At 61.4% G+C, this 115,343-nt stretch carries 93 protein-coding genes and 1 pseudogene (1 of these 94 running past the window's edge); 48 read left to right on the forward strand and 46 right to left on the reverse strand.

The features are described 5' to 3' along the window. Positions 1-117: 117 nt before the first annotated feature. A complete protein-coding gene (locus HHL26_RS16185; protein ID WP_066562688.1) occupies positions 118-393 on the reverse strand; it encodes a hypothetical protein in 276 nt (91 codons plus the stop codon). A 25-nt stretch (positions 394-418) separates the two neighbouring features. Next, a pseudogene (locus tag HHL26_RS24275) lies at positions 419-763 on the reverse strand (transposase); the annotation flags it as partial. A 404-nt stretch (positions 764-1,167) separates the two neighbouring features. Here HHL26_RS24275 and HHL26_RS16195 point away from each other — a divergent pair. Next, complete coding sequence (locus tag HHL26_RS16195) at positions 1,168-3,549, forward strand: TonB-dependent receptor (protein ID WP_066562684.1); 2,382 nt, start codon at positions 1,168-1,170, stop codon at positions 3,547-3,549. 105 nt (positions 3,550-3,654) lie between these two features. Next, positions 3,655-4,704 (forward strand): tyrosine-protein phosphatase, encoded by a 1,050-nt coding sequence (locus HHL26_RS16200; protein WP_066562683.1) that lies wholly within the window; start codon positions 3,655-3,657, stop codon positions 4,702-4,704. A 216-nt stretch (positions 4,705-4,920) separates the two neighbouring features. Here the strand turns inward: HHL26_RS16200 and dmpG are convergent, their stop codons facing one another. Both dmpG and HHL26_RS16210 read right to left on the reverse strand, forming a co-directional pair. Continuing rightward, positions 4,921-5,940 (reverse strand): 4-hydroxy-2-oxovalerate aldolase, encoded by a 1,020-nt coding sequence (gene dmpG / locus HHL26_RS16205; RefSeq protein WP_066562682.1) that lies wholly within the window; start codon positions 5,938-5,940, stop codon positions 4,921-4,923. Further along, positions 5,937-6,878 (reverse strand): acetaldehyde dehydrogenase (acetylating), encoded by a 942-nt coding sequence (locus tag HHL26_RS16210; protein WP_066562681.1) that lies wholly within the window; start codon positions 6,876-6,878, stop codon positions 5,937-5,939. The genes dmpG and HHL26_RS16210 overlap by 4 nt, the downstream gene beginning before the upstream one ends. 123 nt (positions 6,879-7,001) lie before the next feature. Between HHL26_RS16210 and HHL26_RS16215 the strand changes: the two genes are divergently transcribed. Further along, positions 7,002-7,760, forward strand: a complete 759-nt coding sequence (locus HHL26_RS16215) for an IclR family transcriptional regulator (RefSeq protein WP_240962467.1) — start codon at positions 7,002-7,004, stop codon at positions 7,758-7,760. A gap of 47 nt (positions 7,761-7,807) precedes the next feature. On the opposite strand, the gene HHL26_RS16220 is transcribed toward HHL26_RS16215, so the two are convergent. Continuing rightward, positions 7,808-8,260, reverse strand: coding sequence for a hypothetical protein (locus HHL26_RS16220; RefSeq protein WP_066562679.1), 453 nt, complete (start codon positions 8,258-8,260; stop codon positions 7,808-7,810). An 80-nt stretch (positions 8,261-8,340) separates the two neighbouring features. On the opposite strand from HHL26_RS16220, the gene HHL26_RS16225 reads away from it, so the two are divergent. Further along, positions 8,341-9,015 (forward strand): spermidine synthase, encoded by a 675-nt coding sequence (locus HHL26_RS16225; protein ID WP_066562677.1) that lies wholly within the window; start codon positions 8,341-8,343, stop codon positions 9,013-9,015. A 7-nt stretch (positions 9,016-9,022) separates the two neighbouring features. Here the strand turns inward: HHL26_RS16225 and HHL26_RS16230 are convergent, their stop codons facing one another. From HHL26_RS16230 to HHL26_RS16300, 15 genes are all read right to left on the reverse strand, one after another. Next, positions 9,023-9,571: an rRNA large subunit pseudouridine synthase E gene (locus HHL26_RS16230; protein WP_066562676.1), complete on the reverse strand. Its 549-nt coding sequence runs from the start codon at positions 9,569-9,571 to the stop codon at positions 9,023-9,025. Positions 9,572-9,577: 6 nt separating this feature from the next. Further along, complete coding sequence (locus tag HHL26_RS16235; protein ID WP_066562675.1) at positions 9,578-10,729, reverse strand: cupin domain-containing protein; 1,152 nt, start codon at positions 10,727-10,729, stop codon at positions 9,578-9,580. 184 nt (positions 10,730-10,913) lie between these two features. Further along, positions 10,914-11,606, reverse strand: coding sequence for an ABC transporter ATP-binding protein (locus HHL26_RS16240; protein WP_066562669.1), 693 nt, complete (start codon positions 11,604-11,606; stop codon positions 10,914-10,916). Next, complete coding sequence (locus HHL26_RS16245) at positions 11,603-12,853, reverse strand: ABC transporter permease (RefSeq protein WP_169576176.1); 1,251 nt, start codon at positions 12,851-12,853, stop codon at positions 11,603-11,605. The genes HHL26_RS16240 and HHL26_RS16245 overlap by 4 nt, the downstream gene beginning before the upstream one ends. Beyond that, entirely contained in the window at positions 12,850-13,848 is a 999-nt protein-coding gene (locus HHL26_RS16250) for an efflux RND transporter periplasmic adaptor subunit (RefSeq protein ID WP_066562663.1), read from the reverse strand. The genes HHL26_RS16245 and HHL26_RS16250 overlap by 4 nt, the downstream gene beginning before the upstream one ends. A 47-nt stretch (positions 13,849-13,895) precedes the next feature. Beyond that, positions 13,896-14,390: an Hsp20/alpha crystallin family protein gene (locus HHL26_RS16255; protein ID WP_066562662.1), complete on the reverse strand. Its 495-nt coding sequence runs from the start codon at positions 14,388-14,390 to the stop codon at positions 13,896-13,898. 28 nt (positions 14,391-14,418) lie between these two features. Continuing rightward, the gene (locus tag HHL26_RS16260; protein WP_145907622.1) at positions 14,419-14,709 is read right to left on the reverse strand and encodes a hypothetical protein; all 291 of its coding nucleotides are present in this window, start codon (positions 14,707-14,709) and stop codon (positions 14,419-14,421) included. Positions 14,710-14,909: 200 nt separating this feature from the next. After that, the gene (locus HHL26_RS16265; protein WP_066562658.1) at positions 14,910-16,637 is read right to left on the reverse strand and encodes an ATP-binding protein; all 1,728 of its coding nucleotides are present in this window, start codon (positions 16,635-16,637) and stop codon (positions 14,910-14,912) included. Continuing rightward, positions 16,634-17,215 (reverse strand): YfiR family protein, encoded by a 582-nt coding sequence (locus HHL26_RS16270; protein ID WP_066562655.1) that lies wholly within the window; start codon positions 17,213-17,215, stop codon positions 16,634-16,636. Before HHL26_RS16270 ends, HHL26_RS16265 begins: the two co-directional genes overlap by 4 nt. Then, entirely contained in the window at positions 17,203-19,008 is a 1,806-nt protein-coding gene (locus HHL26_RS16275; protein ID WP_277349400.1) for a TonB-dependent receptor, read from the reverse strand. The genes HHL26_RS16270 and HHL26_RS16275 overlap by 13 nt, the downstream gene beginning before the upstream one ends. A 333-nt stretch (positions 19,009-19,341) precedes the next feature. Next, a complete protein-coding gene (locus HHL26_RS16280; protein ID WP_169576177.1) occupies positions 19,342-21,354 on the reverse strand; it encodes an ATP-binding protein in 2,013 nt (670 codons plus the stop codon). Beyond that, positions 21,351-22,841 carry an ATPase domain-containing protein gene (locus HHL26_RS16285; protein WP_066563846.1) on the reverse strand — a complete coding sequence of 497 codons (1,491 nt, stop codon included), beginning with the start codon at positions 22,839-22,841 and terminating at the stop codon, positions 21,351-21,353. Before HHL26_RS16285 ends, HHL26_RS16280 begins: the two co-directional genes overlap by 4 nt. A gap of 230 nt (positions 22,842-23,071) precedes the next feature. Then, on the reverse strand, positions 23,072-23,782 hold the full coding sequence (locus HHL26_RS16290) for a Crp/Fnr family transcriptional regulator (protein WP_066562644.1): 711 nt from the start codon (positions 23,780-23,782) through the stop codon (positions 23,072-23,074). A 37-nt stretch (positions 23,783-23,819) separates the two neighbouring features. Further along, a complete protein-coding gene (locus HHL26_RS16295) occupies positions 23,820-24,803 on the reverse strand; it encodes an NAD(P)H-hydrate dehydratase (RefSeq protein ID WP_082749017.1) in 984 nt (327 codons plus the stop codon). Further along, on the reverse strand, positions 24,800-25,573 hold the full coding sequence (locus HHL26_RS16300) for a histidine phosphatase family protein (protein ID WP_237230160.1): 774 nt from the start codon (positions 25,571-25,573) through the stop codon (positions 24,800-24,802). The genes HHL26_RS16295 and HHL26_RS16300 overlap by 4 nt, the downstream gene beginning before the upstream one ends. 127 nt (positions 25,574-25,700) lie before the next feature. Between HHL26_RS16300 and HHL26_RS16305 the strand changes: the two genes are divergently transcribed. Further along, complete coding sequence (locus HHL26_RS16305; RefSeq protein ID WP_169576178.1) at positions 25,701-26,180, forward strand: pyridoxamine 5'-phosphate oxidase family protein; 480 nt, start codon at positions 25,701-25,703, stop codon at positions 26,178-26,180. An 86-nt stretch (positions 26,181-26,266) separates the two neighbouring features. Here the strand turns inward: HHL26_RS16305 and HHL26_RS16310 are convergent, their stop codons facing one another. Genes HHL26_RS16310 through HHL26_RS16320 form a run of 3 tightly spaced genes read right to left on the reverse strand, consistent with a single transcriptional unit; the run spans position 26,267 to position 31,744 of the window. Continuing rightward, on the reverse strand, positions 26,267-27,250 hold the full coding sequence (locus HHL26_RS16310) for an alpha/beta hydrolase (RefSeq protein ID WP_169576179.1): 984 nt from the start codon (positions 27,248-27,250) through the stop codon (positions 26,267-26,269). A 14-nt stretch (positions 27,251-27,264) separates the two neighbouring features. Further along, the gene (locus tag HHL26_RS16315; RefSeq protein WP_346765592.1) at positions 27,265-28,794 is read right to left on the reverse strand and encodes a carboxylesterase family protein; all 1,530 of its coding nucleotides are present in this window, start codon (positions 28,792-28,794) and stop codon (positions 27,265-27,267) included. Positions 28,795-28,849: 55 nt separating this feature from the next. Next, positions 28,850-31,744 (reverse strand): TonB-dependent receptor, encoded by a 2,895-nt coding sequence (locus HHL26_RS16320; protein WP_169576180.1) that lies wholly within the window; start codon positions 31,742-31,744, stop codon positions 28,850-28,852. 253 nt (positions 31,745-31,997) lie between these two features. On the opposite strand from HHL26_RS16320, the gene HHL26_RS16325 reads away from it, so the two are divergent. Continuing rightward, on the forward strand, positions 31,998-33,416 hold the full coding sequence (locus tag HHL26_RS16325) for a M20/M25/M40 family metallo-hydrolase (protein WP_169576181.1): 1,419 nt from the start codon (positions 31,998-32,000) through the stop codon (positions 33,414-33,416). A 6-nt stretch (positions 33,417-33,422) separates the two neighbouring features. Here the strand turns inward: HHL26_RS16325 and HHL26_RS16330 are convergent, their stop codons facing one another. Then, positions 33,423-35,300 carry a gamma-glutamyltransferase gene (locus tag HHL26_RS16330; protein WP_169576236.1) on the reverse strand — a complete coding sequence of 626 codons (1,878 nt, stop codon included), beginning with the start codon at positions 35,298-35,300 and terminating at the stop codon, positions 33,423-33,425. A gap of 74 nt (positions 35,301-35,374) precedes the next feature. After that, the gene (locus HHL26_RS16335; protein WP_240962469.1) at positions 35,375-38,500 is read right to left on the reverse strand and encodes a TonB-dependent receptor; all 3,126 of its coding nucleotides are present in this window, start codon (positions 38,498-38,500) and stop codon (positions 35,375-35,377) included. Positions 38,501-38,956: 456 nt separating this feature from the next. Between HHL26_RS16335 and HHL26_RS16340 the strand changes: the two genes are divergently transcribed. The 5 genes from HHL26_RS16340 to HHL26_RS16360 all read left to right on the forward strand — a co-directional run bounded on the left by HHL26_RS16340 (position 38,957) and on the right by HHL26_RS16360 (position 46,403). After that, positions 38,957-40,834, forward strand: a complete 1,878-nt coding sequence (locus HHL26_RS16340; protein WP_169576182.1) for a gamma-glutamyltransferase — start codon at positions 38,957-38,959, stop codon at positions 40,832-40,834. A 12-nt stretch (positions 40,835-40,846) separates the two neighbouring features. Next, positions 40,847-43,795 carry an amidohydrolase family protein gene (locus tag HHL26_RS16345; RefSeq protein WP_169576183.1) on the forward strand — a complete coding sequence of 983 codons (2,949 nt, stop codon included), beginning with the start codon at positions 40,847-40,849 and terminating at the stop codon, positions 43,793-43,795. An 83-nt stretch (positions 43,796-43,878) separates the two neighbouring features. After that, positions 43,879-44,382 (forward strand): RidA family protein, encoded by a 504-nt coding sequence (locus tag HHL26_RS16350; RefSeq protein WP_169576184.1) that lies wholly within the window; start codon positions 43,879-43,881, stop codon positions 44,380-44,382. 30 nt (positions 44,383-44,412) lie between these two features. After that, a complete protein-coding gene (locus HHL26_RS16355) occupies positions 44,413-45,999 on the forward strand; it encodes a flavin monoamine oxidase family protein (protein ID WP_169576185.1) in 1,587 nt (528 codons plus the stop codon). A gap of 2 nt (positions 46,000-46,001) precedes the next feature. Beyond that, complete coding sequence (locus HHL26_RS16360; RefSeq protein WP_240962470.1) at positions 46,002-46,403, forward strand: cytochrome c; 402 nt, start codon at positions 46,002-46,004, stop codon at positions 46,401-46,403. 269 nt (positions 46,404-46,672) lie between these two features. On the opposite strand, the gene HHL26_RS16365 is transcribed toward HHL26_RS16360, so the two are convergent. The 6 genes from HHL26_RS16365 to HHL26_RS16395 form a co-directional block, all read right to left on the reverse strand. Further along, positions 46,673-47,926: an acetyl-CoA C-acetyltransferase gene (locus HHL26_RS16365; protein WP_169576187.1), complete on the reverse strand. Its 1,254-nt coding sequence runs from the start codon at positions 47,924-47,926 to the stop codon at positions 46,673-46,675. A gap of 12 nt (positions 47,927-47,938) precedes the next feature. Beyond that, positions 47,939-49,699 (reverse strand): enoyl-CoA hydratase-related protein, encoded by a 1,761-nt coding sequence (locus tag HHL26_RS16370; RefSeq protein ID WP_169576188.1) that lies wholly within the window; start codon positions 49,697-49,699, stop codon positions 47,939-47,941. Positions 49,700-49,717: 18 nt separating this feature from the next. After that, positions 49,718-50,497, reverse strand: coding sequence for an SDR family NAD(P)-dependent oxidoreductase (locus HHL26_RS16375; protein ID WP_087573599.1), 780 nt, complete (start codon positions 50,495-50,497; stop codon positions 49,718-49,720). Positions 50,498-50,543: 46 nt separating this feature from the next. Further along, positions 50,544-52,046, reverse strand: a complete 1,503-nt coding sequence (locus tag HHL26_RS16380; protein WP_206377498.1) for an AMP-binding protein — start codon at positions 52,044-52,046, stop codon at positions 50,544-50,546. Between the two features lie 139 nt (positions 52,047-52,185). Beyond that, the gene (locus tag HHL26_RS16385) at positions 52,186-53,190 is read right to left on the reverse strand and encodes an NADP-dependent oxidoreductase (protein ID WP_169576190.1); all 1,005 of its coding nucleotides are present in this window, start codon (positions 53,188-53,190) and stop codon (positions 52,186-52,188) included. Positions 53,191-53,430: 240 nt separating this feature from the next. Then, entirely contained in the window at positions 53,431-53,613 is a 183-nt protein-coding gene (locus HHL26_RS16395; RefSeq protein ID WP_169576191.1) for a hypothetical protein, read from the reverse strand. A gap of 262 nt (positions 53,614-53,875) precedes the next feature. Here HHL26_RS16395 and HHL26_RS16400 point away from each other — a divergent pair, with 262 nt between their 5' ends. The 10 genes from HHL26_RS16400 to HHL26_RS16445 are packed head-to-tail and all read left to right on the forward strand — an operon-like array spanning position 53,876 to position 63,540. Continuing rightward, positions 53,876-54,892, forward strand: a complete 1,017-nt coding sequence (locus tag HHL26_RS16400; RefSeq protein WP_169576192.1) for a phosphotransferase family protein — start codon at positions 53,876-53,878, stop codon at positions 54,890-54,892. Continuing rightward, entirely contained in the window at positions 54,889-55,305 is a 417-nt protein-coding gene (locus tag HHL26_RS16405) for a hypothetical protein (protein WP_169576193.1), read from the forward strand. Before HHL26_RS16400 ends, HHL26_RS16405 begins: the two co-directional genes overlap by 4 nt. Further along, positions 55,302-56,153 (forward strand): TIGR03619 family F420-dependent LLM class oxidoreductase, encoded by an 852-nt coding sequence (locus tag HHL26_RS16410; RefSeq protein ID WP_169576194.1) that lies wholly within the window; start codon positions 55,302-55,304, stop codon positions 56,151-56,153. Before HHL26_RS16405 ends, HHL26_RS16410 begins: the two co-directional genes overlap by 4 nt. A 35-nt stretch (positions 56,154-56,188) precedes the next feature. Continuing rightward, complete coding sequence (locus HHL26_RS16415; protein WP_169576195.1) at positions 56,189-57,343, forward strand: thiolase family protein; 1,155 nt, start codon at positions 56,189-56,191, stop codon at positions 57,341-57,343. 5 nt (positions 57,344-57,348) lie between these two features. Beyond that, on the forward strand, positions 57,349-58,128 hold the full coding sequence (locus tag HHL26_RS16420) for an SDR family NAD(P)-dependent oxidoreductase (RefSeq protein WP_087573591.1): 780 nt from the start codon (positions 57,349-57,351) through the stop codon (positions 58,126-58,128). An 11-nt stretch (positions 58,129-58,139) separates the two neighbouring features. Further along, the gene (locus HHL26_RS16425; RefSeq protein ID WP_169576196.1) at positions 58,140-59,663 is read left to right on the forward strand and encodes a class I adenylate-forming enzyme family protein; all 1,524 of its coding nucleotides are present in this window, start codon (positions 58,140-58,142) and stop codon (positions 59,661-59,663) included. 50 nt (positions 59,664-59,713) lie between these two features. Continuing rightward, on the forward strand, positions 59,714-61,021 hold the full coding sequence (locus tag HHL26_RS16430; RefSeq protein WP_169576197.1) for an acyl-CoA dehydrogenase family protein: 1,308 nt from the start codon (positions 59,714-59,716) through the stop codon (positions 61,019-61,021). Beyond that, positions 61,018-61,779, forward strand: coding sequence for an SDR family oxidoreductase (locus HHL26_RS16435; protein WP_206377500.1), 762 nt, complete (start codon positions 61,018-61,020; stop codon positions 61,777-61,779). The genes HHL26_RS16430 and HHL26_RS16435 overlap by 4 nt, the downstream gene beginning before the upstream one ends. Before the next feature lie 17 nt (positions 61,780-61,796). Beyond that, positions 61,797-62,807, forward strand: a complete 1,011-nt coding sequence (locus HHL26_RS16440; RefSeq protein WP_087573588.1) for a Rieske 2Fe-2S domain-containing protein — start codon at positions 61,797-61,799, stop codon at positions 62,805-62,807. Beyond that, positions 62,800-63,540: a DUF2889 domain-containing protein gene (locus HHL26_RS16445; protein ID WP_087573587.1), complete on the forward strand. Its 741-nt coding sequence runs from the start codon at positions 62,800-62,802 to the stop codon at positions 63,538-63,540. Before HHL26_RS16440 ends, HHL26_RS16445 begins: the two co-directional genes overlap by 8 nt. A gap of 7 nt (positions 63,541-63,547) precedes the next feature. On the opposite strand, the gene HHL26_RS16450 is transcribed toward HHL26_RS16445, so the two are convergent. Both HHL26_RS16450 and HHL26_RS16455 read right to left on the reverse strand, forming a co-directional pair. Next, positions 63,548-64,576 carry an NADP-dependent oxidoreductase gene (locus HHL26_RS16450; protein WP_087573586.1) on the reverse strand — a complete coding sequence of 343 codons (1,029 nt, stop codon included), beginning with the start codon at positions 64,574-64,576 and terminating at the stop codon, positions 63,548-63,550. Between the two features lie 62 nt (positions 64,577-64,638). Next, positions 64,639-67,152 (reverse strand): TonB-dependent receptor, encoded by a 2,514-nt coding sequence (locus HHL26_RS16455; protein ID WP_169576198.1) that lies wholly within the window; start codon positions 67,150-67,152, stop codon positions 64,639-64,641. Between the two features lie 316 nt (positions 67,153-67,468). On the opposite strand from HHL26_RS16455, the gene HHL26_RS16460 reads away from it, so the two are divergent. From HHL26_RS16460 to HHL26_RS16470, 3 genes are read left to right on the forward strand one after another with little or no spacing between them, the layout of a single operon-like run. Then, entirely contained in the window at positions 67,469-68,359 is an 891-nt protein-coding gene (locus tag HHL26_RS16460; protein ID WP_346765593.1) for an enoyl-CoA hydratase, read from the forward strand. Between the two features lie 53 nt (positions 68,360-68,412). Continuing rightward, positions 68,413-69,603 carry an acyl-CoA dehydrogenase family protein gene (locus HHL26_RS16465; RefSeq protein WP_169576200.1) on the forward strand — a complete coding sequence of 397 codons (1,191 nt, stop codon included), beginning with the start codon at positions 68,413-68,415 and terminating at the stop codon, positions 69,601-69,603. Next, a complete protein-coding gene (locus tag HHL26_RS16470; RefSeq protein WP_169576201.1) occupies positions 69,600-70,691 on the forward strand; it encodes an acyl-CoA dehydrogenase family protein in 1,092 nt (363 codons plus the stop codon). The genes HHL26_RS16465 and HHL26_RS16470 overlap by 4 nt, the downstream gene beginning before the upstream one ends. Before the next feature lie 13 nt (positions 70,692-70,704). Here the strand turns inward: HHL26_RS16470 and HHL26_RS16475 are convergent, their stop codons facing one another. Further along, a complete protein-coding gene (locus tag HHL26_RS16475) occupies positions 70,705-71,364 on the reverse strand; it encodes a TetR/AcrR family transcriptional regulator (protein WP_087573581.1) in 660 nt (219 codons plus the stop codon). Between the two features lie 189 nt (positions 71,365-71,553). Between HHL26_RS16475 and HHL26_RS16480 the strand changes: the two genes are divergently transcribed. The 5 genes from HHL26_RS16480 to HHL26_RS16500 all read left to right on the forward strand — a co-directional run bounded on the left by HHL26_RS16480 (position 71,554) and on the right by HHL26_RS16500 (position 77,427). Further along, complete coding sequence (locus HHL26_RS16480; protein WP_169576202.1) at positions 71,554-72,858, forward strand: MFS transporter; 1,305 nt, start codon at positions 71,554-71,556, stop codon at positions 72,856-72,858. Between the two features lie 118 nt (positions 72,859-72,976). Continuing rightward, the gene (gene cofH / locus HHL26_RS16485) at positions 72,977-75,331 is read left to right on the forward strand and encodes a 5-amino-6-(D-ribitylamino)uracil--L-tyrosine 4-hydroxyphenyl transferase CofH (RefSeq protein WP_169576203.1); all 2,355 of its coding nucleotides are present in this window, start codon (positions 72,977-72,979) and stop codon (positions 75,329-75,331) included. After that, positions 75,328-75,996 carry an NADPH-dependent F420 reductase gene (gene npdG, locus HHL26_RS16490; protein WP_169576204.1) on the forward strand — a complete coding sequence of 223 codons (669 nt, stop codon included), beginning with the start codon at positions 75,328-75,330 and terminating at the stop codon, positions 75,994-75,996. The genes cofH and npdG overlap by 4 nt, the downstream gene beginning before the upstream one ends. A gap of 28 nt (positions 75,997-76,024) precedes the next feature. Next, the gene (locus tag HHL26_RS16495) at positions 76,025-76,549 is read left to right on the forward strand and encodes a nuclear transport factor 2 family protein (RefSeq protein ID WP_169576205.1); all 525 of its coding nucleotides are present in this window, start codon (positions 76,025-76,027) and stop codon (positions 76,547-76,549) included. Then, entirely contained in the window at positions 76,549-77,427 is an 879-nt protein-coding gene (locus HHL26_RS16500; RefSeq protein ID WP_087573577.1) for an SDR family NAD(P)-dependent oxidoreductase, read from the forward strand. The genes HHL26_RS16495 and HHL26_RS16500 overlap by 1 nt, the downstream gene beginning before the upstream one ends. Positions 77,428-77,470: 43 nt before the next feature. Here HHL26_RS16500 and HHL26_RS16505 read toward each other — a convergent pair whose 3' ends face one another. The 3 genes from HHL26_RS16505 to HHL26_RS24605 form a co-directional block, all read right to left on the reverse strand. After that, complete coding sequence (locus HHL26_RS16505) at positions 77,471-78,268, reverse strand: glucose 1-dehydrogenase (RefSeq protein ID WP_087573576.1); 798 nt, start codon at positions 78,266-78,268, stop codon at positions 77,471-77,473. Next, positions 78,265-79,458 carry an aromatic ring-hydroxylating dioxygenase subunit alpha gene (locus HHL26_RS16510; protein WP_169576206.1) on the reverse strand — a complete coding sequence of 398 codons (1,194 nt, stop codon included), beginning with the start codon at positions 79,456-79,458 and terminating at the stop codon, positions 78,265-78,267. The genes HHL26_RS16505 and HHL26_RS16510 overlap by 4 nt, the downstream gene beginning before the upstream one ends. Before the next feature lie 116 nt (positions 79,459-79,574). Next, positions 79,575-79,754 (reverse strand): GMC oxidoreductase, encoded by a 180-nt coding sequence (locus tag HHL26_RS24605; RefSeq protein ID WP_346765594.1) that lies wholly within the window; start codon positions 79,752-79,754, stop codon positions 79,575-79,577. Between the two features lie 393 nt (positions 79,755-80,147). Here HHL26_RS24605 and HHL26_RS16515 point away from each other — a divergent pair, with 393 nt between their 5' ends. Further along, complete coding sequence (locus tag HHL26_RS16515; protein ID WP_169576207.1) at positions 80,148-82,622, forward strand: TonB-dependent receptor; 2,475 nt, start codon at positions 80,148-80,150, stop codon at positions 82,620-82,622. A gap of 32 nt (positions 82,623-82,654) precedes the next feature. Beyond that, the gene (locus tag HHL26_RS16520) at positions 82,655-83,812 is read left to right on the forward strand and encodes an aromatic ring-hydroxylating dioxygenase subunit alpha (protein WP_169576208.1); all 1,158 of its coding nucleotides are present in this window, start codon (positions 82,655-82,657) and stop codon (positions 83,810-83,812) included. Positions 83,813-83,838: 26 nt separating this feature from the next. On the opposite strand, the gene HHL26_RS16525 is transcribed toward HHL26_RS16520, so the two are convergent. From HHL26_RS16525 to HHL26_RS16535, 3 genes are read right to left on the reverse strand one after another with little or no spacing between them, the layout of a single operon-like run. Then, positions 83,839-84,804 (reverse strand): nuclear transport factor 2 family protein, encoded by a 966-nt coding sequence (locus tag HHL26_RS16525; RefSeq protein ID WP_169576209.1) that lies wholly within the window; start codon positions 84,802-84,804, stop codon positions 83,839-83,841. A gap of 4 nt (positions 84,805-84,808) precedes the next feature. Continuing rightward, positions 84,809-85,261 carry a nuclear transport factor 2 family protein gene (locus HHL26_RS16530; RefSeq protein WP_169576210.1) on the reverse strand — a complete coding sequence of 151 codons (453 nt, stop codon included), beginning with the start codon at positions 85,259-85,261 and terminating at the stop codon, positions 84,809-84,811. Between the two features lie 14 nt (positions 85,262-85,275). After that, positions 85,276-86,076 (reverse strand): SDR family oxidoreductase, encoded by an 801-nt coding sequence (locus HHL26_RS16535; RefSeq protein ID WP_169576211.1) that lies wholly within the window; start codon positions 86,074-86,076, stop codon positions 85,276-85,278. Between the two features lie 68 nt (positions 86,077-86,144). Here HHL26_RS16535 and HHL26_RS16540 point away from each other — a divergent pair, with 68 nt between their 5' ends. Further along, complete coding sequence (locus tag HHL26_RS16540) at positions 86,145-87,242, forward strand: NADP-dependent oxidoreductase (protein ID WP_277349401.1); 1,098 nt, start codon at positions 86,145-86,147, stop codon at positions 87,240-87,242. Here the strand turns inward: HHL26_RS16540 and HHL26_RS16545 are convergent. Both HHL26_RS16545 and HHL26_RS16550 read right to left on the reverse strand, forming a co-directional pair. Continuing rightward, positions 87,205-88,365 (reverse strand): hypothetical protein, encoded by a 1,161-nt coding sequence (locus HHL26_RS16545; protein WP_087576077.1) that lies wholly within the window; start codon positions 88,363-88,365, stop codon positions 87,205-87,207. The genes HHL26_RS16540 and HHL26_RS16545 overlap by 38 nt on opposite strands. An 88-nt stretch (positions 88,366-88,453) precedes the next feature. After that, positions 88,454-90,943, reverse strand: a complete 2,490-nt coding sequence (locus HHL26_RS16550; RefSeq protein WP_169576213.1) for a TonB-dependent receptor — start codon at positions 90,941-90,943, stop codon at positions 88,454-88,456. A 616-nt stretch (positions 90,944-91,559) separates the two neighbouring features. Between HHL26_RS16550 and HHL26_RS24280 the strand changes: the two genes are divergently transcribed. Further along, positions 91,560-91,817, forward strand: coding sequence for a Fic family protein (locus HHL26_RS24280; protein ID WP_240962471.1), 258 nt, complete (start codon positions 91,560-91,562; stop codon positions 91,815-91,817). Between the two features lie 260 nt (positions 91,818-92,077). Here HHL26_RS24280 and HHL26_RS16560 read toward each other — a convergent pair whose 3' ends face one another. Next, positions 92,078-92,851 (reverse strand): SDR family oxidoreductase, encoded by a 774-nt coding sequence (locus HHL26_RS16560; RefSeq protein ID WP_169576214.1) that lies wholly within the window; start codon positions 92,849-92,851, stop codon positions 92,078-92,080. A 174-nt stretch (positions 92,852-93,025) separates the two neighbouring features. On the opposite strand from HHL26_RS16560, the gene HHL26_RS16565 reads away from it, so the two are divergent. The 3 genes from HHL26_RS16565 (at position 93,026) to HHL26_RS16575 (ending at position 97,257) form a co-directional block, all read left to right on the forward strand. After that, positions 93,026-95,218 carry a TonB-dependent receptor gene (locus tag HHL26_RS16565; protein WP_169576215.1) on the forward strand — a complete coding sequence of 731 codons (2,193 nt, stop codon included), beginning with the start codon at positions 93,026-93,028 and terminating at the stop codon, positions 95,216-95,218. 63 nt (positions 95,219-95,281) lie between these two features. Beyond that, positions 95,282-96,565, forward strand: a complete 1,284-nt coding sequence (locus tag HHL26_RS16570; RefSeq protein ID WP_087574224.1) for an aminotransferase class III-fold pyridoxal phosphate-dependent enzyme — start codon at positions 95,282-95,284, stop codon at positions 96,563-96,565. Then, on the forward strand, positions 96,562-97,257 hold the full coding sequence (locus HHL26_RS16575) for a TetR family transcriptional regulator (protein WP_277349402.1): 696 nt from the start codon (positions 96,562-96,564) through the stop codon (positions 97,255-97,257). Before HHL26_RS16570 ends, HHL26_RS16575 begins: the two co-directional genes overlap by 4 nt. Before the next feature lie 437 nt (positions 97,258-97,694). On the opposite strand, the gene HHL26_RS16580 is transcribed toward HHL26_RS16575, so the two are convergent. Next, positions 97,695-99,128 carry an aldehyde dehydrogenase family protein gene (locus HHL26_RS16580; protein ID WP_169576217.1) on the reverse strand — a complete coding sequence of 478 codons (1,434 nt, stop codon included), beginning with the start codon at positions 99,126-99,128 and terminating at the stop codon, positions 97,695-97,697. A 337-nt stretch (positions 99,129-99,465) separates the two neighbouring features. Between HHL26_RS16580 and HHL26_RS16585 the strand changes: the two genes are divergently transcribed. The 4 genes from HHL26_RS16585 to HHL26_RS16600 all read left to right on the forward strand — a co-directional run bounded on the left by HHL26_RS16585 (position 99,466) and on the right by HHL26_RS16600 (position 103,768). Continuing rightward, positions 99,466-100,410 (forward strand): thiamine pyrophosphate-dependent dehydrogenase E1 component subunit alpha, encoded by a 945-nt coding sequence (locus HHL26_RS16585; protein WP_277349403.1) that lies wholly within the window; start codon positions 99,466-99,468, stop codon positions 100,408-100,410. A 10-nt stretch (positions 100,411-100,420) separates the two neighbouring features. After that, positions 100,421-101,443 carry an alpha-ketoacid dehydrogenase subunit beta gene (locus HHL26_RS16590; RefSeq protein WP_169576219.1) on the forward strand — a complete coding sequence of 341 codons (1,023 nt, stop codon included), beginning with the start codon at positions 100,421-100,423 and terminating at the stop codon, positions 101,441-101,443. Further along, a complete protein-coding gene (locus HHL26_RS16595) occupies positions 101,440-102,528 on the forward strand; it encodes an acetoin dehydrogenase dihydrolipoyllysine-residue acetyltransferase subunit (protein ID WP_169576220.1) in 1,089 nt (362 codons plus the stop codon). The genes HHL26_RS16590 and HHL26_RS16595 overlap by 4 nt, the downstream gene beginning before the upstream one ends. 70 nt (positions 102,529-102,598) lie before the next feature. Next, positions 102,599-103,768, forward strand: coding sequence for an MFS transporter (locus tag HHL26_RS16600; protein ID WP_169576221.1), 1,170 nt, complete (start codon positions 102,599-102,601; stop codon positions 103,766-103,768). On the opposite strand, the gene HHL26_RS16605 is transcribed toward HHL26_RS16600, so the two are convergent. Further along, positions 103,748-105,247 (reverse strand): N,N-dimethylformamidase beta subunit family domain-containing protein, encoded by a 1,500-nt coding sequence (locus HHL26_RS16605; RefSeq protein WP_169576222.1) that lies wholly within the window; start codon positions 105,245-105,247, stop codon positions 103,748-103,750. The two genes, HHL26_RS16600 and HHL26_RS16605, sit on opposite strands and share 21 nt — an antisense overlap. 335 nt (positions 105,248-105,582) lie before the next feature. On the opposite strand from HHL26_RS16605, the gene HHL26_RS16610 reads away from it, so the two are divergent. The 5 genes from HHL26_RS16610 to HHL26_RS16630 all read left to right on the forward strand — a co-directional run bounded on the left by HHL26_RS16610 (position 105,583) and on the right by HHL26_RS16630 (position 112,809). Next, complete coding sequence (locus tag HHL26_RS16610) at positions 105,583-107,943, forward strand: TonB-dependent receptor (RefSeq protein ID WP_169576223.1); 2,361 nt, start codon at positions 105,583-105,585, stop codon at positions 107,941-107,943. Positions 107,944-107,955: 12 nt separating this feature from the next. Beyond that, positions 107,956-108,702 carry a glucose 1-dehydrogenase gene (locus tag HHL26_RS16615; protein WP_169576224.1) on the forward strand — a complete coding sequence of 249 codons (747 nt, stop codon included), beginning with the start codon at positions 107,956-107,958 and terminating at the stop codon, positions 108,700-108,702. 47 nt (positions 108,703-108,749) lie between these two features. Continuing rightward, positions 108,750-109,481, forward strand: coding sequence for a TetR/AcrR family transcriptional regulator (locus tag HHL26_RS16620; protein ID WP_169576225.1), 732 nt, complete (start codon positions 108,750-108,752; stop codon positions 109,479-109,481). Between the two features lie 261 nt (positions 109,482-109,742). Then, the gene (locus HHL26_RS16625; RefSeq protein WP_169576226.1) at positions 109,743-111,095 is read left to right on the forward strand and encodes an aminotransferase class III-fold pyridoxal phosphate-dependent enzyme; all 1,353 of its coding nucleotides are present in this window, start codon (positions 109,743-109,745) and stop codon (positions 111,093-111,095) included. Between the two features lie 70 nt (positions 111,096-111,165). After that, entirely contained in the window at positions 111,166-112,809 is a 1,644-nt protein-coding gene (locus HHL26_RS16630) for an acyl-CoA synthetase (RefSeq protein WP_169576227.1), read from the forward strand. Between the two features lie 148 nt (positions 112,810-112,957). On the opposite strand, the gene HHL26_RS24610 is transcribed toward HHL26_RS16630, so the two are convergent. Further along, entirely contained in the window at positions 112,958-113,551 is a 594-nt protein-coding gene (locus HHL26_RS24610; protein ID WP_169576228.1) for a LuxR family transcriptional regulator, read from the reverse strand. A gap of 417 nt (positions 113,552-113,968) precedes the next feature. Between HHL26_RS24610 and HHL26_RS16640 the strand changes: the two genes are divergently transcribed. The 3 genes from HHL26_RS16640 to HHL26_RS16650 all read left to right on the forward strand — a co-directional run. Next, positions 113,969-114,514 carry a spore coat protein U domain-containing protein gene (locus tag HHL26_RS16640; RefSeq protein ID WP_087574210.1) on the forward strand — a complete coding sequence of 182 codons (546 nt, stop codon included), beginning with the start codon at positions 113,969-113,971 and terminating at the stop codon, positions 114,512-114,514. A gap of 85 nt (positions 114,515-114,599) precedes the next feature. Beyond that, a complete protein-coding gene (locus HHL26_RS16645) occupies positions 114,600-115,172 on the forward strand; it encodes a spore coat protein U domain-containing protein (RefSeq protein WP_087574209.1) in 573 nt (190 codons plus the stop codon). Positions 115,173-115,256: 84 nt separating this feature from the next. Continuing rightward, on the forward strand, positions 115,257-115,343 hold the start of the coding sequence (locus HHL26_RS16650; protein ID WP_066562615.1) for a fimbria/pilus periplasmic chaperone. The gene runs 705 nt beyond the window's last position; 87 of the gene's 792 nt are visible here — the first part of the coding sequence; its start codon is at positions 115,257-115,259; the stop codon falls past the right edge of the window.

Consider the following 115,343-nt stretch of genomic DNA (forward strand, 5'->3'; position numbering starts at 1 on the left):
CCATATGATGCTGGGCCCGGTCCAAAATCGTGAGCCCATTCTTCATCTTATCGGGGGGCAACCAACCTTCCAGTAATCCCGTGCATCTGGCCAACGGCCGGCGCTCCCGCGATTACGTCATGTTCGTGCATGGGTCGAGACCAGAGTGACGTGACACCCAGCTTTCCACCAGGTGGATAGCGCGGTGACCCGTTCACGCGTCCAGCGGTTGCCGTGCCCGGTCATCAGCCCGTTCCGGTTGAGTATCCCATCGATCAGCTCGTCATTGGCGATGAGCACGAGTTGGCGCACGACGACAATGACGTCGGCCGGGGCGCTGTTACGCTGTCCCTTGCAGCGCTTGGGCAGTCGTACCTCGGTATGGACGCCGCCCGCCCAATGGATCAGCAACATGATCTCGGATGCGTCGCCGTCGATGTCAGCGATTACTTCTTGGATGAGAGGCGATTGTGGCCGCCTGTTCCATCATGATGCGGGCGAAGGCGGTGAGGTGCAGTCCGGCGAGCATTTGGGCATAACGCTCATAGTCTTTGACGAGGCGCCGAAAGCGGGTCGCCCATGCGAATGACCGCTCGACAACCCAACGACGTGGCAAGAGGACGAAGCCGTGATTGGCTTCGGGCAGCTTGACGACCTCCAGCATGATACCGTGCGTCGCTGCGGCATCGGCGGCACGGTCCCAGCTATAGCCCTGATTGACATAGGCGATGTCGACATGACCGCTGGTGACAGTTTGGATGAAATGGGCGAGCCTTTCGACTTTGCCAGGCTGGACGCTATCGATCAAGCGGCAGCGCTTCGGAAGCTGACCCGCAGCGCATTCATGACAGTCCCCATGACAGAGGCCGCCAGAAACGAAATCGAAGGGCGCCATTGAGGCATTGGCATGCCCCAGCCCGTTAACGACCTGGAAATGTGGGCCTGAGCACAGTTGATCATAAAGCAGCGTGACGTAAACCAAGCGCACCTCGCGTTCCCGAAAGCAGCCCTCCCCCAATCGGGATGCGCTGCTCAACAGGCGATGGCCCAGCTGGACATACCCAGTCTTAAAAGTTCAGCAGAAGCATCGCAAAAGAGTCACCGATCATTCGTGCAGTTGCAACATCGCTTCCCTAGTGACGCTGCGAGACCGGTCCGAAGAGACAGGTTCGATCCAAGGGGAAAATCATGATCAGCATGCGCAGCCGGGTGGCCTTGACGGCCTCCAGCCTCATATTCGTCGCCTTGAGCACAACGCATGCGGGTGCCGCTGACGCTGTCGCGGCCGACGCGTCACTGGATGACAGCGGCCTTGCGATGGTTGTCGTCACCGCCCAGAAGCGTCCCGAAAGTCTCCAAGCCACCCCGATCTCCATCTCCGTGATGCGGGGAGAGGACTTGATCAACCGCCATGTCACGTCACTTGTCGACCTGGGCGATGGCTCCATTCCCTCCCTGAAGATCGCGCCCTTCTACTCACGCAGTTCCGCGCTGGTCGTGAACATCCGGGGCATCGGCGTGCTGTCGGACGCCAACCAGCCTGCGCGCGATCAGGGCGTCGGCGTCTATATCGACGGCGTCTATCTGGGCCGCGCCCAGGGTCTGGGCACGGCGCTGTTCGACATCGAGAATGTCGAAGTGTTGAAGGGCCCCCAAGGCACCCTGTTCGGACGCAACACCGAAGGCGGCGCCGTCAATATCATCACCAGGAAGCCGAGCGGCGAACTGCACATGAACGCCACGGGCGGCATCGGCAATTTCGGCGCCTATAAGGGCGAGATGCATCTGGATCTGCCGTCGTTCAACGATATCGCGGTCAAGATCGACGGCGTGGTCGCACATCGCGACCCGCTGGTGAAAAACCCGCTCTCCGGCGCCGATGGCTTCAACCAATATGACAAGCGCGGCCTGCATGTCGAAGCGCTCTGGAAGCCCTCGTCCGATTTCAGCGCTGACTATTCCTTCGACATCTCGAAGGATGAATCGACCTCGCTCTACCTCAACCTGGTCGCGCCCGGTACCAACACGCGCGCTGCGATCGCCACCGTCCAGCCTGATCGCGTGCGTACCGCCAATGTCGGCGTGCCGTTGCAGCCGAGCGTTGGCAATGTGCACGGCCATCGCCTGACGCTTGAATGGCAGGCCGTGCCCGAACTGACGCTGAAGTCGATCAGCTCGTATCGCAAGTTGCGCCAGAGCCAATTTGACAATGCGTCCGCCTCGACCTCCATGTCCTCGCCCGCCGCGTCGTTGGCCGCGAACGCTGCTGGCGGCTTCACCAACTTTCAGTTTGCCCGCTACAGCCTTGCGCATTTCTGGCAAAATCAGCGAAGCCAGGAATTGCAGGCGATCGGCGATGTCGGCCGGGTTAGGTTCGTCGCCGGCGCGCTCTACTATCGCGAACATGTGTCGGACAATGCGCAGGCGTACAACACCAACATGTTCACCAACGCCGCTGGATCTGCCTACACGGTCCTTTCGCTCGATCCCGCCGCGCAGCGGATCGACCGCGCCAGCCATGTCACGACGAAGAGCATCGGCGCCTTCGGCCAGGCGACCTGGACGCCCGACATCCTGAACGACGCCGTACACCTTACCGGCGGCCTGCGCTGGACCAGGGACAGCAAGCATGGCGCGCTGGAGATCGTGAACGGCGCGCTGCCTGTGAATCGCAACGGCGTGTCCGGCGAGATCGGGCTGGACGCCAGCTGGTCGCGGGTCGACCCGATGGTCAATCTCGCCATCGATCTCAGCCAGGACATGCATGTCTACGGCAAATGGTCAACCGGCTACAAATCAGGTGGAGCCAATTCTCGCTCGCAGGAATATGACCCTTTCAACCCGGAATCGGTGTCCATCTTCGAAATTGGCGCGAAGACTGAGTTTTTCGACAATCACGGGCGCTTTAACATCGCCGCCTATGCCGGAACCTACAAAAATATCCAGGTCGACTTCAGCCGACCTTATGAAACCGGCGGCGTGCGCCAGACGCGTACCACGCTGTCGACGGTGAACGCGCCGGGCGAGGGCGGCGTGCACGGCATCGAGGCGGAACTGACGGTCAATCCGCTGGAGGGCCTGACGCTGTCGGCTTCCTACGCCTATCAATATGTCCGCATCCCCTCGACGGTGAACCCCTATCCGAATGCGACGGGCGTCATCAGCCCGACCGTGGTGCCGATCTATCAGACCTATACGCCCAAATATGCGGCCAGCGGCGCGATCGATTACGAGCTACCGATGAACGGCTTCACCATCCGCGCGCATCTGGACGGCAATTATGACTCGGGCTTCTATGTCAATGCCAACGACCCGGTCTATGTCGGTTCGGGCAGCGCATCGAATGTCTATCAGCCGATCGGCGAAAAAGCCTTCATCGTGAATGGCCGCCTCGCGATCGCCGACGTGGAGACAGGCAGTATGGACGCGAAGGTCAGCTTCGCGCTGTGGGCACGCAATCTCTTCAACGAACGGCATCTGTTCTACAAAGCGCTCAGCCCGACCTCGGGCCTCAATGGTTTCTTCAACGAGCCACGCACCTTTGGCGGCGAGATCAATCTTCGCTTCTAACGAGGGCGGGGACGATGGGCTGGGTCGCCATCGTCCCCCTCCGCCATTTGGATTTCACAATATTGCGCCAAGGTTGCCGATAAAGGCTCCGAAGAGGAACGTCCCATGAAGCTTCAGACCACCTTGCCCCTGATCGCGCTGCTGTTTGTCAGCACGGCCCATGCCGCGCCTGTCGAGGCTCCGCTGGTGACGCGGACGGCCCCAGACACTCTGACGATCAGCTGGACCGGTCGGGAACCTGTCGACATTTTTCTCTCCGATGATCCCGGCGCAAAGCCGAACGATGCGAAATTGGTGTCCAAGGAGGATCGCGACGGCACGGAAACGGTGAAGGTAGCAGCCGGCGAACGTGCCTATTTCCTGCTGAAGGGCCACAAGTCGGGCGATATGGTGCGCGTCGCGGAGCGCGTGCTGCCCCTGCAACAGGGATCGAACTTCCGCGACATTGGCGGTTATCCGGCCGCCGAAGGCAAGCATGTCCGCTGGGGTCTGATCTATCGTTCCGGCGGTCAGCCGCTTCTGACCGACGCGGATGTGCAGCAGATCCACGCGCTCAAGCTCGCGAACCTGGTCGATTTGCGGTCGAGCGAGGAGCGGGTGATCGCCCCTACCCGTATCGACGCTGTGCCCTATCAGGCCGTCGGCTATTCGATGCTGACGTTGACTGGCGGCGGCGCACCGAAAAATGGGCAGGGTGTCTATCGTAACATGCCGGCCATGATGGCGCCGCAATTGCGTTTGATTTTCCAGGATCTGCTCGCCCGAAAGGGGGCCATCGCCTATAATTGTTCGGCGGGACAGGACCGCACCGGCTTCGTCACGGCAATGATTTTGTCCGCCCTGGGCGTTCCGCGCGATACGATCGTCGCCGACTATCATCTCTCGACCACCTACAGGCGGCCAGAATGGGAAATGCCCAAGATCGACACCGCCGCCCAGGCGAACAATCCGGTTGCCATGTTTTTCGCGAAATATCAGCAGAACCCGGCAGCGGCTAAACCGCAGCCTCTGAAGGACGCCGACGGCACCCCATTTCTCAGCCATGCATTTAACGAGATCGATAGCCGATGGGGTTCGGTGGAAAACTATCTCGAACAAGAGATCGGTTTAACAAAGCTGGACCTGGCATCTCTCCGAGCTGGTTACCTCGAGTAGCGAGCGGATATTTGGCGTGACGGTTGCGTAGCCGCGGCATCCGACCCAATAGCCGTTCGTGGGCGATTTTCGCGTTCCAGATTCCGGCCCTCGTTCATGTTCCGATTAGCGCGGGAAACAACAGAGATTGGCTGGAGCAAGTGCAAACCGCCTTTGCATTAGAATCATGATGGAAGGGCATGTCAACCTCCTAAGCACATCATGCCCTCCACTTCACTATCGCCGCAGGTCCAGCGCGACGTCGACGATCATATCTTCTTGGCCGCCGACCATCTTGCGACGCCCGACTTCGGCCAGGATGGCGCGTGTGTCGAGCCCATAGTCCTGAGCCGCCTTTTCCGCATGGCGCAGGAAGCTGGAATAGACGCCCGCATAGCCCAGCGTCAGGGTTTCGCGATCCACGCGCACGGGCCGGTCCTGCAACGGACGGACCAGCTCTTCGGCGGCGTCCATCAGCGCATAGAGATCGCAGCCATGGTTCCAGCCATAGCGGTCGGCGGCGGCGATGAACACTTCCAGCGGCGCATTGCCGGCGCCCGCCCCCATGCCGGCCAGGCTGGCATCGACGCGGATCGCGCCGTTCTGCACGGCGACGATCGAATTGGCGACGCCCAGCGAAAGATTGTGGTGGGCATGAACGCCGCGCTGCGTCTCGGGCTTCAACACCCGGTCATAGGCCTGCAGCCGCGCCGCATATTCTTCCATATTGAGCGCGCCGCCGCTGTCGGTGACATAGACGCAATGCGCGCCATAATCTTCCATCAGCTTGGCCTGTTGCGCCAGCGCTTCGGGGTCGGTCATATGGCTCATCATCAGGAAGCCTGAGACATCCATGCCCAGGTTGCGCGCCGCCTCGATATGCTGTTTTGAAACGTCCGCCTCGGTGCAATGGGTCGCGATGCGTACCGAACGCACGCCCAGATCATAGGCATGCTTCAGATCGTGGACCGTGCCGATGCCGGGCAGCAGCAGCGTGGTGAGCACGCTATGCTCCAGCACTTCCGCCACAGCGGCGATCCACTCATAATCCGTGTGCGCGCCGAAGCCATAGTTGAAGGACGATCCGCTGAGCCCGTCGCCATGGGCGACCTCAATGGCGTCCACTTTTGCGTCGTCCAGCGCCTTGGCGATCTTCTTCACATGGTCGATGCCATATTGATGCCGCACGGCGTGCATCCCGTCGCGCAGCGTGACGTCCTGGATATAGAGCTTGGTCTGGGTCGGATCGAAGGTCATGCCGCGGCTCCTTCATGCATGCGGACGGCGATCTTTTCGGCGGTGCGCAGCGCAGCCGAGGTCATGATGTCGAGATTGCCGGCATAATCGGGCAAATAATGGGCGGCCCCTTCGACCTCCAGGAAGACGCTGACCTTGAGGCCGGTATATTCCCCATCCATCTCGGGAATGCGCAGCGGACGGTTCGACCCGATATGTTCGAACTGCACCGCCTGCTTCAGCCGGTAACCCGGCACATAGGTCTGCACTTCGGCCACCATGCGGTCGATGCTGGCGCGGATTTCGTCCTGACTGGCCTCTTCGCACAGGCAATAGACGGTGTCGCGCATGATCAGCGGTGGCTCGGCCGGGTTGAGGATGATGATCGCCTTGCCCCGCGTCGCGCCGCCCACGTCCACGATCGCCTGGCTGGTGGTTTCGGTGAACTCGTCGATATTGGCGCGGGTGCCGGGACCGGCGCTTTTCGAGGAGATGGAGGCGACGATCTCGCCATAATGCACCTTCGCCACGCGGTTGACGGCGTGGACGATGGGGATGGTCGCCTGTCCGCCGCAGGTCACCATGTTGACGTTCGACGCGTCGAGATTGGTCTCGCCGTTGACGGGCGGAATGGTGTAGGGGCCGATGGCGGCAGGCGTCAGGTCGATCACCCGCTTGCCATGGGCCTGGAGCAGTTCGTTGTGACGCTTGTGCGCTCCGGCGGACGTCGCGTCGAATATGATGGCGATGTCCTTGAACCCGTCCAGCGCGATCAGGCCGTCAATGCCCTCCGCCGTGATGGGCACGCCCATGCGCGCGGCGCGCTTGAGGCCATCGGATTCCGGATCGATGCCGACGAAGGCGCCCATTTCCAGCGTCTCCGACAGACGCATGATCTTTATCATCAGGTCGGTGCCGATATTGCCCGACCCGATGATCGCAACTTTGGTCTTGGCCATATTCCTCCAGCCTTTTCGTAACGGAATGCCCTTTGCCAACGCGGCGGGCGGCGATCCCTCTGGGCATGGAGAATAAGCGCGCTTTGGACTTGGCGCTACCGGGCGGAGTCGCTATCATCTCACATGATGAGAAAGAAGACGCCGCAGATCAGTTCGCTCAAGCGGACATTGGCGATGCTGGAGAAGGTCGTCGCGGACGGCGGGCAGAACAGCGTGTCCGCGCTGGCGAGGTCTGCGGATATTCCCGTGGCGACGGCGCACCGCCAGGTGACGACGCTGGTCGAGGAGGGCTATCTGACGCCGGTCGGGCGCGGGCGGCACGTCGCGGGGGCCAGGCTTTTGCAGCTTTTGCAGCGGCTCGATGAAAAGCAACTGATCGTCAATGTCGCCGCGCCGGCGCTGCATCGTCTGGCGGTCCGGGTGCGGACCATCGTCCAACTGGGGACGCTGGAAAATGAGATGGTCACCTATCGCCTGAAAATCGGTCAGGGCGCGGCGGGACTGTTCACCCGGGTCGGAATGCAGTTGGAGGCCTATTGTTCCGGAATGGGAAAGGTGCTGCTGGCCAATCTTCCCCGTGAGGAGCGGGATGCCTATCTTGCTAACGGGCCTTTCGTCGCCCTGACGCCGCGCACCATCGTCGCCGCCGATGCATTGGCGAGCGAACTCGATCTGGTCGCGCGGCAGGGTTATGCGATCGACGATGGGGAAATTGCGGAGGATCTGACTTGCGCCGCCGTGCCGATCAGAAGGCCCGACGGTGTGGTGCACGCCGCCATCTCCGTATCGCAATCCGTGAGGGCGAGCAGGATTTCGCAGGCGGACGTGATCGATCTGCTGCGGGCCACGGCACAGGAGATCGAGCAGGTCGCTTTCAGTTAAGGCCTTTTGGGAAAGCTGTCAGCCATCCGGATATGGCGCCAAGCCGGTCAGACGGCCAGGTTCAGATAGAAATTCTTGAGCGCATGGGCGTCGTGGAGGGCGTTGTGCGGCATCCTGCTATTGGCGGCCGCGCTGAATCCCGCCGCGTTGATGAGTTCCAGATGAAGCCCGTCCAGGTCGATCATCTCCCCCGGGCCGGTCACGAGAAGGCTACAGAAATAAGCGATGTCGTCGGGCCAATCCGCTACGATCTGTGGATCGCGATCGCTCGCCAGATAGGCCTCCAGATGCAGCGCCGCATCGTTACGGTTCAACTGATGGTCGACGCCCGGTGGCACGAAGCGGAGATAGGGAATGACGTTTTTCTCCACCCACGGGTGGATCTCCGCCGGCAGGGGGAGAGAGACGTAAAAGTCCTGGTCGCCATATTCGGGGACGAGTGCAAGGCTGATGAGTTCGCCGCCAAAGCCATTATATTCAGTGTCGAGGAAATAACGCATGCTTCCTCCTTTGACGCGGCGCTCCCTTGCCGTAAACCCCCCGCCGGTGACGAACGGACGTCAGGCCGAGAGAAGGTGATATGCAGGCTCGCGAATTTATTGGATCGGCTCAGGTGCCCGGCGGCGCGGAACTCACCCTGTACCGCCGCGGCGGGGACTTCATGATCGTGCTCGACCGCAACGAGCTGATGAGCAGCCGGATGAGCGGATCGGAGGAGGCGCTGGCCAATCTCACCTGCGAACGACTGCGCGGGCGGGCGCGGCCGCATCTGCTGATCGGCGGCTATGGCATGGGTTTCACGCTGCGCGCCGCGCTGGCCGCGCTGGACGATAACGGGCAGATCACCGTCGCTGAACTGGTGCCCGAGATTATCGACTGGGCGCGGGGGCCGATGGCGGAGCTGGCGGCGGGCTGCCTTGATGATCCGCGTGTGCACCTGGTGCAGGCGGATGTGGCCGATGTGATCGGCGCGGGGAGCGGGACTTACGACGCGATCCTTCTGGATGTGGACAACGGGCCCGATGGGCTGGTGCGTCAGGCGAATGATCGCCTTTATTCGACGCAGGGCATATCAGCGGCCATCGCGGCGCTCAAGCCCGGCGGCATAGTGGCGATATGGTCGGCTGCGCCGGATGCCGCCTTTACGCGTCGTCTCGCCCGCGCCGGCCTGATTGTCGATGAGGTCGCCGTGCGCGCCCGCAGCAATGGCAAGGGGCCACGGCACGTCATCTGGTTCGCCAAGAAGCGGGGATGACGGTCGCCTAACCGGCTTCCGCTTCGCGCCATTGCCCCTGGGCAATGCCTTCGAGCGACCAGTCACCGATGCGCCACCGCACCAGCCGCAGCGTCGGATGGCCCACCGCCGCCGTCATCCGCCGGACCTGCCGGTTGCGTCCCTCGCGGATCGTCAGCCGCAGCCAGCAATCCGGCACGCTCTTGCGGAACCGCACCGGGGGATCGCGCGGCCACAGCGCCGGATCGTCTATGCGCTCGACCTGCGCAGGCAAGGTCGGGCCGTCCTTGAGCGTCACGCCCCGCCGCAACGCCTCCAGCGCCGCTGCGTCGGGATCGCCCTCGACCTGCACGAGATAGGTCTTCGGCGTCTTGAAGCGGGGATCGGAAATTCGCGCCTGCAACCGGCCATCGTCGGTCAGCAACAACAGCCCTTCGCTGTCGAGATCAAGCCGCCCGGCGGGGTAGACGCCGGGCCGGTCAATGAAATCGGCCAGGGTCGGACGCGCCGGGCCAGTGCTTTCGTTGGTGAACTGGCACAATACGCCATAGGGTTTGTTGAACAGGATCAGCGTCATCGCGGCTCAATCCTCGCCATCGAACGCCAGGCTGCCCTGGCCAATCAGCGTTTCGATGAGCGCGACGGCCGGGGCGGATTCGGCAAACCGCGAATCCACGACCATGGCCCGTTCCGCGCATAGCTGTTCAGCCAGCAGCGCCGTTTCGCCCGTTCCTTCGAAGCAATGGCCGTCCACGAACAGCAAGATCGTCTCGTCCTGTTGCCGGATGAAGGAAAAACGGCTCGCCGGATTGCGGCTGAGCGGCACGCTGTGGGCCAGCAACGCCTGTACGTCCTGCGTCCCGATCGGCTCTTCCGGCCGCCAGTCCGTTTCGGGATATTTGGGCAGGCTGTTGAAGAGGCCGAACCAGCGCGCAAAGGCGTCGCGGTCGGACAATGCCTCCATCACCATCGCATGCAGCCGGTCGATGGCGGGCGCGGTGATCTCGCCGGGATTGGCCTGCAAGCTCAGGTCGGGGTCGGCATAGCGATCCTCCTCCAGCATGCCGTCGACCTGATGCTCGCACCAATTCTCGACCAGCTCGGCGCGAGAGGGGGCGCGAAAACCGATCGAATAGGTCATGCAGTCGTCTCCGACCGCCACGCCATCATGCGCGAAGCAGGGCGGAACATAGAGGATGTCGCCCGGTTCGAGCAGCCAGTCGTCCGTCGCCTCGAAATCCGCGATCAGGCGCAGATCGTCATGCGGCAATAGCGGAGTCGCAGAATCGCATCGCGGCCCCACGCGCCAACGCCGCTTGCCCAGGCCTTGCACCAGAAACACGTCATATTGGTCAAAATGCGCCCCGACGCCGCCGCCATCCGTGGCATAGCTGACCATCACATCGTCGATGCGCCAGTCGGGCACGAAACGGAACGGTTCGATCAGCCCGGCGACCTCGGGCGCATGCTGGTCGACCGCCTGTACCAGCAGCGTGCAGGGGGCGCTCCCCAGTTCACCGAAACGCTCTTCGGCCAGAGGGCCGCTTTCCATCGCCAGATGGTCCGCGTCGCGGGTAATGAGGCGTGATTCCACACCTTCTTCGCAGGCCAGGCCCGCCAGCTCATCCGGGTCCAGCGGGTTGCGCCATTCATTCCACGGATTGCGGATCAGCAGGGGCCGTTTCTGCCAATAGTCGCGCAGGAACAGGTTAAGGTCGAAATGGGTGATTTTCATGTCTCGCCCATGCGCCCCCGGAAGGCCACTGTCAAAACCGCGCCACATTCCGATGGCCCTGCGGATGAACGTAACGGTCCTGTGCCAGCCCTTTACGCGCTTACGCCGCATACTGGTTTCCAGCCAGTCTCAAGGCCGCCTGTACGATATACGGTCAGCATTATGGTCGCGTCTTTGGCTCTCGTCACCGCGTCCGGACGCTGGTTTCGCTGATCCGTCCATCCAGCATCGAAATCTGCACATCGGCGGCGGCGGCGACATCGGCGTCATGGGTCACGCAAATTACGGCGCGGCCCTGATCATGGGCGAGGCTGCGGAACAGCTCCACCACGCGGGCGCTGTTCTGGCTGTCGAGATTGCCGGTCGGCTCGTCGCACAGCACCAGCGCCGGATCGTTGGCGATGGCGCGGGCGATGGCGACGCGCTGCCGTTCGCCACCCGACAGCCGGTCGGGCGTCTTGCCGCTCTTGGCGCCAAGGCCCATGGCTTGCAGCAGGCTCTGCGCCTTGTCCCGCGCCTGTGCCCGGTTCAACAAACCCAAGCGCTGCATCGGCAGCATGACATTTTCCAGAGCGGTGAATTCCTGCAGCAGGAAATGGAACTGAAACACGAAGCCGAAGCTCGCCAGCCGGATATGGGCGCGCCGATCCCCGCTGAGGGGGTTCATATCCTTCCCGTCGAAGAGCACATGGCCGCTGTTCGGCCGGTCGAGCAGCCCAAGCAGATAGAGCAGCGAGGATTTGCCGCAGCCCGAAGGCCCGACAATGGCGACGAAGCTGGCCGGTTCGATGGCGAGGGTCACGTCCGTCACCAGAGTCACCGGCGGCGTACCGGGCAGGCTGCGCGACAATCCTTCGGCCTGCATGATCGCGCTCATATCGCGCCCCGCAATATGTCGACGGGATCGACGCGCGCCGCCTTGCGCGCCGGCAGCCAGGCCGCGACTGTCCCGGCCAGCAGCGATGCGGCGGCGGCGATCGCATATTGCCGGGCGGAACGATCGAGCGGCAGATGCCGGTCTTCGCCCGCGATCGGGAATTCGAGCGAACCGAGGATCGCCATCAGCCCATAGCCCAGCAGCCATCCCGCCACGATGCCGATCAGCGCCAGCACCAGCCCTTCCATCACGAAGATCAGTTGCAGGTCGCGCTCCGAAAAGCCGATGGAGCGCATGATGGCGATGTCGCGCCGCTTGTCGGTGATGCTGTTCGACACGACCGTGTAGATGCCGAAACTGGCCACCAGCAGGATCGCGGACACGACACTGTACATGATGACGTTGCGGGTCACGAGCAGGGAGAGGAAATCGGCGGAACGTTCCTGCCAGCTTTCCGCCTTGTAGGAGAAGCGCGCCTCCAGCCGCCGGCTGATCGGCTGCGCGGCATAAGGGTCGTTCAAGTGCACGCCGATGCGGTTGATGATGAACGGGCGGCCCAGCAGCGATTGCGCCTCCCTTAGCAGCACATAGCCTGCGGTCGCGGCCAATTGGCTCTGGCCGCGCTTGAACAGGCCGACGATGCGCAGCGACCGGCTCTGGCCCGAAGCCGGGGTCGCGCCCACCACGTCGCCTATGGCGAGACCCAGGCGTTGGGCCATTTCCTCCCCGATGATGATGCCGCCCTGCGTGCTTTCCAGGTCGCGCAGGCGGCCCGTGCGCAGCTTGTCTTCGATGGTGCTGACCTTCTCCTCGACGGCCGGGTCGACGCCGATGATGGTCAGCGCTTCCTCCCGCCCGCCGCTGCGCAGGGTGATGGCGCCGGTCAGGCTGGGCGATCCGATAGCGCCCGGCTCGGCGTCGACGGCGCGCAGGATTTGGGGCCAGCCTTTCAGCCCCCGCACCTCATTGCGCACCTTGTAATGGCGCAGGTCGACGGCAGCGCCGGGATAGGCGCGGATGCCCGGCTGGGGCGGGGGGCTGCGCAGCTCGTCGGAAATGACGATATGGGGGGCGGCGTCGATCAGTGTCTTCACGAAATCATTCTGGCTGCCGATCATCATCGCGGACACCGCCAGGAAAAAGCCGACGCCGACCGCGACACCGCTCACCGCCACCAATGTCTGGCGTCGGCGCCCGGCCAGATGGCGGAGCGCAATGGCGACGAGCAGGCCGAATTGACCGCTCATCTCTTAACCCGCACGCGCCCATTCTCGCGCAGCGTGTCGTCCGGCTTGGCAACGACGGCGTCGCCCCGCGACAGGCCGGCAAGGATCTGCGTATCGCTGGAGCCGACGATGCCGGTGCGGACTGCCCGGCTATGGACGCGCCTGTCTCGCACCACCCAGACCCGGCCATCATATACCGCCGTCGCCGGGACCAGCAGCGCCTGGGCCACCCGGCGCGTCACGATATTGACCTCCAGCGTCAGGCCGAGCGGCAGCGTCATGGGCGCGTCGGTGACGATCCGGGCGCGAAAGGCGCGCTGTTCGGGGTCGCCGCCCGGCGTCACCTCCCGCACATGGCCGCGCAGCACCCGGCCCGGCCAGGCGTCGCTGGACATGAGCCCGGCCTGGCCGGCATGGATGCGCGGCACGTCGCGCTCGTCGATCGTGGCGGTGATGCGAATGCGGGCGGGATCGCCCAGCGTCATCAGCGTGCGGCTGGGCACGGCAAGGTCGCCCGGCTCCACGTCCCGGCGCAGCACTATGCCATCCATGCCCGATCGCACCGCCATCTGATCGAGCCGGGCGGCGGCGCTCTCCTCCGCTGCCCTGGCGCTGTCCGCCGCCGCGACCGCCTGATCGCGCGCCGCTCGCGTGACCCAGCCCTTGGCGAACAGCGCGACCACGCGCCGCTCGTCCTGCATCGCCACCCGGCGTTGCGCGCCCGCCTGTTGCAGCGCGTGGCGCTGTTCCTCATCGTCCAGCAGGATCAGCGGCTGGCCGCGCCGCACCCGGTCCCCTTCGTCCACCATCACCTGCCGCACTGGCGCCGTCAGGCGCGCCGCGACGGACACGGGATGCTCCGCCTCGACAAAGCCGGTGGCATAGACGAGTTCCACCGCCTCACCAATGCGGGCGGTCGCGGTCGTCACCTCGCGCGCTCGCCCGCCCAGCAGCGCATAAGCCGCCGTGCCAGCCAGCAACACCGCCAGCAACAGCCAGAGCGTGATGCGTTTCATTCCCCCGCTATACCATCATGCGCGGCGATTGCCTGCGGTGCGAATTTTTATGCCGTGCCGACCGGAATTTGCTTCGGCTTCTTCTGCTCGGTCGCCAGACGGGGCACGGTGACTTTCAGCAGTCCCTTCTGAAGCTGCGCGGTCGCCTTGTCGGCATCAGCCTCGAACGGCAGGGCGAAACGGCGCAGGAAGCTGCCCTGACTGCGTTCGACCAGATGATAATGCTTCTTCTCGTCCTTTTCCTCGCGCTCTTCCTTATGCTCGGCCTTGATCGTCAGCATGCCTTCGTGGATGTCCAGCGATACATCCTTTTCATCGAAGCCAGGCAGTTCGGCGGTCAGTTCAAGCCCTTTGTCCGTTTCAGCGATGTCGACCTTGGGGATCAGGAAGCCCTTGCTGTCGCCGCTCTGCGGGGCGGCCCAGCCTCGGCCGAAATCATCGACCAGCCGGTCCATTTCCTTGCGAAAATCGACAAAGGGATCAAAGCCGCCGCGCAACAGGCCGCCACGGCCAAAGGGTATCAGCGAGCGATATTCAGCCATTGTCCTTCTCCTTATGCGTGATCAAAATTTACTTACTGCCCGCTTCTGGCGCGGGCGGATGCATTTCTGCGCCATGGTCCGGCGCGTGCATGGCCTTGCAATCGTCCATATGTCCGGGGGCGCCATTCGGGCCTGACGGGGCCATGCCATCCGATCGTCGCCCGTCTTCACCGCCCTTCATCATCGGACAGTCATGCCTTGGGCCGGAGGGCGGGGCGGGCACGGCGGCATCAGCGGGATGATGCGCGGCATGGTCCGCAGCCGATTGCGCGGACGCCACATTGGCGATCATGAGAGTCCCCAGACTCAAGATACTCAAGAAACGACGCATGACGCGAACCTCTTCACCAGACCATCGGTGAAGTTTCAGCCAGCGCGCTTCTTGGCGCTATAAGTAGAGTTACGCATCGGCATTGTCGGGTGCCTCATCAATTCTCGATTTCACGGACCCGAATTCCGCCTTGAACATATGGTCCACGGCCAGCCCGACCAAGACAGCTTCATTCCAGGCCTCGCCTATTACGCGCTGCCCTGTCCTGACTGATCCAGCGCCGTCATGAGCTGGACCGACAGATCCTGGATCGTGAAAGGCTTTGCCAAAAGGGGTATGCCCTCCTTCGCGGCAGAGGCAGCCGCTGCGCTATAACCCGTCATCAGCATCGTCCCCAGATGCGGCCAAAGCTGCCTGATCTTCAGCGCCAGTTCCATGCCGCTGACTTCTCCCGGCATGATCATGTCGGAGAGGATCAGCGAGAAATCGACATTCCCTTCCAGCCGGCGGAGCGCTTCATCGCCATTGTCGACCCGCTCCGCTTCATAGCCCAGCGCCATCAGCATGCCGCCCACCGTATCGGCCACCGTGTCGTCATCCTCGACCAGGAGGATGCGCGGCTTGCCAAAGGCGGCCACCGGTTCGGTCAGGCGATCGCTGACCTTGGCGGGGAGCAGGGAACGGGGAAGCCGCAGGGTGATGGTCGTCCCCCGGCCGACGATGCTGTCGACCAGCACCTTGCCGTCCGATGCGCGCACGAACCCATAAACTTGGCTGAGGCCCAGACCCGTGCCCTGGCCCACTTCCTTCGTCGTGTAAAAGGGTTCGAATATCTTGTTGACCAGATCGGGCGCGATGCCTGCGCCGCTGTCCGTCACGGCGATCTGCACCTGATCGGGCCGGTCGCCGTTGCCGGGAAGGTTCGCGCCCTCGATGACGATGGTGCCGCCCCTGGGCATGGCGTCGCGTGCATTGAGCGCGATGTTGAGGATCGCCACTTCCAGTTCCGACGCATCGACCTCCACCGGCCAGAGATCGGCTGGGAGGTGCATCGCGACCTCTATGCTTTCGCCCAGGGAGCGCTCGAGCAGCGCGTCCATGCCCCTGATCCGTTCGCGCAGATCGATGACTTCCGGGTTGAGCGGCGTGCGGCGGGAAAAGGCGAGGAGCTGCCGCGTCAGTTTCGCGCCGCGGTCGACGGCCTGGCGTATCCCGGCCTTCAATTTCTCCAGCCTGACAGGGTCGCTGGTGCGTTCCATCAGATCCAGCCCGCCCGAAGCGACCATCAGCAGATTGTTGAAATCATGCGCGACGCCGCCGGTCAACTGGCCCATGGCTTCCATCTTCTGCGATTGGCGCAGGGCTTCTTCCGCTTGCTGGCGTCCGGCAATCTCCGCCTGCAGCGTCTGATGCGCCCGGCGCAGGGAGGAATAGGAGGCGGTGAGCATCACGATCAGCACCGATGCCGCAATCACGATGACCGCGATGCCCAGATAGCGGGTCAGACGGCGCGACAGGCTGTCCAGTGTGGACATGAGATAGACGGAACCCAGTTGCGTGCTGCCCTGCTTGACCGGGACGGTGACAGCCAGCGCGCTTGACGGCGCTTCCCGCCTTGCGGCCTCCGCGCCTTCGGGCAATCGGGCGGGCGGTCGGGCGAAACCGCCCGCAAAGTCGCCCTTGCCGTCATAGGCGGCGACCGCGACGATCTGGGGATCGGCCTTCAGCGCGTTCAGATATTCCTGCAGAGCCACATCGTCGTCGAAGGCAAGCGGCGCGGCGATCCCGCTGGCCAGGATTTGCGCTTGCGCCGTGGTCTGCCGCAGCTTTTCGATGCGGGCGAGCTGTTCGAGCTGGAAGGTGGCCGCCAGACCCGCGGCGAGCAGCATCAGCGCGATCAGGACGGCGGAAAGGGGCGTCGCCATCTGTGCGATGACGTTGCCGAGGCTGAGGCGGCTTTGGGAAGCTTGCGTCATTTCCTGTCCACCGCGATTGCAAGGCCCAGCAATTTGGAACTGATCCTGAGGCCATGGGCGCGGGCCGCGCCGTCGTTGATCTGGAAGCGGACGCGGCCGCTCTGCCTGACAAATTCTATCATCGCTCCGGTCGGGCCCGCGCTCTTGTCCGCGACGGTGAGGATCGGCTGTCCCTCGGTTGTCGAAAAAGGCGCGTAGCCGGGGTCCGTCGATGCGCCCGCGAACAATATGTGGCACCCTGTATTGCCGCTTTCATTGCCGGTCCGTCGCACCACGACAGGGCGGCCCACCATCTTCTGGCCCCGCACGACATCGGTCAACAGGGTGCCGAAAGGGTCTTCCCCGACGACGCAGATGATGAAATTCCGGTCCGTGGCGGAAAAGGCTCCCGGCGGCCATTCCACGAAGGGCGCGAATTTGAACAGGAAGTTTGCCTGGATCGCGCGTTCCAACGTGGAGAGCGAATTGGCCGGCCCGGCCGCCGGAGCGCGCCCGGCCAAAACCGACAGGGATAATAAGGCCGCCCATCGCAGGCGGCGCGCGCGCCTCTTGCAAAGGGGAGGGATCAGATCGTGCATTTCAGCGCCACGAACACGCTGCGGCCGAGTGGGGTCGCCTGCGAGACAGGAAGCTCCTGATGACGGCTGTGGAGGAGGTTGAAGCCAGAGACCGACAATTCGGCCCGGTCGTCAAACTGCCAGCCCAGCCTGGCGCCCAGCTCGACATAGGCCGGAACATGCGGGTCGGGTAGGGCCGAGACATAGCGCAGGTCGAAATCGACATTGACCTCCGGCCCGATGTCCATGGAGGAACGCAGGGTCGCGCGATGCTTGGGATCATTGCCGACCTGGGAGACGCCCAGCAACGGCACCGCATCCGGCTTGAAGTGGAATTTCTGGATGAGCAGGCTGTAGCCGGGTTTCAGCCGCCACCAGTCCGCCACCCGAATATCGGCCCAGGCGTCCAGGCCGTAGCTGTGCCCCTCTATTCCATTGCCCCATCGCAGCGGCAGGAATCCGCCGGGAGCGGGTTCGACGGACCTCAGATCGTCATAGACATTGTAGAAGGTGGAAACCGACAGCGAGGCGCGTGGAGAGACTACCAGGCGCGTGCCAAGCTCATAGGCGGTCAGCTTTTCGGAGCGGAAACCGGAAAGGGCGGTCAGGATGACGGTCTGTCCGATGGTCTCCACCACATCCTCGTCGAAGGGGGTGGGCGACCGGACGGCGCGGGACACGGCGCCCCAGATCAACGTCGTGGGGTCCGGTTTCCAGGACAGGCGGACGCTGGGCAGGAAGGTCAGATCCTTGTAGCTGCGCTGCTCCAGCTTGGCGCCGATCGTGCCCGTCAGGGACGGGGTGATGGCGATGCTGTCCTGCGCGAACAAATTGCCCACGAACAGGTCGCGCCGGCCGGGCACGAAGTCCAGACCGGGAATATTCTCTATCACATAACGGCTGATGCGCGCGCCGCCGCCCCAGACGATGTTGTGCGCCTCGCCCAGAGTGAAGCTATGCTGCCCCTCGACATCGAACGTATCCAGGGCGAAGCGGCCGCCGTCATTCTCGATCCTGCGCGCCGTGTGGTCATAATAGGCCTGGAGTTGCAGGGTCGCGCCCGATGCCGTGCCGTGACGCCAGCGGGCGAGCAGGTCATAGCCGTGAAAATTCTCGTCGGCCGCATTTCCCTGCGAGCGGGAGCCGTAATAGCCGTCACCCTGGACCATCAACGCGTCGGCGGGGGTCGCATTCCAGTCGAAGCGGAAGCCGCCCTGGGTCCGGCGGTTGCCATCGTCCAGCCCCGATGCGCTTTCGAAATTTTCATGGCGCTTGACGAAAAGGCGGTAACTGGCGTTTCCGCCTGCATGGCCGCCATAGCGCAGGCCCAGATCATAGGTTCGGTTGCCGACCACGCCCGTCCCATACAGACCCTGCGAAGCGCCAGCGTCGCGGGTGATGATGTTGATGACGCCGTTGACCGCGTTCGATCCCCAAAGCGTCGCGCCGGGTCCGGAAATCACTTCGATGCGCTCGACATCTTCGGGCAGGATGTCCTGCATGTCCCAATAGACCCCGGAGTAGAGCGGCGAATAGACGCTGCGGCCGTCGATCAGGACGAGCAGCTTGTTGGAAAAATTCTGCGCGCCCTCATTGCCGCTGAGCCCGCGCGCGGCGACGACCGTGTCATTGGGGCCGCCGCGCATGACGTGCAGATTGGGGGCGAGGCGAAGAATGCCCGGCAGCGTCAACGTGCCCGAACGGACGATATCGTCATGGGTGATGACATAGATGGATGCGGGGGCGTCGGCCAGCGAAGCGGTCGAACGGGTGACGGACGTGACATCCAGCTTGGACAGCGCGGAGATCGGCATGTCCCGCAGCTCTTCGATGCTCTGCGCCTGGACGGGAGACATGGATAAGAAGGCAAGGCATGCGGCCATCCCAGCCGCCCAAGCCGTATTGCCAAAAGCCAAAGCCCGCGACATCCCCATCGTCCCCCCTGCGCCTGCCCCTGCGCCTGGATTTCCCGCGCACCTCCCGGTCGTTACGCAGGCACGATGGAAAAGTTCCACGCCAAGCCCTACAATTCAATGAACAATTTTCTGTCGGCGTGAAACATCCGGTCGGAAGGGCATGGCCGGTCCCGCCGCATCTATCATCGGGCCTTGTCTTCCTTGCATCGTTTCGTTCATCCCATAAGATCCTCAAAGGGCCGCAAGGCTCTTGGCCAGATCGATCTGCTTGAAGGGTTTGGTCAGCCGCGGCAGCTCCGCCGAAATTCCGGCATTCTCGGCATAGCCCGATATCAACAGCGCCCGGATTTCCGGCTTGAGCATCCTTGCCTGTTCGATGAGGTCCGTGCCCGTCGTGCCGGGCATCAGATGGTCGGTGACCAGCACGTCGATCTCCGGTTCGGTTTTCATGATCGCCAGCGCATGTTCGGCCGAATTGGCCTCCAACACGTCATAACCCAGTTCGCGCAACATATGCACCGTGCTTGCGCGGACCAGATCCTCGTCATCGACCACCAGCGCCATGCCGTGATCGAGCTTGACCGGGGACAGGTCCGGTCCGGCCGCATCCTGCCCGACCTCGATCTCGCTCGTCGGCAGCCAGAGGCTGATCGTCGTGCCCTCTCCGATGGCGCTTTCGATCGTCAGCCTGCCGCCCAATTGCGCGACCAGCCCATGCACCATCGACAGCCCAAGGCCCGTCCCCTGACCCACGCCCTTGGTCGTGAAAAAGGGCTCGATCGCTTTTTCCGCGGTTTCCTGATCCATGCCGATGCCGTTGTCCGTGACCGACAGCCTGATATAGCGGCCCTCCCGCAAGCGCAGGCCGTTTTCCGGAGCCATGATGTCGCAGGTCACGCCGATCCGGAGCCGTCCGCCCTCCGGCATGGCGTCGCGGGCGTTCACCGCCAGGTTCAGCAGCGCCATTTCGATCTGGTTGGCGTCGGCATGGGCCGGCGGCAGATCGTCGGTGATCGCCAGTTCGACCTGCACCCGCGGCCCGGACGTGCTGACGATCAGGTCGCGCATGTCCCGCACGAGGCTGGCAATGTCGATGGCGGTAGGTTGCAGCGGCTGCCGCCGCGCAAAGGCGAGCAGTCTTTGCACCAGCATCTTGGCCCTGTCCGCCGATTGCAGGGCGCCTTCGATCAGCCGGCGCTCCCGATCCGTTCCCAGGCCGCGACGGTGGAGGAGATCGAGACTGCCGACGATCGGCGTCAGCAGATTGTTGAAATCATGGGCGACGCCGCCGGTAAGCTGCCCCATGGATTCCAGCTTCTGCGACTGGCGCAGCGCTTCCTGCGCCAGCTCCAGTTCGCGTGACCGCTGCTGCACCCGCTCTTCCAGCGTTTCGTTGAGCGCGCGCAACCCCTCCTCGCTTTGGCGCAAGGCTGCTTCCATCCGGCGACGTTCGGTGATGTCGTTGAACAGGACCGCAACCTGGGGCGCCTCCGGATCGCCCACGCGGAAGGCATAGACATCGTACCAATAATCGCCCAGCGCTTCGGCCTGATCCTCGAAGCGCACCCCCTCGCCGGTCAGGGCGACCCGGCCGTAAATGTCGAACCAATTTTGTTCATGCCCCGGCACCTGGGACCGCATGGTCTTCCCAACCACATCGGTCAGGCCCGTCTGCCGCGCAAAGGCCGGATTGGTTTCGATGAAACGATAGTCGGCGGCGTTACCCGCTTCGTCGAAGATCATCTCGATGATGCAGAATCCCGCCTCGATCGAATCGAACAGCGATCGATATTTCTCCGCGCCGCGATGCAGTTCCTCCAGTCGCGTCCGCGCATCATATTGTCTGCGCCTGCCGCGCAGCGCCGACTGGGCGAGGCTGATTAGCGTGGTGGGGTGAAAGGGGCGCTCAAGAAAATTGACGTTGCCCAGCATCTCCAGATAGCGTGAAGCCGCCGGATTGCGCTCCAGTCCGCCGCCCCGCCGCGTCAGCAATATGAAGGGGAAATCCGACCATTCCGGCTGCTTTTGCAGCCAGCCGACCAGAGGGTGCAGATCGCGATTGTGCAGCGCCTCTTCCGTGACGAGCGCAAAGCCCGCGCCATGGTCGATACCGCTCAACAGGGCGGAAAGATCCGCGCAGATCTGCGACCGCAGCCCCGCTTCGCCCAGCATCGAGGCGGCAATCTCCGCATCGCGTCCGACCGGAGCGAGGATGAGTGCTCGTTCGGAAAGATGCGGGATCACGCCTTGTCGTCTTCGAGGAGCGTTGGCGCGTTTCCGACGAAATGGGGCACGCCCCGCAGCACGCCCTGAAAGCCGATCAATGGTTCGCCCAGGCGGATGCCATAATGGCCGATGCGGAATTCGCGAATGGTATCCTCATGCATTCCGGTGCGTTTCTTGATGACCGACATGGCGCGCCGCACCCGCCCCAATGCCTCGAAATAGCGCAGGAGAATGACCGTGTCCGCCAGATAGGTGACATCGACCGGCGCCTTCATGTCGCCCACCAGGCCATGCTGCGCGACCGTAAGGAAGGTCGTGGCGCCCTGCCGGTTAAGATATTGAAGCAGTTCATGCATATGCAGGACCAGGGCGTTTTCTTCCGGCATGGCCGACTGATAGCCATTCAAGCTGTCGATGACGACGGTCCTTACCCCATGGCTTTCCACGCAATTGCGCACGCGTTGGGAGAACTCCCCGGGGGACAATTCGGCTGCATCCACCTGCTCGATGACCAGATTTCCTTCGTCCGCCATGGCCTGCATATCGATGCCCAGGCCCTTTGCGCGATTGAAGAGCAGGCCGATCTCCTCGTCAAAGACGAACATGGCGGTCTTTTCGCCCCGCGCGACCGCCGCGGTCACGAAGGTCAGGGCCAGCAGCGACTTTCCGGTGCCGGCGGGACCAAGGACGAGCACGCTGGAGCCACGCTCGACACCGCCGCCCAGCAGGGCGTCCAGCTCCGGCGATCCGCTTTTCAGGAGGCTGCGTTCGAAGCTGGTCTTGTGTTCGGCCGATACGAGGCGTGGAAAGACGCGAACGCCCCCTTGTTCGATGATGAAATCATGGTACCCGCCGCGAAAGCGCCGGCCGCGATATTTGATGATGCGCATCCGGCGGCGTTCCGGGCCATAGCCGGGCGACAATTCCTCCAGCCGGATGACGCCATGGGCGACGCTGTGGACGGTCTTGTCCGCGACCTCCGCCGTCAGATCGTCGAGCATCAGCACGGTCGTATTTTGCTTCGAGAAGAAATGCTTGAGCGCCAATATCTGACGCCGATAGCGCAGCGAGCTTTGCGCCAGCAGGCGAATTTCCGACAGGCTGTCCAGAACCACCCGGTCCGGCTTCACCTGCTCGAAGACGTCGAAGATCCGACGCGTGGTTTCGCCCAGCTCCAGGTCGGACGAATAGAGCAGGCTTTGCTGCTGTTGCTCATCCAGCAGGCTTTCGGGGGGAACCAGTTCGAAGAGGTCCACGCCATCGAGCGTCCAGCCGTGCGATTGCGCGCTTTCGCGCATTTCATCGTCGGTTTCGGACAGGGTGATGTAGAGGCAACGCTCGCCGCGCTTCGCTCCCTCGATCAGAAACTGCATTGCAATGGTGGTCTTGCCCGTGCCCGGACTGCCTTCGAGGAGGAAGACCCGGCCGCGGGTCAGTCCGCCGGAGAGAATGTCGTCAAGGCCTTCTACCCCCGCAAGCGCTTGTTCGGTCGAATAGGTCGGCAGCACGTCATTCTCCTTTCAGAGCACAAGCGCCAGCGATTACCATGGGAAAGGTCCGGCCTGAATGCGTTACAGATTGATTTCGATCAAGCTGGCCAGCCCGGTGCGGATAAGCCGGGACAGGGTGCATCATGAAGCCGGGCCTGTGCTTTTGTCGAATATGCCGTGTCGAGGCATGGATCATCCTTTGTCGCTCGGGTGCAAAGGACGCACCGCGGGCCAAAGAGGTTCCCTCATCCCTCGATGAACAGGTAGGACGGATCGTAATCGCTAAGCTGGCGCAGGGCGGCCAGGTCGAAGATCGTGATCCTGCTGCGCCGCATCTGAAGCAGCTTCCTTTCTCTCAACTCCCGCAACATCCGGTTGATATGTACCGGCGTCATGCCGCAGGCCTCCCCCAGATCGGCCTGGGTGAGAGGAAAAGTGAATTCGCGGCCGTCGCTCAGTCCCACGGCCCGCAATTTCGCTTCGATCTCGCAGAAAAAATGCGCAATTCTGGCGATTGCGTCGAGGCGGCCGAGGCGGAAAATCCACTCGCGATGCATGGCGGCGTCCAGCAGCGTGCTGAACCACAGCAGCTTCGTCAGATTGGGACGCTCGACCAGCAGCCCGTCCAGCGCTTCGTGGGGGATCAGCGCTATCTTGCAGACGCCCAGGGTCGCGACATCATGGTCGAGCCGACCCAGCGGATAGCCATGGAGATCGACGAAATCGCCGGGGACATGCACGGCGACGAGCTGACGAAGGCCGTTTCGGTCGTCCATATAGCGACATATGAAGCCCTCCATGAGATAGGTGCTCAGCCTGATCGGCTCGCCGGCACGGGCGATGATCTGTCGGGCCTGTGCCTTGCGGACGTGGCCGATGCTGGCTTCGAGCGCGGCGAGATCCTCGTCCGACAATTGATCGCGGCGGCGGTTGCGGAGGAAGTCGGCAAATATCATCTGCGGCTTGTCCCAGAGCGCGAAATCCGACCAGGGTTCAACGCGGATGCCTTGCTCCGGTGCCGGACGGGAATGGCTTATCAGCAGGGCTCTCCGGCGACCAGCGACTTCTCGCATCGTCCAGGCCGGACCCTAAGGCATTTTTTTGGTCGAGCAGGCGCGGGATGATGGGGGCGAGTTCCCTTGCCAGGAAGCCGACCCTTCCCATCTCCTTCGACAGGGCTTGCCCTGCCATGCCATGCAGCCAGCAGCCCCAGGCAGTGGCCCGCAGAGGTTCGGCTCCGCGCGCGAGAAGGCCGCCGATGACCCCCGCCAGCACGTCGCCGGAACCCGCTGTGGCAAGACCCACGCATCCCCCGTCGAAACGAAGCGAAGGGCCGGAAGGGTGGGCGAGGATGCTTTCCTGTCCCTTCAGCAGAATGATGCACTGGAAGCGCGTGGCGATGTGGGCTGCGACGCCTTCGGGATCGGAGGCGACAGCCGCCTCATCCATCCCGGCAAGGATCGCCATTTCGCCGCAATGGGGCGTCATGATCACGCGGCCGTCATGCGCGGCGATGACATCGGCCAGGTCGCGGGCGGACGTCAGCGCCGCGGCGTCCAGCACGACGCCAAGCTCCCGGCGGGGCGAAGCAAGCAGACGGGCAACGAGTGTGTCGGTCCGGTCGCTGACGCTCATCCCCGGCCCCAGGACCATGGCATCGCATCGCCCGACATGCTCCTCCAATATCCCGACCGCCTCCGCGGCGATCTCGCCATTGCGGTCGGACGGCAGCGCCAGCATCGATGCTTCCGGCACGAGAACCCCCAATGCGGTCGCCACCGAACAGACCGTCGCCAACTGGACCTTTCCCGCTCCCGCCCTGAGCGCGGCTTCCCCCGTCAGGCGCAGGGCGCCCGGCACGAATTCGGCTCCGCCGATCACCATCACCCGGCCGCGCTCATTCTTGTCCGATCCGTCCTCCAGACCGGGCAGCGGGTGATCGCGCAGCCAGCTTTCATCAATGCTTCGCAAGCTCATCCCCGCGCTCCTGCAATGGCATCGGGCGCCTTGGTGACGGGCGTCCGGTCCTCTTCCATGGGCGCAATGACATTGTACCGCTGGAGGGCAAGGCGTCCGTCCCGCCCCGCTCCGGCATCTAGCCGGTAATCGGTCACCGCGCAGTTCGCGACGTCCCCCTTTGCGTCGATCGCCAGTATCTCGGCTTCCGTCAGGCTCTCCAATATATAGCGCATGCAAAGGACCACGACCTGATGGCTGAAGATCATCACCCGGCGCCCGGCATAATGCAGCGAGATCGTGTCGATTACGGACCGCAGCCGAAGGATCACGTCGCACCAGCTCTCCCCGCCGGGAGGACGATGGTAAAACTTGCCCAATAGGCGCCGGAATTCGGCCTGGTCGGGGAAGATGTTGCGGACGCCGCCGGTCGTCAGCCCGTCCAATATGCCGAACTCCTTTTCACGAAGCCGCTCATCGCGACAGATCGGCTCGTCCCCGGCCGCGCCGCCATGCTCGCGGAATATCCGGGCCGTCTGGCAGGCGCGCAAATAGGGCGAGGACAGCAGTACCTCCGGACGGCTCTCCTGCGACTGGCGCGCGAACCAGCGGCCCAGCGACGCGGCCTGCTCGCGGCCCAGATCGCTCAAGGGCACGTCGGCGTCGCGCACCGTCAGGGCGATGCGGTCCGCCTCCGCCTCATGGGCGGCGTCGCTCGCGATATTGCCTGCGCTTTGGCCATGGCGCGCGATGATCAATTGGGCTGGCCAGCGGATCGTCATCTCGATCATTCTCCTCCCATGGTCCGTGAAGCAGGTTGGACAACGCCTGAGCGGTCGATCGGCTTCATCCCATCCGACGAAGCGGACCCTTCGCGCCTGCCGTTCGTATAGTCGGTTCAATAATCAGGAGATGATCATGACCGACGCGCAGAAGCTGAAGGAACATCTGTGGGACCGCATGTCGGACAGCCCGTTCATGATGCTTGGCCTTACGAGCAGCGGGCAGCATAGCGAGCCGCTTACCGTCCAGTTGGACGACGATCAGGTGGACAGGCTGTGGTTCTTCGTTGGCAAGGACAACCGCCTTGCCGGCGGCGGCGCTGCGATGGGCCAGTTTGTTGCCAAGGGGCATGATTTCTTCGCCTGCTTCTCCGGCAACACGCGCATCGACAATGATCCGGCGATGATCGACAAACTGTGGTCGAAAGCGGTGGAGGCTTGGTTCCCCGGCGGAAAGTCGGACCCCAATCTCGCTTTGTTGCGCTTCGACATAGATGAGGCCGAATTGTGGGAAGCGGACGTGTCGTTGGCCGGAAAGCTCAAGATGCTGTTCGGCGGCAAGATCAGGCCGAGCGAGGAAGGCAGCCATGCGAAGGTCGAAACGACCGCGAAATGACAGCCTTATAAGACAGCTTTACGGTAAGGCTGCGACTGCCGGGACCATCGGCATAGGCCGCGTGGTCTCAAGCCGATCGGAAAGAATCACCGTTCCGGTGCAAGCTTTTGCTCAAAGAACGTCAATGTAGCGGTGAGCGCTGTTGCATTGGCTCGCGCCGTGTCGGCATCCCTTTTCCCGACGAAGCCATGGTCGACATTCGGGATGTAGATCGCTTCGACGGGCACATGAGCGGATTTCAGCGCTGCCTCGAACTCCTGCGTTTGCGAGACGGCGACCAGCGTATCGGCCAGGCCATGGATCAGCAGCATCGGCGGGTCGTTGGCATCGACATAGGTGATGGGACTCGCGAAGGCGAGGGCGTCCTTCGAACAGCCGCCCTCGCAGCCGAGATAGGGTGCTGGGCCGGTCTGGCCCGGCGGTGTCGGCACCGTCGCGAAATCATGCACGCCATACCAGGACACGCCGGCCTGCACGCAGTCGGACGGGGTCGGCAGGTCGGATGCGTTGCGGTCGGCAGTCGGTTCAAGCGGTTCGACGCCGCAGCTCGTGGAGGCCAGAGCGGAGAGCTGTCCGCCTGCCGACCCGCCGAATATCCCGACCCGCGCCGGATCGATGCCGTAGTCCTTCGCGTGGAGGCGCAGGAAACGGATGGCGGTTTTGACGTCCTGGATCGCGGCGGGGAAATGGGCTTCGCCGTCGAGCCGATATTCGATGGATGCCACGACGAAGCCCTTCGCGGCGAATTGCGCCAGCACGGCAGGGAAGTCCTTGATCGGGCCGCCATGGCGCTTGGTGCCCGTGACCCATGCGCCGCCATGGACATGGATGATCAGGGGCAGCGGGCCATGGCGGCCTTCGGGGCGATAGAGGTCCAGCCGCAGGGGGCGATAATGGAGCGGCTGGCTGTAGATGATATCGGCTGCGGCAGTGACGCCGCCGGGGAAGCGGGTGATGGTTTCCGGCCAGGGTTCGGGTCGCAGCCGCCCGACCTCGAACCGGATCGGCGGCGGCGTTCCCGCCCCGATCAGGGCGAGCAGGGGAAGGATGCGGAGCCAGTTTTTCGGCATCGTCTGCTTTCCGGTCAGGGCATTTTCTCGCCGGTGCGGTCGGCCCAGAGCTTCCACCAATAGGCGATCTGCCGGGCTCGGAAATCCGGCGCGACGGCGGTCTTGCCGTCGATCAGCAGCGGCCCGCGATGGGGGCTCTTATATTCGCTCCAGCGTGGCAGGCCGGGGCCATTGGGATTGCCGCTCTTGATGAAATTGGCCCAATAATCCTGCATCATCGCCGCGAGCCGCGCATTTTCGGCGCCCTGCGACGCCTTCGCCGCGCCCAGCGTATAGCCGAAATCGGCGCAATGCGGCGCACCCGTCACCTGGCCGCGCTCGGCCGGGGGGACATAGGCGAAATGATAGGACCAGCTTGGCTGCCAGCGCGCCGCCAGGCCCGCCGTCGCGGTTGCCGCCGAGGTGAAGATGAAATCGGTCTGCACCTGCCGCAGCAGCTCCGCCGGGGGCAGCTTGCCCTGCGGATCATAGACTTTCCGCACGGCCGGCAGGTCGATGCCGAAGCGATCCTTCAGCACCTTTTCGTCAAAGCCCATCAGCCCGAAAATGCTCGCCTCATTGCTGGTCGATCCGGCGATATAGGGGACGCGGGCGATATGCCCTTTCGCGAAGGCGACGGCGGTCTCCTCCGTGATCATCGCGCCGTCGACCACAGCGCCGAAATTGGGCGGGCCGGGATCGGCGGCCATGACCGCCGCAGGATCGAGCTTGCGCAGCGCGGCGATGGCGTCCTTGCCCTCGCCGGTCACGCCTGCACGGCTGGCGAAGGCGATGCCTTCCTGTTCCGCCTGTGCCTGCGGACGGGTCGCGTTGTTGATGCCGCCGCCGCTGTGCGCGCTGGCGCGGGCGAAAAGGCCGCGTGCCTTGGGCGAAGCGACCAGCGCGTTGATGCTGGAACCGCCTGCCGAGCATCCCATGATCGTCACCTTGCCGGGATCGCCGCCAAAGCGCGCTATGTTGCCGCGCACCCAGTTCAGCCCGGCGACCTGATCCATCAGCCAGTAATTGCCGGTCGGCATCCCCGGCTGTTCGGCGCGCAGGCCGGGATGGGAAAAGAAGCCGAGCCGTCCCAGCCGGTAATTGAGCGACACCACCAATATGCCGCGCTTGTTATAGGCCTTGGTGGCGTCGTCGAACAGTTCCGCGCCTGAGCCGACGAAGAAAGCGCCGCCATGGATCAGCACCAGCACGGGCATCCTGCCCTTGAGCGAAGGGGTGGCGACGTTGATCGACAGGCAATCCTCGCTTTGCCGGGCGCCGCGTTCATTGGGCGTTTCGGGCTGCGGACAGATCGGTCCGAATTGCGAGGCGTCGAAGGGCGCGGTCCAGGGCGCGACCGGCCGTGGTGGGGTCCAGCGGTGATCGCCGCCGGTCGTCTGGGCGAAGGGGATGCCCTTGAAGACGCCGCCTGTGCCCTGCGTCAGTCCACGCACCGGGCCGGCCGCGGTCGTCACCACCGGACCCTGTGCGGCCGGGGCCGCGATCAGGCCGCCGCCGACCAGCGAAAGGCCGGCCATGCCCGCCAGAAATTGTGCTGCCTTCACCCTGCCTCTCCCGGAAAAGGGCGGCGACCTGTTGGTTCGCCGCCCGGCTTTCATATCAGAATTTGAACCGCACCCCGGCGGTGAACGCCCGTCCCACCGTGTCATAGGTGGAAATGATCGTCGGCAGGTTCACGCCCGGAATATCGGCGGCGATCAGCGGTGGATCGCGATCGAACAGATTGTTGATAGTGATGAAAGGCTCCAGACTGCCGCCCCAGCCTTCGATCTTCTGGCTGATGGTCAGGTCGGTGTACCAGATCGAAGGCGCCTTCGCCCCGGAATAATTATTGTTCGGTTCACGCGAACCGACCTTCACCGGCCCGGTATATTGTTCCGAAACGAAGATGGTGAGGCCGCCGTCGCTCACATAATTGAGGTTCAGCGTGCCGCGCCATTTCGGCCGGGCGATCGGGCCATTGTTGATGCCGTAACCCGCCGAGTCATAGGCGGCCACCGCCGCGCTCTGCTGCGTCACATATTTGTCGAGCCAGCTCACATAGGCGCGGGCGCTGAAATTGCCGTTGCCAAGGCGCGTCGTATAGCTGGCGTCGATGTCGACGCCCGCCGTTTCCAGCTTGGCGATATTGGCCGCCGCGACGCGGATCAGGCTGGGGAAGGCGGTCGGCGTTGGCCGGGTGATGAGCGCGCATTCAGGCGCCGCCGCGTTGGCGACGCAGTTCTGCACGATCTGCCCGGTGTTGAGCGTGCCGATCGCCCCTTCGATCTTCAGGTCGAAATAGTCCGCCGACAGGCTGAAGCCGGGCAGGAAGCTGGGCGTCAGCACGAAGCCGAAGGTCTTGGTCTTTGCCTTTTCAGGTTCGAGCAGGCGGTTGCCGCCCGACACGGTGGAGACGTTGCCGGTCTGACCCGACACCGGATCGGTCAGCAGGCCGATGCCGCTCTGGTCGCCCGCGAACAGATCGAACAGGGTAGGCGCGCGAATGTCGCGGGAGATGGTGCCGCGCAGCAATATGTCCTGCACCGGCTTCCAGGTGAGGCCGAGCTTCCATGTTTCGACCTGTCCTGACGTGCTGTAGTCGGTGATGCGGCCCGCGCCGTTCAGTTCCAGCGAATGGAGGAACGGCATGTCCTTGACGATCGGCAGGTTGATTTCGCCAAAGGCTTCCTTGACCGTCACGCTGCCCTGCGCCTGACCGACATTGGTCAGCCAGTAGAAGAGCGAGGTCGACGACACGCCGCGCAGGCCCGCGAAATATTCGCTGCGTTCGGCCGCGGTGTCGAGCAGCGAGGGGTCGCTGTTGCTGGAGAGGTCCAGCGACTGCTTGCGCCATTCGCCGCCGACCACGATGTCGACCGGCCCGCCCGGCAGGCTGAAGGGCGAACCCTGGAATTGCAGCGCGGCGGCGTCATGCTTGATCCGCGCATCATAGGACATGGTGCCGGTCGCATAATCATAGCCCGGCTGGTTGGTATAGGCGTCGCCGGTCAGGAAGATGTTGAGCGGCTGGCATCCGGCGAAGCGCGCCCGGACGACGGGATCGGCGCTCAGAGTCGGGCGGCAGACGATATTGCCGTTGGTGTCGCGCACCGCGTCCAGCGCGGCATAGGCCTTTTGATAGTCGTACAGGCCATGCTGGTCGACGCTGTGCTTGGAATCGCCATGGGTATAGTTGACCGACCATTTCCAACTGTCGCCCAGATTGCCTTCAAGGCCGGCCGTCGCCATCCAGAAATCGGTGCGTTCGTTGGTGAACGGCTTCTTCGAGCTGTCGCCCGAATATTTGCCGATGTTGAACTGCTGGCCGGGCGTCAGCGCCGCTTCGATCTGTGCCGGGATGAAGGGATTGCCCTCGAACACCGGAGCATTTTGCGTGCCGACCCAGGCGTTAGACTGGCTGATATAGCTGAGTTCGCTGCGGGTGAAATTGCCCTGCACGAAGAAATTGATGTCGTCGGTCACATCATAGCTGAAACGGCCGAAGGTCTGATAAGTGCGCAGCGGCGCGACGGCGTGAACGTCCGACGGGATAACGAAGCCGTCGCCGCCAATATTGAACGCGGCCGTGCCTGTCGCCGTGCCATTATTGAAGGGCCGGATCGTGCCGTCGCCGTTGATCTGATAATTGGCGAAGGGGCCATCCAATATCTTGCCATTGTCGCTGGCGAAAATCAGGTGGATATTGTCCTGAAGAACGCGTGGATTGGCGTTCGAGCCTGGGGCAGCCGTGCTGCCGGGAACGCTGCCGACATAGACATAATTGGAATTGCCGCCCTTGCGGTCGGACCGCAACATGCCCTTGTTGTTATAATATTCGCCTGACAGCAACAGGTGTCCGCGCCCGCCGAACAGGTCCATGCCACCGGCCAGGCTGATCCGCTGATTGCCGTTGTCGCCACGCTGCGACACGCCGCCCTGGACGCTGCCGGTAAGGCCGGTGAACTTGCGGTTCAGGACGAAATTGACCACGCCCGCGACTGCATCCGACCCGTAGGCGGCAGACGCGCCCGCGGTCACGATATCGACGCGCTGGAGCAGGGCATTGGGGATGACATTGGTGTCGACCGTGCCCTGATAGGTGGTCGGCGGCACGCGCATGCCGTCGAACAGGATCAGCGTGCGGTTGCCGCCCACGCCGCGCAGGTTAAGCACATTGCCATGGCTCGCGCTGTTGGCGAAATTATGCGAACTGCGCGAAGGGCTGGAGCTGTTTTGGAACTGCGGCAGCTTGTTGAGCGCGTCAGGGACGTTGGTCGGCGTCGCCTTGACCAGATCCTCGGTCGTGGCGACCGTGACGGGGGTGGGCGCGGTATAGCCGTCCCGGACGATCCGCGACCCGGTGACGATGATGTCGCCGGTGCTGCTGGCCGGGCCTTCGCCCTGCGCCTCCGCACCGCCCGTCTGGGGAGCATCCTGGGCCATGGCCGGAGCGGTCAACGCCAGCAAACTCACGCTGATGCACATGGCGGAAGCGACGGGCAGCCTCATCATATCTCCTATCCCTGATGGTGATTATTATTCAAATATATACTGCGATGCATGTTTCGCTAGAGCGCTAAAAAGTGCATGTCAATGCATATTTGGAAATTCGGCGGTATAGGCGCGCGGAAAAATCGGCGGTGTGGCGAAGATGTGTCAGAAGAAGGCCGGACCGCATTTATTTTGCGCGAAGAAACGCATGCCGGACGTGGAAAGGCGGTCGTTCTGCGTTTGACCATTTGGGTTTGATGACAGGGGAATTCAGATGAGCCGATCCGTGCTGTTGCGCGCTGCCACGCTGATGGTGGCCATGACCTCCAACCTGGCTGCTTCCGTGTCCCATGCCGCGCCGCCGGACGAGGCGTCCTTCCGTGCCTTGTTGAAGGAGATGGTGGAGACCGACAGCAGCTTCGACAGCGGCAACTGCACCGCCGTCACGGAAAAGGTCGCCGCGCAGATGAAGGCCGCCGGATTCCCGGAGCAGAATCTGCATCTCTTCGTGCCGGAGGGGCATCCCAAGGCAGGCGCGCTGGTCGCCGTCTATCCGGGGCGCGACCCAAAGCTCAAGGCCGTGCTGATGCTCGGCCATATCGACGTGGTCAATGCCCGCCGCGCCGACTGGACCCGCGATCCCTATGCCTTCATTGAGGAGGACGGCTATTATTACGGTCGGGGCGTCGCGGACATGAAGGCGCAGGACGCCATCTGGATCGACAGCCTGCTGCGGTTCCAGGCGGAAAAATACCGCCCCCTGCGCACGGTCAAGATGGCGCTGACCTGCGGGGAGGAGGGGCTTTACCTGAACGGCGCCAAATGGCTGGTGGACAATCAGAAGGATCTGGTCGACGCGGGCATTGCGCTTAATGAGGGTGGCTATGGCGAGCTGGACGAGAAGGGCAACCGGGTCGACCAGACATTCCAGGCGGCGCAGAAGGTAGTGATGCAGTTCACGCTGGAGGCGACCAATCCCGGCGGCCATTCCTCGCTGCCGCGCCCGGACAATGCGATCTACAGCCTGGCGCGGGCGCTGGACCGGCTGAGCCGCTATGATTTCCCGGTGCAGTTCATCGATGCCAATCGCGGCTATTTCACCAAAATGGCCAAGGTGGTCGGCGGCGCGGAAGGCGCGGCCATGACCGCGATCGTCGCCAATCCGCAGGATAAGGCGGCCAGCGATCTGCTCAACACATCGCCCAGCTATCATTCGATGCTTCGCACCACCTGCGTGGCGACCTTGCTGTCGGCTGGGCACGCCGCCAATGCACTGCCCCAGCGGGCGACCGCGACTATCAATTGTCGCGTCATTCCGGGCGTCACGACGGATGAGATATTGGCGACGCTCACCAAGGTCGTCGACGATCCGGAGGTCAAGGTGACGGCATCGCGGGGGTATCGCCCGGCCAATCCCGCCCCGGTGACGGACAAGGTGCTGGGACCGGCGATCAAGATGTCGGCGCAGGTCTGGCCCGGCGTGCCGGTGGTGCCGCATATGGCGACGGGCGCGACCGATGCGGTGACGATGAACGCCGCGGGCATCCCGACCTATGGGGTGAGTGGGCTGTTCCGCGATCCCGACGGCAATGGCGTCCATGGCCTGAACGAACGCATCCGCGTGCGATCAGTGATGGAGGGGCGAAAATTCCTCTATGGGCTGGTCAAGGCCTATGCCGATCAGAAGGATTGAGATGCTTCAATAGCCCACGGCATAGCCCATGCGGCGGGGGTCGGCCCCGCCCATGCGCGCGCCCGACGGGTCGACCAATATGCCCTGCACGCTGCCTATGGCATAGGGGCCGACTTTCTCGATCTGGTGGCCCATGGCGGTCAGGCCTTGCAGCACCGGATCGGCAAAGCGCCCCTCCGCCTGCACGGTAATGGCCGCGCCGGGCTTGTAGAAATTCGGATCGGCATCCAGCGCGAAGCGGGGCGCTTCGATCGCCGCCTGGATCGGCATGCCGCGATCCACCACATTGACCAGGAACTGGAATTGCGTCTGGCCGATCGTCTCCCCGCCGGGCGATCCGAACACCAGGTGCAGGCGGCCCTTGTCGAGGACGATGGTGGGTCCGTTGCCGAGCAGCGCGACCTTGCCGGGGGCGACCTTGTTGGGGTGGCCGTTATAGGGGGCGGTCGATCCCAGACGCAGGCCGTTGTTGAAGAGGATGCCCGTATTGCCCATCACCAGGAAAGTGCCGAAGCCACCGCCGACCGTGGTCGTGACGGCAATGGCGTTGCCGTCGGCGTCGACGGCGGACAGGCTGGTGGTGTCGCCGCCGTGGGTGCGGTCGTCTCCCCTCGATGCGAAGCGCAGCCGGGCCTGTTCCAGCGCGGCGCGGTCGAAGGCGGCGGCATTGCCGCCCTCCGGATAGAGGCCCGCCTTTGCCGGGTCGATCAGCCCGCGCCGCTCCGCCGCGAAGCGTTTGGAGAGCAGGCCCTCGACCGGCGTCCGCGCGAAATTCGGGTCCGCCGCGTAGCGATAGACATCGGCCTTGGCGACCTTGATCGCCTCGATCAGCAAATGGGTGAATTGCGGCCCGTCGGCGGGCAGGGCGGCCAGGTCGAAGCCCTCGACCAGATTGAGCTGCTCGCACAGTTCAAGGCCGGTGCGGGAGGTCAGCGGGCTGCTATAGACGTCGAGGCCGCGATAGCTGGTGTTGACCGGATCGCTCCAGCGCGGCCGATAGGCTTTAAGGTCGTCGAGGCGCAGCCAGCCGCCGACCTCGGTGGAAAAGCGGGCGAATTCCTGTGCGATCGGGCCGGTGTAGAAATGGTCATAGGCGGCTTGCAGGGCGCTGTCGCGGTCAGCGCCGCCTTTCAGCGCCATGCTCTCGGCATCGGCCAGTGCCTGAAGGGTGCGGGCGAGGCCGGGATTGCGGAAGATGGAGCGGGGCGCGGGCGGCTGTCCGCCCGGCAGGAACAGGGCGGCGCTGGTGGGATAAAGCGCGAGCGTCTTTTGCGCTCGGGCGATGAACAGGGCGATGGAGGGGTCCAACGGATGACCGTCGCGGGCATAGCCGATCGCCGGTTCCAGCAATGTGGCGAGCGGTAGCCTGCCGAAGCGCCGGGCCAGCGCGATCCAGCCGCCAAAGGCGCCCGGCACGGTCAGCGCCTTGGGACCATGGTCCAGCGCCTTGGGGTCGACCTGAGGATCGAGCAGGCGCGGCGCGCCGCCGGTGAAGGCGAGCGAATGAACCTTCCCTGCCCGGCGGTCGAGGCAGGTGGCAAAGCCGTTTCCGCCTGCGCTCGATGCCCAGGGTTCGACCACGTTCATCACCGCCATGGCGGCGACCACCGCGTCGGCGGCGCTGCCGCCCTGCATCAACATGCGCGTGCCCGCCATGGCGGCGAGCGGATGACCGGCGGTGACGCCGCCATGCGGCATCGGCACCTCGACGCGGTGCGCCACGACGCTTGCGCCGCCTGAGCGCGGCGCATCGGGTGCGCGGGTGCCGGATTGGGCGCGGGCCGTGGAAGGAAGGCCGGTGAGCGCCAGGCCCGCAAGGCTGGCGGCAAGTAATTCACGACGGTCGAGCGCTTCCGGGCGCTGGGGCTGATCGGGAGCGGGCATGGACGAACCTTCGATCTTGGCGGAACGGAAAAAAAGGATGCGGCGCCGGAAATGGGGCGCCGCATCCTGTCGCATCAGAAGGACTTCTTGATGCTGGTGTACCAATAGCGCGCCTGCGGCTGATAGAGGTTCGACAGATAACCGCCCGATGCCAGCGGCGGATCCTTGTCGAAAATATTGCGCGCACCAATCTGGAAACTGGTGTTGTTGAGCGGCCCTCCATTTTTGAAAGTATATTGGGCGTAGAGATTGACGGTCGTCTGGCCCTTCACGGTCCACGGATTGGTCGCGGGATCGCGCACCGCATTTTCATACACGCTGTCGATGAACTGGGTGTAGGCGCCGATCTTCACCGGCCCCATGGTCCAGTCCAGCGTGGCTGCGATGCGCCAGCGCGGCTGGCCGTCGCGCCCGACCACATCGCCGCCGCCCTGGATCGGCACGCCAGCATTCACCTGGCCCGCCGAACGGCCATCGATCACCGCCGTCACCCCTGCGGGTGCATCGACATAATAGCTGATCAGGCGCGATGCGTTGACGTTGAGCGAGAAGGTGCCGATTGACGCGGTCGGCAGCAGATAGTCGAGGTTGAAGTCGATCCCCTGCACCGTCACCGGCAGCAGATTTTCGAAATTGGCGACGACATAGAGCAACTCGCCCACCGGGGCGAGGCCGGTGCCCGCGACCAGCGCGACATCGTCCGCGGTCGGATCACGGCGCACGACATTGGGATTGCTGCTGCCCTGCACGCGCCGCAGATAGTCGAGGTTGAGCCCGTTCTGATAATCGAGCAGCCCGACCACATTCTTCTGCTTGATCTTCCAGCGGTCGACGGTGAACGTCACCTTGCCCCAGCCTTCGCCCAGTTGCGGGGAGAAGACCGCGCCGAAGCTCCAGCTCTGGGATTCCTCCGGCTTCAGGTTCGGATTGCCGCCGCTGCGCCGCAGGACCGAGATGCTGCGGTTGCACTGGGAGAAGTTGGCGATACGGCCCGCCCGCAGGTCCGCTTCGCACAGCACATAGTCGACGCCGGTGTTCACGCGGTCCAGCGTGGAGGTGTTGATGACCTCCAGATTGGGTGCGCGGAAGCCCTGCGACCAGGAACCGCGCAGGCGCAAGCCCTGGAGCAGTTCCCAGCTTCCCGCGATCTTGGGCTTCGCGACCGACCCGACGTCGCTATAGTCTTCGTAGCGCCCGGCGATCTGGAAATCGAGGCTGCGGAAGAAGGGAATTTCCATATCCGGGCTGAAGATCGGGATGGCGAGTTCGGCATAGGCCGACTTCACATTGCGCTTGCCGCGCACGTCGGGGCTGGGGCTGGCGCCGCCCAGATCGGAGCCATAGAAAATGCCCGTGACGGCGTCGGTATAGGTGGTGTCCACCCCGCGAATGCCGCCCTGATAGGTCGAGCGGTTGTCATGATAGGTTTCGCGGCGATATTCGACGCCTGCCGCGATGCCGATGCTGTTGTCCGCCCACAGACCCAGCAGATTGGCGTTGGAAATCTTGAAATCCCACAGCGCCAGCGACGTGCGCGTCTTGCGGGTCGCCTTGATGCGGAAACTGTCGATGGTCGCCGCATTGTTCGGGGTGCAGTCACCGACGGACGGCGTATCCACGCAGCCGCCGTTGAAGGGATTATAGGCATCGGGCGTGGTGCGGTTGATCGCGGCTTGCAGCAAGCTATTGGAGAAGTTTTCCTGCGTGTCCGCAGCGGTGGCCCAGGTATAGAGGCCGGCGGTGTCCCAGTCCCAGTCCCCGATATTGCCTTTCAGGCCGCCCAGGAAGCGATATTGATAATTGGTCACGTCGACCTTGCGCGATCCGAAGTCGACATAGTTGAGCGAGGTGATCTGGATCGGCAGGCCGGTGGCCGGAACGACGGCTATGTTCAGGCCGGGCAGGCGGTTGGGTGAGCCGACTGGACCGAGCGGGTTCCAATAGGCGTTGGCCGCGACGGTGATCGGAATGTTCGCGAGCGAGCCGGGGCCGCCGATGATCGCTTCCGTCTTGCCGCGATAGAAGCCCGCTTCGCCATAAAGCGTCAGCTCGTCGGTCAGGTCGAAATGCCCATTGGCGAACAGGTTGATGCGCTTGACCGAAGGCTGGGTGGTCAGGTCGTCGAACGTCGCCGGCGCATTGAAGCGCAGATTGCTGTCGACGGTCGCCATTTCCGTGGCGCCGTTGCCGTCATCATAGCAGGTTCCCGCGGTGCCCGATGCGATCCGGCATCCGCTGTTGGCGTTGGGTTGAATGTGGAACTGGCTGGAACTGTTGGTGAAAGCGACGCCGTTGCTGGTGATGGTGCGGTTCAGGAAGGTGCCGTTTGCGGCTGGGCTGAGCGCGCGGAAGGTGCCCCATGGCGTGCTGGTGCTGGTGCCGTTGAACGCCGCGACATTGGCGAAGGGCGTGCCCGCCACATAGCCGCGGCGGTCGACATTGGCGGTATAGTCCTGGTCGCTGAGATAAAGCTTGGACTTTTGCGCATAGCCGGCGAACAGCGTGATGTTGCCGCGCCCTTCGCTGAAGTCCTTGCCGATCAGGCCGTTGACGGTGAATTCACGAAGATTGGTGCCTTCCGCCCCGCCATATTGAGCATCGAACTTGGCGCCGTTGAAATCCGAATTTAGGACGTTGTTGACGACCCCTGCGACTGCATCGGAACCATAAAGAGCAGCCGCGCCATCACGCAGGACTTCCACGCGCGCGATATTGCCGACCGGAATGGTGTTGGCATTATAACCGAAAGTCGGAACGCCGGAATCGACCACGCCGGTAATGGCCTGCGACGTCGGGTGGAGCACGGTGCGGCGGCCGTTGATCAGCAGCAGCGTGTTGCCCTGGCCCAGACCGCGCAGCGATACCGTGGAAACGTCGCCGCGCGCGGCATTGGCGTTGCCGCCGCCCAGCACCTGTTCGTTGAAAGTCACGCCGCCCAATTGCGGGATGGATCGGAAGAGATCGGCGCCGGAAACTGCGGCCACCGCCTCTATCTGCTGTTCGCCCACGACGCTGACGGGCAGGGCGCCGGTCGTGTTCGCGCCCCTGATCTGGGAGCCGATGACGACGATTTCGGCGCCCCTGTCCGCTTCGGCTTGCGGAGCGCTGTCGGTTGCCGTCTGTGCGTGAAGGGCGCCTGCCGTCAATGCCCAAAGGCTGGCTCCCGCCAGCGTCGAAATGCTGTTTCTTTTCACCCTCATCTTGCTGTTCCCCTGTGATGAAGCCCATCCGCCGATCCCTCCGGCGAAAGGGCTTTGCGCGGTTTCAGCTATCGGGCGGTTGCGCGCCGATGAATCCCGTGCACGACAGGCTATTGTTTTTTGAAAACGGGAATTTGCCCAGACTGTGCATTCGCGGATCCCCCGATAACTGGAGTTCCGGCACCATCCCCCGTGTGGGCTATTTCGCCTCCGACCTCACGCCGTCAGCATGCATTGACGGGCGAAGCGCCCACCTCCGCGCCCGTTCAGGATAGTAGAACTGATGAGATCATAATTTCCACCATGCCGGGATGAATATTTTTCAAATCCTATGAAATTTTCTGAAGCATAGTGGAAATAGGGATCGATCTCGTTACAGGGAGGAAGACCGGCAAGGCAGACGCGTCCTTTCCCTCGGATAGCTCTGACTATGCCGATTACGGGGGATCTTCATTCATGAGCGAGAGCGCAAAGCAGGGATTGAGCCGTCGTGACTTGGCGGCATTGGCCGTTGGCGGCGCCGCTCTGGCCCAGACTGGGACATCGGCCTTGGCACAGGAGGCCTCCTCCGCCAAGGCGCCGCTGGAGCCCACCCGGCTGGTAAGCGCGGGAGAGACGCTGCGGCCGGAGATCGTCGGCAGTTTCGGCATCGTCGCCGCCGGACGTCATTATGCGGTGGCGGCGGGGACGCGCATATTGATGGCGGGCGGCAATGCCACGGACGCGGGCGTCGCGGCGGTGTTCGCGGCGGCCGTGACGGAGATTTCGCATTTCGGCTTTGGCGGCGAAGCGCCGACCATCATCTATGACGCGAAGGCAAAGAAGGTCTCGCTGGTGAATGGGCAGGGCGTCGCGCCCATGCTCGCCACGCCGGACAAGTTCGCCAAGGCGGGCGTCATTCCCGGCAATGGCCCCAACGGCGGCACGGTGCCCGCCATGGTCGACGCCATGGCGCTGGCGTTGCAGCTCAATGGCACGATGACGCTGGATCAGGTGCTGCAACCCGCCATCGAGCTGGCCGACGGTTTCGTCATGTATAATTTTCTGGCCGAAGTCTTCGTCAGCCAGAAGAAAGCGACGTCCAAATGGAAGGATGCCTATGATACCTATTATCCGGGTGGGGCATTGCCGAAAGTGGGCGAAATCTTCCGCCAGCCCAATTTGGCGAGAACTATCCGCGCCATCGCGGCAGCGGACCGGGCCGCCTATAAGAAGACGAAGAACCGCAAGGCCGCGATCCAGGCGGGGCGTGATGCCTTCTACAAGGGCGACATCGCCCGGCGGATCGGCGCGGCGATGGAGCGTGACGGCGGTTTGATGCGCTATGAAGACTTGGCCCGCTACAAGGGCAAGGTCGAGACGCCGACGATGACCAGCGTCTTCGGCTATGAAGTCTATAAGGGCGGCTTCTGGAGCCAGGGTCCGGCCATGCTGATGGCGCTCAACATTGCGGAGGCGGCGGGCATCGCGTCGATGGAGCCGGGGTCCGCCCCCTATCTCCACATCGTCGCGGAATCGATCAAGCTCGCCTTCGATGACCGCAACGCCTTTTTCGGAGACCCGGATTTCGCGACCGTGCCGATGCAGAGCCTGCTGTCCAAGGCCTATGCCGCCGAGCGGGCGAAGCAGATCGGGCCGAAAGCGTCGCTGGAGCATCGCTATGGCGATCCGTGGGCGTTCGAAGGCAAGGCTCGCACCACGCCCGTCTTCACTCCCCATATGCTGAAGGCCCCGCCGCGCCCGACCGCCGACACCACCGCCATCGAAGTGGTCGACAAGGACGGCAATCTGTTCAGCGCCACGCCCAGTTCGGGCTGGCTGCTGGGCGGCGCCTATATTGCGGGCGATACCGGCGTGCCGATGAGCAACCGGCTCACCGTCTTCGATCTCGATCCGGAAAGCCCCAATGTGCTGGTGCCGGGCAAGCGGCCGCGCACGACGCTTTCTCCCTCCATGGTGCTGAAGGACGGGGCGCCTTATCTGGCGATCGGCACGCCAGGCGGCGACAATCAGGACCAGCAGATCATGAACGTGCTGCTGCGCGTGCTGGCCTTCGACCAGCCGCTCCAGGCTGCGATCGAGGCGCCGCGCATCAACAGCAATCATTTCCACGCCTCCTTCGCGATCAAGAAGGATGAGCCGGGGGTGTTGGAAATCGAAAACCGGGTGCCCCAGGCGGTGCGCGACGATCTGACCGCGCGCGGGCACAAGCTCGACGTGCTGGGGCCGTTTGCGGTTTCCACCGGCATCGTCGCCGCCGGGGTCGTGCCGGGCAGCGGCACTTTGCGCGGCGGGGCGGATGTGCGCCGCGAACGCTATGTCTTCGGCTGGTAAGAGGGTGTGTTGATGAAGTCTCCCCTGAAGTTTCTTTCTGTCGCCCTGCTGTCGGCCTGCGCCGTGCAAGCCTATGCCCAGCCGGCCAATCTCCCGCCGCCCGGAGGCGAAAAGCCGGTTGCCTTCGACGTGCATGAGGGCACCTCCATGGCCGTATCGGTCTCCCCCGACGGCAAATGGCTGGCGGTCGACCTTCAGGGCAGCCTCTGGATCATCCCGGCCAAGGGCGGGAAGGCGAAGCGCATCACCGACTATTTCAACGATGCGCGCCAGCCGGTGTGGTCGCCCGATGGTTCGCGGCTTGCCTATTTCGCCTATCGCGAGGGTGGCTATGATCTCTGGACCATTAAGCCTGACGGCACCGACATGCGCAAGCTGACCGAGGGCGCATGGGACGACCGCGAACCGGCCTGGTCCCCCGATGGCAAGACCATCGCCTTTTCCTCCGACCGCAGCGGCAATTACGACATCTGGACGCTGGACGTCGCAAGCGGGGTGGTGAAGCAACTCAGCAGCAACCCCCGCGAGGACCGGATGCCGAGCTGGTCGCCGGACGGCGCCCGCATCGCCTATGCCGGGATCGACGGCGCGAAGACGGCGCTCTATGCGACGACCCTGGCCGACGGCAAGGAAAGCCTACTCAAACAGGTGGCGGGGAGGGTCGATGCCCCCTCCTTCGGTCCCGCCGGTGACCTCGCTTATGTGGTGCAGGACACCAAGGGCAGCCATCTGGAAGTAGATGGCAAAATCGTCAGCGGAACCGAGAATGTCTTTCCCTTCCGCATAAGCTGGGGGAAGGGCGGCTATTATTACGTGTCGGACGGCAAGATCAGGCACCGTACCGGCGGACGCCTCTCCACCGTCGATTTCGCCGCCACGCTGGAGGCGGTGAAGCCCAGCTATGCGCGGGCGAAACGCGACTGGGATTCCACCGCGCCCCGCAAGGCGCTGGGCATCGTGCATCCGACCATCTCGCCCGACGGCAGCCGCATCGCCTTCGTGGCCCTGGGCGATCTCTATTGGATGTCCTCCAAGGGCGGTGTGCCGGAGAATCTGACCAAGGACGCCGCGCTGGACGCCGATCCCGCCTGGTCGCCCGACGGGCAGAGCATCGTCTATACCTCCGACAAGGGCGGCGGCTTGCCGCAACTCTGGATACACGACCTCAAGACCGGCAAGGATCGCAAGCTCACCAATATCGACACCCAGCCCCTGGGCGCGGCCTGGTCGCATGACGGCAGCCGGATCGCCTTCCTCGATGTCGATGGCCGCTGGGGCGTCGCTGGCGTCTGCGTCGTCGACGTGGCAAGCGGGAAGGTGACGCGGCTTGCAGAGTCGCTGGGCCAGCCGGGCAGCCCAAGCTGGTCGGCGGACGGCAAATATGTCGCGATTGCGCTATCCTATAAATATTCGAACAGTTTCCGCGAAGGCACCAATCAGGTCTATGTGATTCCCGCCGATGGCAAGGGCGAACCCTTCTGGCAGTTGCCGCAGGCCAATGCGGGAACGGACACGCGGGGCGGCGGCGGTCCCGTCTGGTCGCCGGACGGAACGAAGATGGCGGCCATTTATGAAGGCCTGCTGAAAATCTGGCCGGTGGGCGCGGACGGCAAGCCTATGGGGCCGCCGCGCAGCTATACATCCGAAATTTCCTATTTTCCCACCTGGACCGCCGATTCACGCACCATCCTCTACCAGTCGTCGGACAAGCTGAAGACGATCGACACCGAAACCGGCGTGATCCGGGAGATTCCGGTCGACCTCACTTACCGCCTCGCCAATCCGACCGGACGGACGGTGATCCATGTCAGCAATCTGGTGGACTCTGTCCGCGACGAGACCCAGCATGACAAGGACATCGTGATCGAGGGCAACCGCATCGCGGCGATCCGCGATCACGATCCGGCCTTGCATCGGGCGGAACATTTTATCGACGGCACCGGCCTTACCGCCATTCCCGGCCTGATCGAGCATCACGCCCATTTGCAGAAGGATTTCGGCTCCAATCTGGAACGGGCATGGCTGGCCTATGGCATCACGACCGTTCGCGATCCGGGCAATCAGGTCTATGACGCGATTGAGGATCGGGAAGCCGCCGAAGCGGGCGTCCGTCCGTCCCCCCGCCTCTATGTCAACGGCCCGCTGTTCGAATGGCAGCGCGTCTATTACAAGATGGGCGTCGCCGTCTCAGGCCCGGCCCATCTGGAGCGGGAACTGGAGCGCGCCCGCATCCTGAAATATGACATATTGAAAAGCTATGTCCGCATGCCCGACATCTACCAGCGGCGCATCGTGGAGGCCGCGCATCAGATGGGCGTTCCCGTCACCGGCCATGAAATCTTCCCCGCCGCCTATACCGGCGTCGATGCGACCGAGCATCTGGGCGCGACCAGCCGCCGCGGCTATTCGCCCAAGCAGGGACCGATGGGCATGGCCTATGAGGATGTCATTCAGCTTTTCGGCCGCAGCGGCCGGACCTTGACGCCGACCAATTTCGGCGCGCTGGCCGGCTATCTGGAGAAGAATCCGGCTTATCGCGACGATCCGCGCCGCAGCCTCTATCCGATCTGGGCGCGCAAGACGGTGACGGAGAGCGACCCCATGGCATCCATGCTGCGGCCCATGATGGCGGGAAATCTGGAGAGCCTGAAGAAGATCTATGATGCCGGCGCACTGGTCACGGCGGGCACGGATACGATGATCGCGACCAATCTGCATGCGGAGATTTCCTCCTATGTCGATGCGGGGCTGACGCCCTTTCAGGCGTTGCAGACGGCGACGGTCAATTCGGCCAAGTCGCTTAATCTGGATGCGGGAACATTGGAGGCTGGCAAGCTGGCCGACATTATCCTTCTTGCGGGCGATCCGCGCGAGAATATTGCCAATACCTTCAACGTGAGGAAGGTGATCGCCAACGGGAGATATTATGATGTCGGAGATCTTGTTTCCGGCGGGCAATAGGATGGCAACATGAACATGGCGGGTTTTCCTCCGCGCCTCGTTCTCTTGGATATAGCATCAGCAATATGGGAATGGGGGCGTGCATGGCAAATCCGTCAGCGTTCAGGCTTTCTCTTGTCGGCATCGTGGCGGCCACTGCCTTGTCGTCAACGGCCCATGCCGCACCGGTCGAACATAGGCAGACCCCCGGCGCTATGATCGCCAGCGCCGCTGTGGTCCCGCCCGGCAGCACGCTCTATTTCCTTTCCGGGGCTACGGGAGCGCCGATCGATCCCAAGGATATGGAAAGCCCGAACGCCTTTGGCGATACCGAGGCGCAGGCCGTGTCGATCTTCACAAAGATGAAGGCCCAGCTTGCGGAGATGGGCCTTACCATGGGCGATGTCGTCAAGCTGACCGTCTTTCTGGTCGGCGAACCCAAATTGGGCGGGAAAATGGACCGCGACGGCATGACGCGGGCGTACAAGACATTCTTCGGCACGGCCGAGCAGCCCAATCTGCCGACGCGGTCGGCCTTCCAGATTGCGGGTCTCGCCCGGCCGCAGCAACTGATCGAGATCGAGGCGATCGCGGCCAAGGGCAACTGAACCTTCCGCCGCCGTGCACAGGGGGTATTTATGGAGAATAGCACGCAGCCGAGCCGCCGCCAGCTCCTGAGCCTGATCGGCAAGATGGGTGGCGCGGCGGCCATGTATCAGGCGATGACCGCGCTGGGCCATGCCGCCGAAACCCAGTTCGACGGGCCGCCGGTCCTGTCCGGCGCGAAACCGGGCGCATCGGTCGTCGTGCTGGGCGCTGGCCTTGCCGGGATGGTTGCAGCCTATGAACTGGAAAAGGCGGGCTATCAGGTCAAACTGCTGGAGTTTCAGGATCGTCCGGGCGGCCGGAACTATACGCTGCGCGGCGGCGATACCTTCACCGAAAGCGATGGCACCGTGCAGAAGGTGCAGTTCGCGCCGGGCAACTATATCAATCCCGGTCCCTGGCGCATTCCGCATCACCATAACTGCCTGCTGCATTATTGCAGGCAGTTTGGCGTGACACTGGAGCCGTTCATCCAGCTCAACCACAATGGCTTCATCCATTCGAGCGAAGCCTTCGGCGGCAAACCGCAGCGCTACAAGGCGGTGGCGACCGACTTCCGGGGCCACACATCGGAATTGCTGGCGAAAGCGGCGAACGCCAAGGCGCTGGACGGCAGCGTGAACGCGGAGGACAAGGAGAAGTTGCTGGAGGCGCTCCGCCACTGGGGCGTGCTGGACGACAATATGGCCTATACCAGCAGCGTGGCCGTCTCCGCCCAGCGGGGGTACGACCGGCCGCCGGGCGGCGGCGTGGAGGGCGCGCCCTCGCCCTCGCAGATCGCAAAGCTTGGTGACGTGCTCGACCCGCAGGTCTGGACGGCCATGAGCTTCTATTTCAACTATGTGATGCAGACGACGATGTTCCAGCCGGTGGGCGGCATGGACATGATCGGCAAGGCCTTCGCTGGCCAAGTCGGCAAGCTCATCACCTATAATGCAAAAGTCACGAAGGTCGTCCAGAGCGGCAAGGGCGTGACCGTCAGCTACAAGGATGTGCCGAGCGGCAAGATGAACAGCGTCAGCGCCGACTGGTGCGTGTGCACCATCCCGCTGTCGATCATCAGCCAGGTCGAGATGCAGGTGGGACCGAAGCTGGCGGCGGCGATGAAGGCGGTGCCCTATGCGGGCCAGCTCAAAATGGGGCTGGAGTTCAAGCGCCGCTTCTGGGAGGAGGATGACAATATCTATGGCGGTCACAGCTTCACCGACCAGCCGATCGCGCAGCTATCCTATCCCAATGACCGCTTTTTCTCCAACGGACCGGCGGTGTTGCTGGGCGCGTTCGCCCGCGACGCAGGCGCCTTCGAGCTGACTGGCATGACCCCGCGGGAACGGATCGAGGCGGCACTGGCCCAGGGCGAGATTTTCCATCCGCAATATCGCAAGGAGTTCATGAACGGCGTGTCGGTGCCGTGGAGCCGCGTGCCCTGGATTTTGGGGTGCACCTCGCGCTGGAGCGAGGAAAACCGGGTGGCGCATTATCAGAATCTCGTCGCGATCGACGGGCGCGTGGTGCTGGCGGGCGAGCATGCGAGCTATTATGGTGGCTGGATGGAGGGATCTTTGCTTTCCGGCATCGATGCGATCACGCGCATCCACCAGCGCATGCAGGCGGCATGACCATGCGGCGCAGCTTGATCCTGATCCCGCCTCTTCTGGCCCTTCTGGCGGCGCCGGGCCATGCCGATACGCCCGGCGGCGTGCAGGCGAAGAACAAGGCCGTCGACGGCGAGAAGGTCTACAAGCAAATCTGCGCCGCCTGTCATATGCCCAATGCCATGGGCAGCGGCGGCGGCGCCATTCCGGCCTTGGCTAAGGACAAGAAGTTGGCTGATCCCGCCTATCCGATCACGATCGTGATGAAGGGCAAGGGCGCAATGCCGCCGATGAGCGAGATTCTGTCGGCAGCGCAGGTGGCGGCAGTCATCACCTATGTGCGGACGCATTTCGGCAACAGCTATCCCCAACCGGTGACGGAGGCAGACGTCAAGCGCATCTCTAAGCCCGGCAGAAGCATGGAATGATGGAAGACACCGCCCTTTCGCGTCGCATGCCGATGCACGGGTGACAGGTGCCGTCGCTCTCGTCGGAACTGCGGCCGCCATGGCGCAGCGTGACCGCGACCTGCGCCAGGGAACGACTTACGAGGATTTTTATTGAATTGGGAGTTGCAGGTCCGAATGTGTCAAGCTGATTGAATAGGACCGGTCAATTGTAATGGGCAGGAGTTTCCCGGCAGCGGGAAAAGGCCTGCCGCCCTCTCCCGCGTTCGGCAATGCGCCTGGCAAGACTTTCAGACGCGCTCTATAATCATGGCTGGAGCCATCCCGCCGGCAGCGCACATTGTCGCCAGTCCATATCTGAGATCCTGGCGCTCCAGTTCATCCAGAAGAGTCCCCACAAGTATGGCGCCTGTCGCCCCGATCGGATGCCCCAATGCTATCGATCCACCATTTACATTGACCTTGGCACGGTTGAGGCCGAGATCCCTGATGAACTTTTCCGCCACGACTGCGAAGGCCTCATTGATTTCCCACAGATCGATATCCTCAACCGAAAGCCCCGCCTTTTCCAAGGCCTTTCGAGCGGCGGGAACGGGTGCATTGAGCATCAAGGTGGGATCGCCGCCCATATTGGCCGTCGCCACGATCCGCGCCCGCGGCTTCAGTCCATGGCGTTTCGCATAGGCTGGCGAGGCGAGAAGCAGCCCGGCGGCGCCGTCGACCACGCCGGAAGAATTGCCGGCATGATGGACGTGCTCGATGGTTAGGCCGGGAAATTTGCGGTTTATGAGCGCGCGTGCCGTATTGCCGTCGAGATCTGCGGGCATATCTGCGACGGCCGCGAAGCTTGGGCGCAGTTCGGCCAGTCCTTCGGCGGTGGTGCCGGGCCGCGGAAATTCGTCCCGGTCGAGTATGACGGCGCCGCTTTCGTCACGGACAGGAACGATGCTGCGGTCGAACCGGCCTTCCTCGATCGCGGCGGCAGCGCGACGTTGGCTTTCCAGGGCCAGCGCGTCCAGTTCTTTCCGCCCGATGCCTTCGAGCGTTGCGATCGCGTCGGCGCATACGCCCTGATGCGACTGCGGGTGCAGATCCTGCAAACGGCGATTGCCCGATCCCATGATAAGCGGCATCATGCCCGCAGCAATTTCCGCCTGCGTAATTTTCGCCGTCAGGGACATCATTTCGGTGCCGCCCGCGATCACCAGATCTTCCATCCCCGACATGATTTGCGCCGCTGCGAAGCTGATGGCGGTGATGCCGCCGCCACAGAAACGATCCAGCGTCGTGCCGCTGGCTTTCACATCATAGCCGGCGTCCAGCGCGGCCATGCGCGCAAGATCGCCTCCCTGCTCTGCCTTTTGCATACTGGTGGACCAGATGATGTCGTCGACATCGGCAGTATCGATCCGGTTCCGTTCCGCTAGGGCGGCGAGCACGGTGGCGGCGAGATGCTGGGGATGCATATGGGCCAAAGCGCCCTTGCCGACTTTGCCGATCCCCCGCGCGGTCCGAACGGCATCGATAATATAGGCATCAGCCATGACTATTCCTTTTCAGTTATGTGCGAAGCGCCCACCGCTTTCCGCCAGACGCGTCAGTCCGGTGGCAGGCGCGAAGGCGGGGCCATGGCGCTGCTCCATTTGGTGCAGTTTTTCCACCACGGTGGAAAGGCCGGTCCTGTCGGCCCAGAACATTGGGCCGCCACGATAGGCGGGCCATCCGATTGCCAGGACCGCGACCATGTCGATATCCGACGCTCGCAGGACGACGGATTCGTCCAGCATCCGCGCGCCTTCGTTCGCCATCATGGCCATCATTGGCGCGATCAGCGTTTCCAGTTCCTCCATCGAACGACCGGTCGGAACGGCTTCTTCGGCCCGGACGAATCCGAACAGGTCCAACGCCTCGACCAGTGCAGCCTCCGGTGCGCCGTCGACGCGGAGCATGGTTATCGCCTGTTCCTGCGCCCGGATAAGTCGGTCCGAGACCAGACCATGTCCGGAGCGGCAGATGACAGCCACTCGTCCGGCCTTTCGGGCGAGGCCAAGGATCGAGGCAAGGGTCGTGGGTGATGCGTTCGTCCCCGGCGAGATTTCCATCAGGCGCGACAAAGGGTCGGCGGGCAGGGACAATTGTGTCAATGTTGCGGGATAGGCACTCCCCATCTCGTCCAGCGCACCGATATCGGCGGGCACCAGAAGCGATTGAGGCGAGCGGACCGCGTCGAGTCTTTGCAGGATAGCGTCCGTCAGCGGTTCGGGAATTGAGCGGCACTCGGCAATGATATCGCTCGCCGCCAGACTATCTTGCCCGTTCGCCAACACGGCGGCCCAGCTTTCGAAGCATGTCGCCTTCAGCCCCGCGCGATGCAGGATGTCGGCCCATTGCGCGCACTCGCCTTTGCCGACGATCGTCGCGACACGCAGCGGAATCACAGGTGTATCAGCACTGATGCCTGGAAGCCTCGCGGCTTCCCGCTCGCTGAAGAAGAGGTATCGCTGCGCGGCGCTTTCGCTGCTGTCTTCCAATTGCCGGAACAGTTCCCATTCGCGCGCCATGCCCTCTTCAAACGGAAGGGTGATCGCGGCTTCTACGGCCCGCACTATATGATCCGGCGCCCTGAACCCGCGCATCACCGCGGCATGGCGACGACGGAAATCGTCGAACAGCCCGAGGCGGGCACGTGCCTGCGTGATAGGCCCATCGCGGTCCCTGATCCGGGTCAAGGGCTTCCCCGCAGCCGCGACGCCGCGTGCGAATGCGACGGCGTCTTCCCGCAATCGGTTTTCGCTGGCCAGCTGGTCCAGAAGGCCCAGTTCGCGCGCTTCCTGGGCAGCGATGCTGCGTCCCGATACCATGAGATCAAGTGCGGCTTCCACGCCAATGACGCGAGGCAGGCGCTGTGTGCCTCCGCCGCCGGGCAACAGGCCGAGATGGACTTCGGGCAGGCCGAGCCGAGCGGAGGGCACCGCGATCCGGTAATGACAGACCAGCGCGGTTTCCAGACCACCACCCAGCGCACTGCCGTGGATCGCCGCGACAACGGGTTTCGCCGCATTTTCGATAAGGCGCATGACCTCATGCAATGTCGGGGACTGCGGCGGTTTGCCGAATTCGCTGATGTCGGCACCAGCGAAAAAGGTCCGTCCATCGCAGATCAGCACGATGGCCCTGACATTGCCATCGGTCAGCAATGCATCGAACGCTTGGGCCAAGCCTGCGCGTACGGCTGCGCCAAGCGCATTGACGGGGGGAGAATTGACGCTGACGACGCCGACATCGCCTTCGACACTGATACTGACGGGTTGGTTCATGATGATCGGTCCCTGTCGTCAGCGCAGACCCATGCGGATGCCACCGTCCAGCCGCACGTCTTCGCCGTTGAAATAGCCGTTGCGGCACATTTCCAGAACCAGGCTGGCAAATTCCGATGGCATGCCGAAGCGTTTGGGGAAGGGTACATTGGCGCTGAGCGCGGCCTTCACATTGTCCGGGGCTCCCATCATCAGGGGAGTGTCGAAAATGCCGGGGAGGATGCTGTTGATGCGGATGCCTTCGTTCGACAGGTCGCGGGCGATGGGCAGGGTCATTCCGACAATACCGGCCTTGGACGCGGAATAGGCGGCCTGCCCCATCTGGCCGTCTTCGGCGGCGGCGCTCGCGGTATTGACGATCGCCCCGCGCTCCCCATCGGCCAGCGGGTCCAGCGTCAGCATGCCTGCAGCGCTCTTGGCGGTGCAGCGGAATGTCCCGATCAGGTTGATCTGGATGATCTTTTCGAAGGCGTCGAGCGGGAAATGCTTGGGTGTGCCGCCATTCTTGTCACGGCTTGCGGTCTTGTAGGCATTGCCGGTCCCGGCGCAGTTGACCAGAATACGCTCCTGCCCGTGCGCGGCCCGGGCCTTGGTGAAACCCGCATCGGCCGAGGCGTCACTGGTGACGTCGACCTGGCAGAAAAGCCCGCCAATCTCCGCGGCTAGCGCTTCGCCCTTGTCGGCGTTGAGGTCGAATAGCGCGACTTTGGCGCCTTCGGATGCGAGCCTGCGCGCGACAGCCTCTCCCAAGCCTGATGCGCCGCCGGTGACGATTGCGGAGATGCCGCTAATATCCATGAGTTGCTCCGATTTTGGAAAAGAATGTGAGGAGAAAGACCTTGGGTTACGCCGTTTCGCCGGTCATCTGGTTCAACCGTGCGCGCAGGTCCGTTTTGACGATCTTGCCGTTCAGGTTGCGGGGCAGCGGGTCGCGGCTGATCGTAAAGCTTTCCGGCTGCTTATAGTCCGTCATGCGGGAGGAGCAGTATTCGCCCAACTCTTCCGCGCCGGTAGCAGCGCCCTCGCGCAAGCTGATGAATGCATGGACCCGCTCACCCAATATGGGGCAGGGTTTGGCGACCACGGCTGCTTCCAGCACGGCGGGATGGGCCATCAATATGCTCTCTACTTCCGCAGTGAAAATCTTGTATCCGCCGCGGTTGATCATGTCCTTGAGCCGGTCGAGCACTCTTACGAAGCCTCGTTCGTCGATGCTGCCAAGGTCGCCTGACCGCCAGTAGCCGTCAGTCAAATTAGCCTTCGTCGCTTCGGGATTGCGCCAGTAACCGGGCGTGACTTGCGGACCGCTGATCCACAATTCGCCCACTGCGCCAACTGGCAGATCTACGCCGTCTGGCCCGACGATGCGGACGGTAGCCCCCCGCACGGGTCTGCCCACGGAATCGCTATTTGCCAGCAACTCTTCGGATGGCATGACGGTCACGGCCCCGCAGGTTTCGGTGGCGCCATAGCAGTTCATGAGCCTCAACGCGCCAAGGCGCGAGGAAATGCCTTCAATGGTGGGTACAGGCATGGGCGCGCCCCCAAATCCCCCGATCCGCCAGGCCGAAAGGTCGTGAGCGGTCAGGTCCGTGCGCGCCAGCAGCAGATTGTACATCGCCGGCACCATCAGCGTGTGGGTCATTCGCTCCTCGACGGCCAGGGCGATGAACGCTTCCGCTTTGAACTGGGGAACGACGATCATGCAGCCGCCGCAAAATGCCATACTGCACAAGGTGGCCGAAATGCCGGTGATGTGAGACAGCGGCACCACGCACGCCGAACGGTCGTTGGCATCCAGTGCCATGCAATATGTGTAGGCTGCACCGACATGCACCAGCGCAAGATGGGTCACTATGGCACCCTTCGGCCTGCCCGTCGTACCTGACGTATACATGATGAGCGCCGGGCTTTCTTCGTCAGGCTCGTCCGTCGGCAGTGGCGACGGCTTTGCGAAGCTACGAACGAAGGCGCGCACGTCGCTGTCGCCTATCGGAACCGTCAGCGGCAACGCTGGAATGCGGTCGGCCAGTGTCGCCTCGTGCAGGATGGCGCAGGCACCGCTCTGTTCAGCGATGTAGGCGAGACCGGGCGCCTGTTCACGAACGCCGACCGGGACGGCGACGGCGCCTATGCGGGTGATTGCGAACAGGACAATGACGAATTCGGCCCGATTGTCCAGGAACAGGATCAGACGGTCTCCCGCGCCGATACCATGCGCCACCAGCCCCGATGCGAAGGCGTCGGCCAGATCGCTCAATTCTCGCCAACTGCAGCGGAAATCGCCACATATAAGGGCTTCGCGATCAGGATAGGCAGCAACGGTGCGGGCCAGCATGGCGGACATGGAATGTGGTCTTGGAGTCAGGCACGGGATGATGCGGTCGCCGAAATGCGGTTCCGGGCGGAATTGTCCGTTTTCCTGAGGACGGCCGTTCATCATATATCCTGTCTCTGATTGTCCGGGTCGCGCGGAGCCGTTCTGGTCATGGCAGGTGCACCAGCATTTTGCCGATATTGCCGCCGGAAAACAGGTCCACAAAGGCTTGGGGGGCATTGTCCAGCCCCTCGATGACAGTCTCGCGCCAGGTCAGCCGGCCTTCGCCATGCCATTCCGCCAGTTTTTCGCGATAGGCGGGCATGAGATCGAGGTGATCGAACAGGATGAAGCCCTTCATTCCGATTCGCTTTACCGGAATCAACGTCATGTTGCGCGGGGCCGCCATGGGCTCGGTCAGATTATAGCCCGCGATCATGCCGCAGATTGCGAAGCGCGCATGGTCATTGGCGCAGCCGATCGCCGCTTCCAGAAAGGGACCGCCGACATTGTCGAAATAGACGTCGATGCCTTCGGGCGCGGCGATCGCCAGCGCCTTACGCATATTGGATTCCGCATGATAGTCGATGGCGACATCGACGCCCAGTTCATCGCGCAGAAACGCTGTCTTTTCCGGGCCACCCGCCGACGCGATCACCTTGTGACCCAGCATTTTGGCTATCAGGCAGGCGGTCGAGCCGACCGCGCCCGACGCTGCCGAAACGAAGACGACATCGCCATATTTCAATTCCGCCACGCGCATCAGTCCGGCATAGGAGGTCAGGCCCGTGATCCCGGCGATACCCAGAAATGCCTGGGGCGGCAGGTCCATCGAAGGGAGCTTTTCCACGTCGGATGCGGGTAGATTGGCATATTCGCGCCAGCCCGCGTCGCTCAGGACCATGTCACCGATAATGAACGATGGATCATTCGATTCGACGATTTCGCCGATCGCCGGGCCAGTGATGACATCCCCGACTTCGAAGGGAGGAATATAGCTTTTTGCGGCGAACATGCGGCCTCTGATAGCCGGATCGATCGACAGCCAGCGATTGCGAATCTGGACTTCTCCGGGCGCTGGGCACGGCAGGTCGACACAGGCGGTGGCGAATGCCTGTCTGTCCGGCAGGCCCATCGGACGGGCGGCGAGCCTTATCTCTCTTGAACGCCGCATCAACAATCGCGCCTCTCAAAAAAATGATCGATAAGTCATATATTGAAGATGGGCGGCTTGGCAATGGCAGAAAGGAGATCCCGCTACAGGCGCGCTTCATGCGGTCCGTGATCTTCTGCAAGCGCGATCTGAGTCACTTCCAACCGGCGGCCGTCGCGATCCATTTCGCCTCTGCGATCGACCTGCGTCGGTAGCGCTGTTGCGCCGATAGCGCGGTGCCATCCGCGCAAGATGTCGGCATCATGCCGCCACGCCGCTTGTGAACGAACAAGGGGGTGGTCTAGGTTTGCCCTTGAGCCGATGAAGTGCGTTGTCGACCGCAGACTCGCTGATGTTGAGCGCGAGTCCCGCATGGGTCAGGCTGCGTTCCGAATAAATGATGTCGAACATTCTCAACAGATTGAGATGTTCCAAGCCGCCCATGCTATGATCAATGGTGATGCAGAGGTTTGTCACTTGCATATGATTTGGCCGGCGGCAGCCTTGCGCATATGGCGCGGTTCCGATGGCCTTCGCGAATTATAGAGCGGATAAAATATGATTATATAGTCATAAATGAAATATTCTCGGATGGATTTTTAAAGGGTATAATCGATATTTCCTGTAATAAATTTCGGATCGACAGGGCGTGTTTGCTGCGCTATAAAATGATCCATAAATCATTATGTGATTGAGAGTGGGGTTGATGGGAGAGGCGGCCGGCAAGGTGGTGGATGGACTGCGGCAATGGGCGCAACGCCGTGGCGGCGCCCTTGCCCAAGTCGAAGATCTGCGTGATTTGGGCGGGCATTCCGGGGAGACTTGGGGTTTCGCCTACTGTGCTGGCGCCGTTCGCGCGGAACTGGTCATTCGCCTTGCCGCGGCGGGCGGCGGCGAGCGGGCGAATGGGGAATTGATAAGGCAGGCGCCCCTGCTCGATGCGCTTCTGAAATCGGGTACGAAAGTCGCCCCGGTTCGCGATGTTTCGGATGATCCCGCGCTTTTCGGAGCCGCTTATCTGATTGTCGACCGGCTGCCGGGGCGGCCGCTCATCATGGGTCCGGATGCGGGCCCTTCATGGATGTCGCCGACCGATCGGCAAAAGGCTCATGAGGCGGCGGCAGGGGAATTGGCGGTAATCCACCGGCTGGATTTGTCCAGTCTTGCCGATTGGGATCGTCTTCGCTCGCCGGCCGATGAAATCGCGCTATGGACCCGTGCCTTCGAGCGGGCGGCGGACCCGGACTGGACACGGGCCGGGAACAAGCTCGGTTCCGCGCTCCTGGAAAGCGTGCCTGAAAGGTGGACGCCGGGGCTGTGCCATGGAGATTTCCAGACGAACAACCTGCTCTTTTCATTGGACGCGGATGGTCCTGCGGTCGGCGGCGTCGTGGATTGGGAAATCGCGCATTTCGGGGCGATCGAACATGATTTGGCATGGTTCCTGATGATGAATGACGATCAGGCGTGGGCGCCGGTCGAGATGCGAGGCAATGTCGATCTGGAGGCCGTCACGAATTGCTATGAATCCGTTGCCGGGCGCGCCATGGGCGATCTGTCCTGGTTCCGTGCGCTGGCCTGCTATCGCATCGCGGCGATTGCGGGATACAAGATCCGCCTTCACCGCACCGGGCGCAAGATCGATGAGGCTTGGGAACGGGCCTCTTCTTCCATGCCATTCTTCTTCGCCCGCGCCGATGCGCTGTTGGGGAGCGCGGCATGACGATGCCCGGCCCGCTGTTCGAAGCGCCGCGCCAGGCGCCGTGGCTCGCTCCTTATTGGGAAGGGTTGGGTGTGGGAGAGCTGCGTCTGCCGCGTTGTTCCGTCTGCGGGCGGTGGGAATGGTATCCGGTCGAAAGCGGCCCGGCCTGTCCGGACGGTCATTATGTCTGGGAAGCAGTCGGGCCGCTTGCCACCGTCTTTACCTGCACGCGGGTGGACAGGCCGCTGCTGCCCGGCATCACCCAATCCTATATGACAGGTCTCATCGTCACCGATCGGGCACCCGATTGCCGGATCGCAGCGCTGTTCGATGAATCCGCCGGTCCGGTTTCCATCGGCGCACGGGTGCGCCTTTCCATTTCAGGCGCGGGAGAAAGCGCCTTTCCCTATTTTACACTGGAGAGCATGTCTTGAAATACGGAGTCTCGCTTTTCCCCCTGCGACCGCAGCAGATCATCGACGTAGCGCTATGCGCGGAGGAACTGGGGTTCGACTCGCTTTGGCTGGGCGAACATGTCGTCACTCCGGTCAAAAGCGATTCCCGCTTTCCCTATGCAGGCGAAGATGATGACTCGCATGAGGCGTTCCATGCCAATCTGCCCTTTTACGATCCTTATGCGGTGCTGGCCTATCTCGCGGCGATCACGAAATCGGTAAAACTGGCGGTTTCGGTGTCGATCGTGCCGTTGCACGATCCGTTCCACCTGGCCCGGTCGGTGACGACTCTCGACCTGTTTTCCAAGGGTCGGTTCATGTTGGGTGCGGGCGGTGGATGGCTGAAGGAAGAATTCGAGATTCTCGGCCGGGATTTCGAAACGCGCGGCAAGCGGTTCGACGAAACGCTCGATGTGATGGTCAGCCTGTTCAACAATGACGTGACCGAATATGACGGCGTGGTATTGAAGGTTCCGGCAATCGGCATGAGTCCCAAGCCTGATACCCGCCCGCATCCGCCCTTTGTCTTCGGTGGCCATGCGAAGCCTGCACTGCGCCGGGCCGCACACCGCGGCAATGGCTGGCTGGCGTCCGAACTCAGTCCCGAAGAGATGGCGCCGCTGATCGGCATCATCAAGCAGATGCGCGAGGAAGCCGGGCGCGTGGACGTTCCCTTTGAAATAAGCTGTGCGGTGATGGGCGATCCTTCGGACGAGCTGATCGCGCAATATGAAGCGGTGGGGGTCGACCGGCTGGTGGTGCGTCCGTGGATGCGAGGGCGGGACGCCGTCGCCAATCTGACGACGCTCGCCGGGCGCATATTGTGACGATGAAGATGTCCGGCGAGCAGGGAGCGTGCTGAATGGTTGATGTCGCAATCGTCGGTGTGGGGGAAACGGTTCCCGTCCGGGCGGATTCGCGCCCGATGAGCGTGATGATCGCCGACGCGATCCATCGCGCTCTGGCCGACGCTGGCATCGGCGCGAACCAGATCGACGGTTTTGTGACCGAATCGGCGACGATGCCCGGCGTCATGCCTGCCGAGGACGTCGTCGCGGCATTGGGCGTGCCCATGCCGCGATCGCCCTTTATTGCCTATGGGCTGCATTATGGGGCGGGGCTGGTGGCTGCGGCTGAACTGGCGGGGTGGGCACTGGCGTCCGGGCGCGCGACGCATGTCCTTTGTTGGTATGGCCATCAACTGAGCCGTCAGGCGCAGGGGCCGCGTGCGCTCTATGCCGACGACCCGTTGAAGGCCGATCTGGAAATGCCCAGCGGTTGGTTCGGCCAGCCGGTCTATTTCGCCGGGATCGCGCAGCGTTATGCCCATGAATTCGGTCTTCCTGCCGAAGCGCTTGCCGCCGTCGCCATGGAGGCGCGGGAACATGCGGCGCGCACCCCCGGCGCGATGAAGACGGCGCCGCTTGATCTGGCGGGCTATCTGGCCTCGCCCAGCATTGCCACGCCCTTGCGCGGACCCGACTGCGCCCTGGTCAATGACGGCGCCATCGCCTTCGTCATGACCACGACGGAGCGTGCCCGCGACTGCGCCCATCCGGTGGTGCGCGTCGCCGGTGTCGGCGTCGGATCGACCAATGTGCCGGGCGACACCTGGTTCACGCAAAATAGCGATTATCTGACGACGCCCGCCGCCATATCGGGACCGGCCGCCTTCGCCGTCGCCGGACTGACCCCGGACGATGTCGATTTCGTCGAGCTTTACGACTGCTTCAGCATCAACACGATCCTTCAATATGAGGATCTGGGCTTCGTGAAGAAGGGTGAGGGCGCCGCTTTCGCGATGAGCAAGGGGCGGGGACTAGCTGATCGCCTGCCGACCAACACCCATGGCGGCCTGTTGTCCCATTCCTTCCTGCTGGGCGGAGGACATGTGGTCGAGGCGGTTCGCCAGTTGCGCCATGAGCGGGGGGCCGGACAGGTGCCCGATGCGCGCGTCGGCCTGGTGACCGCCCTTGGCGTGCCGCATCACAGCACAATGATTTTGGAACGGATGTAAGAGAGATGACGGGAATACAGCGTGTGGCCCTGGTGACGGCCGCGACGAGCAGCCTGGGACGCGGCATGGCCGAAGCCCTGTTGGCAGACGGATTTCTGGTCGTGGTGAGCGGCCGGTCGGAAGCCAAGGGATTGCAGGCTGCCGCCGAAATGGACCCGTCCGGCCGCGTGAGTTTCGTCGCATGTGATGCGCTCGACCAGGGGCAGACCGAAGCAATGGTCGATACGGTCATCGAACGTCACGGCCGTATCGACGTGCTGATCAACAATGCCGGGGGATCGAGTGGCTTCGCGCCCGTGCATCAATTGTCCGACGACGCATGGGCGCAGGCCTTTCAGTGGAACGTCAGTTCCGCCTTCTGGGCGGTGCGGCGGGCGGTTCCGGCAATGCTGGAACAAGGCTTCGGGCGCATCATCAACATCAGTTCGGTGCAGGGCAAACAGGCGAACCGCCCCAATGCCAGCCATTATGTGACCGCCAAGCATGCGCTCAACGGTTTCACCAAGGCGGTGGCGCTGGAATATGGGCGGCAGGGCATCACCAGCAACGCGATCTGCGTGGGCGCGGTGGAAACCGATCTGATGCAGGATGCGGGCCGGAAGGCCGCAGCCGCAGCCGGAATCAGCTATGAAGCATATAAGCAGCGTTACGCCGACGCGGCGATGACGGGCCGGTTGAACAGCGTCGGGGAAGTGGCCGCCATGGCGCGTCTGCTCGCTTCGGAGGCGGGCGCCGGCATTACCGGCGCGATCCTCAATGTGGACGGCGGCACCTGCTCCTATTGAAAGAGATGACGATGACTGATGTTCGACCCACCAATCTTGCCGAAGCTTTCGATATCCATTTATCGCGCGCGCCCGATGCGGCTGCCCTGATTGTCGGGGACCGGGTCTATAGTCGCGTGGAGATCGGCGAACTGGCCGAACGCGCCGTTGGCATGTTGCAGGAAAAGGGCGTCCGTCCGGGCAACCGGGTGGTGGTCCAATATGATACATCGCCGGAAGACGTCGCAATCGCCCTGGCGACAGCGCGGGTGGGAGGCACGCTGATCCCCGTTCCCAAGCGGCTGGGCATGCGTGAAATCAATTTCCTGCTTGGCCGTTCCGAAGCGGCGCTTTTTTGCCATGTCGGGGCAAATCCGGCGGATGGGCTGACGCTTCCCGCCGGCGCATCGGTTGCCAGCAGCAATGCCATTCGCAGTCATGACCGCACGGCAACGGATATCGTCCCGATGCCGGACGATCATTGCGCGCTCATCGGCGTGACGTCTGGTTCCACCGGCCAGCCCAAGGGCGTCATGCATGGCTGGCGCGGCGTAGCCTGGGCGGGAGAGCGGATGCGCGCCCTGGGCCGGGTGCAGGCTGGCGAGGCCGTGATGATGACAGGCGCGGGGGCTGGCGCGCCGGGCTTCACCTTCTTCACCTACATGCCGCTCGTCACTGGCGCGGCCATCGTGCGCGCCACCAAATGGGATCCGGTGGAGGTGTTGCATCTCGCGCAGGAGCATGGCTGCGTCTGGTCGTGCATGGTGCCGACGATGCTGCGGATGTTGCTCGATGCGAGGGCGGAGGCGCTGGGCGAGGGCAGGCTGGACGCCATGCGCGCGATCAGCATGGGCGGCGGTTTCATGAGCGTCGAACTGATCGAACGGGCGCGCCGTGAACTGGGCGTAGAGGTGTTGCGCATGTACGCCATGGCGGAATGCATGAGCAATGCCAGCACGGAAATTGACGACAGCGTCGATGTACGCAACATGCTGGACGGCCGGGCTGGACCGGGCGCCGCGCTGGCCGTTTTCGACGATGATCGCAAGCCTCTGCCGGTTGGCGCCAAGGGGGAGATCGGTCTGAAGGGACCTTCGCTGTTGCAGGGCTATCTGGCCGAGCCGCGGGGCAAGCCGGACCTGATGACGCCCGACGGCTTCTTCCTTTCCGGCGACATCGGGGAGATGGACGAGCAGGGCTATGTCAGGATCGTCGGCCGCAAGAAGGACATGATCAACCGGGGCGGATACAAGATCGACCCTTCCGAGGTCGAGGAACTGATCTGCCGCCATCCCGCCGTCGCCAAGGTGGCGGTGGTGGGCTATCCCGACGCGCTGTACGGTGAACGGTCGTGCGCGGTCGTGGAATTGCGGCCCTCGCACATGCTGGCCTTCGACGAATTGACGGCTTTCCTACTTCACGAGGGACTGTCGAAGGAGAAGCTGCCTGAACGGTTCGAAAGCCGGGACGCGCTGCCGCTTTCACCCGACGGCAAGATATTGAAGGCCGCCGTCAAGGCCGAGATCGGCACCGACCCCACGTCGAGCCTTGGTTGATTTCCCATCCAGACGCCTCCTTTCAGGCGCTCCATGCACAAGAGGTTTCCATGATTGATTTCGAACTGGATGATGACTTCAAAGCAAAGCTCGATTGGGTTCGTGCCTTTGTCGATGAAAAGGTCGAAAAGCTGGATGTGTTGTGGCCCAGTCCCGCATCGCCGCATGACAAGTCGCTGGTGGAAGCGCGCATGATTTTGGCGCCGCTTCAAAAGGAGGTGAAGGAAAAAGGACTTTGGGCGGCGCATCTCGACCATGATCTGGGTGGTCCGGGCTTCGGGCAGGTCAAATATCTGCACATCGCGGAGATATTGGGCCGGACCAACTGGGGATCGGTCGTGTTCGGATGCCAGGCACCGGATTCCGGAAATTCGGAAATTCTGGCTCGTTACGGCACGCCAGAGCAGAAGGAACGCTATCTGCAACCCTTGCTGGACGGCGAAGTCTACAGCGCCTTTTCGATGACGGAACCCGAAGGCGGGTCGGACCCGATCTATTTTTCTTGCCGGGCCGATCGGGATGGCGATGACTATGTCATAAATGGCGAAAAATGGTTTTCCAGCCATGCCAACTATTCCGATTTCCTGATTATCATGGCCGTGACCGATCCGGATGCGGAACCTTATCGCCGGGCGTCCATGTTCCTGGTTCCCACCGACACGCCGGGCGTCGAGTTCGTGCGCGAGACGGGCGTGTTCACCGAACCCTATCCGGAGCGCGGCGGCCACCCCTATATGCGCTATACCAATTTGCGCGTTCCGGCCTCGGCCATGCTGGGGCCGCGCGGTGGCGGTTATGAGGTCGCGCAGTCGCGTCTGGGCGGCGGGCGCATACACCATGCCATGCGCACCATCGGTCTTTGCCAGAAGGCGATCGACATGATGGCGGACCGGGCCGTGAGCCGAAAGACCAGCGGCGTCCTGATCAGCGAAAAGCAGTCGGTCCAGTTCGACATTGCGGAATCGCAGATCGCCCTGCGGCAGTTTCGCCTGCTGGTGCTGCATTGCGCCTGGCTGGCCGACCAGAAGGGCCGGGAACGGGAATTGCGGGAGGCGATTTCCATGGTCAAGGTCGCGAGCGCCGATATCGCGGAAAAGATCATCTGGCGGGCCATGCATATGCATGGTTCGCTGGGCGTGTCGAACGAAATGCCTTTCGCTCATATGCTGTTCATGACCGGGATGCTCGGTCTGGCGGACGGCCCGACCGAGGTTCACAAGGTGTCGGTCGCGCGGCGTATCCTGAGGCGGGCGACGCCGCATGAAGGATTTTTCCCGCCGCAGCATCTTCCTGCTGCCCGCGCCGCCGCGCTGGCACAGTTTGGATTGACCCCGGAAACATTAAACAGGCGGGTATGACGATGGAGAGGGACGCCTTCGATTTTTCGGGCAAGGTGCTGCTGGTCACGGGTGGAAGCCGCGGGCTGGGACGCGAGATGGCGCTGGGCTTTGCCCGGCGTGGTGCGGATGTGGTCATCGCCAGCCGCAAGCAGGATGCCTGCGAAGAGGTGGCCGTCGAAGTGCGCAAGCTGGGCGCGCGCGCGCTGGCGGTCGGTGTGCATGTCGGCAAATGGGACGAACTGGAACGGCTGGCCGACGCCGCCTATGCGGAGTTCGGCAAGGTCGATATTCTGATCAACAATGCCGGCATGTCGCCGCTCGCGCCGTCGATGGTCGAAGTGTCGGAGACCCTGTTCGACAAGATCGTAGACGTCAATTTCAAGGGCGTTTATCGCCTTGCGACTTTGATCGGATCGCGCATGGCGGCGGGGGAGGGCGGTTCCATCATCAACGTCTCCTCTTTGGGTTCGTTGATGCCGTCGCCCTATTTCGGCGCCTATGCCGGGGCCAAGGCGGCGGTGAACGCGCTCTCGATCGCGCTGGCGCGGGAATATGCGCCCAAGGTGCGGGTCAATGTGATCTGCCCCGGCGGTTTCCTGACCGATGTCGCGGGTGACTGGGCCGATGACCCGCAGGCGTTGAACAGCGTGCCGCTTGGCCGGTTCGCGCAGCCGGAGGAAATGCTCACCACCGCATTCTACCTCGCCAGCGCGGGATCGAGTTTCACTACCGGAGCCCTTATTCGCGTCGACGGCGGCGCGCTGTACACCAGATAACCGGAGCAACCGTCAACATGTCATCTCCTGAGACCGAAGATGCCTTTCCCCATAAGGGGTTTCCCAGCGGCTGGTTCCAGATCGCCTGGGCAGACGAACTTGCGGTCGGCGATGTCCGGCCGTTGCATTATTTCAACCGTGATCTCGTTCTTTATCGCGGCCGTAACGGATATCATGTGCTCGATGCCCATTGCCGGCATATGGGCGCGCATCTGGGCCACGGCGGGACAGTCGTGGGCGACAGCATTGTTTGCCCCTATCATGGATGGCGCTGGGGCGCTGATGGCCGCAATGAGCTGGTGCCGCTGGAAAAGAAGGCGACGGATCGCTGCCGGATGGGAGCCTGGGAAACCGTGGTTGCAAACCAGATCGTCTGGGTCTGGTTTGATGCGCAGGGGCGTCCTCCGCTTTTCGAAGGTCCAGTCGACCTGCCGGGCGTCGCGGAAGGCGAACGTTATAACGTCTATCCGCATTGCACGAAAAGTTGGCGCAAGGTGAAAACCCGTCCCCAATATATTCCGGAAAACAATGTCGATGTCGAACATCTGCGCTGGATCCACAAGGCCAAGGGACCGATCGAGACCACCCGCATCGAGATTGACGGGTATAAGATGCAGATCGCGAACAACATCACCTATGGCTTCGGCAAGAAATCGACCCGCTTGACCCCGGATGGTCCCATCGTGGTGGAGGTTGGGGCCGAGCTTTGGGGTATGGGTTTCCAATACACCTTCTTCCCTCAGCCCGATTCAGCCGTCAGCATCCAGGCGCAAACCCCGGTGGATGATGAGCATTGCGACATGTTCCAAACCGTTCTGGTAATGGGGGAGGATGATTTCAATCCCGTTGAGCCGCCAGAAGGCATGGCTGCAGCCAGGGTGAGGGAACAGTTCGTTCAGATCGAGCGGGATATTCCCATCTGGGAGAATATGAAATATATTGCCGATGCCTCTCTTTCTCCCCAAGAGGAAAAGGCGATGACTATTGTGCGCCATTGGGCTGAACGCTTTTATCCAGAAGATGCGTGATGCCCATGTGATCGTTCGTCGTTCCATAGCGCTCGCCTCTCCGGAAGCGGGCACTGTGACGGCATGGCTGGAGGATAATTTCCACCATTTCGGTGTCCTGTTGAAACATGATGCCGGTCGCGTCATAGATGTCGCAGCCGCGACAATCCGCTTTCCCTGGACGACCTGCGGCCATGCGGGAAGCCCGCTAAAGATGTTGGCCGGGCAGGCGCTGATAGGGCGGCCCGAAATGCTTGCGGCTTTGCTGCCGATGCAGCTTCAATGCACCCATCTGTTCGAGCTTGCAGCGCTTGCCATGGTGCATGCCGCGCATTCGGCCAGTGACCGACGATATGACATGGTCGTGCGCAAGGATGGGATTTTGCCGGGGCAGAATCGCGGTACATTGATGCGCGATGGCCAGGAGATATCGAGCATTAAGGTCGATGGCAGCATGATCCTTGGGCCAGCCGGCTATGCGGGCCGTGATCTTTACAAGGGCTTCCGCAAATGGCTGGCGGAATGTTCGGATGAAGAGGCCATGACGCTGTGGCTGTTGCGAAGATCGCTCTGGCTGGGCAAAGGGATGAGCCTTTTCAAGCCGCAGCCCGTCGCTGCCGCAACGGATATGGGAGCGGTGTGTTACAGCTATCAGCCGGAACAGCGCGATCATGCCTTTGCCGTGTCAGACTCGATCATCGACGTGACCGATCCGAATGTCCGGTTGCTTTCACGGTCGCCGGGCTTTTCCTGACAGCATTTCAGAGCGTCGGATCGGTAGCGATCCGGATCAACCGCTGACCGATATTGTTGCCTGCCAACATGCCAGCCATCGCCTCCCCGGCCTGATCCAGTCCCTCGACTATGTCGACCCCGGCCTTGATTTGACCGCTGGCCAGATAATCATGCATCTCGGCACGGAATTCCGCGAACCGATCATAATATTGCGTCGCCAGATAGCCATGGATGCTGAAACCGCGCCGCACCGTGACGAAGAGATTCGGGCCGGGCGGAGGCACGTCCAGGCCATATTCGGCCACCGTACCGGTGATCACGAAGCGCCCGAAGCGGCGCATCCGTTCCATGACGACCGCTTGAAGGGCTCCGCCGACATTGTCGAGATACATGTCGATTCCATCCGGCAATTCCCGGTCGATCGCCACATCGATATCGCCTGCGTGCCGGTCTATCGCGGCGTCATAGCCGAGCGTATCGACCAGATGCCGGCACTTGTCCGGCCCGCCTGCGATGCCGACGATCCGGGACGCTCCATAGACGCGGGCAAGCTGCCCGGCGATGCCGCCGACTGCGCCCGCCGCCGCCGATATCAGCACGGTATCGCCCGGTTTCACGGCGCCCAGCAATTTCATGCCGATCCACGCCGTGATGCCCTTCCCGCCCAGTGGACCAAGATAGTCCGTCAGGGCCGCGACAGCCGGATCGGCGCGCTGGGCCAACGGCCCCTGTTCTGCAGGCGCCCGAACGATGCTGTGCGTTTCCCAACCGCTCCAATGTGTCCAATAGTCGCCCTCCACAAATAGGGGCGAGCGTGACTGGATCACCCGGCCGAGCGAAAGGCCCGCGATCAGATCGCCAGGCCGGAAAGACGGGACATAATTTTCATATCGCCTGAGCCGTCGGCTTTGAGCCGGATCCACCGTGGCATAGATATTTTCGAAAAGCGCCTCTCCTTCCTCGAGCGGACGCAGCGGTTCCGACACCGCTGCAAAGGTGTTCGCGTCGATGGCTGCGTCAGGATAGTCCTTCAGAGTCATGCGCATCGTGTCCATGCGGCGCCCCTTTTGAATGGCGTTCAAGGAAGGAGGGGATCAAATCCGCCCCCTTATGCCCGTCAGTAACGGACAGTGAGTTGGAGCGCCACGGTGCGCGGCGGCGCTGGGAAGCCATATTGGTCGGCTGGCACCCCGGCTGCCGTTCCCGTGCCGGAACCAGTGCTCGGCGCGTCCTGCGCAGCATTGAGGATATAGCGGTTCGTCAGGTTCTTGCCGATCAGCGCGACCTGCCAGCGATCATTCTGCGCCCCCAGCCGCAAGGTGGCGTCCAGCGTTGCAAAAGATTTTTGCACGTCGACCGGATTGCCGAAGGGGCTGACCAGATAGCTGTCGCTGTAGCGAAGGTTGAGCAGCAGGCCCCCTTTCAGTGCCGACCCGATATCGGTTTCATAATCGACGCCCAGAGTTCCGCTCCATTTGGGCGCTAGCTGCGTATGCACGCCGTCCAGATTCTGATGAATGTAGGGAGTGGTTGCCGTGGGAGCCAGGCAACCCATGGTGGGTGTCTGACCCGCATAGCAGGGAGCGCCGGGAAAGTCGGTATATTTGGCATCGGTATAGGCCAGCGCGCCCCGGAGCGTCAGGCCAGGCACGGATCGCGGCGCCCATTCCCCGTCCAGCTCCAGACCTTGGGTGCGGGCGGTTCCCGCGTTGAACGTCACGAAGGTAGTGATGGCGGAGTTGAAGAAGTCGACCTGCAAATCCTTATAATCATAACGGAATGCAGTCAGGTTCAGCCGCACGCTGTTATCGAACAGCTTGCTGCGGATGCCGGCTTCGAATCCATCGACGGTTTCGGGACCGAAGGCGAGGTCGCCGACGGTGGTCGTGACGGTATTGAGGCCGCTGATCGAAAAGCCGCCCGATTTGTACCCGGTCTTGTAAGCGCCATAAACGGTCAGGCGCGGTGTGGGCTTCCAGGTCAGCGTAACTTCCGGCGAAAAATCGTCGAACTTTTGATGATGCACGAATTGCGAAAGCGGATTGGCGGGGTCGTACATCCGGTAAACCGCACGCAAATTGCGGTTTACATAAGGCATCCGGAACGTCGAATCCTTCGTTTCGCTCGTCAACCGGCCGCCGGCCGTCATCTGGAGGGTTGGCACGATGTCCCACAGCAACTGGCCGAACAGTGCGAAGGTTGCGCCATCGGTCTGCCCGACTTTGCGGACGGTCAGCGGCACCAGCGCCGGGTCGACGACGCTGGTGTCGATCGCATGGCCTGCCGCCGCCGTGCCGGGGAAAATGATGTCCTGCTGGAACTTCAGCTTCGACGCTTGATAATAAAGACCAAGGAGGAAGTTCACCGGTATTTTGAGGTCGGTCTGCGCACGGAATTCCGTCGAATAAGCCTCATATTCCGTTCCAGTGCCCGCATAAGTGCCACGATTGGCATTGGTTGTCGCATCCGATTTAAGGCTGAACTGGTTCTTGAAACTCTGATACCCGTTCACCCAATTGAAATTAACGATGTCGGTATCATATTTGACGGTGGCAGTCGCGGTGTAGGAACGGTAGTTGTCGTAAAGCTGACCGTTCTTCTTTCCGAGAAGCGGATTGGCGCTGACCAGATCGCCAGGAAGGTCGTCCCAATATCCTTTCCAATCCTTATCGCACTCGTTCCCAGGTTGCAGTTGTGAGCTGCCTCCGACCGGACAACGAAACAATTCGTTCAAGAAACCGGCTGATGTCGCGTTGCGATCACTCATGCCGCCTTTCAATGTGATCGTGAACCGATCGGTCGGCTGATATTTGAGCGTCCCTCGAATGTTGAGATTTTCCTCCATCGGACCGTATCGGGTCGATCGAGGCACAGTGTAGACCGTCTGCGCGCCGCCATTTGCGATATCGTTGACCTTGAAAGGTCCACCGGCCGCCTGGTTTTGCATATAGCCACGGCTCATGTCGCTCCAGCGCACCGCCAGGCGCGCGCCCAGCGTCTCGGACAACGGACCTGACACCACGCCTTCCAGATATTTTTCGCGAGTCCGGAATTCATAGCCTGCGCGGCCGATGATTTCGGTCTTTGACCCTGGATCGGCCGTGGTGAATGACAGGGCGCCGGCGGTCGAATTCTTTCCGAAGAACAGCGCCTGCGGTCCTTTCAGGATTTCGACCTGAGCCATGTCGAACAGCCCTTCATTCAGGATTCTGCCCTGGCCATAATAGACGCCATCAACATTGACCGAGACCGACTGTTCTATGCCGATGCTCGTGAAGTTTGATCCGATGCCGCGCAAGCTGAGATTCGCACCGCTGCCGGAACTGCCACGAGCGACGGTGAATTGCGGGACGGACGCCGCGACCTGCTCAATGGATCGGATGTTGCGGTTGACGAGGTCTTCGGACGACAGGGCGGTCACGGCCACTGGAATATTCTGGGCATTTTCCTGTCGTTTTCGGGCGGTGACGATGATTTCCCGCAGTCCGCCCTGATTTTCCGGGGCAGAGGCATCCTGCGTCGTCGGCTCTTGTGCCTGAGCCGGCGCGGCCGCCGACGCGGCTATGGCTATGAGGCTGGCGGTCAGGGCGTTCATCCGCGCGGTACGAAAACGGGTCATATCTGTCGGCATTCGCCTCTCTCCCTGTTCATTTGCAAGGCTGCTTGTGTCGTGCCTTTGTCTCTGCGGCCCAACCCTAACCAAAAAAAATGACTGGTCAATCATATATTCGTGATGTATCAAAGGGCATGTATATGGCTTTCCTGGCCCTCCGGTGAATGACGGGGGTTGTGAAAATTGACCTATATATATGATATATAATAATATATTTTATATTCAGGCTGGAATTTTTTCAGTTTCCTCGGCCTTTGAGGACATTTGAAAAAAACGAGGTCTAGAAAAAATATGAATGACCCATCATGATGATTCGGGAGTTTGGAGGGTGGTAGTGCCAAATGAAACAGGGCTGGTTCTATATGAGAACCTGGAGGACGGGATCGCCCGGATCACGCTCAACCGTCCATCTGCCGGCAATGCCCAGAATGTCGCGATGATCTATGCCTTGAACGAGGCGTTCATGCGCGCGGCGCGCGACAAGGCGGTTCGTTGCATCATATTGTGCGGAGCAGGGCGGCATTTTTCGACGGGACACGACCTCAAGGATCTCGCCCATGACGCGGTTGGCAGAGACTATGATCTGACTTCGACCTGGGGTGACGTGCAAACGGGCGACGTCGAAGGATGGTTGGGTTGGGAACATGAAACCTATCTGGACATGTGCCGCCGTTGGCGTTCGATCCCCAAGCCAGTCATCGCGCAGGTTCAGGGCGCCTGCATTGCCGGCGGGCTGATGCTTGCCTGGATTTGCGATATCATCGTGGCTGCCGAGGATGCCCTGTTTCAGGACCCGGTTGTCAATATAGGCGTTCTTGGCGTCGAATATTTTGCGCATGTCTGGGAATTGGGCGGTCGCAAGGCCAAGGAGCTGCTGTTTACGAGCGACAGCTGGGACGCCCGCCAGGCCCGCGAAATGGGGATGGTCAACCATGTCGTCCCGGCAGCCGATCTTGAGATGTTCGTCCACGACATGGCGCGCAAGATCGCGGCGAAGCCGACTTTGGCCATCAAACTTGCCAAGGAAGCGGTCAACGCTGCACTCGATATGCAGGGTCTGCAAAAATCCATCGATCTGGCCTTCGCCTATCATCAGCTCAATCACGCTGACAATCGCCTGCGGTTCGGTGGGCTTCTGAACCCCAACGGCATTCCCGAAACAGTTCTGCGCAAGGGCGGACTTAGCGAATTGGTGATCGGTGACGGTCGGGCGGAGAGTGCCTAGCGCTTTTGGAGCCGGGGTTGCCGCGTTGGAAATGTGATCGGGGAACAGGTTAAATGGAAATGGCGAAGGATCTTGCTGAATTCCGGGAGGAGGTCGCGGAGTTCTGCAAGACCGGACTTCCGGCGGACATCCGGTCGAAGGTGCTTCTGAACCAGCATCTGGATAAGACGGATTTCGTCCGGTGGATGCGCATTCTGCAAGAAAAAGATTGGCTGATTGGGCACTGGCCGCAGGAATATGGTGGTCTGGGCTGGTCGCGCCTCAAGCGCTGGGTGTTCGAAAACGAACTTTATCGGGCAGGGTCGCCCTGGCTGGCGCCGTTCGGGATCACCTATGTCGGTCCCGTTATCTACAGCTTCGGCAACGAGGCGCAGAAGCAGCGGTGGCTGGCGCCGACGGTCAGCCATGACATCTGGTGGGCGCAGGGCTATTCGGAGCGTGGGGCCGGATCGGATCTGGCGAATTTGCAGACGCGAGCGGTACGGGACGGAGATCATTACGTCGTGTCCGGCCACAAGATCTGGACATCCATGGCGCAGTGGGCGGACATGATGTTCACGCTGGTGCGGACCGATCCCGATGCGAAACCGCAGCGGGGCATATCTTTCCTTCTGATCGATCTCAAAAGCCCGGGCGTTTCGGTCCGGCCGATCAAGAGCATCAACCTGGTTGAGGATCTGAACGAAGTCTTCCTGGACGAAGTCCGGGTTCCGGTTGAAAATCTGGTGGGACAGGAAGGCGGCGGCTGGACCTATGCCAAATTCCTCCTCGACAATGAACGCCTGATCTCGGCAGAGGTGGGCAAGGCGCAGCGGCTGATGGCGCAGTTGCGTTTCTTTCTCTCCGAAATCCGACAAGGTTCGGTGGCGTTGGTGGAAACGCAGGCCTGGCGCCAGCGCCTGGGAGAGCTGGAGCTCAAACTCATGTGCCTGGTCAGCCTGTGCAGCCAGATGTTCTCGGAACTTGAAGCGGGCAACGATCCAGGCCTTTCCGCATCCATGCTCAAGATCGTCAGCGCCGAATTGCTTCAGGCGATTTCCGGTGCACATGTCGATGCCCTGTCCCAGGCCGGGCTTTCTTTCCAGGCTGAAGCGCTCGTTCCGGGGGATGCCGCGCCGCTCGTTGCGCCCAGAGGAGCTGCGGGGGCCGTAGGCGAATATCTGTTCGGCCGGGTTTATTCCATTTGGGGTGGGTCAAGCGAAGTGCAGAAAAATATCATCGCGAAGGCGGTGCTGGGGCTATGACCTATATGACAAATCTGGATGAGGAAGACCGGCGGCTGGTCGGGGCGACAGTCGAGCGGTTAGCCGAGCAATATTTCAGCATCGACCGATGCCGGTCGGGCAATCTCGTCTGCGGTCGCGAGGAATGGGCCGCTTTTGGCGAACAGGGTCTGTTCGCTATCGGTATCAGCCCTGAATATGGCGGCATTGGCGGCGGCGCGGCCGACCTTGCGATGGTCATGCGGCAGATAGGTTATAATCTTCTGCCAATGCCCTATATGGACAGCATCGTCCTGGGAGCTACGCTTGTCGCCAGGTTGGGTTCTGAAGACCTGAAGCGTACGTTGCTGCCAGCAATCGTTGCGGGCGAATTGCGCCTAGGTTTTGCCCATCGTGAGGCAAATTCGGGCGATATTTTCGATCATGTCGAGACGAGCGTCCGTGGTGGACGGTTGAGCGGGCAGAAGATTCACGTGATGGATGGCGGGATGGCCGCAAAGCTCATTGTGTCTGCGCGCGATGAACAGGGTGTTCTGGGTTTCTATCTGCTCGACCGGGACCAGCCGGGCGTGGCGTTTCAGCACTACCGGCTTATCGACAATCGCATGGCCAGTCGTGTCGTCCTGGCTGATGCGCAAGGCGAGGCGATCGGGGGCGAAGCGACGCCCGCTCTTGCCGTGCTTCACGATCTGGCTGCGATTTGCGCGGCTGCGGAGACGGTTGGGGCGATTGCCGGGTTGAACCGCGACACGTTGGATTATGCCAAGGTCCGCAAGCAGTTCGGGCAACCGATCGGCAGTTTCCAAGTGCTTCAGCACCGGCTGGTCGATATGTATATTGCCCAACAGATGGCGGCGGCCATGGTCGCCGACGCTTTGAAGGGTTTCGATGATTCCGTGTCCGATATGTCTGTGCGCATCTCTGCGGCCAAGGCGCAAGCCGACCGGTCCGGACGCCAGGTTGGCGAAAGCGCGATCCAGATTCATGGCGGCATGGGCATGACCGACGAATGTTCGGCCGGGCATTATCTTAAGCGCATTCTCGCCAATGGTTCGCAATTCGGAACGGCGGGATGGCATGTCACGCGCATTGCCCGGCACGCGCTCTGACGGGTCCGGTGTGTCAGATGCCCAATCCGTTGGTGACGAATGTCAGGTAGGTTTCGATCGTTTCCTTGACGAAATCGGGTTGAGCGGCGGTTTTATTGTCGATCCTGAACAGCAACGCGGTTCGCGCGTTCACGATCATGATTGCCAGCATATGCAACTGCTCATCGCTCGCGGAGGCGAAAGGTCCGCTCGTCAGCGTACGCTTGAACGAGCGGACATAGCTTTCGGCTATGCCGTCCAGCCAGCGGCGATATGCTTTGGGCGCAAACAATTGCGCCTCGTAGAGCACCCGGTTCATATAAGGATGGCTGGCGGTATAAGCGATATTGGCGGTGAAACCGAGCCGCTCGATTTCGATGGGGTCGGTTTCGTCTCCAATCGCCGCGGCGATGCTCGTCAGTATTTCGGCTCCCAACGTCGGCAATATCGTATCGAACAATTGCTGCTGCGATTTGAAATACAGGTAAAAGGTGCCATGAGCCATTCGCGCCTTGGCTGTCACTCGGGCGACGGAGCAGCCCACATAGCCATAGCGGCCGATGACGCGCGCAGCGGCATCCAGAATCTTGCGCCGCGTGGCGATCTGACGTTCCGCACGCCTTCCCGCGACCGTTTTCGTTTTTGTTCCGGCAGCCGTGCTTTCCGCCGCCGTTTCCGTAGCCTTACGCGCCATCTTGATCCTTTCGCTTGGCTGATCTCTACCGGGCGGCGCTTTCCTGAGCAAGCGTGCGAATGGCTATCGGATAATTCATCCGCCCACTGCGTTGAGGTGACCGCTCAAGCTTCATCCGTTGTGCGCACGGCAGGATAAAGGAGAAGGATGATGGATGATTCGGGAGTCATGCCGAGGCCTCGGGGCGGAATGCGCGTTGCCCCCTTCAACAAATGGCTCACGCTCCTGCTGTTGATGCTGGTCGGGCTGACCAATTACATGGATCGTCTCAGCATCTCGATCCTGCAAGTTCCCATCAAGGCGGAGCTGGGATTGAGCGATACCCAATTGGGTGCGATCACGGGCCTGTCCTTTTCGCTGGTCTATACATTGGCAGCGATACCGATTGCCCGCCTGGCCGATCGTCTTTCGCCCAAACGGGTCATTCTGGTCTGTCTGGCCGCGTGGAACGGGCTGACGATGCTGTGCGGTCTCGCCAACGGTTTCCTGGCGCTGGCCGTGCTGCGCATGGGCGTCGCGATCGGTGAAGCAGGTTGTTCTCCCGCTGCGCAGGCGTTGCTTTCGCATCAATTTCCCGCTCGCCAGCGCGGTCGTGCGATCGCGATCTGGCAGATGGTCTTCCCTCTGGGCACTTTGCTGGGAATATTTTCCAGCGGAATGTTGAGCGCCGCTTTGGGATGGCGGACGACCTTCGTCCTGCTGGGTGGCATAGGTCTGGCGGTGGTTCCGCTGATCCTTTTCTTCCTGCGGGACGAACCGCATGGAAAAGCGGACAGCGGACGCGCAATAGCCGTAGCATCGACCAGCATGACAGAGGCGCTCCAGGAAATATTGGGGTCCGGCGCTTATCGCCGGTTGCTGGCTGCGGGCTTTCTGGGCGCTATTCCATTGAATGCCGCGCTGAATTGGAATGCGCCATTTTACGGTCGCGTTTTTTTGCTGCCCATCGAACAGATCACCATCATCGTGGCTCTGATATCGGGCGTGGGCGGTGCGCTTGGCATGTTCGGTGGCGGATTTCTGAGCGATTTCTTGAGCCGAAGAGATGTCCGCTGGTATTGCTGGATGCCTGCGGCGGCCATGCTCGTCGTCCCCCTGATGGCGGCTTATCAATATCGTATCGCCGTGACGCCGATGCTTTCCCTGCCCGCGGGGATTGTCGGCGCCATCCTCCTCAATTGCTGGATTCCCCCTCAGGCAGCTATCGCACAATCGCTGGTGCAACCTTCGAATCGGGCTTTGGCCGCCGGCTGCATCGTGGTGACAGCAGGATTGGGGGGCGCTGCCGGGCCTTTTGCGACCGGAGTACTTAGCGACGCCCTTGTCGGGCATTTCAGTGGACCGGGCGATGCGTTGGCCTGGTCGCTGGCGATCATGTCCCTGACCAGCCTGCCTGCGGCCGTCCTGTTCCTGCTTGCCGGATCTCGGCTCAAGGCCGACATGGCGGCCTTTCAGAGCGGTCAGGAACGCGCTGTCGGGCCAGTAAATGATTAGACAGTCATTTTTTTCTACGCTATCCTCTGCTGTACAGGCGGGGTTTTGCCGGACTTGCCGCCATGGCCGATCCTGGCGAATTTCACCGGATGCACTTCGTTGAGGAACGCACGCGCATATGTCTGACCATCCCGTAACGCCGCTGGATGCCGTGATGTCACCTGCTCGGATCATGGCCCTTATGGGCGAAGTTGAAACTGCCGCCCTCATGGAGGCTGCGGGCGCTGTTGCGCTTGATGCGTTCGGGCCGATCGTCACCTATTCTCCCAAGGTCTTCATTCCGCTGACCCGCCTGTGCCGGGATGTCTGCCATTATTGCACCTTCGCCACGACGCCGAGGCGTATGGACAGTCCCTATCTCGAAATGGACGAGGTCTTGTCGATCGCGCGGGCGGGTGCCCGGCAGGGATGTCGCGAAGCCCTTTTCACATTGGGGGATCGCCCGGAGGATCGCTATGGCGCGGCCCGCTCATGGCTGACGGACCATGGCTATGACAGTACGCTGGCCTATGTGGCTGCGGCGGCCAGGGCGGTGTTCGAGGAGACGGGGCTGCTGCCGCACCTCAATCCGGGCATATTGTCGCCGGACGATTATGCGATGCTGCGCCCGCACGCGGCATCCATGGGATTGATGCTGGAAAGCAGTTCGGAGCGGCTGTGTGAGAAGGGCGGCCCGCATTTCGGGTCTCCCGACAAGAGGCCTGCTGTGCGACTGGCATCGATCGCGGCTGCCGGCGAAGCAAAAGTGCCTTTTACCAGCGGCATATTGATAGGCATCGGCGAAACGCGGTTCGAGCGGGTTGAGGCACTGTGCGCGTTGCGCGACCTTCATCTGCGCCATGACCATATCCAGGAGGTTATCGTCCAGAACTTCCGGGCCAAGCCGGGAACGCTGATGGCTGGCCATGCCGATGCGCCACTCGAAGAACTGCTTTGGAGCATTGCGGTCGCCCGCCTCATTCTGCCACGGGATGTCAGCATACAGGTGCCCCCCAATCTGCAACCCGATGCGCTGGAATCCCTGATCGCGGCAGGCATGAATGATTGGGGCGGCGTGTCGCCCGTGACCGCCGACCATGTCAATCCTGAAGCGCCATGGCCGCATCTGGCGACACTTGACGAGGCATCCGCCCGAGCGGGTCGGATATTGCGGCAGCGCCTTGCTATCGGGCCGCGCCATGCATCAGAACCAGGCAAATGGCTCGATCCGCGCCTTGCCCCTTCGGTTCGCCGGCAGGTGGACGGGCAAGGGCTGGTTCGCGCGGATGACTGGCATGCCGGATCCGGTCTCGCCGCGCCCGATCTGATCCTGGGGCAGCAGACTTCGCCGCGAATCTCCCGCATATTGGCGGGACTGGCCGGTGGGCAGGAACCGAGGCGGGAGGCTATCGCCACGTTGTTCACGGCCGATGGCGGCGATTTTTCCGCGGTCGTGCAAATGGCGGACAGGATACGGCAGGAGGCTGTCGGCAGCACGGTCACTCATGTCGTCAATCGCAACATCAACTATACCAATATATGCCTCTACAAATGCGGTTTCTGCGCCTTTTCCAAGGGCAGCACCAAGGCGCTGCGCGGACCGGCTTACCGGCTGGACCTGCCTGAAATCAGCCGCCGCGCGGTCGAGGCCGTCGAGCGCGGCGCGACGGAGGTCTGCCTGCAGGGCGGAATTCATCCCGACTATGACGGCGAAACCTATCTGGCGATCGTCGATGCCGTCAGGACCGCCGCGCCGTCGCTTCATATTCATGCCTTTTCAGCGCTGGAGGTTCATCACGGCGCGACGACGCTGGGTCTGCCGATCGAAGATTATCTGGCTCGGCTGAAGGCGGCGGGACTTTCGACCCTGCCGGGTACGGCGGCCGAAATTCTCGATCCGGATGTGCGGGCGATCATCGCGCCGGACAAGGTCACGGCCGATCAATGGATACAGATCATGCGTGCGGCGCATGGCGTGGGGCTACGCAGCACGGCGACCATCATGTTCGGTCATGTCGATAATTACACGCATTGGACGAGCCACTTGTTGCAGGTCCGGGCGTTGCAGCGGGAAACCGGCGGTTTTACCGAGTTCGTTCCGTTGCCTTTCGTGCATATGGAGGCACCCTTCTGGCGAAGGGGAGCAAGCCGGTCCGGTCCGACCTATCGCGAAGCCGTGCTGATGCATGCCGTTGCCCGTATCGTCCTGCACCCGCTTATTCCCAATATTCAGGTCAGTTGGGTTAAAATGGGTCCGGACGGCGCGGCTGCCATATTGGATGCAGGAGCGAACGACCTGGGCGGCGTGCTGATGGACGAATCCATTACGCGTGCGGCGGGCGGAGTGCATGGGCAATTGTTCGATCAGCCCGCCATGGCACGTCTTGCCCGCTCCATCGGCCGTCCGCTACGTCAGCGCACCACTCTTTATGATCTATTGCCGGAAGAAGCTGATCCTTCCGCTTCCCGTGAACATCAATTGGAGAGGACATGATTTTGAACAAGGATCAATGCATTGCGATCGTGGGCGGCACCGGCAGCCTGGGGAGCGCGATCGGCAGCCGGCTGGCCAAAGCGGGGCATCGCATCCTGATCGGTTCGCGTTCGGCCGCGAGTGCCGCCGCGGAAGCCGAACGGATCGGACATGGCGCCGAAGGCCTTGGCAATGCAGATGCCGCCGCGAGGGCGGACATCATATTGGTGACCGTGCCTTTCGCCGCGCAGGATGCGACGATGCGGGACATCGCGCCCTTCGTGGATGGAAAGATCGTCGTGGACACCACCGTTCCGCTGGTTCCGCCCCGCGTCATGCGCGTGCAGTTGCCCGAAGAAGGCAGCGCGGCATTGCGGGCGCAGGCGATACTGGGCGAAGGCGTCAGGCTGGTTTCGGCATTTCACAACGTCGCGGCACACAAGCTCGCACAAGATGTCGATGTGGGATGTGATGTACTGGTGTTCGGCGACGACAAGGAATCGCGCGCGGTTGTCGTCGCAATGGCCCATGCGATCGGGCTGCGGGGTCTGCATGCGGGTGCCCTCGCCAATTCCGCTGCGGCCGAGGCGATGACGTCGCTGCTGATCTTCATGAACAAGCATTATCGCGTCGATGGCGCAGGCATCAGGATCACCGGTGATCTGCAAATGGGCGAGGCCGGTTGAACCGAGGCACTATGGGAAAGGAAACGGCATGACCGATCGCATTCAGGAAATGCTCGACAGGAGCGATCTTCTCGAACTGGTGAACCGTTATGCGCGGGGGCTGGACCGCTGTGATGTCGATCAGCTCAAGGCGGTGTTCTTCGACGACGCAACGGTGAACATGATTTCCTTTTCGGGCAGTGCGCACGCCTTCGCCGAAACGACTCCGGCGGCCCTGCGCGTCCATGCGGTGACGACGTCGCATCTGACCTCCAACTGCCTGTTCGAGATCGCAGGCGATCGCGCGACGGGCGAATCCTATCTGATCTCAATCTCCGTGATGAAGGACGGAGACGCAAGCAAGCCGGCAATCCATGTCGGCCGTTATCTCGACCGGTTCGAACGGCGGAACGGCGAATGGAAGATTGCCTGTCGCACCATCATTATCGATCTGGAGGTGGCGGGATCCTTCCCGGCGGGCGTGCATGCCCTCATGCCGAAGAGCGATGAGCAACGGCACCCCGATGACGCCAGCTATTCGCTGCGAAGCTGGCTGACGGAAACGAGGGGGTGATGGCGCATAGTTTCTCAGGACAGACAGCGGTCATCACCGGCGGCGCCAGCGGTATTGGCGCGGCGCTGGCGCGCGCGGCTGCCAGCCGGGGCATGAATATGCTAATCGCCGATGTGGATGAGGCTGGATTGCGTGCCACCGCCGAAAGCTGCCCCTCGGTGGAGGTCCATATGATGCGGGTCGATGTCTCTGATGCTGCCGATGTGGAACGCATGGCCGACCAAGCCTATGCCCGGTTCGGAGTGGTCGATCTTCTGTGCAACAATGCCGGCATCGTTCCGGGAGGGCGCCACCGGGCGGTTTGGGAATATGAAGTTCAGGACTGGCATTGGGCGTTCGATGTCAATGTGCTGGGTATCGTCAACGGCCTACGCAGCTTTGTCCCTCGTATGCTGGAGGCGGACAGACCGGCGCATATCCTGAACACCACATCGGTCTCGGGCTTCATCAGCGGCGCAGGCTCTCCAGTCTATGGCGCCAGCAAGCATGCCGCCGTACGGGTGACAGAGGCGCTTTATGCCTCCCTGCTCGAGAGGGATGCGCCGATCGGTGTCAGCATGTTGTGTCCGGGATTGGTCAATACCCGGATATTCGAGACAGAGCGTGTGCGTCCCGCGCATCTGCGCAGCGCCGCCGCCGATATAGAAGAACCCGAAGCGCTCCGGTCGATTGCCGCTGGCGGTGCTGACCCCGAAACCGTTGCGCGTCAGGCATTTGAAGGGGTTGAAGCGAAACGCTTCTATATCTTCACGTCAGACAATTTCGATGAATCGATCGAAGCACGGACGCAAGCCATTTTGTCGCGAAGCAATCCGCAATTCGACGGCTTCACAGCGATGAGTCGCAGAGATGCCGAAAATCCGGTGAGCCGATATTGACCGATGAAGGGGGGCTCCCCGGCTGGAGTCCCCCCTTCATCGGTCAACCTGCCGTCTGTGGCGAATTGGGGCCGCCGGGATACAAGTCACCGTAAACGCCCAGCGTCATGCCGCCATCGACGGCTATTTCCGCGCCGCACAGATAAGATGCCTTGTCGGAAGCAAGGAACAGTGTCGTCTGTGCGATTTCGTCGGGGCGGCCGATGCGCTGGATCGGCTGTCCCTTGAAATATTGGTTCATGTCGTCTTCGCCGGCGCCGTCGGGATTGGCGAAGGGCGTGTTCACCCCGCCGGGGAAGATCGCGTTGACGCGCACGCCCTGCCAGCCCAATTCCATGGCGGCGGTTTTGCTCATGCCCCGTAATGCCCATTTGCTGGTCAGATAGGCGCCCGTTCCGTGCATCCCCCACAGCGCGGCGGTGGAACAGACATTGATGATGGAGCCGCGTTTCCGATCGATCATGACGGGCGAAACGGTCTTCATGCCCAGCCAGGCGCCCAGCACATTGACTTCCAGCAGACGAGAAAACTCTGCTTTCTTTACATCGTTGAGGGCAGATACCAGCAGGATCGCCGCATTGTTCACCAATATGTCGATGTGGCCCCACCGCTCGGTCGTGGCCGTCACCAGATTTTGCCAGTTGGATTCGTCCGTCACGTCCAGATGGACGAACTGTGCGGCATCGCCCAGTTCGGATGCCAGCGCATGGCCTTCCTCATCACGAACATCCGCGATGACGACGCGTGCGCCATTCTCCACGAACAGCCGGGCGGTAGCGGCGCCCTGGCCCCTGGCGCCGCCGGTGACGATGGCGACCCGTCCTTCCAGATCGGCGCTCATGCCATTTCCTCCATCCGCTTTTGCGAGGCGCGGCTCGTCAGGCCGACGGGCGGATCCACCAGCCGGGCGACCGACTGGTGGAAATGCTGCAATGCGGCCTCGTTGCGGCCCAGGCGGTAGATTCTGCCGTGCCCATTTTCTGCCGCATGCTGGATGCCGTAATCCAGCACATAATCCTCTTCCTGGGTGATGCGCTTGTAGCTCGCCTCCCAGGATTTCGCCTCCGCGATCGTCTCGGACGTCGGGACGTTGCGGGACAGCAAGGTCTGGACGGCCGTGCTTTCGTCGGGCCGCAGACCGGGATAGAGCCGGGTAATGAGCGGCCAGTCGCCCCAGCAGGTCGAAATCATGGTGTTGGGAAACATGTAATAGACGGTGGCGAACGCCGCTGGCGGATTCCATTCCTCTTCGGGCAATGCGCGCTGGCGATGGATTTCAACATCGGGCAACAGGATGCGCGAATGCATGCCCCACATGTCCGTCACGTTGATGTCGCCCATGAAAGTGGGCAGGCTTTCGTTGTGAACGCTCGCGAAATGGTAGTTTTCGATGAAGCCGTCCTTGCAGAATTTCCAGTTTGGCCCCTTGAAATCATGGCTCCACACATGATGCATATGGGCAAGGCCGACCTGTTCCAGTTCCGCGCCATAATCGCCCAGGAAATCGTCCAGGTCGAAGGGCGCGTCCGGGTCCAGCACGCCGAAGATCAGGCCATGGCGTTCCTCGACCCGGATAGGGGTCAGACCCATTTCGCCCTTGGCGCATTCGCCAAACAGCCGTTCGGACGTCACGCCGACCAGCTTGCCTTCCGTCGTGTAGGTCCAGCTATGGTAAGGACAGGAAAAGCGCGGAGCCTTGCCCCGGCCGGAAACGACCGGCGCGCCGCGATGGGAGCAGGCATTATAGAAGGCGTGGGGTTGCCCCTTGCCGTCGCGGGTCACGACGATGCGGAAGCCGGGCACATTGTCCAGCGCGACATAGCTGTTGGGTTCGGCTATCTCGCAGCTTAAAGCCAGGACGATGGGACTTTTGTGGAACAGCCGGTCGACCTCCCGCTTCCAATATTCCTCGTCCAGATAATAAGCGGAGGGCAATTCCATGATCGAATCGGCCATGGTGCAGGTCTTGGCTTCGACATTGCCGATCAGGCGCTTCATTGCCTCGATCATGACGGAACGGTCGGGTGACATCCTATTCTCCCAGGCTGTGGGGCGCGCTGATCGGGCGCCTTGCTGTTATGTCCATTATGCGCGACGGCGCATAAACTTCAACACAAATGATTATCCAGTCATATTTTTGAAATGCCTTAGCCGTCGCCCGCCCCGATAATGTCTGCGGCCAGCCAGCCCAGAGCCATGGCTGGCGCGTTCATATTGCCTGACGGGAGGCTTGGCGTCGCCGGGCAGTCCGTTACGCGCAGATGGTCGACGCCGCGCTTGCCGATGCTTTTGGATACTGGCTGCGAAGCGGTCGTTGCCGCTGCGATATAATCATATCACAGCCTGATCGAAATGCTCCCCCTTCAGCATGAGTCGTAAGCCCGGCCCGCTCATTTTGTGCATCGGAAAAATGGATATCAATAATGACGTTCAATTCATAATTTTCTATCCATGTTGCGGATATGCATCTTGAAACCCTCGCTTTCATATTGTGTTACGGCTTTAGGAAATTTAATAATATGTTGATATATATAGATATTTATAAATAGACAGGATTTCGGCCTCATTTTTCGATGGTGAATGGCCCAGGCGAATTGTTGAATTTTGATGACTGAGTAATCATTTTTGTTGTTCTTTTTCGATCGGGGGGTTATGGTTGCGACATAACGAAGGGGCGTTGGCGGCGGATCGCTCGCACGGCCGCTTGAGGGAGCAGGATCATGTTATTTCTGGAAGACAATCGGACTGTCCATGCATCGTCGGTGAAATGGGGAGCCGCGCTGGCGACGGTTCTGGCTGTTGCGGTGCTGGCGCCCGGTCAGGCCTTGGCCCAGACGGAGAAGCAAACGGCGGTCGAGGGTGGGCTCCAGGATATCGTCGTGACCGCGCGCAAGCGCGTTGAAACGACCCAGGATGCGCCGGTCGCGATCAATGCGTTCAGCGCAGAGCAGATCGATCGCGCTGACCTGACCAGTCTGGAAAAGGTGGCGGCTTCGACGCCCAACTTTTCCGTGGGGCGCGCATCCAACGGTTCGGGCGCGCAGCTCAACATGCGCGGCATCGGTTCGTCCTCGACCTCGATTGGTATCGAGCAGTCCATCGCGGTGGTCGTGGACGGCGTTTATTACGGGCAGGGCCGCATCATCAATGAAGGCTTTTTCGACCTGGCCAGGGTAGAAGTGCTGAAAGGGCCGCAAGCGCTCTTTTTCGGGAAGAACGCCACGGCTGGCGTGGTGTCGATCACCACGGCGAAGCCCACCTCCAGTTTCGAGGCCATGGCAAGGGCTTCCTACGAATTTGCGGGTCAGAATCTGTTGGGTGAAGGCTATGTGTCCGGTCCGCTCACCGACACGCTGGGTTATCGCGTGGCTTTGCGGGCGTCCAAAATTTATGGGGGCTATTTCGAAAACCGCGCAGGCTCGATCAATTATGTGACGACCGATGCGGGCGCTGCCGGTTTTCCGACCTCCGTTCATACCGCGGCACCAGCTGTTCGGGATGCGCCGGGCGGCAACGAAATTCTCGGCCGCGCCACGTTGCAATGGGATCCATCGGATCGTCTGACCGCGACGCTCACCGGCAGCACGACGATCAGCAAGATCGGCAATTCATCCTATAATTATGTTGCCTATGCCTGTCCCGGCGGCGTCAGTTCGCTTTTCGCGCCCGGCCAGACGCCACCGGCCTGTGAGCGCGACTTTGTGAACTATCACAATAATCTGCCCGCAGACATCGCCAAGGTATTTCCTTTTGCCGAATCGGATGGCGGTCTGGACAATCGCTACCGCTCTTATTCTCTGACCGGCAATATCGAATATCGGTTGGAAGATGTAACGCTTACATCGGTCACCAACTATAATTACAACCGGACCCGGTATAGCTGCGATTGCGATTTTCAGTCAGCGGATCTCACTGGAACCTGGACCACGGAAAAAAATAACTGGAAGGCATTTTCACAGGAATTGCGCGTCCTCACCAGCTTCGATTCGCCGGTCAACCTGATGGTCGGCGGCCTTTACCAGAGCACGCGCCGCAATTTCGATCAGACCATTGCCTTTGCGGGCGCCGAAAACTCGGCGGCCAGCACGGCTAACCGTTTCGTCGCCATGTCGAAAAATTCCCATACGAAGGGGGAGACGGTTGCGCTGTTCGGGCAGGTGATCTGGTCTGTCCTGCCGAGCGTGGAAGCCAGCGCAGGCGTGCGTTACTCGCATGAAACGAAGAAAAGCTATTTCGTGCATCCCTATGTCAATCCGTTCTTCGCCGGGCTCTGGCTGCCCAATGTCCGGATCGACGCCGACCAGACGTTCAACGACTGGTCGCCGGAAGCGACCGTGCGGTGGAAACCCAGTGACGATGTCACCATCTACGGTGCCTACAAGACCGCATATAAATCCGGCGGCTTTTCCAACAGTGCGATCCTGGGCGCGCAGACGACGGTCAACGATCTCGCTTTCAATCCCGAAAAGGCGGCAGGGTTCGAAGGCGGCATCAAAACGAAGCTGTTTGACAATCAATTGCGCTTCGACGTCGGGCTATTCCGGTACACATACAAGAATTTGCAGGTCGATTTCTTCAACTCGCCGACCTTCGCCTTCATCACGCTCAATGCCGGCTCCGTGATCACCAAGGGTGTCGAACTGGACCTGGAATATGCGCCCCGCGCGTTGCCCGGTCTCAATCTGCGCGGTAGCCTCTATTACGACAAGGCGCGCTACCGCAATTTCCTGGCGCCCTGTTATGCAGGACAAACGCCGGCGCAAGGCTGTACGCTTATCGGCAATGGCGGCTCGCCCTTCCAGGATCTGTCGGGCAAGCCAACCTCGGTCGCGCCGAAATGGACCGGCGTCATCGGCGCATCCTACGACACGTCGCTGGGCAATGGCATGAAGCTGGGATTGTCGGCAGAGGGGCGCTATTCCAGCAGCTACCTGGCGTCGGCCTTCGCCAATGCGTTGTCGCGGCAGCCCAGATACATGACGCTGGACGCGTCCGCCCGGATCGGAACCGCCGATGATCGTCTGGAACTCGCCCTGATCGGCAAGAACCTGACCAACCGTTTCTACGTGACGGGTGCGTTCGACGCACCCGCAACGGGCAGCGGAACGGGCACGGCAGCGGGCGTTCCCGCGGACCAACTGGGTTTCGTGAACATGCCGCGCACCGTTACCTTGCAGTTGACTTTCCGTTATTGATCGAACGGCATGAATGTGTTGGGCAGGAGTCGATGATGAAATTGGAACAATCCACCAAGGTCCACCATATGAAGCGCCTGATCGACATGGTCGATCGCGGTTCCTGCACCATGGCGGAAGCTCCTCTGGAATTGCCGGCTTCGCTCTATCTCGATCCCGAATATTGGGAGAGGGAGGTTAAGGAACTGTTCCATCGCCGTCCGATCGTCCTGGCGCTGAGTTGTGAATTGCCCCAGCCCAATAGCTATGTCAGCCTCGACAATGTGCCGGGCTTCCGGATTCTTGCGACGCGCGATGGGGATGGCGTAGCCCATGCCTTTTTCAACGCCTGCCGCCATCGAGGGGCTCCAGTGGCGTCGGGACGGGGCAAGGGCGCCCGCTTTTCCTGTCCCTATCATGGCTGGACCTATTCGGCGAAGGGCGATCTCGTCGGGCTGACCGCCGAAAAGCTGTTCGGTCCCTGTTCCAAGGAGAATATGGGCCTGACCGAAATCCGCGTCCAGGAACGGCACGGCCTCATCTTTGGCGTGCTGGACCCGGACGCGCCCTTCGACCTGGACGATTTCCTGGGCGATTATGGTGCGGAACTGGAGCAGATCGGGCTTGCCGACATGAGCTTCATGTGGAGTCACAGTTTCGCGGGGCCGAACTGGAAGTTCTGCAAAGACGGCTTCATCGAGAATTATCACTTTGCTTCGGTGCATGGGAAAAGCCTGCCGACCTTGATCGGCAATGCGAACGTCACGGATATATGGGACATCCATTCCCGCATGCTGCTGCCCGACAAGGCGATCCATCAGGAACGTCAGCGTCCGGAAGAAGAATGGGACGTTGCCGCCGCCTTCGCCACTGTCTATTATATGTTCCCCAACACCATGATTGCCAGTTGCTGGGGGGACTGGCCGCTGGTGACGCGGCTATATCCCGGTCTGCAGCCTGATCAGACCACATGCGTCCAGACTCTGTTGACGCGCCGCGAACCGACTGAGGAAGTGTTGGCCGAGGCCAAAGGTTTCGAGGCGACGTACAAGCAGATCACGCAGAATGAGGATTTCGTGCTGGATTATGCGATCCAGCATGCATCCGAGAATAATGGCGGAAAATCATTCCTGCTGGGGCGCAATGAATATGCCCTGCAGCATTTCCATCAGTCCATCGCCCGCTTCGTCGACCCGCCGGCGCGAAAATAATCGCGGCAGACGTGGCGCCGTCCAGACTATTGGTCCACCGGCCAAAAACGATAGACCGGATCGATCCGTCCGAACGCGCCATATTCGCATCCGTCTTGACGGGGCGGGGGAGGACTGGCGGGGCGAACGCTCCGCCAGTCCTCGACAAAGACGCGTTCGCTGATCTTCCATAAGCCGTCGCGCCGCTCGAAGCGATCGACATAACGTCCCGCCACCATCGATTCCTGTGGCGCCGTCGCATCCCGGCTCCGGTTGAAGGCGACCACATAGCATTCGCCCACGGCATGGTCGCCGTCGATCTCGAACCATTCATTGGCGACGGAGTGAAAGCACATTTCCAGGCCCGCCTGGACGATGGCGGGAACTTCCCTGGCGAAATTCTGCGCGGGACCATTGTAGACTCCGGCGATGATAACCGCGTCGCAGTGAAATATCGATGCGAGCATTTCGCTGTCGCCCCGGTCGATCGCGCGGCAATAGGTCACTACGAGCCTGTGCAGCGCATCCCGGGCGATGAGCGTTTCGACATCCTTGGGAGAGATGGTTTCGGACATGGTCTTTCCTTGCTCCGGTGATAGGGCGGCTCTCGCATGACCGAGAGCATGCAACAGGGCGGCCGGATCCTGCCCGCCGGTTCCGCCCCGCGGCGCGAACAGGGCGGCGCCGGCAATGGCAAGGTCGGGCGTGGGGATGTCCAGGCCTGTGAACCAGTCTTCGACATGGCGTCGCTGCTTCAGGCGCCAGCCGTCGGCGCCGCACTCATGCCGGTCGAGATAGCGTCCGCCGCGCAGCACGTCCTTCCCACCCGACATCGTATAGCTTTCCGAGAAAGCCAGCGGTCCACGGATCACAGTCCAGATATTGCTGATCCGGGTGAAGCCATCGGCAGGTCCAGCAAGGGGAGTGTCGCCCTGCCTGTCCTGCGTCCGCGCCCTGGCCAGAATGTCTTGTTTGATTGCATCGACGGCGACCAACTCGGCGAGCATATTCATATGATCAGGATCCTGATGCAAGGAAGGAAACCGGCGCCGGAGCCTGCTCGACAATCAGATCGAGGCGGGTGATCCGGACGCCCTCATCCTGCCGCCGCGCGGTGAAGGCGAAGCGGCCCCACGCCAGGACCAGATTGCCCGGATCGCCCAGCAATGACAGGAAATAACATTCTCCCGAAACGTCGTTACCGTCGCACTGTCGGATCGTGACATTGGTGGTGAAATGCTTCCTGTGGGTGGCCGGTTGCGCTGTCGCGGTCCGGAAAAAGTCCAGGACCGCATCGATGCCCTCGATGCTGTCGCCACCGGGAAGGCCAAGGACGACGTCCGCGCTGAAAATACGGGCGAGAAGCGCGAAATCGCCAGTGTCGAGGGCAAGGCAGTAATCATGGATGGCATTCCGCGCCTTTTCGGCTGTTTGCAGTTCGTCAAGGCGGCGCAGCAGTGCTTCGGTCACGATCGTTTCTCCTGTCAGCGGGCGGTATAGCCGCCATCGGCCACCAGTTCGGCCCCTGTGATGAAGCTCGCATCGGACGAGGCGAGAAACAGGACGGCTGCCGCGATCTCGTCCGAGCGGCCAAGTCGCCCCATGGGCGCGGCAAGCGCCAATTGCTCCTTCAACTGGGCTGCATCCGCGCCCTTGCCCTGCGCCACGGCCCGTTCCATGCCCTTTTCCATCAGCGAGGTGTCGATGAAGCCGGGATGTACGGAATTGACCCGGATGGGCCAGGTCTTTTCTGCGAATTGCAGCGCGACGCTCTTGGTGAACAGCCGCACGGCGCCCTTGCTGGCGTTGTAACAGGCGGTTTCGCCATTACCGACCAGGCCGAACATCGACGATATGTTTATGACGCTGGCGCCGCCTTCGATGCTGGCGCCACCCTGCCGCAACAGATCGGTAAAGGCCTTCACGCCAAGAAAGACGCCTTCGACATTGATACGCATCAGACGTCGCCATTCTTCCAGCGCGGTATCCTGGACCTCGGACACCAGGTCGATGCCTGCATTGTTGACGAGAATGTCGAGACGACCGAAATCCCGTTGGATAGCATCGCGGGTGCTTCGCCAATCCTCTTCCATCGCGACATCCAGCCGGTTATAAGCAATGCCCGAGGGCAGGGTCAGCGCCAGGTCGCTGTCGGCAGCGTCCAGGTCGGTCGCGAGCACATAGGCGCCTTCCGCTGCCAGCCGTTCACAAACCGCGCGTCCGATCCCTCGCAGGGCACCCGTCACCAGCGCGATGCGGCCCAGGAAACGTCCTTCGCAAATCATCCGCCTCTCCGTTCAATCGATCCGCATGATACTATTCATTGACTAATGATCCATAAATCATATTATTCATGGTGCGCAAGGGCAATAAGAGTCGGCGGGAGAGGCATGTGTTGAATCGGCAATGGCGTTTGCGAATGGCTCCCGCGCAGGGTCTGTCCCCCGAAAATTTCGTCATGTCGACGGAGGAGTTGTCAGACGAACGACCGGCGCCGGGGAAACTGCTGATTAGGAACAGGCTGTTCCTGTGCACCCCGGCGCAGCGCGGCTGGATGAATGCGAAGCGCTCTGCGCATAGTCCGGCCATCATGCCGGGTGACCCCATCATCGCCTTCGCTGGGGGCACGATCATGCGATCGGCGCATCCTGCCTTTCCCGCAGGTGCGGATGTGCGTTATTTCGGCCATTGGTCGGACTATCAGATCGTCGATCCGTCGGTGACCGAGGTTGAACTCATCGAACCGGGCCTTTCCCTGTTCGAGGGCGTAGCCGTCTATACCCTTAATATGATCACGGCTTATGCGGGCCTTGTTTTCGTTGGCCAACCGATGGCGGGCGAAACATTGGTCGTGTCCGGCGCGGCCGGATCGACGGGCTCCGCAGCGCTTCAGATCGGCCATATTCTTGGCCTGCGGACGATTGGTATTGCCGGTGGAGCGGACAAATGTGCCATGTTGCGCGACGAATATGGGGCCGATGCGGTGATCGATTACAAGACTGAGGATGTCGCGGTCCGCCTCGGCGAACTTTGCCCTGATGGCATCAATATTTTCTACGACAATGTCGGCGGCGCGATGTTGCAGGCGGCAGTCGACAATATCGCTCGGCACGGCCGCATCATCCTATGTGGACAGATTGCCGGTTACGACGCCGGAAATCCTGCACCCGGCCCTCGCGATATGATGCAACTCGTTTATGGCAGCGTGCGGATGCAGGGCTTCATATCGACGGACTACCGCGACCGCTACGAAGAAATCCGGGAACATTTGCGTCAATGGGTCGAGAAGGGCGAATTGCGACATAGAGAGGATGTGCGTCAGGGTTTCGAGCAGCTGCCGGAAATCTACGAATCGCTGTTTTCGGGCAGTAACAGGGGCACGTTGGTTGCCGTGACCGATCCCTCTCTTGCGCTTAACAACCAATTTTCAGAGAAGAAAGTCTTTGAATAAACAGGCCGATCACCAGCATCGCACTGCCCATTAAAAAGGCAAGGCTGAGCCAGGCGACGTGGATCATTTGCTGCGGTTGTACCGTCAGCGACGCGGCGAAAGGGCCGAAGGATACACCGAACAACTGTGCGCTGCCTGCAAAGAGCGCGCTACGGCGGCTGGGGTCGATCGCGAGCAGAAAGGGAATGTGGAAGGGCGGACAGAATATCCAGGCGAAGGCGAAGATGGCAGTGCCCAGATACCAGCCCATAAGGGTGCCGCTGATCGCCAGCAGAAGCCCTGCAATACTGGCAGCGGCGCTGGCGCAGAATGCCGTCGCAGCGCTGATTCTTCCTGCCGTGGCGCATGCCGCCAGACCCCCTGCGATCTGGACCGCCAGCGACAGACTCATCGCCTGGGCGATGTGATGCCTTGCGATTCCAGTTTCCTCGCCAACAGGGAGCAGATAGGCCCAGAAACCAATAATCGCTGCCATATAGAGGAAAATTGCCGCAAGACCGGGAAGACCGGACAGGGTGGGCCTTGGCCCTGCGTCGGATCCGGACCCATGTAGAGGCGGATAAGAGGGCGGGATGAAGGGAGGAATGGTGAGCAGTATTAGGCCAAAGGCCGCCACCATTCCGTAGCTTACCACGCTGCCGAAATATGGGGCAATGAAATTGGATATTGTCGCAGAGAGCAAAAAGGCGCTCGTCGATTGCGCCGTGACATAGATCGCGAAAAGGCGCGCGGGATCTTGGACACGCGCGAACATGCCAAGGATCAGCCAGAGCAGGATGCCGCAGGAAATGCCGCTCAGCGCTCTTAGCGTTATCAGCCCTTCCGCTCCGGCAAAGGCCGTGCTCATGTTGCAAAGAGCCATGACGAGAAGGGCGACGGTCAGGGGCCACCGCAAATGCTCTGCCGACAGGAAGCGGCTTGCAAGCGTGACGCTGATCGCCATGCCTAATCCTTCGGCGGTTGCCGCCCGGCCGAGTTCAACTGCGTCGATACGCCCTTCGGCAAGCAACGTGCCAAGCAGCACTGGTTGGAGGGCGGGCATGAGTCCGCCCCCGACGGCAATAGCGATGACGGCTGCCTTTTGGCTGGTACCGAAAGGCGTATCGGTTTGGATTTCAATCATTTCCGCCGTCCTTGGTGGACTGGCCTGGGTGCCGCGCCCGCCTGTATGACCAGCCCGGGGGTAAAACCCGCCGGGCTGGTTGCTTCGGTCAGAACCGCCAGCTTACCTGCAATTGCACGGTCCGCGGCATGCCGGCGAAACCGATCTGGTCGCCTGCGATCCCGCCCGGTGTCCCCGTGCCGCTGCCGGTGGACGGTCCATCGACGACGCCGGTCACGTAGAATTGATTGGTCAGATTCTTGCCCATCAGCGCGACTTCCCATCCCTGTGTTGACCGCAGACGCAGGGCGCCGTCGAGCGTTACATATGAATCGATGCGCGAAAGAGCCTGGCCAAAGCCGGAAGGCAGATAGCTGGAACTATAGCGCGCGTCGGCGCTGATACCGAAGGAAAGGTCGCCGCCCAGATCAGTATCATAGGATGCGCCCAATGTTCCGGTCCATTTGGGCGCCATGGAAAGCGAGGCGCCTGCCAGATCCTGCCGCGTGCCGACTTCGGCACCGGCGATCGGGCGATAATTGCCCGTAACGGCGTCAAGGGTCAGATTGCATCCCTGGTTCGGGGTTTGACCGGAATAGCAGGGCGCATTCGGGAAATCGGTATAGCGGGCACGGTTATAATTCCAGGCGCCATGGATATTCAGTCCTGGTAAAGCAGCGGGCGCCAACTCGAATTCCATTTCCACGCCCTTGGTTCGCGCGTCGGCTGACAAGGTGTTGAAGGCGAAAATCGGCGAATTGAAGAAATCGACCTGAAGACCGGAATATTTGTAGCTATAGGCGGTCAGATTAAACCTGAGCTGCCGGTCGAACAATTCCGATTTGAAGCCTGCTTCAAAGCCCCTGGCCTTTTCTTTCCCGAAGGTGATATCAGCCAGATTGTTGGATGACAGCGCGGAATTGAAGCTGCCATTGGAAAAACCGCCCGACTTGTATGCGGTCTTATATGCTCCATAGATCAATATGTCGTTGGTCGGTTTCCAGGTGATGGTTGCTTCCGGTGACCAGTCCTTGAAGACCTGGTTGGCGGTCAGCGTTCCGCCCGGCGCGGTGGAAGGTACGAAAATCCCGGTCAGGGCAGGGCTGACGTCGGGCTGAACGAAGAAGCTGTCCTTTTTCTCATGCGTGTAGCGAACGCCGCCGGCCAGTTCGATCGTAGGGACCACTTTCCATGTCACCTGGCCGAAGGCGGCCAGCGTTTCACCCTTGGTGGTGGAAATCTTGTCGATCGAGACATAGCGAAAAGCGGGGCTTGCCGCCGCATTTTCCAATCCAAGATCGCTGACCTGGTTCAGAAATCGCTTGGTACTCTGATACAGACCGCCGATCATGAGGTTGACCGGACCGTCAAAGCTGGTCAGAGCGCGCAATTCTTCGGAAAAGGCGCGCCAGGTCGAACGCTCAGTGGCCCAGATGGAACCGACATTGGCCTGAAGCTCGCCGGGGATCGTCCACTGGTTGCTGTTCCACTGATAATTTGTGACCGACGTCAGGGTCACATTGTCCAGTGCGTAGTTTAGCGTATTGTTGGCGCCCCAGGATTTGTAGGTGTTGTAGAGTTCGCCGCTATCCTTCGCATAGGGGAAGTTCGCTGCGATGGTCGTCGGCATCTTGTTTTGATGCGTGATATATCTGTCCTGGCACGCATTGGCGGGATTGAGCGTGCTGAATCCCGTCGCGCAACGATAGACGACATAGTTCCAAGAGCCATTGTTCACCCTATTATAATCGCCCATCACTTTGAGCGTATTGGTCAGCGCGTCGGTCGGTGTCCATTTGAGCGTCAATCGGCCCAGCAGCTCCCGTTCCTGGGGCTGGTCGGTGTCGGATGGAATGCTGGCGTGCGGCGTGACGATGCCCGTCGTTGGATCCAGCGTGTTGACGGTCATCGCCGTCGACTGATTCCTGATATATCCGCCGAACATTTTCGATCCGCGCACCGCCAGCCGGATTCCCAGCGTGTCGCCAAGTGGGGTCGATGCCACACCTTCCAGTTGAACCTGTTGCGATCGGAACTCATATCCGGCCCTGGCAAAGAATTCGGCCTTGTCTCCCGGATCGGCCGTCGTGATGGAAATCACGCCGGCGGTCGCGTTCTTGCCGAAGAACAGAGCCTGCGGCCCCTTGAGCACTTCGATCCGCTCAAGATCGAAAAAGCCCTCGTTGATGACGCGACCCTGGCCATAATAGGCTCCATCGACAACGGTCGCAACCGATTGCTCGATGCCAATCGAGGTCGAGGAAGACCCAATGCCGCGCATGGTAAGTTGTGCGCCCGATCCGTTGGATGCGCGGCCGACCGTCAAATTGGGTGTGCGCGCGGCGACTTTCTCGATGCTGGTGAGATCAGCGGAACGGATCATTTCCGCGGACATGGCCGTGACGGCCACAGGGACATCCTGCACACTTTCAGCGCGCTTTCTCGCTGTAACGATGATGTCTTCGAGGCCGCCTCGACTGTTGGCTGCGGTGGAATTATCCTGCGCCGCGACAGGGAGCGGTACCGCAGTGGCAAGACAGGTTCCGGTCAAAAGCGCTAATTTCGTGAAACGCCCCAGATAAGCATCAAGACGGTACATCTTCCCCTCCGCGTGAATTCCGATCGTTGTCGGATGGTTGTTACAGGTCATTCGACCGCGCCAGTGGATATAGCGATTCCTGTAAGGAATTCTACTGATTATTGAGTCATAAATCATTTTTAAAATATGAACCGTTCCATGGCACCGCGTTGGGCTTGCCGATCGTCGGTGCCATGGTTCCCGAAGCCCCGGCGCGCTCTGCCGTTCGACCTGCATCTGGCGGCTTCGTTTCACGCTCTCGAGCTGCTCCCGTGCCGATGAGGGCTATGTCTTCGTACTGCGTCGCCTTGGTTCGCCCTGGTCGCGTCCGTCGCCAGAATATTCGGCGCAACTCGCGGCATATATTAGGGGAGCGCAGGCCTCGTTTCGGGGTTGATCTCATACAGCAGGTTTGCGGTGGAGCGAGCGATGAGGTTCGATGGCCCGATCAGTTCGGGGATGTCCTTTCGTAGTGAAAGAAATCCATTATGACCGCACCTTTTCAAGGCGATCTCCAGCGCTTGACCATTGATGTCGCATCGGGGGCGAGCCCATGATGGCCCGATGCAGGTCATCTCGTGTCCGTTACATAAAGATCTATTGTGAAGCACCGCTATCGTCGCTCATGGCGACGGAAATGCGTCGGTTCATCGCGTGGCTTGCCGCTACAGCTCCAGATGGCAAGATTCCGCTACCCGCACCCACCCGGGCTGCCGTCACTCATCTCTATTGCGTCAGGATTCATCCGTTCGAGGATGGCAATGGCCGTATCGCGTGGGCGTTGGCGGAAAAGGCGCTGTTACAGGTTATCGGGCAACCCAGCCTCATCGCCCTCTCGCATATCATTCAACGGAAGTGTTCGGCCTGTTGCAAGGCGCTCGAAGCCGCAAAATAGGCGGAACGAAATCACCTGCTTTGCGGCAACGGTGATCGACGTCCAAGATCATAGCCTTTGGCTCATCGACTTCCGTCTGGCAAAGACGAAATTTCATGCCGAAGAAGCGATCCGCCCAAAGTTCTGGCTGCGCCAATTACTTCTAGCCGGAGCCTGGCGAAAATATATGACCAAGAGCCGCTTTGGTACGTTCTGGAGCGCCGGGTCGTGTTAGATCCTACGCCCGATCGCGCTTGGCGCGACCAGGCGTAAGATGGGCTTCATGCGTTCGATGCGCCAAGCCAGGCATTCATGCTGGCTACGCTGCAACCGGCGGTCTGGCCGCAATCGACGACAATCTGCTGTCCGCTTATCGCGCCGCAATCGTCCGATGCCAGGAAGTGCATCAGTGCCGCGACCTCTTCCGGCTGGACTATGCGGCCTAAAGCGGAGGCGGTGCTTGTCATCGCAATCTCCGCTTCGGCCGAGTCCTGATTGCGCAGCATCGGTGTGTCGACGCTTGTCGGGCTTATTTCATTCACCCGAATACCCTTGGGTCCAAGTTCCATCGCGGCGCACTTCAGCAATCCACTCGCTGCGAATTTGGCTGCGGTGTAGGCGCCATATCCTGGCAGGCCGATCACGGATGCGAGGGAAGTCGTGGTGATGATCGAGCTGCCTCGCGGCATGTGCCTGCTTGCGTGCTTAATGCCAAAAAAAGGGCCTTTGGCATTGATCTGGAAGTTCCTGTCGAATTCATCCTCACTGGCTTCCTCCAGATCTGCCGAGCAGCCCCAGTAACCGGCGTTGTTGATGAGGACATCGATACGTCCAAACAAATCGGCGGCCTGATCCATGCAGGCTTTGACCTCTCGCTCGATGCCAACATCGGTTCGAATCCATCTAGCGCCGATGGTTTTTGCGAAATCGGAAACGTCGCGCCGGCAGGCTATGACTATGTTGGAGCCCGCTTTGGCAAAACGGTCGGCCGCTGCCCTGCCGATGCCGCTCGATGCGCCTGTAATGACAGTGATTTTACCGTGAAGAGAAAACATTCCGCCCTCCTTGATGCCCGTATGATGATGATCCGAGCTTGCACAAAATAACCGATTAAAATCTGCTATTGCAAGTTTGATATGATTTAGGATAGCCTTGCAATGGAGGAATTGCAATAAAAAGCCTCAAACATACTCGACTTAAGTCGGTTAAAAAGAGAAGGGAGAAACGCAATGGGTGGTCATCGGGTGTGTTCGATCGGAATGGTGGTGACATTGGCAGTCGCCACTCCAGTTTGGGCGCAAGCTCAAGCGCCGCAGGATCAGGCGCCGGTTCAGGGCGAGATCTTCGTCACGGCGCAAAAGCGGGCCCAACGGCTGCAAGATGTCGGGATTTCGGTCTCCGCTCTGGGGCAAAGCGAATTGGCAGCGGTCGGGCGGCAGGATGTTACCGCGATCGCCACCTTGGTGCCGGGTGTGCAGGTCAATCAATTTTCGCCGACCGCGACGGTCTTCAACATTCGCGGTGTGTCGCAAAATGATTTCGCTGATTCGCAGGAGGCTCCGATCGCCTTCTATAATGACGAGGCCTATGTTGGATTGCTCGGCGCGATCAGCGGACAGAATTTCGATTTGGAGCGAGTTGAGGTTCTGCGTGGCCCCCAGGGAACCCTCTTTGGCCGGAATGCTACCGGCGGCCTCATTCAGGTCGTGACCGCAAAGCCCACATCGCATCTCGACGGTTTCCTGACGCTGACCGGCGGTAGCGATAGCCAGTTTGCAACAGAAGGAGCAATCAGCGGTCCGATAAGCGACACGGTGCGCGGGCGCATCGCCTTCACCACCGACCGTCGCAACGGTTATGTCAAGAATGCGCTTGGCCGCGACCTTGGCGGAACGCGTTTCTACGCTGGACGCGCGCAACTTGCCGCCGATGTTGGAGGCGGTACGCTGCTGGTGAAGGCGCAGATACTTCGCAACGATCATGACAGTGGGGCGGGTGCCTATACCGCCGCCGTTTCTGCGGTCAATGCAGATGGGCTGGGACGGTTCGTCGGTCCGAATGAGGATGTCTATGGCACTTGCGCGGGATGCAATTCTTTCGGCTACCGCCCTCCGGCCAGTCCTCGCCGCGTCGAGGAGGACCATCGGTCCGACTTCGACCGTACCTATTGGACCGGCAGTGCGCGATACGAGCATGACCTGGGCGCTGTCACCCTGACGTCGATCACTGATTATCAGTCGTTGCGCAAAGGCTATACTGAAGATAGCGATGTCTCTCCGGTCAATTTCTTCACCTATCTCGCAAGGCAGAAGGCGCACCAGGTCTCGCAGGAACTGAGGCTCTCTGGGACCGGTAGCCGGATCACATGGGTGGCCGGATTATATGGAATAGAGATCAAGTCGACGACCGCCTATCGGATCGAATTGCCCAGTTTCGGGGTGGAAACCAACTTCGGCGGCGTGTTGAAGACAAAATCCGTCGCGGCATTTGGTCAGCTCGAATATAAGGTCAATCCTTTCCTTAGCGTCATCGGCGGTTTCAGATATTCCTATGATGACAAGAAGTATGACTTTTTCCAGGTCGAGACCGGTTCCCTCCCGCTTCTGTTCAATAAGGCCAACTACCCGGATCTGGCGCATAGGAATTTCGACAATTATTCCGGCAAGGTCGAGATCGACATAAAGCCGACAGACGACGTTCTGCTCTATGCCAGCGTCAATCGGGGCACCAAGGCTGGCGGTTTCGGCACGCCTGCCTTCCAGCCGATCGATCCTTCTTCGATCCCATTCGATGAGGAAGTCCTGACCAATTTCGAAGGTGGCGCGAAACTGACGTTGCTCGACAGGAAGGCGCATCTGAATGCTGCGGCCTTCCATTATCGTTATCGCGGTTACCAGGCTTTCACGCTCGTCGGACTGACGCAGGCTATCGTCAACAATAATGCCCGGGTGAACGGCTTTGAGGTCGACGCGGACATACGCCCGGTACAGGGTCTCTATCTGCAAGCATTTCTGACCTATCTTGACGCCAAGGTGTTCGACATCACCTTGCCAAGCGGTCGCATCGCAGATCGCCGCATGCCGCAGGCCCCACGCCTGAGCTTCGGTGGAACGATGCGCTACGAAGCGGAGATAGGCTCTGGTACGCTGACGCTGCAAACGGATTGGAAGCGAAATGGCACCAGCTATTTCACGGCCTTCAATGCGCCGGTCGATCGAGAACCCGCTTATTGGGTCGGCAATGGGCGCGTGAGCTACCGGTTCAATGACAGTGGGTTCGAGATCGCGGCCTTCGTCAACAACATCACTGACAAGACATACCGCATCTACAATCTCGATGTCACCAATCCGGTCGGGATCACGCAGCAGACCTTTGCCCGGCCGCGCTGGGTTGGTGCCAGCCTCACCTATCGCATCCAATAATTCACGACCCGGTCGACTCCTGCTCTGGCGGAGCAGGAGCCTGGCTCAAGAGAGGATTTTGACATGTCTACCGAAGCTCTTACCGACGAAGCGCTGCGCGCGCGCGCCATGCGCGTCGTGCCCAACGGCGTCTACGGACATTTATCGAACGGGTTGATGCCGCATGGCACGCCTCAATTCTTCGTTAGGGGAAAGGGCGCGCGGCTGTGGGACGTCGCGGGGCGCGAATATCTTGATTTCGCCTGCGCCTATGGCCCGAACCTGCTCGGCTATAATGATCCCCGAATCGAGGAGGCGGCACAACGGCAACGCGCATTGGGCGACACGCTGACCGGGCCGGCGCCGGTCTTCGTCGAACTGGCCGAGAGGCTCGTCGCGCAGGTGAATCACGCCGATTGGGCGATGTTCGCAAAGAACGGAACCGACGCGACGACGATGGCGATGACGATCGCCCGGGCCCAGACCGGACACCGCAAGGTTCTGGTCGCGACTGGCGCCTATCATGGCGCTGCGCCCTGGTGCTCGCCCTTTCCCGCAGGCACCGTGCCCGAGGATCGCGCGCACCTTATCTACTACACCTACAATGATGCCGAGAGTCTTGAGACAGCGGTGAAGGCGGCAGGCGAGGATCTCGCCGCGATCTTCGCATCGCCGCACAAACATGACGTCTTCGCGGACCAGCAGCCGCTCGACCGCGAATATGCAGAACGATGCCGGGCGCTGTGCGACAAGACGGGCGCCATATTGATCGTCGATGACGTGCGCGCCGGTTTTCGCATCGCCCGGGATTGCAGTTGGGAGGTTGTCGGCGTGCGCCCCGATCTGAGCTGCTGGAGCAAGGCGATCGCGAATGGCTATCCGTTGGCGGCGCTGCTCGGCTCGGATCGCGTGCGAGAAGGTGCCGCCAAGGTCTATGTTACCGGTTCCTTCTGGTTCCAGGCGGTGCCCATGGCGGCGGCGCTGGCGACTTTGGAGGTGATCCAGACAACCTCCTATCTGGAAGATATGGTCAAGCTCGGCACTGCATTGCGCGCCGGTATCGATGCGCAAGCGCATGCGCACGGCTTCTCGATACGGCAAACGGGGCCGGTGCAGATGCCGATCCTGCTGTTCGATGACGATCCGGATATGCGTCTGGGCGCGGCCTTTGCCGGCGGCATGATCGCGCGCGGGATTTACTTCCACCCCTGGCATAACATGTTTCTTTGCGCGGCTATGACGGACGATGACATGGCCCAGGTCATTGATGCTGCTGGCGAGACGTTCGCTGCCATGGACAGCGAGCGCGCAAAAATCCAGCCACACCCGGGAATCGCCGGTTTCATGGCTGGCTTTGCGGCGGGATGAGCGCGCATTCTCGTCAAAGATCGGCCCCACTGAAGGGTGTTGAACGGCGAGCTGTGCAGGCGCGGGGGCTGGTACGACGCCAGCTCTTGCTGGACGCGGCAAGGCGTCTCTTGAGGCGAGTGGATCTTAGCGACGTTAACGTCGCAGATATAGCCGCTGAGGCGAGAATGGCGAAAAGCAGCGCCTATCATTTCTACGCGGATGCGCATGCGTTGTTCGCTGAACTCGCCGTCCAGATGGACGGCGAGTTGCTCGCTGCCATGGATCAGCCGGTCCCGCGCCAGGAATATTGGAAAGATATTTTCGACGTCATGTTCGAACGGGGCATTGATGCGCTTGAGGCAGACCTGGCTATGACGAAGCTGCTGCTCGGCCCGCAGACGTCCTTCGAAATCAAGCGCAGCGACAGAATGCACGACCATGTTCTGGCGCGGGCAATCATTGCAGAGATTCAGAAGCAATTTCTGCTTCCTGAGCTATCGGCATTGGACACCCTATTCTATCGCGCCATCGAAATTCTCGACTTGCTGCTGAGCCTTTCTGTCCAGGAAGAAGGAGCCATCACCGTCGAGGCGCGTTGGGAAGCTCATCGTGCAGCTCACGCCTATCTGGCAATGTATATCCCGCAGATATTGCAAAGAGTCAGTGCGTTACAACTTGACCAAACTGACGAGGTGCCTACGAAACTATAACATAGGGTCTGGCCGATAGGGTTTCTGCCGCCTCGTCCCGCCGGTTGCCTGGCGGTCATGCGGCTTGATCGGCATTTTCAGTAATTTTTCATCGTTTGTCGAACAAGCATGTGCTTTGTACATCCTTGTTCGACAAACCTGAAATCATCAGGAAATAGAGCGGTTTGCGGTCTGATGATATCAGGGCATCCGCTCTATTTATTTTATTTTCCCGATCTCTTGGAAATCACTCTAGAGCAGAATCTGACCCGATTGCATCGGATCGGCTTCTCTAGAGCGCGCTGCGCTAAATCAGACGCAGGGCGCGCGCTCTAATTCCTTGTTGTCGCATCGTTTTAAGCGGAAAATCGGTTCCCACTTTTCCGCACGATGCTCTAGGCCTTTGTTTTGGCGCGTTTTCCGATTCAGCAGATGATTCTATCTGCTTAGAAAACGCTCTAGGCGGTCGCTGCAAGTTTACGCGAAGTGATGGTTTGCAGATTGGTATACTCCGCCAAGCCGTGCAGAGAATTCTCGACGCCAAGCCCTGACTGCTTGTGTCCGCCAAAAGCAATGTGGGGCGCGAAGACATGGATTTCATTGATCCATACCGTGCCCGCCTGGATGCGCTCGGCAATTCGCTTCGCTTGCTCCACGTCCGCTGACCATATGGAAGCGGCGAGGCCATATTCGGTGTCGTTCGCCCGTGCGATCACATCGTCGATATCCTTGAACCGCAGCAGCGGCAACACTGGGCCAAATGGTTCCTCGCGCACGATCCGGCTGTCATCGGGCGGATTGTCGACGATCGTGACCGGAATGAAGAAGCCGGGTCCGTCCATGGCCTCGCCGCCGACGGGAATGTCTACGCCCAGTCGGCGTGTATCAGCCAGAAGATCCTTGAGCTTTTCGAACTGCATGCGATTCTGGATCGGACCAAGCTGCGTACCCTGTTGAGAGCCGTCACCCACCTTCACCGTCCTGGCATAGGCGACCAGTTCGTCGCGGACCAGGTCATAAACGTCATCGTGGATATAGAGACGCTTGGCGGCGGCGCAGAATTGGGAGCTGTTCTGAAATGCCGCCCAGAAGAGCTGCGGGGCGATGGTCTTTGGATCGACGTCGGGCAAGACGATCGCGGGATCGTTGCCGCCAAGTTCCAGCGTGATGCGTTTCACGTTTGCAGCCGCGCTCTCCATGACTTTGCGCCCGGTCGCGGTAGAGCCGGTGAAGCTGATCTTGTCGATCAGGTCGTGCGAGGTCATCCATGCGCCGAGATCGTTGCCACCCGTTATGATGTTCAGCACGCCGGCGGGGACGACATCCTTCAGCAGCTCGCCAAGCTTCAAGGTGCAGAGCGGCGTATAGGGTGATGGCTTCAGGACGATCGTGTTGCCGGCGACCAATGCGGGCGCGATCTTCCATATCGCGAGCAGTACCGGGAAATTCCACGGCGTGATTGCGCCGACCACGCCAAGCGGAACGCGGCGCATTTCGACGCGCCGTCCATCGCCTTCCTCGATCGTCTCTGTGTCGAGCGCCTGTTCTGCCAGTGCGTGACACCAGGCTGACGATCCGCCGATCTCCCATTGGGCGCCCGCACGCGGCTTTCCCTGCTCGCGCGTCAGAAGGTGCATCAGTTCTTCGGCATGCGCATCCAGGACGGCGCCGATTGCCGCAACGATCCGCTGGCGCTCCGCAAGGGGCGTATCGCGCCATGCGGGAAAAGCCCGGCGGGCGGCTGCCACCGCTTCTTCCAGCTGGTCGCGTCCGGCCTCAGGCGCGTTTGCGATTACCTCTTCGGTTGCAGGATTATAGACTTCGAACGTCTTTGGGGTTGTCACGAGCCGTCCGTCTATGAGCATCCGATAGTCCGAATCGAAATTTTGCATTGCATCCTCCTCGTTGGCTGACATGTCCTCACCGGGCTTCGCTTGTGAAGCGCCCGGTCGATCCGTTCATGTTCGGGGAAGGCGCCGACCTCCCATATCGCTCAAGCGACATGCGCGGCGACGATTCCCGACCAGTGTCCGTTTATTAAACGATATTTATCGTCATATTGTGCTGGTGGCAACCAATCTTATCGGCGGGTTAATCGCCAGAAGCAACGATAAATTTCAATATTTGGGCGAGTGAGCGCAAATTTCGATTGACGTGGTATCGGATTTTAATCGATATGTATCGATCATAAATCGAGAGGAAAGAAGAATGCAGCTCGATCGTGCGACAATGCTCGAAGCCTATCGTCGAATGGTCAAAATCCGCGCGTTTGAGGAGCGGGTCGGTGCCGATTCGATGTCCGGGCTGATTCCGGGCTTCGTGCATCTCTATGCCGGGGAGGAGGCCGCCGCAGTGGGTGTGTGCCTCAATCTGACCGATGACGACTGGATCGGATCAACCCATCGTGGTCATGGACATTGTATCGCGAAGGGTTGTGGCGTCGAGGAGATGATGCTTGAGATCCACGGTAAGCAAGGTGGCCTGTGTGGCGGCAAGGGCGGCTCAATGCACATTGCCGATCTGGACAAGGGCATGCTTGGCGCCAACGGCATCGTCGGCGGATCGCCGCCGCTGGCCGTCGGCGCCGCGCTATCCGCCAAGGTTCGCCGTACCGGAGCGGTCGCGGTGGCCTTTTTCGGTGACGGCGCGTCCAATCAGGGCACCACGGCCGAGGCATTGAACATGGCGGTGGTGCTTCAGGTGCCCGTCTTGTTCGTGCTGGAAAACAACGGATATGGCGAGTTCACCGCGGCAAGTTACCACAGCGCAGGCGTGGACCTGGCGCAACGGGCGGCCGGTTTCGGACTGACGGCGGTGAAAGTTGACGGGAATGACTTCTTCGCGGTCCATGATGCCGCTCGCACGTTGATCGAACGGGCGCGGCAGGAAAGCCTTCCCGCCTTTCTGGAAATCGATGTCAAGCGTTGGCATGGCCACTTCACCGGCGATCAACAGCCATACCGTTCCGCAGAGGAACTGGCGGCGGTGCGGTTGTTCGATCCAATCTCCAGCTTTCGCAGCAGGGTGGTCGATGCAGGCCTTTTGGATGCCGACGCGCTGACGGCGATCGATCGCGAAATCGATGAGTTGATCGAGCGTTCGGCCGAAATCGCGATGGCGGCCCCGCTGCCGCCCGTGGCGGCCGTGACTCAAGACGTTTACGTTTCTTACTAGGACGAGAGCGATGCCAAAAAAATCAATGCGAACGGCGATCAATGAAGCGATCCGCCTCGAAATGCGACGCGATCCCAATGTGATCCTGCTGGGTGAGGATGTGGCCGGCGGTAAAGGCGGTACCGGCCAACTCGACGAGAATTTCGGCGGCGTCCTCGGCGTGACCAGGGGACTCTATTCCGAATTTGGCGGTCAACGGGTGATCGATACGCCGATCACCGAAAGCGCCATCATGGGGGCCGCGGCTGGCGCGGCGATCACTGGGCTCCGGCCGATTGCCGAATTGATGTTCGTCGACTTCCTCGGTGTATGCTTCGACCAGATATTCAACCAGGCGGCCAAGTTCCGCTATATGTTCGGCGGCAAGGCCAGGACGCCGCTCGTCATTCGCGCGATGACCGGCGCCGGCCTGCGCGCCGGCGCGCAGCACTCGCAGTCGTTGCACGCGATCTTCACGCATATTCCGGGGTTGAAGGTCGTCGTGCCATCCGGACCCTATGATGCCAAGGGATTGCTGATCCAGGCGATCCGCGATGACGATCCCGTGATATTCCTGGAACATAAGGCGATGTACGACATAGAGGAGGAGGTGCCGGACGGCGCCTATGCCATTCCCTTTGGCGAGGCCAATGTCATCCGGGAAGGCCGGGACGTCACCATCGTCGCGCTCGCCAAGCAGGTCCACACCGCGATCGAAGCGGCCGGACGACTGGCCCAGCAAGGCATTGAGGCGACCATCATCGATCCGCGCACGACCTCTCCGCTCGATGCGGACACCATCCTCGAAAGCGTCGAGGAGACCGGACGCCTGGTGGTGGTGGACGAAGCCAATCCCCGTTGCAGCTTTGCGACCGATGTCGCGGCGCTTGTCGCGGATCGCGGCTTTCAGCATCTTCGCGCCCCCATCAAGCTGGTCACGGCGCCGCACGCCCCCGTGCCGTTCGCCGCGCCGCTGGAAGACGCCTATATTCCCGATGCCGACGACATCTGCGTCGCGGTCCAGTCCATCGTAAACGCCAAGGTGCCAGCATGACGGACATCACCGCGATCACCATGCCCCGCTGGGGGCTGACGATGGAAGAAGGCACGCTGACCGAATGGCTCGTTCCGCTGGGGGGCGAGGTTGCAGCCGGCGTCGACATTGTCGAGATCGAGTCGACCAAGCTCGCGGGCACGGTGGAAGCGCCGTCCGCGGGCGTGCTGCGGCGCCAGACCATTCTGCCTGGCCGGACCATTCCTGTCGGCACTCTGCTGGGCGTCATTGCCGATGCGGGCGTGAGCGAGGAGGAGATCGACGCCTTCGCCGCCGATTTCAAACCGCCGGAGGATGATGGCGAGGCGGCGGAGAGTTTGCGGCCCCAGTCGGTCGAGGTCGATGGTCAGCTTCTGAGCTATCTTCGCCATGGGGAAGGCGCGCCGCTGCTCTTCGTCCATGGGTTTGGCGGCGACGCCATGGGCTGGGTGTTCGTCCAGAATGAACTGGCGCAGCATGCCGATACCATTGCCGTCGACCTGCCGGGACATGGCGCGTCGGACAAGAGCATCCGCAAGGCCGATCTGGGCGGACAGGCGGCCATCGTCGCCGGTTTCATCCGCGCGCTGGGACTCGGCAAGGTTCATCTCGTCGGGCATTCCATGGGCGGCGGCGTCTGTTTGGCGCTGGCGACCGCGGAGCCGGATCTTGTCGCCTCGCTCACGCTCCTGGCCCCCATGGGGCTTGGCCGGGACATCAACGCCCAATATCTTGAGGCTTTCGTCGCCGCCCAGAAGAAGCGGGATGTGGAGGCGGCGCTGCGCATGCTGTTTGCCGATGAATCCCTCGTCACGCGCAGTCTGGTGGATGACGTGCTCAAATATAAGCGGCTCGATGGCGTCGACATGGCATTGGCGGCCATTCAGGAGGCTATTCTCCAGGATGGGCGTCAGGCCGAGGTTTTCGATGTGGAACGCCTCGACTGTCCGCTCACGCTGATCGCTGGCGAGGCTGACCGGATCATTCCGCCCGAGCAGGTCGCCGCGCAGGGCGGCAGGCTGCTGGACGGCGTCGGCCATATGCCGCAGGCGGAAGCGGCGGCCATTGTTGCCGACGCGATCCGGTCCATATTGGCGGCAGGCTGACGAAACTATATAGGGAGCGAGGCCGATTTATCGGCCTCGCTCCGTCCACGTTCCAATTGGGGGTAGGGCCATGATCCAGGCGTCGCAGGGTTTTCAATCCAACAGGACGATCATGCTCAGCATGATGATCGGCGCGGTCGGCATCCTGATCCTTGGCATACAACCGCTGCTGCTTGGGGCTCTGCTGAACGCCGGCAAGATCAATGCGGTCGAACTTGGCTGGATTGCGACCGTCGAAGTACTCGGCATGGCGCTCGGCGTATGGATCGGCGCGCGGTTGATGGCGGGATCGCAAGGAAAGCGGATCGCCGTCGCGGCCTGCCTGCTGATGGCGCTCGCCAATGCAATCACGCCGAGCGCCGACACGGTGATGACGATCGCATGGGCGCGATCGCTGGCGGGGCTTGCGGAAGGCGCGATGATCGCCGTCTCGATCCTGACCATTAGCCATGGCGCGGCGCCGGCCCGGCTCAACGCGATCTATCTTACGGCTGGGGCGACGCCGCAGCTTGTCTTCGCCTATCTGCTGCCCGTCAAAGTCTTTCCCGTCTATGGGGTGGAATCGGGTTTCTACATATTGGCGGGGGTGGGTTTATTGTCGGCCGCGCTTGCCGTGGTCATTCGCGATCGCCTCGCGCCCGAGCCCGAGGAGGCGGGCGGCCGCGTCGCCTGGACGCCCAAGGTCGTGCTGGCGCTGGCCGCCACCCTCGTCACCGCCTCCGCGATTGGCGCCTGCTGGAGCTATGCCGAACCGATGGGCGCGCGCCAGGGTCTGACGACGGCGTCGGTCGGCGTGGCGATCACCATCAGCTTGGCGTTTCAGATCATCGGCAGCCTCGTCGTCGCATTGGTCGGTTATCGATTGCCCTTCCGTCTGGTGCTGCCGGGCGGCGTCATCGTGCAGGCTGCGGCGGTCATGACGCTGATCGCGATACCCGGCATTGTCGGTTTCAGTTTCGGCCTGGCGGTGTTCGGCTTCTGCTGGCAAGCCTGCCTGCCGTTCGCGATGGATCTTGTCATAGAGGCTGACGCGTCGCGGATGACGGCTCCTCTCGTCATGCCGCTGACATTGGCGGGCTTGAGCATGGGGCCGCTGATCGCCTCCGCCCTGGTGGGCGCCAGCGTGATCGGGGCATTCGTCTTCGGCATTGCGGCATTTGTGACGGCGGCGGGACTGTATCTCTTCATCTTCCGTCCAGGATCAGCCCCGCCGGTCCGCTTAGCCAGCCTCGACGGCTGACAGCTTCGCCACTATATTGCGCGTGATCTGCGCAACCTGCGGATCGGCCAGCGCGTAAGTCCAGTCGGTCGTGCCGCCGCTGAAGACGGTGCCGCCGCCTTGTCGAGTATAGCATCCCATTACGGCGTGACCGTGCGCGAAGCGTTGCAGCGTCGCTTCATCGCGGTTGCCCGCGACCTGCTGGCAGACAAGTTCGAGGTCGGAGAGGCTGCCTTCGGGATAGAGTCCCTCGGGCGCGGTTTGCCGCGTCCACAGCGCCACCGGCGCAATGCCGATGATTTCGAAGTTCGGCGGCGTTCCATCCTCCCCAGTCGGAAACGGCAGTCCGTCGCGCAACGTCAGCGCGCAGCCGTCGCACTCATAGCCGACAAGCGACAGGTCGGCGCCAAGTTGATCGCCATAGCTAAGGCCAGTGCCCGCAAGCGCCCAGTGGTCGGCGCGGTAGATGGTATAGCCCCCGGCCGAAGCGGGTGTCGCACCAGCCAGACGGGCATATCCGCCACGGGTGAAGCTGAGGCCCGTCATCTCATTTTCCGGGCGGCGGGTGAGGGCGTGGGACCAGATGCCGCTATTGTGCCGCTCGTTCGGCGTGCCGATCACCGGATCGTCATCCACCGCGGCCTTGTAGGCGACCATCTGCTCGCCATTGCGTTCGATCCTGACCTGCCAATAAGCGGTGTTGCCGGACAGAAACGCCGCGTTCCCGCCATTTGCGATGAAGGTTTCGACCGTATCCCTCATCTCCCACGTCCAATATTCGTCATGGCCAACCGAAAGCATAAGCCGGTAGCGGGACAGGAGGTCGGGATAATCCTGAAGATCGGAACTGGCGGCATAGTCGACGGCGATGCCTTCCTTCTCCAGCCAGCGGGTGAATGCCTGGCCCCATTGGCCCCAGCTCGCCGCGCCTGTCCAGAGCGTCAGCCCCTGTTCGGCCGCCCATTTGCCGTAGGGCAGGCTGGTGTCGACCTCCTTGACGGTCGCCAGGCGATGGGCGTCGCGGGGAAGGCTGATGAAGCCGGGCGGCAGCGGCCGCTGGAACGATACGCGCGCCGCGCCAGCCGCATAGGCCGTGCCGTCCGCCGTGTAGGTGCTGGCGCCGCCGAAGAAATTATAGGCGTTCCAGGTGTTCGTCTCGATGACCCAGAGTATTGCGGCTTGCGGTGCCTTCGCCCGCACGATCAGGAAGGCTTCCGCCGTCTCGCCGTCGGATGAGGTGAGCTGGATCTTGTGGAAGCCGCTTCGCCAATCATCGCCTACCGGAAAGGATAGTGCGACAGGCCATCCGCAGCCATTTTCCACGGCGTCGCCGGGCACCGGATAATATTCGCCTGCGATGTCACCGGCTCGATACACAGTCCTAGGCTCTATGCCGTCCCGGATGACCTCCACGCCGAACCATTTGGCATCGGTCGATACGCAAAGTTCTACGAGGTCTCCGCCTGCATAGGATCGTTTGCGACAATAAGCTTGAAGCATGTCTTCACTCCCGCATCACTTAAAGGCTTATAACACGATTACTATCGATTAAACACTCTTTCTGTTCGTTGCAAGGGAGGTGAGGAATGTTCTCGTTCTCGGAACAGATCAAAGAATAATATCGAAAAACCAAAAGAAATAAGCTTATTTTCCGAGGTTTATGGAACCGCCGAAGAAATGAGCGACTCTCCTCTTGACGAGACATTATACGATATATATCGATTAACTTTCATAAGGCCAGGGCGTTTGAACGCGATGAAGGGCTGAATTCGTCCAGCATAAAAAGGGAGCGCGACGGGCATTCGCCGTCGCGAAATTCAGGGAAGGGAATATCAATGACCAAGGAGCCTCGTCATAGTCTTTTCGTTTCCGCCTCAGCACTTTCGCTGACAGCTGCCGGCTTGCTGTTGGGCGTTTCACCCGCCCAATCCCAGATCGCCGGAGAGCCCGCCTCCGAGGCGGCGGGCGATGAGGCTTCCGCGCCAAGATTGGACGCTGGCGACATCGTGGTGACGGCGCAGAAACGATCGGAATCGGTCAACAAGGTCGGCATGTCGATCACGGCTTTCAGCGGCGACCAGCTTGTGCGGCAGGGCGTTGTCGATACCTCGCAACTGATCAAGGTCGTTCCTGGCTTCAACTTCACGCAATCGGCCTACGCCACGCCCGTCTACACGATACGCGGCATCGGTTTCCAGGAGAACAGCCTGGCCGCAAGTCCGGCAGTCAGCATCTATGTGGACGAGGTTCCGATCCCGTTTCCCGCTGAAGCCGACGGCGCGGCGCTCGATCTGGAGCGCGTCGAGGTGCTCAAGGGGCCGCAGGGCACGCTCTACGGCCAGAACTCGACGGGCGGCGCGGTCAACTACATCGCCGCCAAGCCGACCGATCGTCTCGCCGCCGGTGTCGACCTGAGCTACGGTCGCTTCAACACGGTCGATGCGCAGGCCTATGTCAGCGGCCCGTTGTCTGATACGTTGAAGGTCCGGCTAGCGGTGCGCGGCCTTCGCGGAGACGATTGGCAGCGAAGCTATACGCGCAACGACACGCTGGGACGGCAGGCCAAGGTGCAGGGACGGCTTCTGATCGATTGGCAGCCGTTGGAAAGGCTGAAAATATCGATCAACCTGAATGCATGGCGGGATCGATCCGACACGCCCGCCGCACAGGCGATCGGCATCGCGCCGCAGACCGACCTGGTTCCCATTCCCGCCGGTCTTCAGGCCTATCCACTGGCGCCGCGCAGCAGCCGCGCCGCCGATTGGGACCCGAACACGTCCTTCCGGCGGGACAATTATTTCCTGCACGGATCGGCGCGTCTCGATTATTCGCTGACGGACGATGTGACGATCACATCCATTTCCGCCTATCAATATTTCGACCGGGACCAGCCGATCGATTCGGACGGGACGAGTTTCCAGAATTTCTATGTACTGCAAACCGGACATGTCTCGACCTTTTTTCAGGAACTCCGCCTCAGCGGGGATTTCGGTTCGGCCGGGCACTGGATCGTCGGCGGCAACTATAGTTCCGACCGCACGCTGGACAGCAATCTGATCCTTTTCCGGGATTCCAGCTCGTCCTCGGCGCTTGGCCTGCCCTTGACCGATCTGGTCAATCAGACGCGGCAGAACATCAAGACCGCCGCCATTTACGGCAATGTCGATTATGAAATCGCGCCGTCGGTCACGCTGCATGGCGGCCTTCGCTACACGGATGTGCGCCGCTCCTTCGCCGGTTGCAGTTTCGATGCGGGCAGCGGTGAAGCGTCTGCGGTCTTCGGCCTTCTGTCGAACGTCCTGCGCGGCGTCGCGGGGCCGTCCACGCTGGCGCCGGGGGCTTGCGGCACGATTCTGCCCGACCTTAGCAACGGCATCGTTCGCGACAGGCTGAACCAGGACAATATATCCTGGCGCGCGGGCCTGGACTGGCAGGTCGATCCGCAGACGTTGCTCTATGCCAATGTGAGCCGTGGTTATAAATCGGGCAGCTTCCCGACGCTTTCGGCGTCTTCCTCCGTGCAATTCTCGCCCGTCACGCAGGAAACCGTGCTGGCGTTCGAGGCTGGTTTCAAATTGTCGCTGCTGGACCGCAAGGTGCAGTTGAACGGTGCGGGTTTCTATTACAAATATGAAGACAAGCAGATCCGCGGCAAGCTTCAGGACCCGATCTTCGGCAATCTCGAGGCGCTCATCAACATCCCCAAATCGCACATACAGGGGTTCGAACTGTCGGCGGTGCTGCGCCCGGTCGAGGGGCTCACCATCTCGCCGGCCGTGACCCATATACTCTCGGAGATAGACGGTACTTTCTCCAACTTCACGCCGTTGGGCGTGCAGGGCAATTTCGCCGGAGAGCGCTTCCCGTACACGCCCAAATGGTCCGGTAATCTTGACGCCGAATATCGCTGGGCGATGAACGATCGGGTCGGCTTCTTCATCGGCGCGAACGCCAATCACCAGGGCGCAACGAATGGCGGTTTTGGCGAATTGCCGGAGTTCAGGGTGCGCTCCTACACGCTGATCGACGTGCGCGCCGGCATTGAGGATCCGTCGGGCAAGTGGCGCATCGGCGCGTTCGGGCGCAACATCACCAACCAATATTATTGGAGCTCGGCCAGCCATCTTGTCGACGTTATCACCCGCTATGCCGGTATACCCGCCACCTACGGCGTGCAGTTCAGCTACAAATATTGAGGAAGGCGACCGATGAAGGTGCTGGAGGGTAAAGTGGCCGTCGTGACCGGTGCCTCAAAGGGCATCGGTGCGGATATTGCGGGTGGGATGGCCGCCGCCGGCGCATCCGTCATCGTCAACTACAGCGCCGACCGGGCGGGTGCGGAGGCGGTGGCCGGGAATATCCGGCGGGCCGGCGGCAAGGCCGAGGTGGTTCAGGGCGATGTTCGCGAGGAACATGTCTCGAGGGCGCTGATGCAAACCGCTGTGGATGTGTTCGGCAGGCTGGATATCGTGGTGAACAATGCGGGCTACTATCATTATCAGAGCCTGGAGGAGATCACGGTCGAAAGTTTCCATCAGCATTTCGACGTGAATCTGCTTGGGCCCATTTTGATGATGAGGGAGGCGGCGGCCCTTATGGGACCAGAAGGCGGGTCCATCATCAATATCGGCTCGGCAGCGGCGCGGGCGATCCTGCCCACCACCGCAATCTACAGCGCGACGAAGGCCGCGCTCGGCAAGGTCACCTCCATCTTCGCCAAGGAGTTGGGACCGCGCAATATCCGGGTCAATGTGATTCATCCCGGCGCGGTCGAGACGGAGGGGGTGCGGGCGGCTGGACTGCTGGGCGGCGAGTGGGAACGCGGCTTGGTCGACGCGACGCCGCTGGGCCGGATAGGACAGGTCGACGACATCACCCCGGTGACGATTTTCCTGGCGTCTGACGAAGCGCGATGGATCACCGGAGAGGCGATTCACGTGACAGGCGGCTTCTGACCGCGTATCAACCCCCGATAGCGTCCATAACATCATCATCGAGCCCAATGTCTCAAACCCCACCTCCTTCGAAGAAAACGAAAAAAACCAAGGAAATCGCCGCGAACGCGACTATTCCGCGCGCGCCGCAGCGGGTGCAGGGGCGGTTGCGCTTCGAACTGCTGGTTGACACGACCGATCGGCTGATCGGTGAACGCGGCGCGGGCGATCTCAGCCTCTATGACATTGCGGAGGCAGCGGGCGTGCCCGCCGCTTCGGTCTATCATTTCTTTCCCAGCATGGCGGCTGCGGTCGTGGCGGTGGCGCAGCGCTATCTCCAGATTTTCGAGGAGATCATCGCCTCCGATCTCGACCATGCCGAGCTGGTGAACTGGCGGGACATCTTCCGCATCATAGGGGAGCGGGCGCGCCAGTTCTACAACGGGCATGAAGTGGTGCGGCGGCTTTTCCTGGGGTCGGAATATAGCTGGCAGGTGCGGATGGCGGACATCCAGGGCAATGAGAGCTATGCGCGCATATTGGCCCGCACCTATGAACGGCATTTTCACATCGCGGACCCGGATTTCCTGTGCCCCAAGATCGAGATCGCGATCGGGTTGAGCGACAGCGTCTGGTCCTTGTCCTGTCTTCGCCACAATATCATCACCGACGATTATGCGGTGGAAGCGGAGCGCGCCTATCATTCCTACCTGACCCGCTACATCGCTGAACTGGCGCCGAAGCGGACAGCGCCGATGGTCTCGCTGCCGTCGGAACGGGCTGCGGTGGGAAATGCCTGAGCGCGGATTGACTGCCTGAGGGGCAGAACGCCCCTTTAACTTCCCATGCCGAGCGGGCGGTTCCGAGCGGAGCCTCCCCTTCGCCGCGCGTCGTCATCGACGGTCGTGGATGACCCATAGTGTCCCTTCACCTAATAACAGATAATTATTCGTTTAAATTCCAATTTCACGGAATTATATGCATTTCATCTATTGAATAATCGATATTTATCTGTGATTGTGATGCCTCACCGATGAATGAACAGTTGAGGCGAGGAAATAGTGGCTACACAGGCAACGGCATCAGCGACGGCCGAAACCGACCTTCGGTATCATTTGCATCCGATGACCCGGACTTCGAACCGGAATGTCGAGGATGTGACGGTCATCGAACGGGCCAAGGGCAGCTATGTCACGATTGATGGGCGGGACTATCTCGACGGGCTTTCGGGGCTTGGCTGCGTCAATATCGGTTACGGCAATGAGTCGGTCTGTAGCGCGGCGGCGGAGGCCATGGCGCGCCTCAGCTATTCGCACGGCTTCGCCGGTCTGACCAATGAGAATGCCGCTTCGCTCGCCAGCAAGCTTGTTGCGATGAATGGCGACGTGTTCGACCGCTTTTTCTTCGCGTCGACAGGATCGGACGCCAATGAAAGCGCGATCAAGATAGCCTATTATTATTGGCTGCTGCGCGGCCAGCCGGAAAAGCGCATGCTCATTGCGCGCAAGCATGGCTATCATGGCAATACGATCGTGGCGACAAGTCTGACGGGGCTCGATCTCTATCATCCGCAGTTCGGCCTGCCGTTGCCGGGCCTGGTCCGCCATGCGGACGCGCCCTTTCATTACAAATATGGAAATGGGCTCGATCCGGACGCTTTCGGACTCGAAGCGGCGCGATCGATCGAGCGCATCATCCTGGAGGTTGGCGCCGACAAGATCGCTGTTTTTGTCGCTGAACCGATTCAGGCGACCGCCGGGATCATCGTTCCTCCCTCTTCCTACTGGGCGGAAGTGCGGCGCATCTGCGACCGGCACGACATTCTCCTGATAGCGGATGAGGTCGTCACCGGCTTCGGCAAGACGGGCGAGATGTTCGGCTATCAGAAATTCGGTTTCGAGCCGGACATGATAACCCTGGCCAAGGGACTGACCTCCGGTTATTTCCCGATGTCGGCTGTCGGCGTCTCGAAGAAGGTCACGTCGGTGTTGGACGCTTCTCCGGACGATTTCGAGCATGGCTTCACCTATTGCGCGCATCCGGTCGGCGCGGCTGTCGCGCTGGCGAATATCGCCGTCATTGAAAATGGACTGGCGCAGCGCGTGTCGCGCGAGATCGAACCGGCGATCGTCGAGGGGCTGAAGGGCGTGGACCAGTTCGGCATCGTTGGCGATGTTCGCGGGATCGGCGTCATGGCGGCGGTCGAGTTCAAGGCGGCCAGCGGCAAGGAAGAGGATGTGGCGGCGCTCTGTCACCGCGTCAATCTCGGATTGTTCGAGCGAGGCGTGATTGCGCGCGAACTTTGGGGAAGCGTGGCGTTCATCTTCCCGTTGATCGTCACGGTGGAGGAGTTGCAACGGACTTTTGCCGCGCTCCGTGAAGTGATCGCCGCCGTCGACGCCGATCCCGAGTGAGCTGGTTCACCGGTCGTCAGGCAGACACGGTGCCGGAAGGAAATCTGCTACCAAAATAAAGACGATTATCATGGTCCTTGGCTTTTTCGAACCTACGCCCGACGCCCGCAGGGCGCATTTCGCGCCGCTGACGCCTCTGTCATTCCTGCCGAGAACTGCGACGCTCTATCCTGAGCGGGTCGCTCTCGTTCATGGCGCGCTGCGGCAGACATGGAAGCAAACCTACGGTCGCTGCCTGCGACTGGCCTCGGCCTTGCGAAGTCGCGGCATTGGTCGCGGTGATATCGTAGCGATCATCGCACCCAATACTCCTGCCATGTACGAATCACATTTCGGTGTTCCGATGGCGGGTGCGGTGCTCAATACACTCAACACGCGGCTCAAGGCTGAAGAGATCGCATTCCAGCTTGCCCATAGCGGCGCGCGCATCCTTCTGGTTGATCGCGAATTCGCTGAAACCGTTATTTCCGCCATCGCGATGCTCGCCAATCCTCCTGCCGTCGTCGATATCGATGACGCACTTTATACCGGAACCGGAGTCCGCGCCGGCAGACTCGATTATGAGGCGCTTCTGGAAGAAGGCTCGACCAGCGGTGAGTGGATGCTGCCGGAAGACGAGCGTGAGCCCATATCCCTCAATTACACCTCCGGCACGACAGGGGATCCCAAGGGCGTGGTGACTCATCACCGCGGTGCCCATCTCAACGCGCTCGCGCAGATCATTACATGGTCGATGCCGCAAAACCCGGTCTATCTTTGGACGCTGCCGATGTTTCATTGCAACGGCTGGTGTTTCCCCTGGACGATAGCCGCTCAGGGCGGGACCAATATCTGCCTCCGGCGCGTCGATCCGCCCTTTGTCCTCGACCTTGTCGAAGCGCATGGTGTTTCGCACATGTGCGGTGCGCCGATCGTGTACGCGATGCTCGTCGATGAATTGGCGAGGCAGAAAAAAATGCTGTCTCGTCCCGTGAAAGGATTGGTTGCAGGCGCGGCCCCGCCCAGCGCGCTGATCGAAGGCGGGGAGCGCAGAGGCTTCGATCTAACCCATGTCTATGGTCTTACGGAGGTCTATGGGCCTGCCGCGGTCTGCGTGAAGCAGCCCGAATGGGCCGGGACATCAGCCGAGGAACGAGCCCGGCTCAATGCCCGGCAGGGCGTCGCCATGATCTCGCAACAGGCAATGTGCGTTCTGGACCCCACGACGATGACGCCGGTGCCGGCTGACGGCGAAACGGTGGGCGAGATCATGTTCCGGGGGAATGCCACGATGAGCGGCTATCTCAACAATCCGGAGGCGACCGCTGCGGCGTTCGCGGGCGGCTGGTTTCATACGGGCGACCTTGCCGTTCTGGATCCCGACGGCTATGCTCGGATCACCGATCGTTCGAAAGATGTGATCATTTCCGGTGGAGAGAATATCTCCTCCCTCGAAGTTGAAGATGTTCTTCACCAGCATTCCGCCGTGTTGATCGCTGCGGTAGTTGCCAAGCCGGATGCTCGCTGGGGCGAGGTGCCGTGCGCTTTCATCGAAGTGCGCGACGGCCACGCTGTCAATGCGGCGGAGTTGCAAGCATTTTGTCGCTCGCATCTTGCCGGCTATAAGACGCCGAAGGACTTCTCATTCGGAGTCATTCCGAAGACATCGACCGGGAAGATCCAGAAGATGATCCTGCGTGAACGGGCGCGCAAGCTTGGCGAGAAGGCAGGTTAGAGCAAACCGATATCCGGAGCGACTTCCTCGACATGATGGCGCAAGTCTTCGCAAAGTTCGATAGCTTGCATAAGCGCAGCGGTGATTTCGGGACCAAGCGGCTTGCTATCAAAAAATTTGGTCTGATGCAATCAGATTGCAAGCCGCCTTAATATGCAAAGAATTTGAATGGTTGTAGTTGAGCGAACAATGCCTCACGACTTCTCACGCCGATCTTCGAATAGATACGGCGGATATGCGTCCTGACTGTTTCCAGGGAAATTTTCAGATTTCCTGAAATCTGTTCCGCATTCATGCCGCTCATCATTGCGTTCAATATTTTATGCTCGCCATTGGTAAGCCGGTATATGTCCTTGACGTCATCGGATATGATCGATCGATCGATGAAATGCTGTGCGGAAAAGAAGATGAGGCCGATCAGTTTGCTCCCCGGACTGGTTTCGATCAGCCTTCCGCGAATGATGAGATAATCTTTCTTGACGGGCAGAATGACCATCGACGATGCCGCGCTGGACCCCGCATGGGCAACGAACAACTCAAGGCGCGACTGATTATCCGGTTGGAGGGCGAAGAGGCGGTCGTCCTGTTCCTGTAAATCCGACGAATGCTGCAGCAGCGCCATGGCGGCTCTGTTCTGCCAATGCAGGCGCAAAGAGCGATCGATTATCGCGTGCGGAATCGGATCGGCATCGACCCAGCTCGCAAAAACCGACTCTCCATTCGCCATGGAGCCTTCAGCCACACATACCCCCCGGCAGCAGCCTCTATTTCTAATCCATATCTATCGAATCGACAGCTATAACTTACGATATAGTTAGATTAATAAATTTGTCCTTAACAAAATTAATGAAGCCATGTCCCGATTTTGTACAAACCAGGCCGATTTTAATTGATGCGGCCGGAAATATGTCAGAATCGCACCGAAATCTGCGACTTTCATGAATTTTTATACGCTGCTGCCGTTCCGTATTAACCATTAAAGCGGAGTGATACCCAATATTGAGTATTAACTTTCGTTAGATATATATTAATACTTTCGTTCAGCTCCAGGGGTGGGGAAAGAGAGTCGCGCGCCCTCCCTGAAGTCACGGCCGGAAGCAGCCCCATTGGAGACGGGGGTGATTCAGGCCGCTTTTTGTAACAGATGGGGAAGTATTCCATGAAGAAGATGATCCTTGCCTCCGCGGCAGCAATGCTTGTCGCGAGTCCGGCCTTTGCGGCCAACTCGGCCACCGACCAGTTTCAGATCAATGCTCAGATCCCCGAAACCTGCACGATGCAGAACGTCAATGACGTGAACCTCGGCGCGCTGAACATTTCCACGACGGCGGGCAATGGCGCCCTGTTGCTCAGCAGCGATGCGACGCTGAACACCAACCAGTTCTGGGTTAGCTGCAACAAGCAGAACCAGATGACCCTTTCCGGTCCCGCCACGCTTCAGGGTTCGCGCGCCTTCCAGGCGGGCGTTGACGATGCCGGCTTCACCGATAAGCTGAACTATCGCGTTGAGGCTCTGAACTATTTCACGAGCGGCTCGCAGCCCAGCTTCTCCAGCGCGAACGGCGCCGAAAACCAGACCAGCCGTGGCCCCGTCCACCGCCAGGTGCGTCTGGCCGCGAAGGTGCTGTCGTCCGAAAACACGCTGCGTCCGCTGGCCGGCAACTATACGGGCACCGTCACCGTCACCGTCCAGACCGCGCTCTGAAGCACGGCTTGGATCAGGGCATTGAAGCCCCTGATCAGGTCGTCGCTCTGACGCGCAACCCATTTCAAGATTCAAGGAAATCCTTATGAAGAAGCTCCTTATGGCTGCCACGGCGGCAGCAGTCCTGATGGCTGGCACCCCCGCTTTCGCGGCCAGCACCGACAGCGATACGTTCGACATCAACGCATCGGTCGCCAAGACCTGCACGATGGAAAACATCACCGACATTCAGCTCGGCACGGTCAACGTCAACACCAATGCCGGCAGCACCGCGCTGTTCATCAACGATGTCGCCACCAGCTCGACCAGCCCCTTCTACGTGTCGTGCAACGACACCAACAGCATGACCATCTCGTCGGCCAATGCCGGCCGTTTGACCACCAGCACCCCGCTGACCGGCGCGGATGCAGGCTTCAAGAACACTATCAACTACTCGCTCGCCGCCGACAATTATCGCAATGGCGGTCTGCTGCAGCAGCCCGGTTTCCGTCGTTCGGCGCTGCTGGGTCTTATCCAGCTCAACAACGGCGCCTCGCGCGGCGCGCTGCATCGCCAGGTCAAGTTTGACGCGCTGGTCGATCCGCTGAACAACCTGGATGCCCGCCCCGTGGCCGGTACATACACCGACACCGTGACCATCACCGTCACCGCGAGCTGATCGCAGTATCTGCACAGGAAATCGGGGGAGCCCTTTCATGGCTTCCCCGATTTCCGCCGTTCATGATCGAGGGGGAAGAGGACGATGTTCCTCAAATGGGTGAAATTCGTTCTGCCGCTGCTTCTGTTGACAGGCATGGCGACCGGCGCGCAGGCTGCGCGGGTCACGCCG

This window comes from Sphingobium sp. TB-6 (assembly GCF_012927365.1).
Lineage (GTDB): Bacteria > Pseudomonadota > Alphaproteobacteria > Sphingomonadales > Sphingomonadaceae > Sphingobium.

Excerpts from the sequence above, each read along its gene's own strand:
- dmpG (WP_066562682.1), bottom strand. The coding sequence starts at position 5,940 with ATGACCTTCGATCCGACCCAGACCAAGCTCTATATCCAGGACGTCACG.
- HHL26_RS16265 (WP_066562658.1), bottom strand. The coding sequence starts at position 16,637 with ATGACGCAAGCTTCCCAAAGCCGCCTCAGCCTCGGCAACGTCATCGCA.
- HHL26_RS16560 (WP_169576214.1), bottom strand. The coding sequence starts at position 92,851 with ATGTTTTCTCTTCACGGTAAAATCACTGTCATTACAGGCGCATCGAGC.
- HHL26_RS16450 (WP_087573586.1), bottom strand. The coding sequence starts at position 64,576 with ATGGACACGATGCGCATGACTCTGAAGGACTATCCTGACGCAGCCATC.
- HHL26_RS16245 (WP_169576176.1), bottom strand. The coding sequence starts at position 12,853 with ATGAGCGGTCAATTCGGCCTGCTCGTCGCCATTGCGCTCCGCCATCTG.
- HHL26_RS16220 (WP_066562679.1), bottom strand. The coding sequence starts at position 8,260 with ATGCGTTATTTCCTCGACACTGAATATAATGGCTTTGGCGGCGAACTC.
- HHL26_RS16210 (WP_066562681.1), bottom strand. The coding sequence starts at position 6,878 with ATGGCCAAGACCAAAGTTGCGATCATCGGGTCGGGCAATATCGGCACC.
- HHL26_RS16440 (WP_087573588.1), top strand. The coding sequence starts at position 61,797 with ATGTCATCTCCTGAGACCGAAGATGCCTTTCCCCATAAGGGGTTTCCC.
- HHL26_RS16370 (WP_169576188.1), bottom strand. The coding sequence starts at position 49,699 with ATGAACCAACCCGTCAGTATCAGTGTCGAAGGCGATGTCGGCGTCGTC.
- HHL26_RS16465 (WP_169576200.1), top strand. The coding sequence starts at position 68,413 with ATGGAAATGGCGAAGGATCTTGCTGAATTCCGGGAGGAGGTCGCGGAG.
- HHL26_RS16585 (WP_277349403.1), top strand. The coding sequence starts at position 99,466 with ATGCTCGAAGCCTATCGTCGAATGGTCAAAATCCGCGCGTTTGAGGAG.
- HHL26_RS16630 (WP_169576227.1), top strand. The coding sequence starts at position 111,166 with ATGGTCCTTGGCTTTTTCGAACCTACGCCCGACGCCCGCAGGGCGCAT.
- cofH (WP_169576203.1), top strand. The coding sequence starts at position 72,977 with ATGTCTGACCATCCCGTAACGCCGCTGGATGCCGTGATGTCACCTGCT.
- HHL26_RS16375 (WP_087573599.1), bottom strand. The coding sequence starts at position 50,497 with ATGGATATTAGCGGCATCTCCGCAATCGTCACCGGCGGCGCATCAGGC.
- HHL26_RS16535 (WP_169576211.1), bottom strand. The coding sequence starts at position 86,076 with ATGATTTGCGAAGGACGTTTCCTGGGCCGCATCGCGCTGGTGACGGGT.
- HHL26_RS16600 (WP_169576221.1), top strand. The coding sequence starts at position 102,599 with ATGATCCAGGCGTCGCAGGGTTTTCAATCCAACAGGACGATCATGCTC.
- HHL26_RS24280 (WP_240962471.1), top strand. The coding sequence starts at position 91,560 with ATGCGTCGGTTCATCGCGTGGCTTGCCGCTACAGCTCCAGATGGCAAG.
- HHL26_RS16250 (WP_066562663.1), bottom strand. The coding sequence starts at position 13,848 with ATGAAACGCATCACGCTCTGGCTGTTGCTGGCGGTGTTGCTGGCTGGC.
- HHL26_RS16470 (WP_169576201.1), top strand. The coding sequence starts at position 69,600 with ATGACCTATATGACAAATCTGGATGAGGAAGACCGGCGGCTGGTCGGG.
- HHL26_RS16510 (WP_169576206.1), bottom strand. The coding sequence starts at position 79,458 with ATGTCACCCGACCGTTCCGTCATGATCGAGGCAATGAAGCGCCTGATC.
- HHL26_RS16215 (WP_240962467.1), top strand. The coding sequence starts at position 7,002 with ATGATGAGAAAGAAGACGCCGCAGATCAGTTCGCTCAAGCGGACATTG.
- HHL26_RS16580 (WP_169576217.1), bottom strand. The coding sequence starts at position 99,128 with ATGCAAAATTTCGATTCGGACTATCGGATGCTCATAGACGGACGGCTC.
- HHL26_RS16255 (WP_066562662.1), bottom strand. The coding sequence starts at position 14,390 with ATGGCTGAATATCGCTCGCTGATACCCTTTGGCCGTGGCGGCCTGTTG.
- HHL26_RS16545 (WP_087576077.1), bottom strand. The coding sequence starts at position 88,365 with ATGATTGAAATCCAAACCGATACGCCTTTCGGTACCAGCCAAAAGGCA.
- HHL26_RS16430 (WP_169576197.1), top strand. The coding sequence starts at position 59,714 with ATGATTGATTTCGAACTGGATGATGACTTCAAAGCAAAGCTCGATTGG.
- HHL26_RS16540 (WP_277349401.1), top strand. The coding sequence starts at position 86,145 with ATGGTGCGCAAGGGCAATAAGAGTCGGCGGGAGAGGCATGTGTTGAAT.
- HHL26_RS16610 (WP_169576223.1), top strand. The coding sequence starts at position 105,583 with ATGACCAAGGAGCCTCGTCATAGTCTTTTCGTTTCCGCCTCAGCACTT.
- HHL26_RS16495 (WP_169576205.1), top strand. The coding sequence starts at position 76,025 with ATGACCGATCGCATTCAGGAAATGCTCGACAGGAGCGATCTTCTCGAA.
- HHL26_RS16185 (WP_066562688.1), bottom strand. The coding sequence starts at position 393 with ATGTTGCTGATCCATTGGGCGGGCGGCGTCCATACCGAGGTACGACTG.
- HHL26_RS16275 (WP_277349400.1), bottom strand. The coding sequence starts at position 19,008 with ATGCCGATCTCCGCGCTGTCCAAGCTGGATGTCACGTCCGTCACCCGT.
- HHL26_RS16195 (WP_066562684.1), top strand. The coding sequence starts at position 1,168 with ATGATCAGCATGCGCAGCCGGGTGGCCTTGACGGCCTCCAGCCTCATA.
- HHL26_RS16200 (WP_066562683.1), top strand. The coding sequence starts at position 3,655 with ATGAAGCTTCAGACCACCTTGCCCCTGATCGCGCTGCTGTTTGTCAGC.
- HHL26_RS16400 (WP_169576192.1), top strand. The coding sequence starts at position 53,876 with ATGGGAGAGGCGGCCGGCAAGGTGGTGGATGGACTGCGGCAATGGGCG.
- HHL26_RS16575 (WP_277349402.1), top strand. The coding sequence starts at position 96,562 with ATGAGCGCGCATTCTCGTCAAAGATCGGCCCCACTGAAGGGTGTTGAA.
- HHL26_RS16415 (WP_169576195.1), top strand. The coding sequence starts at position 56,189 with ATGGTTGATGTCGCAATCGTCGGTGTGGGGGAAACGGTTCCCGTCCGG.
- HHL26_RS16235 (WP_066562675.1), bottom strand. The coding sequence starts at position 10,729 with ATGAAAATCACCCATTTCGACCTTAACCTGTTCCTGCGCGACTATTGG.
- HHL26_RS16500 (WP_087573577.1), top strand. The coding sequence starts at position 76,549 with ATGGCGCATAGTTTCTCAGGACAGACAGCGGTCATCACCGGCGGCGCC.
- HHL26_RS16565 (WP_169576215.1), top strand. The coding sequence starts at position 93,026 with ATGGGTGGTCATCGGGTGTGTTCGATCGGAATGGTGGTGACATTGGCA.
- HHL26_RS16365 (WP_169576187.1), bottom strand. The coding sequence starts at position 47,926 with ATGGCTGATGCCTATATTATCGATGCCGTTCGGACCGCGCGGGGGATC.
- HHL26_RS16425 (WP_169576196.1), top strand. The coding sequence starts at position 58,140 with ATGACTGATGTTCGACCCACCAATCTTGCCGAAGCTTTCGATATCCAT.
- HHL26_RS16620 (WP_169576225.1), top strand. The coding sequence starts at position 108,750 with ATGTCTCAAACCCCACCTCCTTCGAAGAAAACGAAAAAAACCAAGGAA.
- HHL26_RS16520 (WP_169576208.1), top strand. The coding sequence starts at position 82,655 with ATGATGAAATTGGAACAATCCACCAAGGTCCACCATATGAAGCGCCTG.
- HHL26_RS16330 (WP_169576236.1), bottom strand. The coding sequence starts at position 35,300 with ATGCCCGCTCCCGATCAGCCCCAGCGCCCGGAAGCGCTCGACCGTCGT.
- npdG (WP_169576204.1), top strand. The coding sequence starts at position 75,328 with ATGATTTTGAACAAGGATCAATGCATTGCGATCGTGGGCGGCACCGGC.
- HHL26_RS16385 (WP_169576190.1), bottom strand. The coding sequence starts at position 53,190 with ATGCGGCGTTCAAGAGAGATAAGGCTCGCCGCCCGTCCGATGGGCCTG.
- HHL26_RS16380 (WP_206377498.1), bottom strand. The coding sequence starts at position 52,046 with ATGTCCGCCATGCTGGCCCGCACCGTTGCTGCCTATCCTGATCGCGAA.
- HHL26_RS16640 (WP_087574210.1), top strand. The coding sequence starts at position 113,969 with ATGAAGAAGATGATCCTTGCCTCCGCGGCAGCAATGCTTGTCGCGAGT.
- HHL26_RS16615 (WP_169576224.1), top strand. The coding sequence starts at position 107,956 with ATGAAGGTGCTGGAGGGTAAAGTGGCCGTCGTGACCGGTGCCTCAAAG.
- HHL26_RS16570 (WP_087574224.1), top strand. The coding sequence starts at position 95,282 with ATGTCTACCGAAGCTCTTACCGACGAAGCGCTGCGCGCGCGCGCCATG.
- HHL26_RS16295 (WP_082749017.1), bottom strand. The coding sequence starts at position 24,803 with ATGAGCTTGCGAAGCATTGATGAAAGCTGGCTGCGCGATCACCCGCTG.
- HHL26_RS16270 (WP_066562655.1), bottom strand. The coding sequence starts at position 17,215 with ATGCACGATCTGATCCCTCCCCTTTGCAAGAGGCGCGCGCGCCGCCTG.
- HHL26_RS16320 (WP_169576180.1), bottom strand. The coding sequence starts at position 31,744 with ATGATGAGGCTGCCCGTCGCTTCCGCCATGTGCATCAGCGTGAGTTTG.
- HHL26_RS16515 (WP_169576207.1), top strand. The coding sequence starts at position 80,148 with ATGTTATTTCTGGAAGACAATCGGACTGTCCATGCATCGTCGGTGAAA.
- HHL26_RS16305 (WP_169576178.1), top strand. The coding sequence starts at position 25,701 with ATGACCGACGCGCAGAAGCTGAAGGAACATCTGTGGGACCGCATGTCG.
- HHL26_RS16455 (WP_169576198.1), bottom strand. The coding sequence starts at position 67,152 with ATGCCGACAGATATGACCCGTTTTCGTACCGCGCGGATGAACGCCCTG.
- HHL26_RS16240 (WP_066562669.1), bottom strand. The coding sequence starts at position 11,606 with ATGAGCGCGATCATGCAGGCCGAAGGATTGTCGCGCAGCCTGCCCGGT.
- HHL26_RS16325 (WP_169576181.1), top strand. The coding sequence starts at position 31,998 with ATGAGCCGATCCGTGCTGTTGCGCGCTGCCACGCTGATGGTGGCCATG.
- HHL26_RS16595 (WP_169576220.1), top strand. The coding sequence starts at position 101,440 with ATGACGGACATCACCGCGATCACCATGCCCCGCTGGGGGCTGACGATG.
- HHL26_RS16590 (WP_169576219.1), top strand. The coding sequence starts at position 100,421 with ATGCCAAAAAAATCAATGCGAACGGCGATCAATGAAGCGATCCGCCTC.
- HHL26_RS16345 (WP_169576183.1), top strand. The coding sequence starts at position 40,847 with ATGAAGTCTCCCCTGAAGTTTCTTTCTGTCGCCCTGCTGTCGGCCTGC.
- HHL26_RS16480 (WP_169576202.1), top strand. The coding sequence starts at position 71,554 with ATGCGCGTTGCCCCCTTCAACAAATGGCTCACGCTCCTGCTGTTGATG.
- HHL26_RS16645 (WP_087574209.1), top strand. The coding sequence starts at position 114,600 with ATGAAGAAGCTCCTTATGGCTGCCACGGCGGCAGCAGTCCTGATGGCT.
- HHL26_RS16445 (WP_087573587.1), top strand. The coding sequence starts at position 62,800 with ATGCGTGATGCCCATGTGATCGTTCGTCGTTCCATAGCGCTCGCCTCT.
- HHL26_RS16225 (WP_066562677.1), top strand. The coding sequence starts at position 8,341 with ATGCAGGCTCGCGAATTTATTGGATCGGCTCAGGTGCCCGGCGGCGCG.
- HHL26_RS16395 (WP_169576191.1), bottom strand. The coding sequence starts at position 53,613 with ATGGGCGGCTTGGAACATCTCAATCTGTTGAGAATGTTCGACATCATT.
- HHL26_RS16290 (WP_066562644.1), bottom strand. The coding sequence starts at position 23,782 with ATGATATTTGCCGACTTCCTCCGCAACCGCCGCCGCGATCAATTGTCG.
- HHL26_RS16360 (WP_240962470.1), top strand. The coding sequence starts at position 46,002 with ATGCGGCGCAGCTTGATCCTGATCCCGCCTCTTCTGGCCCTTCTGGCG.
- HHL26_RS16405 (WP_169576193.1), top strand. The coding sequence starts at position 54,889 with ATGACGATGCCCGGCCCGCTGTTCGAAGCGCCGCGCCAGGCGCCGTGG.
- HHL26_RS16230 (WP_066562676.1), bottom strand. The coding sequence starts at position 9,571 with ATGACGCTGATCCTGTTCAACAAACCCTATGGCGTATTGTGCCAGTTC.
- HHL26_RS16350 (WP_169576184.1), top strand. The coding sequence starts at position 43,879 with ATGGCAAATCCGTCAGCGTTCAGGCTTTCTCTTGTCGGCATCGTGGCG.
- HHL26_RS16355 (WP_169576185.1), top strand. The coding sequence starts at position 44,413 with ATGGAGAATAGCACGCAGCCGAGCCGCCGCCAGCTCCTGAGCCTGATC.
- HHL26_RS16300 (WP_237230160.1), bottom strand. The coding sequence starts at position 25,573 with ATGATCGAGATGACGATCCGCTGGCCAGCCCAATTGATCATCGCGCGC.
- HHL26_RS16505 (WP_087573576.1), bottom strand. The coding sequence starts at position 78,268 with ATGAGCGCCGATCTGGAAGGACGGGTCGCCATCGTCACCGGCGGCGCC.
- HHL26_RS16550 (WP_169576213.1), bottom strand. The coding sequence starts at position 90,943 with ATGTACCGTCTTGATGCTTATCTGGGGCGTTTCACGAAATTAGCGCTT.
- HHL26_RS16605 (WP_169576222.1), bottom strand. The coding sequence starts at position 105,247 with ATGCTTCAAGCTTATTGTCGCAAACGATCCTATGCAGGCGGAGACCTC.
- HHL26_RS16420 (WP_087573591.1), top strand. The coding sequence starts at position 57,349 with ATGACGGGAATACAGCGTGTGGCCCTGGTGACGGCCGCGACGAGCAGC.
- HHL26_RS16340 (WP_169576182.1), top strand. The coding sequence starts at position 38,957 with ATGAGCGAGAGCGCAAAGCAGGGATTGAGCCGTCGTGACTTGGCGGCA.
- HHL26_RS16335 (WP_240962469.1), bottom strand. The coding sequence starts at position 38,500 with ATGAGGGTGAAAAGAAACAGCATTTCGACGCTGGCGGGAGCCAGCCTT.
- HHL26_RS16525 (WP_169576209.1), bottom strand. The coding sequence starts at position 84,804 with ATGAATATGCTCGCCGAGTTGGTCGCCGTCGATGCAATCAAACAAGAC.
- HHL26_RS16310 (WP_169576179.1), bottom strand. The coding sequence starts at position 27,250 with ATGCCGAAAAACTGGCTCCGCATCCTTCCCCTGCTCGCCCTGATCGGG.
- HHL26_RS16475 (WP_087573581.1), bottom strand. The coding sequence starts at position 71,364 with ATGGCGCGTAAGGCTACGGAAACGGCGGCGGAAAGCACGGCTGCCGGA.
- HHL26_RS16435 (WP_206377500.1), top strand. The coding sequence starts at position 61,018 with ATGACGATGGAGAGGGACGCCTTCGATTTTTCGGGCAAGGTGCTGCTG.